Source organism: Paenarthrobacter sp. 10N417 (genome assembly GCF_056394745.1).
Genome location: NZ_JBFTIL010000005.1, coordinates 1 through 112,171, shown reverse-complemented (window position 1 = coordinate 112,171; position 112,171 = coordinate 1). Strand labels below are relative to the sequence as shown.

The window sequence follows — 112,171 nt, the reverse complement described above, 5'->3', positions numbered from 1 at the left end:
GAAATGGTCCAGGGCTTCAGCAACGGCTCCACCTCGTTCCTGCTTCAGGACCCGGAGGTCATCGCCACAGTGCGGGAGTCCAAGTCCATCAAGGAGGACCAGTGGAACGTGGCGCCGCTTTTGGTAGGACCGAGCGGGAAAGCGATTCAACCAGTGGCATCTGCCGGCTGGGGAATTGCCGCCTCATCCACAGCCAAGCCCGAGGCCGTGAAGCTCATTAAATACCTCGCCCAAGGCGACGCTGCCACCACCTTCAGCAAGGACAACAGCCTGGTGCCAACCTTGAAGTCCGCAGCCAAGGACAGTTTCTACAGCACCGGTCCTTGGGCCGCCTACGTCAAGATGACGGAAAATCCCGGGACCTACGTTTCCGCTGTCCAGCCGCGCAGTGTCTCGTGGTGGAGCGAGTGGATCAAGAAGTCCGACGGCGAACTCCAGCGCGTTCTGACGGGGAAGATGTCCACCAGTGAGTTGTTGTCCAGCTGGGACACTTACTGGTCTCAAAAGTGGGCAGGCTAGGTTCCGGTGAGCCTCGACACCAAACTCCCCTCGAAGCAGGCCAACGCCGGGTCCGTGGCCGGCACCGGCAATCGGTCCAAGAAGCGCTTCAATCCCAGGACAGCCTTCACGCTGCTGATCTTCCTGGCCCCGGCGGCGGTATTCGTCGGAATCTTCATCTACTACCCGATGATCGCCGGCAGCCAGATGGCGTTCCGCAACTGGAATCTGAATGATCTCTCCGACACCTCGTGGGTGGGGTTCGGCAACTTCCTAAGCCTGCTCGAAACGCCGGAATTCTGGGGCATTGTCCGGAACACGGTGGTGTGGGTGGTTGGGTCCTTGGTGCCTCAGGTGATCATAGGCTTTGCAGTGGCGCTGTTCCTGAAACGAAAGTTCAGGATGCGCGGGGCTTACCAGGCCATGATCTTCTTTCCGTGGGCAGTCTCCGGATTCCTGATCGGCATGCTCTTCCGGTGGATGTTCAACGCGGAGTTTGGCGTCGTCAATGACTTGCTGATGAAAGCCGGGATCATCAGCTCGCCCATCCCGTGGCTCTCGGATCCCGGATTCGCGATGACCGCCATCATCATTGCCAACATCTGGTACGGCGTCACGTTCTTCGCCATCATGATCCTCGCCGCACTGCAGTCCGTCTCCGACGAAATGTACGAGGCCGCGGCGCTGGACGGAGCCGGGAAGGTACGCACGTTCTTCAACATCACGTTGCCAAGCATCGCCACAACGTTGGCGTTGACCATCCTGCTGAGGGTGATCTGGATCTTCAATTTCCCGGACATTATCTTCGCCATGACAGGCGGCGGCCCGGCTGACCAGACGCACATCATCACTACCTACATGATCAAAATTACCCAGGAGGGTGACTACGGCAAGGCTTCGGCCCTGGGGCTGATTGTCGTCCTCACGCTTGCCCTCTTCGCAGCCTTCTACCTCATGGCGGTCCGTCCTCGAAAGGAAGCACGATGATCAATCAGCAGAGCTTCATAGGGCGCGTGGGAAAGTTCGTTTTCCTTGGAGCATGCCTCGTCGCCACGGTTTTCCCGCTGTACTGGATCATCCTGACGTCGTTGAAGGAACCGGGCGCCATTTACTCGCTGCCGTTGGACTATTGGCCCCGGCAACTGTCCTTCGAAAACTACGTCGGGCTTTTCACCAAGTCGGATTTCGGCCAATACATGCTCAACAGCTTGGTTGTGGCACTGGTAGCTTCCACGGTGGCAACGCTGATCTCCTTGCTCTCGGCGTATGTCCTGGCCCGATTCCAGTTCTCAGGTCGCGGCGCGGTGCTGGGGGCCTTCCTGATCACGCAGATGATTCCAGGCTTCATTGCCTTGGGGCCGCTGTATCTGATGATGACCAATCTGGGGCTTGTGGATTCCAAGACCGGGCTGATCCTCATTTACATTGCGATCTGCATTCCGTTTTGCACCATCATGCTCCGCGGTTTCTTCGAGAACGTTCCTGACGCCTTGGAAGAAGCTGCGATGATCGACGGTTGTTCGCGGTTGGGAGCCTTGTTCAGAGTCCTGGTTCCCGTCATGCTGCCCGGCGTCGCGGCGAGCTTCGTGTTCAACTTCGTTAACTGCTGGAATGAACTCTTCTTGTCAGTGACCTTGATGAACAGCGACAGCAACAAGACCATCCCGACGGCGTTGGCCGGGTTCATCTCGAGCTTCAACATTGACTGGGGATCGATGTCCGCCGCAGCGGTCCTGACGGTCGTTCCAACGCTGGCAATCTTTGCCTTTGCAAGCAAGTTCATTGTCCAAGGACTAACGGCCGGGTCAGTCAAGGGCTAGCTCGTGCAAGTGCAGTCGGGCGCCCATCAGGGCGCCCGACGCCGGGTCACGCCTTTTTCTTGGCCCGCGCCTTTGGCTTGCTGGTAGCTTTGCTGGCGGCAGCGTCGTCGTCGGCCGCTTTTTCCTTGCCGCGCTTCTTGTCAAGGCTTCGCTTCAACGCCTCCATGAGGTCGATGACGTCGCCGCCCTCCCCTTCGCCTTCCGTGACACCGAACGTGGCTTCCGTATCGAGCGCCTCGCCCTTTTCCAGCTTGGCCTCGATCAACGTGCGGAGCTGTACCTGGTAGTCGTCGGTGTATTCTTCGGGGTCGAAATCGTGGGCCATCGAGTCCACCAAGGCAGAGGACATTTCAAGTTCTTTGTCGGAGATCTTGATKTCCGTCTCAAGCGAGGGGAATTTTGCCTCGCGGACTTCGTCGCCCCAGAGAAGGGCCTGCAGAAGGAGTACGTCCCCGCGTACGCGCAGGGCCCCGAGCCGCGTCTTCTGCCGCAGCGCGTACTGGACAATTGCAATCCTGTCCGTGTCCTCAAGTGTCTGCCGCAGCAACATATAGGCCTTGGGGGATTTGGAATCCGGCTCCAGGAAATAGCTGCGCTCGTACATGATCGGGTCCAGCTGCTCGGCAGGGATGAATTCCACTACCTCAATTTCGCGGCTGTTCTCTTCCGGCAAGGACTTCAATTCAGCCGCCGTGAGAACCACTGTGCGGCCTTCCTCTTCGTAGGCCTTGTCGATATCTTCATAAGCAACAACTTCGCCGCAAATTTCACATTTCCGCTGGTACCGGATGCGTCCGCCGTCCTTATTGTGGACTTGGTGAAGGCCAATATCGTGGTCCTCCGTGGCGCTGTAAAGCTTCACTGGTACGTTGACCAGACCGAACGCGATAGATCCCTTCCATATGGCCCTCATGCACCCAGTCAACAGCACAAGACAGCAGAGGAGAAGAGGTGGCAGGCAAGCAACAGGAGCGGGTGAACGTGGAAGGCCACGAGCTGACCCTCACCAACCTGGGCAAGATCATCTACCCCGAGACCGGGACCACCAAGGCCGAAGTCCTGGAATACTACGCCGCCGTCGCGCCGTTCCTCATTCCTGCCGCCGCCAACAGGCCCGTCACCCGCAAGCGCTGGGTCAACGGCGTGGGCACCGCCGAGAACCCGGGACAGGTGTTCTTCCAAAAGAACCTTGAAGACTCCGCACCCAAGTGGATCCCCCGCACCGCCATCCAGCACTCGGACCACACCAACGTCTACCCCATGGTCAACAACCTCGCCACACTCACGTGGATGGCACAGATCGCGTCTCTTGAGATTCACGTACCCCAATGGCAGGTGGACGCTGAAGGGAATCCGCTCCGGCCTGACCGCTTCGTCCTGGACCTCGACCCTGGTCCCGGCGCAGGCCTGCCTGAGTGCGTTGAGGTGGCCAAACTTGCCCGCTCCATCCTGCAGGACATGGGCATGGATCCGGTGCCGGTGACCAGCGGCAGCAAGGGCATCCACCTCTACACCGGGCTGGAGGGAACGCTGAAGTCCGAGCAGGTATCGGCTTTCGCCCATGAGCTGGCACGTGCCCTTGAGTCCGACCACCCCGAGCTGGTGGTCAGCGACATGAAGAAGTCTCTCCGCCACGGCAAAGTGTTGGTGGACTGGAGCCAGAACAGCGGCAACAAGACCACGATCGTGCCCTACTCGCTCCGGGGGAAAGCCCACCCTACCGTCGCGGCGCCGCGCACGTGGCGGGAGCTCTCCTCCAGCACCCTGGACCATCTTGATTACACAGCCGTGATGAAGCGGGTCAAGACCGGCAAGGACCACTTCGCGCCCATCTCCTCACGGCACCTTCCGCCGCATGGAGAGTATTCGGATGACGACGACGGCGCCGGAACCGGCAGCGGTTCAGGTTCCCGCGAGCGCGTGGTGACTGTAGAGAACCGTCTCGCGAAATATGTTGGGATGCGCGATCCGGGCAAAACCCCTGAGCCGTTCCCGGCGTCGTCGGCTGCTGTTGCCTCGGCGGCGCCCGGAGGCTCCTCATCCGACCAGCCCAAGCCGGGCGACCCTGCCCCGCCCGGCGGCATCTTCGTCATCCAGGAACACCATGCCCGGCGCTATCATCTGGATCTGCGTCTGGAACATAACGGCGTCCTTGCGTCCTGGGCTTTGCCGCGTGGTGTCCCGGAAACACCCGACCGGAACAACCTTGCCGTGCATACGGAAGACCATCCGATGGAATATGCGGACTTCGCCGGCGTCATTCCCAAAGGTGAGTACGGCGCTGGGACCATGACCATTTGGGACCGTGGCGAGTACACGTGCGAGAAATGGCGGGACGGCAAGGAAGTGATCGCAACGCTGACGGGCCAGCCAGGAGGTGGACTGCACGGGACCAAGCGTTTAGCACTGATCAATACCGGTGACCGTTGGCTGATCCACTTGATGAAGGAGCAGCCAGGTGGCAGGCGGCCTGCCAGGGCCGGGGCATCTAAGCCGGCACCCGTTCAAACTCCTGCTCCCCAGCCAATGCCGAACTACACTCCCATGCTTGCCACGTCCGGCACCGTGGACGACCTTCGTGGCGACGACTGGCTGTACGAACTGAAGTGGGACGGAATCCGGGCGATCATCACCGGTACTGGAACCGGCACTGATGGCAGAATTCGTCTGATGAGCCGCAACGGCAACGATCTCACCGCCACCTACCCCGAACTGACAGACCGCTCGTGCTGGCCCGACGGCGATTTCGTGGCTGACGGTGAAATCGTGGCGCTTGGCAAGGGCTCACGGCCGGACTTCGGCCGGCTGCAGCTACGGATGAACCTAGTGAAGTCCGCAGACATCCAGCGGGCACGGGCTTCCGTCCCGGTGCAGCTGATGCTGTTCGATCTTCTGTACGACGGCGGCACGGACCTGAGCGGGCTGCCTTTCCGTGAGCGCCACGAGAGGCTTGAGGCGTTTGCCGGGCCCTTGCGCGCTGGCTGCCCGCTTCACCTTTCAGCTGTCTTAGACCACGACGTCGACGACCTCATGACAAGCGCGGGTGAGCTCGGCTTGGAAGGAGTGATGGCGAAGAAAGCAGATAGCCGTTACGTGATCGGCCGGCGGAGCCGCTCGTGGATCAAACTCAAGCTGGAGCAGAGTCAGGAAGTGGTCGTGGGCGGCTGGCGTCCTGGCGCTGGTGCCCGGAGTGGGAGCTTCGGCTCGTTAGTGTTGGGCATTCCCCAAGGCGAGAAGCTGCACTACGTGGGCCGGGTGGGCACCGGGTTCAAGGAGTGGCAGCTGAGGGATGTCATGGAGAAACTGGAGCCCCGGCTCGTGGCTGATTCCCCGTTCGCCGATATCCCCCGCGAGGACGCAGCAGGTGCCCAGTGGGTCAAGCCTGAACTGGTAGCAGAAGTGACGTTCGGAGAATGGACGGGCCCAGGCAGGCTACGGCATCCGGTGTGGCGTGGGTGGCGTCCGGACAAGTCACCGAAAGACGTAACCCAGCCCAACTGACTGGCATTAGTGGTTGTTCTCAGCGCTCATAACAACCACAAGTGCTAGTCAGTTGGGCTGCCTACGTGGGTCGGCTCGGGTGGCAGCGACTAGGACGAGTGCGGCATCTGCGGGCGGCTGGTCCGGTGGATCGCCGTCACGGCTGCGCCCTGGCCCATTCGTCCGTGCGCTTGGTCCTGGTCCTTCGGGTGCCGGCGTTTGCCGCTACCGTCGGGCCAGTGCTGTTCCTGGTCCAAACCCAGAGATACATCAATGGTTGCCGGTTCAGGCATGGGAGCCATGTCCATGGCCTCCACCAAGTGGCTGGCAACCTCAGGATCGATATTTTCGGCTGGATTCTTTGCAGTCATGGTTCTTCCTTTCCCTATGGAACGAAGGAATTTCAATACTAGGCGCGCCGAAGATGGTTGTCTGCAGGACTTACCTGTGCCCAGGAATCACCAGCGGACCTTCTTCTCCGTCTTGGCCTGCTTGCCGCTGGCGGACGTGGGCTTATGGCCCTTGCCCGTGCTTTGCCAGCCAGCGGGAGCGCCGCCGCCGGACTTGCTGGCGAGCATCGCTTTCTGGGCATCGGTCAGTTTGGACTTGATGCCGCCCGAGGCAGGGGCGGATTCCTTACTTCCCGACGCAGCGTCGTCATTTCCCGAGGCAGCGGGCTCCGGGGTGTTGTTTTCGGAAGGATTGGCAGTCATAAAAGTGGACTCCTCAGTGGTGTGAGTCCTGAAGAAGCACCAAAACCATGGCGTTGCGGTTCGAGAAAAATAGCGTCGACAACGGGAACGGCATGGAGGCAGGGCCTCAACAGGCGTGGATTTTTGTCAGGTGAAACTCGGCTGTGCCATTAAGGGCGGAGGGCCGCTAAGGCGGAGGCCGGTCTACTCAAAAATCAGTGTTCCCATGCGTCATACCCTAACCAAGAATCGCCGCTTTTGTGAACCCCTCGGCTAGCATGGCACCCGTGACCTGGAGAATGTCCGTCGCCACTACCCTCCGCGATGCCGGATGCGTTTTCGCGGAGGACGAAGCGCAACTCCTCATTGATGCCGCCAGCAGTCCAGACCATTTGGACTACATGGTGGATCAGCGCGTTAAAGGAGTGCCCTTGGAACACATCCTCGGGTGGGTGGATTTCTGCGGGAGCCGGATGGTTGTTGAACCCGGCGTCTTCGTTCCACGGCGTCGCACGGAGTTCCTGGTGCGCCAGGCGGCGAAAATCGCACGGCCGGGTGCCGTCGTCGTCGATCTTTGCTGTGGCTCGGGGGCGATCGGTGCGGCACTCAGCGATCTTCTGGGGAGCTGCGAGCTGTACGCCGCTGACATTGATCCGGCCGCGGTGAGCTGCGCGCGCAAGAACGTGGAGCCCCGTGGCGGGCGAGTTTTCGAGGGCGATCTATACGACGCCCTCCCCCTTGAACTTCGGGGACGCGTGGATGTGATACTCGCGAATGCTCCGTACGTGCCTACGGGTTCCATCGGCATGATGCCGCCTGAGGCGCGCTTGCATGAACCGATGGTGGCGCTCGACGGCGGTACTGATGGCTTGGATGTCCAGCGCCGGGTTGCAGAGAACGCGGCTGAGTGGTTGTCGCCGGGCGGTTGCCTCTTGATTGAAACTTCGGAAGACCAAGCGCCCGAAACCGCCAGGATCATGAAACAGTCCGGGCTGCGTGCACAGGTGGTGACAGACGACGATCTGGACGCAACCATCGTGCTGGGTATCGTCCAGACAGGACGGCAAGAAGAGGCCCGGGATCAGTCAGCTTTTGACCCCCAAAACGCCCCGTTTCATGGGCTCAGCTAAACAATTTGGTAACAACGTGCTCGGCAGGGCAAAAACCGTGCCCATTCCGCGCCATTGCAGGGCAAGGCCGGGCAAAAAGATGTAAGACGACTAGGCAAATTGCCCCGTGAAACACCCTATAAATCGGATCTCAACTGGGGTTTGAGGGGCAAACCGCGTAAAATTGAACACCTGCCCGGAGCGGGGCAGCCAGAAGTCGCAAGCAAATGACCTCCCTAGGAGAAGCCCAAATGCCCATAGACCAAAGCAACACCGTCTCTCCGCCAGGCGCAAGGAACGCCACTGGAAACCTGGTTTCGGCCGCTACAACGGCCGCTGCCAACACTGTAAAGAACCCCAAGAAAACGAAGCTCCGCACCAAGCGCCGGTTGAAAGAATCCGACGTCAATGTTGTGGATCAGCCGATGCTGAAGAAAGCACTCGGCGGCACGATCGTCGGCAACACCATGGAATGGTACGACGTCGGCGTGTTCGGCTACCTCATCACCACCATGGGCCCCGTCTTCCTCCCGGAAGCGGACAAGTCCGTCCAGACACTCTTCCTTCTCGGCACCTTCGCCGCAACCTTTATCGCGCGCCCTCTTGGCGGCGTCGTCTTCGGTTGGCTCGGCGACAAGGTGGGCCGCCAGAAGGTGCTCGCAGCAACACTGATGCTGATGGCGGCAAGCACGTTCGCCGTCGGGCTTTTGCCCGGCTACGCGCAGATCGGCATCTGGGCCGCCGCGCTGCTGGTGATCCTCAAGCTCGTCCAGGGCTTCTCCACCGGTGGTGAGTACGCCGGTGCAACAACCTTCGTGAGCGAATATGCCCCGGACAAGCGCCGCGGCTTCTTCGCCAGCTTCCTGGATATGGGCAGCTACATCGGTTTCGCCCTCGGCGCCGCACTGGTTTCGGTCCTGCAGCTCACGCTCGGACAGGCAGCCATGGAGGAATGGGGCTGGAGGCTTCCGTTCCTGATCGCCGGTCCTCTTGGCCTCATCGCCGTGTACTTCCGTAGCAAGATCGAGGAATCCCCGCAGTTCCAGGCAACCCTGGACGCCCAGGAAGCTATCGCCAAGGACGCCGCGGCACAGGATGCCAACGTCGCCAAGGGCCCGGTTGGCATCATCAAGGCCTACTGGCGCCAGATCGTGCTGGCCATGATCCTCGCCGCCGCAGCCAACACTGTGGGCTACGCGTTGACATCCTACATGCCGACGTACCTTACGGATTCAAAGGGCTACGACCCCGTTCATGGCACCCTGCTGACCATCCCGGTCCTGGTAATCATGGCCGTGTGCATCCCGCTCACCGGTAAGTTGTCCGACCGTATCGGCCGCCGTCCCGTCTTGTGGATCGGCGCAGGCAGCACCATCGTGTTCTCGGTCCCTGCCTTCATGCTGATCGGCATCGGCGATATCTGGTCCACTCTGGCCGGCCTTGCCCTCATCGCCTTCCCTGTGACGTTCTACATTGCCAATCTGGCCTCGGCCCTCCCGGCACTGTTCCCGACGTCCAGCCGCTACGGCGGAATGGGCATCGCCTACAACTTCTCGGTAGCTATCTTCGGAGGAACCACTCCGTTCATTGTGCAGGGCCTCATTGAAGGCACCGGCGATGACATGATGCCGGCCTACTACCTGATGGCAACGTCGATCGTGGGTGCGATCGCCATCTACTTCCTGCGTGAATCCGCCCAGCGTCCCCTGCCCGGTTCCATGCCCAGTGTGGACACTGCCGCCGAGGCCCGCGAGCTCGTTGCCACGCAGGACAGCAACCCGCTCATCAACCTGGACGAAATGCCGTTTGACGGCCAGCCCATTGATGATGAAGTGTTCGGCCGGCGTGACAAGGACCTGACCCCAGCCTAGGGATCACGTGCCTGCAACTTCTGCACAGCGATTCAGATAGTTCGCGGCAACCCGCCGCCCACCGTAGCCACCAATACCAAGGCGCTCTCCTTGGGATTGGTGGCTACGGCTGTTAAGGCTCGACGGCGGCACCCACCCGAGCGACGTCACTCGCCTAACCCGGCAGCAAACCTTTGACCGCCTCGCCGATAATCCGCGCGCCCTCGGGGAATCCGCCCGGATTGGGGCCCGCATAGTTGAGCCTGATGTAGGGGCCTTCAGGTTCGGCAGGGAACCACTCCGTTCCAGCGGCGATGAGGACTCCGGCCGCTTCGCAATCCTTGGTGAGCTGATCGACGTCGAACCCGTCCGGCATCCGTAGCCACAGGTTCAAGCCGCCCTTGGGCAAGTGGCTGAGGTGCGCCTGCGGAACGTGCTCGCGGAGGCTGGTGACCAACAGGTCGCGGCGCGACTGCAGCTGATGGCCCAGGCCGCGAAGGTGCGTTTGCCAACCAGGCTGAGTGACGACGTCGAGCGCTGCAGCTTGAAGCAGGCCGCTGACGTACATCGACTCGGCAGCCTGCGCACCCATGATCCGTTCCCGCGCGGGACCGCGGGCGGTAATCGCTGCCACGCGGATGGACGGCGAGACGCTCTTGGTCAGCGAGCGGATGTAGACCACGTGGCCGGAATCGTCCTTGGCGGCGAGCGGGACGGACTGCGCGGTGATACCGAAATCGTGGGCCCAGTCGTCCTCCACAAGGAACGCTCCGTGCTGGCGGACAATCCGGAGGACCTCCTCGCACCGTTCGGGAGACCATTGAGCACCCGTGGGATTGGCAAAGTTGGGCTGCGCGTAGAACATCCGGGCGCCGGATTCCTCGAAAGCCCTCGCCAGCTCCTCAGGATCAGGCCCGTCAGGACCGGACGGCACCGGAATAACGTGAACACCGGCCTGGCCAGCGGCCAACAGCGCACCCCAGTAGCTGGGCGACTCCACCAGCAGTGGCCGCCCATGCCCCACCAGGCCGCGAAAAATCGAGCTGAGTCCGCTCTGGCTCCCGGGAAGTACGACGACGTCGCTCGGCTGGGGCGGCGTGACGCCAACCGGCGTCGAGGTGCTCAGCTCGTGCGCGAACCAGGATTGCAGTTCGGGAAGGCCCTGGGCTGGCGGCCGCGACAGGGCGGCGTCGCCGCGGGCAGCCCTGGTAAGTGCGGCCCGGACGAGCCGCTCAGGCAGAAGTTCGCGGTCCGGATAGCCGGAGTGGAAGGCGATGACGTCGTTGGAAGCGCTGCGCATAGCGCCAGAATTCAGGAGGCGCGGCGTTTGGGCTGCTCGGAGCGCAGCAGTCTGCCAGCCGTAATCGGACGGCCTGGCAGTGCGGTAAGCCCGGACGAAAGTGCCAACGCCGGGGCGGCTTTCTATCAAGCCTTGGGCAGTCAGGGTCCTCAACGCCTTCTGCACCGTCACCGGGCTTGCCTGGTACTCCGCCACGAGTTGACGGGTGGATGGCAGTTTCGCCCCCGGAGCGGCCCCTGCGATCCATTCCTTTACTCGCGAGACAATCCGGGAACTGCTATCGTTATTCATGACTCACAATAGTAGCGCTACTACACTTTCGCGGCCAGTGGTATCCAGCCGGACGTCGACGGGCGTCTGGTGGGGCCTACTTGGCGTAGTCGCATTCTCGTTCACGGTTCCCTTCACCCGAGTGGCCGTTGAAGGGTTATCTCCCCTGTTCATCGGCGCAGGCAGGGCCGTGGTTGCGGCCATTCTTGCAGCACTGGCCTTGGGCCTGACCCGCCAACGTTTCCCGCAGGGCATCCAATGGGTTCGACTGACTGTGGTGGCCGGTGGCATCGTTGCGGGCTTCCCCTTACTGACAACGTTCGCGCTGACGTCCACCACCGCAAGCCACGGAGCCATCGTCATCGCGCTACTGCCTGCAGCCACGGCAACGGTAGCGGTGATCCGGGGCCGTGAACGTCCGCGGCTCCTGTTCTGGGTCCTGACTGCCATAGGAGTTATTGCCGCGCTGGTTTTCGCGTTGGTTCAGTCAGGCGGCTTCGGTTCGCTTCACTGGGCTGACCTGCTGCTACTCGGCGCCGTGGTTGCGGCAGCCATAGGCTACGCAGAAGGAGGGCTCCTGGCACGGGAACTCGGCCCCTGGCAGACGATCTCGTGGGCGCTGGTGGTTGCTTCCCCCGTCATGCTGCTGCTGACGCTGCTTTCACTGGGTTCGGGAGCGCCCTCGGCTACACCGGTCCAGTGGTTGTCCTTCGCTTACCTGGGCGTTGTGAGCATGTTCCTCGGATTCTTCGCCTGGTACCACGGCCTGGCGATCGGCCCCATGGCGCAAGTCAGCCAGATCCAACTGGTCCAACCGGTCATGACCATCGCGTGGGCAAGCCTGCTCTTGGGAGAATCGATGACGTGGACTACCGCGGTTGGCGGACTCGCCGTGATCCTGTGCGCAGGTGCCGCTGTCCGCGTCAGGCTCAACCCGCCGTCGAATCCCTGACGCTGCCGCGCCCTGATCTCGTAGACTCGGCCCATGCCTGACACAACTGTGGGTTCGATCCATCACCTTGAGATCTGGGTGCCGCACCTTGAACGAGCCCAGGAGGAGTGGGGCTGGCTACTGGGCGAGCTTGGTTACAAGCCTTTCCAGGACTGGCCCACGGGGTGCAGTTGGAAGCTCAACGGCACGTACGTGGTGGTGGAAGGTACCGATGCCATCACTGGAACCGCCCACCGGCGAACCGATCCCGGGCTCAACCATGTGGCCTTCCATGCTGGCACCCGGGAAAATGTGGACCGGATTCGCGCACTCGGTGCCGACGCCGGTTGGTACGAGATGTTCGAGTCGAAGTACCCGCACGCCGGCGGTCCGGACCACTACGCCGCGTATTTGATCAACACTGACAGCTACGAAGTTGAGTTGGTGGCTGAGTAGCTACCTCGGCGGAACCACGGGACGCCACATGGCGACCCGAGGCCAACGCGTCAGCCCCAACTCAGCTTCGTGCTCCATGAGCTTGGCCAGCTCCGGACCCCAGCTGCCGGCGTCGAGCGTTTGGAACCCCAGGCGCCGGTAGTACGGCGCGTTCCACGGTACGTCGCGAAACGTGCTCAGCGTCTGGCGCTGCATGCCATGCCCCCTGGCCCAGACTCGTGCAGCATGCAGCAGCTCGCGGCCGAGTCCTTGGTGCGCTTGATCCGGGTGCACGCTTACCTGTTCCACGTGCGCGTTGCCATCAACAATGTCCGTCAACAAGTACGCCAAGGGGTAGTCCAACGGATCCACCCACACCCAGGCGCGCCCGGCAGCCACGTAGACATTCATCTCGTCCAGGGAGAAGGGGTCGTCGTCCGCGATCTGATCCATGCCCAGGCCCCGGAAGGCTTCCCCGGCTGCCCGTTCGATGTCCTGCAAACGCGGCAGATCGTCTGTTCGAGCTAGCCGGATCACCGTTTATCCAGCGCGGGAGGTGCCTGTCCAACGAGGAACCCGTTGCGGGTTTCGATCAAGTCCTGCAGGTATCTGGCCAAAACCAGCTTCTCCAGCAGGCGGCCCAGCGGCCCGAACGGGGCAGCGAACTCCACAGTGTCCACCATCAGCGTCCCGCTGCCGTCCTGCCGGAACTCATGCGTGTGGCGGAGGTACTTGAAAGGGCCGCGCACCTGCTCGTCAGTGAACGACGCCGGTGCCTCCATGCGCGTGATGCGGCTGGTCATGCGGAAACGGACTCCGAGGTGCCACGCCTGCCAGGTGACCTGCTCGCCTTCAGAAATCAGACCTGAGGTGACGCCGTCTATGGCTTTTTCCCTGCTCTTGGTCATCGAACCCACGTGGGCGTCGATGTTTCGGGACAGGTCGAACAGCTCCTGCGGTGACACGGCGGAGCGGGTTCGGCAGACGAAAGCTACGGGCATACCTTGATCTTCCCAGACTCTGCCGGGCAGCGCCCCAGTGTTGCTGCTACCTTCCCACGAGGCCCATATGCTGATCGTTGTAGCGGTTGCCCTGCACCCCGATCCGGCTGGCCATGGCATCCAGATCGGCAACTTCATCAGCGGAGAGCGGAACACTGGTTGCGGCAGCATTCTCTTCGAGCCGTTCCCGACGTCGTGTGCCCGGGATCGGGACAATCCATGGTTGCTGCGCGAGAAGCCAAGCCAGCGCGATCTGACCGGGTGAGGCACCTTTCGAGGCCGCAAGTTCGGCCACATGATCCACCAGGGCCTGGTTGGCCGCGCGGTTTTCTGCGGTGAATCGAGGGATAGTGCCGCGGACGTCACCCGGCGAAAATTGGGTGGACGGATCCACGGTGCCCGTGAGGAATCCCTTGCCGAGCGGGCTGAACGGGACAAAACCAATGCCGAGTTCCGCGAGCGTTGGCAGCACCTCAGGTTCCGGATCCCGTGTCCACACCGAATACTCACTCTGGACAGCGGTCACGGGAAAGACTGCGTGCGCTGCACGAATAGTGGCAGCGGAGGCTTCGGACAGGCCGAAGTGGCGTACTTTGCCCTCCTGGACCAGCTCGCCCACAGCTCCCGCGACGTCCTCAATAGGCACGTTTGGATCAACGCGGTGCTGATAAAAAAGGTCCAGGGCCTCCACGCCAAGCCTGCGGAGCGACTCGTCCGCCACCCGTTTGATCCGTTTAGGAGAGCTATCCAAACCAACGGACTTGCCGTCTTCGATGCGCCAGCCGAATTTCGTGGCAATGACCACCTGGTCCTTGATAGGAGCAAGTGCCTCGCCGACGAGTTCCTCGTTGACGAATGGCCCGTAGACCTCGGCAGTGTCAAAGAAGTTGATTCCGATCTCCACTGCTTCACGAAGCACCTTGATCATCGCCGCCCGGTCCCCCGGGTTGGGGCCGTAGCTTTGGGACATACCCATGCAGCCAAGACCGATGGCGGAGACTTTCAAACCTTGCCCAAGTGTCCGTGTGTGCATGACGCCTCCTGTTGATCCAAGTAACTCGTTTGATCCAGTCAACAACCTTCTCGACGCATATGGGAGGTACTGACGTAAGGGGTACTGCCAGTGCCTTACTACGGGTTATGACCGAGCAAATGGCAACCCGCCCGCCGCTCCTGATAATTTTCGATACACATAGCTCGCCCACAAGCCCTGAATGATTGGTGGTGTTTTCCGTGCCCGCATTCATGGCGCATGCCCGCGAGCTCCACAAACTGGGGCCGGCGAACAACGACCGTCTCTCGGCGGTTCGGGTGGCCCTCAGCGTCGCAGTTCCGGGGCTGGTCTTGATTCTCGTAGGCCGTCCGGACCTGATGATGTATGCAGTGTTCGGCGCGCTCACTGGAATGTACGGACGCAATGAAACCCACCAACTCCGGCTCAAACACCAAGCCCAGGCCGCGCTGGTTCTGGTTGGCGGACTCTCCATTGGCACATTTCTTTCCGTCAACCACATCCACTCCTGGTGGCTCGTGTTGGTGGCAACGCTCTTTGCCGGTGCGGGTTCCTTATATGCAGATGCCGTGCGCCTTAAACCGATCGGGCCGTTCTTCGGCATCCTCGCGTTGGGGGCGTGCGCGTCGGTTCCCACCAGCGTTCCGTTCCTGACGGCGGTGCTGATCGGTGCGGCTTCGGCAGCGTTTTCGATTCTGGTCGGATTCACTGGTTGGCTTCGGCACCGAAAGTGGGAGCCGGGCGCTGCCCGCGACGTCCCCGTCCTCCGAGGATCCTTACGGCAATCTGCCCTTGTTCATGCTGCCCGCTACACCCTCGCCGTCAGTGCTGCCGGCGTGTGTGGAGTTCTCAGTGGGAGCGGCCATCCGCATTGGGCCATGGCCGCAGCCGCCGTCCCGCTGGCTGGCGCGGACCTCCCGAGCCGCGTCCACAGAGGCATCCACCGCATCGTGGGAACGTTCCTCGGGTTGGCGGTAGTCGCCGTCGTACTTTTCCCAACGCCGTTGTCGCCGCTGCAGTATTTCCCCGGCCACGCTGCCGTGGTCCTGGCCGTTGTGGTGGTCCTCTGCCAGTTTCCCACTGAGCTGTTCATGGCGCGGCACTACGGCTGGGCCATGGTGTTCTTCACGCCCGTGGTCCTGCTGATCGCCCAACTGGCGTCGCCCATGGATCCGGGCGTACTGGTGATGGAGCGGGCGATTGAGACGTTCGTCGGAGCGGTGATTGGAATCGCGGTCGCGGTGCTGGTCAGGGCCCCTATCGGTGCGGTTCCTAGGGTTGCAGGGGCCGGCGCGGCGGGCCGGAAGTAAGCTTCGCCGGCAGGACACGCGCAAAGAAGCTCACCACTTTGTATCGCCGTGTCGGGATGGAAACAGCCTTGCCCTTGGCGTTGTCCTCCAGCCCTTCCCGCACCACGCGCTCGGCGCTGAGCCACAGGAATCGCGGCGCCACGGACTTATCCATGCCCATGCGGTCGTGGAATTCGGTGTGCGTGAAGCCAGGGCAAACCGCTGTGACCTGCACGCCCGACTTCCCATACGCAATATTTGCCCAACGGCTGAACGTCACCTGCCAGGCTTTGGCCGCCGAGTAGGTTCCCCTGTTGGCGAAGGCTGCGACGCTCGCAACGTTGATGATCCGGCCTTTGCCACGAGCCAGCATGACTTCAAGCGCCGCGTGGCACAGCTCCAGGGGTGTCTGCACGTGGAGGCGGAGATGCCGCCTTTCGTCCTCCAACTCGTTCTGCTCGAACGACTTCAGCAGTCCGATTCCGGCGTTGTTGACCAGGACATCCACAGGTCGAGCAGCGTCCCGCAGTCGCGCGGCCACCAAGGAAACCCCGACGTCGGTCGTCAGGTCGGCGGACAGAACCTCCGCCGAGATACTGAAGTCGCGTTCGAACTCCTCGGCCTTTTCCTTGAGGCGTTCTTCATCGCGGGCTACCAGGACGAGGTGGTGTCCGGCTTCGGCGAGCTGGCGCGCGAATTCCGCACCGAGCCCAGCCGTGGCGCCGGTGACCAGGGCGGTGAGTTCAGTCGTCATGCGCCTAGACTATGCGCTGAACGCTCCCGGCGCCCTGCCTTTTCGTCAGAGGGTCCCGTGCTCTTCGTCAGAGGATCGCCTGCGTGGCTTGGTGGCGATGATGGCCAGCGCTATCGAGCCGGTGATGCCAAGGATCCACCAAGGGAATCCGGGGTCTGTTGTGGTGGACGGCAGGGTGCGGGTTCCATCAGCGCTGGTGGGTGCGGTGGTTCGTTCGCCCCGAACCAGGAGTCGGTGGCTGTTGATGCCTTTGGGTGTGCAGGTAATGAGCGTGAGGTAATCCTTGCCCTCGACTTTGCGCAAGGCCTCGGTTTGGTCGGGCAGTACCGTGAGGATTTGGTCCACCTTGTAATAGAGAGTTTCATCGAGGACGTTGATGCTGAAGATGTCACCTTCATGGACTTTGTCCAGGTCGTCGAAGAGGGTGGCGTTGACGAATCCGGAATGGGCACTCAAGACACTATGAGTGCCTTTGCCGCCCACCGGCAGCGCGGACCCGAAGAGGTGGCCGGCGCCTTTGGAGAGGGTGTCCTCGTCAGTGCCATGGAAGATGGGCAAATCCGCGTGGATGGAGGGAATGCTGATGCGGCCCATCATCCCTCCAGGCCCCACAGCCAGCATCTCTTTATACGCCTCGGAGCCGGCACCGATGGTGGTTTGCTCGCCTGCTTCATTCAAGGAGTAGGGGTCCCGGAGGGGTCCTGAGGGCAGTTCTTCATTGAACTCGCGTGCCTGGTCCAGCAGGGACTTCTTAGCGGAGGGGTTCATCGTCTGGACAGAATCCACGTAGCCGCTGATCTCGGTGGCATGGATCCGGTCCGAGAACCAGGCTGCGGCCGTGGGATAAAGCAGGATTCCGACGCCGATGACCGCCACCAGCACGATCAGGAGCCGTTGGCGGCTCCACGGTCCGGTCAGATGCCGGAGTCCACGACGGGTGCGGGTTGGTGCCTGTGTCATCAAAATCCTGTAGCTGGGGTGAGTCGGTTGGAAGAGGGCAGTTGTGAAGAGTGCAGCAGTTAAGAAGAGTGCAAAAGGGAATGCAAGTGGGGAAGAGCGCGTGGTTGGCGTTCTTCCCCACTTGGGGTCACTGCGGGGGCCGCGGGTAGCGGCCCCTGCAGTGTTGGTGGTGTTGGTGTTAGTTGTTGCTGGTGCGGCGGTTGCGGACGAACATCAGGGCTGCGCCGACGACGAGGAGGGCACCGGCTGCGTAGAGAATGCCGGTTCCGACGCCACCGGTCAGCGGCAGCTGGAAGCCGCTGTTGGAGGGGATGTTCTTCACTTGCAGGTCGATACCGACCGTGGTGCTGGTGCTGTTGATCAGGAAGGAGACCGGCTCGGCGAGCAGTTCATAGCCTGCCGGGGCGGTGGTCTCTACCAGGTAGTACGTGCGGTAGTCCGGGGTTCCGGGTGCCACGGCGGCGCCGTTGGCCCAGTCCGAGTACCGCAGGCCCGAGATCGTCAGCGTGCCGTCCGCGGCGACGGTGAAGACCGTCTGGCCGTTGAGGTCAACCGGGTTCGTCCCGGCCTTGGCGTCAGCCTGGTTGGTATAAACCGAGAAGGAAGCGCCGGCAAGGGCTGCACCGTTCTCGTTGACCTTCTGCAGCGTCATTTCGCCCCACTTGGTCACGACCGGGGGCGTGACGATCGGGCCACCGGGCTGGCCCGGTGCAACGTTGAAGCTGGCAGCGTTCGGGTACACGAGGGCTTCGTTTTCGATCTCACCGATGGTGTTGACCTTGGTGTTCACCATGACCTGCACACGGGTGGTGTTGTGTGCTGCCAGTTTCACACGGCCGGCGGGGGTGAAGATGACCGAGACGGTGTTGGTCGCGGCGTCGAAGTTCACGGTGTAATCCGTGCCGGCCGTGATCGGGGTGCCGTCAACGAGGGTCGCGGACGCGCCGACGTAGGTCAGCTTCGGGTCCAGGACGTCCACGATCTTGTAGCCATCGATGACGGCTTCGTTCGGGATGTCACCGGTGATCGTGAAGTCGATCTGGTCCCCGAGCTTCACGTCAGGGGCATCCGTGACGGTCTTCTCAGCCCCGGCAACGGAGTTCTTCGGGTAGACGTGGACGTCGTAGATCCAGTTGTCCTTGTTATCCGGGTCCGTCAACGGCACGGACACCAGGAACGGAGCCGACGGCGTCACACCGGCCGGGTAGTTCGTTTCCGTCACCAGGTACAGGCCCACCGGCAACGCGGTGAAACCGGCGGTGCCGGCAGCGTCGGTGGTCTTCGCCTGGCCAGCGCCCAGGCTGTACCCGGCACCGGTGATCGAGGCCGCGGCGTTGGCCGGGGCGAACACGCCCGAGAGGTTGTGCGCGGCGTCCCAGCCGGCGTTGGTGGACAGGTCGATGGTGTTGACCTGCTGGATCGTGAACTCGATACCGGCCAACGGTGTCAGGCCGGTGGTGTCCACGGACGTGCCGTTGTTCGGCAGGCCCGTCGGGGTGGAGGGGCGTTCGAACTTGTGGACCGTGATCGACCCGGTCGTATCCCCATCAACCAGGGGCGCAGCCGAAGCCGGGGCCACGGAGAAGGACATCGCCAACACCGCCCCGGCGATCGTAGCGGCGGCGGTCTTCCAAAGCCGCCCGGTGTTGTGATTACTCACTTGTTTCCTCTTTCATCGTGATGATTTCTAGTGGTGGTACTCGGAGATGGACATGTACCGCCCGGCCCCGCAAACACGCACGCAGGGCAGGGAATTCTTCTTCTAGGTAGTGATCGACTCGTGCGGGCTAGTAGTGGGCTCGTGTCAGGTAGTGGTGGGCTCGTTCCGGCGGCGGTTGGCAGCCATGGCCAGGGTCAGGGCGGCCAGCAGCAGGGCTGATCCGGCGGTGGTGAAGGGCCACCAGCCGATGCCGCCGGACTCGGGCAGCTTCAGTGCCGGCACGTCCCGGACCGTGAGCAGGAAAATCCCGTCCCCGTCGGCGTCGGTGCTGGTCACAACCCCGCCGCCTGCGCCTTGGCCGAGGGTGAGGGCACCGGTGGTGGCGATGGTGAACTTCACTGGTTCGGCGAGCAGGTTGAACCCGGCCGGTGCCTTGGTTTCCTTCAGCCAGTACGTTCCGGGCTGGATTCCTTCGAGTTGGAACCGGCCGGTTTGCCCGGCCACGGCGGTGACGACCGGGCTGGCCAGGAGGGCGCCGGGGGCGCCGTTGTTGTCCACGTGCACGGCCCAGGTGGAGCCGGCCATCGGCACCCAGGTGCCGCCGGAGGACTCGCCGATCTTCTCGATCAACACCTTGCCCGGGGTGCGGTGCGTGGTGGTGCAGTCAGGACCCGGCGCTGCCGAGCCTGGTGCGCACGTCTGCGGTGGCGTGGTGGTCGCCGTGCCCGTCACCATGTTGACGAGTTGTTTGTTCCACGCCCCGGCCTTGACCACGACGCTGTACTTCAAGGTGGCCGTCTGCCCGGCCGGCAACGTGAACGGTGCAGTGCTCAGCAGGGTGGAGGGCGGTACGGGATTGGCTACCGCCACGGGTGTTCCCGTGCCGATCACCAGGGTCGCTGACCCGGACACGAACGTCGCGTCATCCAGGACCTCCCCCAGGTTGTCCTTCAGCACAACCCCGGTGATGGTGCCGCTGATACTCGTGGCCGTGACCGTGTACACGATGGTCTGCCCCGGGCTGACAGACCCGTTCACAGGAACCACCCCGTTGACCGTGGCGGTCTTTTTGATCTTCCACGCCGCCGGTGCGGTGACCTGCGCGTCATCGACCGCCGTGACGGGCAAACCCAGGGGCGGGTTCCCGGTGACCTTCGCCGTGTTGGTCAACAACCCCGTGGTGACATCCGGCGCCGTGACCACATATGTCGCGGTCGCGGTCACGGACTGCCCGGGCAAAAGAATCCCGGGAAGGCCAGGCCAGGCATAGGACAGGGCCGACATCGTGCCGGTTCCGGAGAACTGCGTCTCGGCGATGACCACCGAGGTCAGCGTCACGTTGCCCGTGTTTTTCGCCACGAACGTGTACGTGGCCGTTTCACCGGCCACCAGCGTGGTCTTGTTCACCGTCTTCACCAGCGTGATCGCCGGAGCAGCGGCCGGAGCGACCGTGAAGATGTAATCCTCCACTTCGCCGGAATCGGAGGGTCCGATCGGGAGCTGGACCTGGGCGGTGGCGTAGCCGATCCGGAACCGCGCATACGTCGTCCCCGCAGTCACGGGAGCGATCGACGTCCAGGTCAGTGTGGCGGTCGTGGCACCCGCCAAGAAGGAAGCGCAGGCGCGCTCGGCAGTGTTATTGAAAATCCCGTCCTTGTTGAAATCAATCCACCCACAGGTCATGCCTGCTTTACTGGCCCCGCTGATCGCCACCGTTGTCGAGTAGCTGGTAGCACCCTGCACCATCGGAGCCAGCACCACGCCGTCGTCCATCAGGTCCTGGGCCGCCGTCAGACCCGCATTCGGCGAGGCGGTGCCGTTGGCAACCGTCGCGTTGTCCTCAGTGACGTTCGGCCCAAGAGTCACGTCCGACAGAACAGCCCGGGCAGCACTGCCTTGGTCATAACTGGCCGGAGCATCACCGAAATCCTGCAGAGCGCTCATCGCAATGACGAAGTTGTCCTGGTTGTGGTCTCCGATGTGTGTGATGTCGTTGTCGGTGTAACCGGGCATCGTGCTGCTGACTGGAATGAAGACGCTGCTGATGTTGAAAGTCAACGTGGTCACGATGCCGTTGATGCGGACCGATCCACATCCTGCCGTAGCCTGTGCGTCGACAGGGTCGGGTGTGCCGGTCTGCACACTCGTATTACACGCCGTTCCGGCATTGTTGTTGCTAGTAGTGATGGCGTTGTTTGCCACCGAAAGGTTGCCACCCGACAGCTTGGTCATCGTCAGGCCTGGGGTTGCGAGGTTAAGGACGGCGCTCAACTGGGATTGTCGGTCGACACTCCCGTTGTCAGTTTCATCCAAGTCGACCTCTCCGCCGAGGCCAGCGATGTTGAGCACGGGATTCCTCACCGGCTGGCTGAACGCGATCGTGACGGTCCCCAAGCCGCTACAGGGGCCGGTTGCCGCGCAATTATTGACTGCGTGGGTGGCGAATTCAACAGCAGGGGCCCCGGTTCCTACGTTTTGTGAGAAATCAGAGGCCACATATCCACGGCTGCCGATCGTTGATCGGCCCACCATGTAGGTATAACCCGACTGGCCATAGGTGGTGGTCAGACCAGACCCAGGCATGGAAAGTGTGGCGACAGTACCGGGACCATTGAGGGTCGCCGGGGCGGTCGCGATCTCGTAAGCCTGAGCCGGTGTCCCGAAGCCCAGCGTCCCGAATGAAAGCCCTCCCAGGACCATCATCAACGCGGCAACGAACGCCGTAATCTTCCCAACCGGATACTTCAAGGGGTTCCTTCCAAAGAACAGTGACCCGGTCGACCCCTCAACCGACGAGCAAGACAGTTACATCAAGAGAGACCATCCATTTGCGTCCGGCAGGGTTGGTCTCCAGTCAATGAGTGCGGCGTGGGAAAAGTTCATGCCGCAAAAAACGAAAACTTTTTCTGGCCGCGGATGGAACCATGTCCAAGGGAGAACGATGTCCAGTATTTGGACGAAATTGCGTCATGACTTGGCGCTCAATGGCACTCATTGGACATGAAAGATCAACGCGCTCATCTGAAAATCGAAAGCAGGTCCTTACAGCTCCGTGGGCGCTGGCGACAACGTAGTGAGCAAGCCGGATGGCTATTCCCGGGTGATTGGCTCGTTCCTGAAGTCGAGGACATGCTGAAGACCCAAGCGGAGGGTGGTGAGCTGCAAATGTCTGCCAAGAATCTCGGGGCGTCCCGTGCTTATCACGGCGTTGGAGTCCGCGAAACCATGCAGGATTTCAGTGCCTTTTTCGAAGCGGCAGGCGTGCCGGCTGATGACGGCTCCATGCGGGATCTCGTCGAGGGATGGGCAATGGAAAATGAACGTCTTGAACCGTTCTCCTGCACCGACGTCTATACAGGGCTTGCAACCATGGCGCACTTCGAAAGGCTGATCCATGAAATGTCGCTCGGCCGCAGCGCCGGGCGGAGAAGCCACACGATAGCAACCCTGCACCTCGGATGGTCTGAGGGCGGCAAACTGCTTAATTGGGACATGTTGGCGGAAATGGGAAACATATGCCGAGGCGAATTAGCGGCAGTGGACGCCACTGCCGCCTACCATCGCGGCAGCATTCACACGTTGATGACCCGCAAGCGGGAGAGCTACAAGGCGTTGTTTCGCTGTCTGCAACTCATTGACCGGCTACACGAGGGCATTGGGCGGCGCACGCTCGTGGAATTTTTGGATCTTCCCAGCTCCCGAGCTGAGTGCGACCGGGCCATGGCAGGCCTCCGCTATAGACGGTCAGCCTGATAAAAGGAATGACACGGAATTAGGAAATGTCGCGAAGTCGTGCCCATTTTCGCAACACGATTCAGTGGCAACTCGTACTACATAGGCGTGGCAGCTGCCTGGGGTCGGATCAGGCAGCCAGTCATGAGGAGGCGCCGCCGGATGAAGCAATTTTTCCCGGCGGCGCCTCCGCCAATTTTCCGCTTAAGCGAACTTTGCCAGGGGGTTGACCAACCGGCCAGCCATCTGCAGTCCACCGGACGGATCCGAGATATCGAGCATCTGCTGGTTGTTCCGCAACTGCAGCCTGTTAAGGCAGGACAACTCGAAGTCCGCAGCGAACAGATCATGCATAGCGAATTGGTCCGCTAGTTCCGGATGCCGTTCCTGATATTCGCGAACCACGGCGGCGGCAGTCCCCCAGAACTCGTCTTCACGCAGCATCCCGTGCTCCACAAGGATGGCCCCGAGGAAACGGAAGATGCAGTCGAACACGTCAGTGAAGATCGCGAGGACCATTTCCTCGGCAGGGATCTCAGCCTTGATGCGGGAGACTTTCTCGGGCAAGTCCAGCCGGTCCCCCATGACCACGATTTCCTCGGCAATGTCCTTCATGACCGCCCGTACTGGCACAGCGTCCTCGAGGATCAGGATGACATTCTCGCCGTGAGGCATGAACGCGAGCTCATACTCGTAGAGGCAGTGGATCAAGGGAACGAGGTAGGCCTCGAAGTAGCGGCGCAGCCAGTGAGTTGGAGCCAAACCTGAGCGTTGAATCAGGGATGAGACCAGGGATGCGCCGGAGGAATCCACATGCAACAAGGAGGCCATGGTGGCCAACTGCTGGCCTTCTTTAAGCAGCATGAGGGGACTTTCCCTCCACAGAGCCGAGAGCATCTTCCCGTATGGAGAGCCCTTGGCCGATGCAGCCTCGTAATAGTGGTTGTGGTACCCGATGGCCGCCTTTTCACGGATCATGGCCAAGCCCCGGTTCTGGAGCTCCTGGTCATTGCCGATCAGTTCCTGCAACCAATCGTTGATTGCCGGCGTTGCCTTCATGTACTGAGGAGAAAGACCACGCATAAAACCCATGTTCAGCACTGACAAGGCCGTTTTGACGTACGCCTTCGCCGGCGACGTGGTATTGAAAAACGTACGGATGGACTGCTGCGCCTGATAGGAGTCCTCGCCGCTGCCCAGGTTGACGATGTGGCGCTGGGCGATTTCGGACCCGAACGTCACAGTGAGCTTGTTGTCCCACTGCCAGGGGTGCACCGGCATGAGCAGGTAGTCCTCAGGATCAAGGCCGGAAGCGGCAAGTTCCGCGTTGAACCATGACAGCGTTGCAGCTCCAAGTTCGGCCTCAAAGTGGGTCCGGTAATCCAACCCTGCGCTCGACGTAAAAACGGCTTTGCTACGATGCACAGCGATCCACTGAAGCTTCAACACCGCCCCAGTTTCCGGCGCGAACGCATGGTAATCGGCGATGCCGAAACCCAGCCGGCCGTTGTTTGCAACGAAGCATGGATGCCCCTCGGTCATGCTGTGCTCGATCGCCTGGAAATCGGCCGCCTGGTCCGTGCCGCGGGTGACGCCCGCTGCCAACTCAGCAGAGCTGAAAGGCTTGCCCTGCTTGTAGGCGTGGCTGGCAAGCGTGCTGCTGATTTCCTCGAGGTAGACGGGCAGCATCTCCTGGCGAATGGCCAGTGCCTCGTGGAATTCAGTGATGAAGTCCAAGGCATCCAGCGGCAGCTCCGCACCATCGCGGATTCGGGCAATGGATTCCGGGAAGACGGACCAGTGTTCAAGCGCCAAGAGCCGCGCACGGAAGCGGTACTCAGCGGTGGCGTCGTCGCTGACAACCTTGTACAGCCCGACGCCGGCGCCCTCCTCACGGATCAGCTCCGGAACCAGGATGCGCTCGTGTGAGAATTCGGCGATCGCCTTGCGGACCAAGTGCCTGTTGGCCACGGCCCAACGCTCCGGGGTCAGGTGGGAAACGGAATCAACAGCCGGAGTGGTCACGGTATCGAAAGTGGTGGTCACAGGAAATCTCCTCTGGTCGCCGCGACAGTCGCGGCCAGAATCGGGGTCAAGGTTGCGAGGAAATCCCCTCGCGTGCAGAAGCTCAGGAGCCCCTGCTTGTGGTCTTCGGCAGGATCGACGGCGGGAAGGGTCACCACGCCGTGCGGGCGGAAGCCCACCTTCTGGTTCAGCACATGGATTTTGTGGTTGCGGGCGTCAGGCTCGACGGCGACCCGCCGGGTTGCGGGGTCGGCGAACAGTTCGGCCATGACGGACTGCATGACGGCCGTGGTGTAGCCGGGCCGCGGCTCGCCACAGGGCGGAGACACCAAGAGGTGCATTCCCACGTCGCCGCTCTGGACCTCGTAAACGTCTGCCAACGGCGACGACTCGGGACGGTACCGCTCCATCAGGAAGGCGGGCACGCCGTCGTCGAGCCCCAGAAACACCTGATGGTGACCTGATTCGGCGATTCGCGAGTACTCCTCCACAACGTCCTGCTCGGTTGCCGAAACCATGCCCCAGAACCGTGCATACTCCTGACTTACCCAGCTGTGGAGGACCGGTGCATCCCCTACGGGGTCGACCGGTCGGAAGGTGAAGCTCATACAGGGGCCCGCACGGTGTTCGGAGCTGTTGAAGCAACTGGGGCTGGCGCGCCGAACTGCTGGAACGCGATGCTCCGCTCGATCGGATAGACCTCACGGCCGGTGATTTCCCGCAGGATGCAGGAGTTGCGGTAAGCGGCCATGCCAAGGTCCGGCGTGACGAAACCGTGGGTGTGTAGCTCAGCGTTCTGAACGAAGATTTCGCCGGGTTCGACGCCGGTTCCATAGTTTCGTTCGACGTCGAAGCGGCCCTTGGCGTCGCGGCGGATCCGGTCCTGGATGCCGGCCAGGAAGGCGGGCTCCTTGTAGGTGTAACCGGTGGCGAGAACGACGGCTTCCGACTCCAGGTTGTAATCGCGGCCGTGTTCCTCGTGCCGCAACTGCAGGGTGTGGGTGCCCGTGGTCGCGTCCCATTCAGCCGCTGTTAGCGACGAGTGGGTGTGCAGTTGGGTATCCACCATGCCGGAGAGGCTCTTGGTGTACAGGAGGTCGTAGATGTCGTCGATCAGTTCGGAGTTGATCCCCTTGTACAGGTTCTTCTGCTTCTTGATCAGGGAATCGCGCTGCTCCCCCGGCAGCGAGTGGAAGTAGTCCACATACTCGGGCGAGGTCATCTCAAGCGTCAGCTTGGTGTACTCCAACGGGAAGAACCGCCCCGAGCGGGTCACCCAGTTGAGCTGGTAGCCATACACGTCGATTTCCTGAAGGAGTTCGTAATAGAGCTCCGCGGCACTCTGGCCGCTACCGACGATGGTGATGCTTCGCTTGGACTGCAGCTCACTCTTCCTCGACAGGTAGTCGGCGTTGTGGAGGACAAGTCCGCCACCGTCCACAATCCCTGCACAGAACTCTGGAACGTACGGCGATGTGCCGGTTCCCAGAACCAATTTGCGGGCGCGCAGCACCTCAGCGCCATCCGGACCCTGCACCGAAAGGCGGTACACGCCGTCGTCGTACGCCACATCCAGCACATCTGTGCTAAAACGGACCGACTCCAGTTGGCCCGCCACCCACTGGCAATACTGGTTGTATTCCGCGCGCAGCGGGTAGAAGTTCTCGCGGATATAGAAGCGGTACAGGCGTCCGGTCTGCTTGAGGAAGTTTAAAAACGAGTACGGCGACGTCGGATCGGCCAGGGTGACAAGGTCAGCCATGAACGGGACCTGCAGGTGCGCGGGCTCCAGCATCATGCCGGGGTGCCAGTCGAAGGATTCGCGACGTTCAAGAAAGATGCAGTCCAGGCCTTCCACCGGCTCGCTTAGCGCGGCGAGGCCCAGGTTGAAGGGCCCGACGCCGATGCCGGCGACGTCGTAAATCCTGCTGTTGCCTGGGGTGCTCATGCTGCAGCCTCCATGGTGGTCGCAAGCAGGTTGGCGCCCGTCCGGCGGATAAGTTCGATGATTTCCTGGATGTCCCTTAGGGAGGCCTCGGCGTTGAGGAGGGTGAATTTGAGGTAGTGGCGGCCAGCCACCTTGGTGCCGGCAATTACGGCTTCGCCCGAAGCAAAGATCGCTGCGCGGATGTCAGGGTTGAGGACGTCAGCGGCGTCCTCGTCCAAGATCACGCCGTCAACGGCCGGACGGTAGCGGAACACCAAAGTGCTCAACTGGGGTGTGGCGGCGAGTTCGAACTCGGCGTCATCCACCAACAGGGTTCCCACACGGCCGGCGAGGTCGATCGCTTCGTCGAACAGCGCACCAATGGCATCGGCGCCCATAGTGCGCAAGGTGAGCCACAGCTTCAGGGCATCAAAGCGGCGGGTAGTTTGGATGCTCTTGTCCACCTGGTTGGGAATTTCAGCCCTCGCGGCACTCTCTGGGTTCAGGTAGTCCGCGTGGTAGGTGACGTGGCGGATCATGGAGCCGTTGCGGACCAGGACTGCGCTGGAGCTGACAGGCTGGAAGAAGGTCTTATGGAAGTCAATAGTGATGGAGTCCGCCAGAAGGATCCCGTTCAGGAGGTGGCGGTAGCGGCCGGAGACGATGAGGCCTCCGCCGTAAGCTGCGTCGACGTGAAGCCAGGAATCATAGGCCCGCACCAAGGCCGCCAGTTCGGAGAGCGGATCAACCGAACCAAAGTCGGTAGTCCCGGCAGTGGCCACCACCGCCATCGGCACCAAGCCGGCGTCGTACGCTTCCGCCAAAGCAGCCGCAAGTGCGGTGGGATCCATGCGGTGATCGTCGGAGGTGGGAACGGATATCACGGCATCGAAGCCGAGCCCCAGCATGGAAGCGGACTTCTGGATGCTGAAGTGGCTGTCTGCGGACGTGAAAATCCGGAGGCGGTCAAGAAGGTGGGGCAGGCGCGCGTCGCCATTCGTGGCCCGGAGCTTTGCCACGGCGTGGTTGCGGGCGATCAGCAACGCCTGGAAGTTGGACTGGCTCCCACCTGAGGTGAAGACACCATCGGCATCGGCATCAAAACCGATCCGTCCAGCAGTCCAATCGATGAGTCGCCGCTCGATCATGGTGGCGCCGGCACTCTGGTCCCACGTGTCCATGGAAGAATTCATGGCCGAAAGTACGGCTTCACCAACCAAAGCGGGAATGACCACCGGGCAGTTCAGGTGCCCCGCGTAACGGGCATCGTGGAAGTAGATCGCGTCCTTGAGGTAGAGGTCGTCAAGCTCCTCCAGGGCAGCAGCCGTATCCGGCAGCGGACGTTCAAGATCGATCGCACCAACCCTGGCCCTGAGTTCTGCATGCCCGACGCCGGTAAACGGCCGGGCGGTGCGCTGGACTTTGGTGGAGACAGCGTTGACTCCCTGAAGAACCTGCGCCACATAGCTGGGCGAATTTCGTGCGTTGAACAGCTGGTTTGTGGCAGCGAGGGCCAGCTCCACCTTGGAGCCAAAGTCCTGCTCCTGAGCGATCCGCTCTTCGACACTTGGTGACGTCACGTCAGCTTCCTTCCATCATTGGGCGCTAGTTAGCAAGGCAAGCCTTACTTAGGCTTACCTTTTCGTCAAACTTTTGTGATCTATTTCGCCTGATGCCTGTATTTTCGCCGAATGTGGGGAAAAGGACGCGTCATTGACTTTTGTTGGAAGCTGGCCCCGTGGAAAATACCCCGACCTATAGCCAAGAGCTGTAGAGTCAACGGCACAGAAACTCGACGGTTGGGGGACCAGTGGCTGACGACGTACACGAGCGGATCGGATTCCGCGAGATCGATGAACACGGGAATGCGGTGCGGGCAGTGAGTCCACACGACCCGGAAGCCCCTGAACGGGGGCGGAGTCGGGTACTCGTGAACCCCTTCGTCGTGGCCCTTTGGGTGCTGGACGCTGGGTTGGTGTGGTTTTGCTTCTGGGCTTTCGACGCCGTCGCGGCAATGACCGGTCCGACGGCGCCAAGTCCCTCAGCCCAGGTAAATTTTATGGTCCTTCAGTCCGTGCCCTACGTGATTCCAGGGACCATCCTGGTCACAGCCGCCCTCCTGTTCTGGCACGCCTGGCAGTGGCAGAAGAAACGCTCCAGTACCTAGACGTGCGCCTGACTCCGGACAGCTTTGCGGCGTCCCATCACGAACAGGACCAGACCGGAAAGGATCAGGACAGCAACCGGCAGCAAGGTTAGAGCGACTCCCGTGTTAGCCAATGCTCCAGCCGATGAATTGGTAGCGGTCACGGACTCGCCGGGCTGACCTTGCTCCCCGGGCTGTTTCGAGACGGACGCATTCGGGACGGCCTGTGAAGTGGCCTCTCGTCCTGATTGAACTGCCAGCCGTTGGAAAGCCTCCGCGCTCTCCTTCTGCCCTGTCCGCGGGAATGCCACTGCGGTTGTGGCAGGATGCGTTGTTACCCGCCCGCCTGCCGACGACGTCCCCATAGCTGTTGCCGCGTTAGTGATGTTGCCCGCTTTGACGTCCCACCACGTGAGTTTGTAGCTTGCCGAAGCAGTCACAGTTTCACCAGGCAGCAGTTCACCGGCGACTCCGGGCCACGCGTAGGCCAGTGGCCCGCGGCCCCGCACTTGGTCCTCAATGGAGACCGCCTTGAGGGCGGCGTTTCCGGCGTTTTTCGCAATGAAGTTATACGTGATGACCTGGCCCACCTGAGCGGGATCTCCCACCGCAGAGGCATCCGCAGTCGTGGAGAATTCCAGGCGCGCATCCGGTGACAGCGGTGTATCTGTAGTCACCGGCAACGAGGCCGTGAGGCCGCCGGCGCCTGGAACGCCGGCGAGCGCAGCCGAGTTGGCGACCTTACCGGCGTCGAGGTCTGTTTGGGTGATCCTGTAAGCAGCAACAGCGGTCAGTGTTTGCCCCGGTAGCAACTGGCCTGGGATTCCGGGCCACGAGTATGCCAATTCCGGAAGTCCGGTAAGGGTGTTGTTGATGACCACATCCCTCAATGGCACGTTTCCACTGTTCGTTGCCCCAAAGCTGTAGCGAATCACATCCCCCACCTGCGCCGGCGAGTGGATAGCGGTGGCATCAGCGCCGTGAGTAAACCCGAGGCCAGGAAGCGGGGCAGCGGTGCCAGTTAGAGTGCACCTAATGTCTGCGCCTGCGACAGGCGTAAGGGCGAACGGCCTGTCAACCGCGGCTCCATCAGGCAAACCCGGCTGGAGCCCGGCGGCATCCGTACACGTGATGTTCTGGTGGTAATTGGACGGGATGCCGCCCGATTCCGTGAGGTAGTAGGTAGTGCCTGCGTCGGCCGTAGTCTGACCGGTGACACCACTTCCAGCGGCGATGACTCCCACAGATCCTGAGGTGGTGGAGTTTGCTATCGCATTCACCACTGGCCCAGTGGGAGAGCCCGCACGGATCTCCATGGTGAATTGGTCGGAACCCGTGGCGCGCGCCGTGCTCAGCGCTTTGCCCAGCGTTATCCGGGGAGCCCGGACCACGAGGGACGCCTGCGCGGATGCGTTCAAGTTTGTTGCAATGTCCGTGGATGCGCTGGAATATGTGCCCTCGACCGCAACTGTCACATCCACCTCAACAGTGCACGAGGCCTGACCCCGACGGAGATCGCCGCCGGAGATCGAAAGAGTTCCGCTGCCCGCTGCTGCAGAGCGAAGGAATGGATCGGTTCCGGGAACCTGAACGCACGTTCCCCCGATGTTTGGACGCCCGGCGATCGTCAGTCCGGAAGGGAGCACCTGGTTGATGGACCAGTCATGCTTCGCGTTGAGTTCGCTCGTATTGGTGACAGTGAGGGTCAGGGTGGAAATCCCGCCGGGGCCCACCACCGCGGGCGTGAAGGACACCTTCAATTGCGGAGTCACGTCCATCAGGCTCACATCGTCAAAGGCGCCATCGTTCCCGTTGGTGGTGCCATTGTTGTTCCACATTTCAAGCGACAGGGAGTTTCCGGTGGCTTGGATCGCCGTGTTCGACGTCATCGAGTTGATGTTGACGGTCCTGGTGACGGTTCCTGGAGTTCCGCCGACGTCGCTGGTCACTTGTTGCTGGAAGGACTCCACGTTGGGATCGTCCGAGGTTTGGCACCCGTTAAGTGGATTCCCGATGGCTGTGACCGCCCCAGCACTATCAACCGTGGCGAATTGATAGGACGGATCGCCCGCAGCCAGACCGCAATTCATGTACGCCGTATTCAGGCCAAAAGTGTAATAGTGGCCCGCGGTCACCGGGATGGGGCTCGCCGTCCTGAACATCACTCCATCCGTGGGACCGGCCGGGATGGCATCGCACGCCGATCCGCTGGAACTGCTGGACGGGCATTCAGTGTAAGAGCTGTTGACGTGATTGGTACTGGGAGAAGCTGGGGTGAACTGTTGACCCATGGCCAAGGCCAACATGCGCATGTACTGATAGCTGCGGATATCCGCGAGCTCGGCACACCTGTTGTCCTTGCCTTCGGCCGCCGTTCCGGACTGCGCCCATCTGGGCGTGGTCGAATTCCGGTAGCTCAGGATAACGCCATTGCACCTGGAGGCATCGATCCAAGCTGGAGAACCTGTGTACGACTGGCCGCCTTTGCCAACATAATGCTTTGACCCGGGAGCGGAGTAGGACTGCGCACCCAGGGCGGAGTTGGGGCTACCGTGCTCGAAATTCTCCGAGAACACTACAGTGCCAGGCTGCGTAGCATCGGGCGTCGAGGATGTTGACGGGGTAGGTGGCTTTGATGGCGTTACCGCCTGCGCAGGAGAAAGTTGAAGGCCGCCCAGCGCTGAAGCAGCGGTAAGGGTGGAGAGAAGTATCACCAAGGTTCTGGCCAGGAGAGAATTCTTCACGGCTGTTGCTTATCTTTCCATCGTCCCCAAGCGCCCCAGGCTCAAGTCCCAGGCAGCTGCGCTTGGTGCTTCCGCTTCCAAGGAAGCCGATGCGCACAGATATTGTCAGCCTCTTAGTGTTGGCCAAGGACGAATCGTGACGGAGAAAATAGAAAAAGTTTTGGAAGCCGCCAGCGCCTAGTGAAAACCGTTGGCGAAGGACTTGGTAAGGACGTGTTGACCGCCGAATTGATAGTTCAACGTGCTGCCAACTTCCGGATTCCCAAGGGAAACGCCCATCTTGAATGCCAAGCTGGCCGGTTCGATGGACGCCGTGGTGCAGCGGATCAACCGATTGTCCGCAGCAGGATCTGAGCACGACCATCCGATCGGTGCCGAGAATTTCCCCGGGATGAAGGTGGCATTCTCCGGCAAGCTGAAGGTTGTTTCACCGGAACCTGATGCCGGGCCTCCCAGAAGTGAAAAGCCCACACTGATATCGCGCTCGAGTACTCCACCCCCAGCTTCCATGCCAAAAACAGCGTCGACCGTCTGTGACGGGGCAGCCGTTGAGGGCGTGGCCTCGGTGGTTGAAGACACCGTCCCGGAGTTCGTGACGACTGCTGCCCGCTGCTTGGCAATTTCCTCGAACACAGGATGCGGCCGAACCTCTACGGGTACAAAAGGTTGCGGCAACTGCACCGCTGACTGAGCTGGGGACGGCACGATGGGTGCGTTCGTTGTGGGGCTGGACGCCGAGGGGCTGGACGCCGAGGGGCTGGACGCCGTGGGGCTGGATGCCGAGGGTGACGCGGCGGAGGTGCTTGGAGCATCGCCGGCGTTATTGACCTGGGCACCGGACTGCCCGAACCACGCGACCAGACCAAAAATCGCCACCCCTGCAGCAACGGCCGCAGCAGCAGCAACCTTCCCCACGTGGCCGAGGGATCGAACGGTTGCCGGGCCTTCCCCTGTGAGGGCGGAAGAGTTCGATGCTGAGAGCAATCCCGCAACCGCGCCAGGCGTCAATACGATGCCGGTCACCAAGGGGAAGAGAGCCGCCCGCATGGCCCCTTGGATGTGGTTGAGTTCAAACAGCAGTGCAGTGCACTTTGAGCACGTCTCCAGATGCGCAGTGACCTTTTCGTGTGAAGTCCGTTTCAGGGCGTTCCGTGCATATTTGCCCAATTGGCCGGAATACTCCGAACACTCATCGTTCGGAGCCACCACTACGTGGTTTTGCAAATAAGCCTGACGCAGTCCCTCCCTTGCCCGTATGAGCAGAGACGACACTCCATTGGGGCTGATACCGATGAACGGCGCAGCAGCGGCGGGCTTCATGCCCTCAATGTCCACATGCCAGAGCACCGCTTGCCAACGTTCTGGCAGCGACTTGAACGCCGCCGCCACGGCCGAGGATTCGAATTCCTTCAGGATGGGATCAGCATCGACGACGGCGGTATCCAGCATGGCGTCGTCAGGGGCAGACTGGGTGAGCCTTGCTTTCCGGTTCCGTGCATGCGCCGTCCGCTGCACGACTGTCAGCAGGTAGGCGCGAAAGAACTCCCGTGGTCCTTTGCCGCTGCTAAGGGCCTGGAACACTGATGCGAATGCCTCGGCAACGATGTCGTCGGCGTCACTCGGGTTATCAGTATTCGCCCGCGCAACGTATTGCGCAGCAGCCAAATGCCGCCGGTACAACGAGTCGAAGGCATCGGTGTCGCCTCCGCGGACCATCGCAATTATTACCTGGTCAGTGACTGGTCCAGCGGTGATGGTTCCGCCGCTGGAACCAGTATCAAAATCGCTCCCCATAAGCCCAGTGTGACAGCAAATTCCGGGATGACTTGAATCGCAGGGTACTTACGACTAGGGGGTTAAATTACTCGCAATTTCAGCGACACGATCCGGCAGGAAGGTGCACTATTCAGTTGGGAGGCGTCCATTATCAGCGGCCCTGCAGGCGTCCAAAGAGACCCGGAAACCCTACTCGTTTTCCGGTTCGCCTACGGGCTTCTCGGCAGGCCAGTCGACGTCCTGCTCGTAGCCCTCATGCTTCTGCAGGTATGACGCGATGTACGGGCAATGCGGAATGATGCGCTTACCGGATGCCACCACATCGTCCAAGGCAAAATGTGCCAGCACCTTGGCCAGCCCCTGGCCTTTGAACTGCGACTTTGTCTCGGTATGGGTGAAATCGATGTGACCGGGCCTATCGATGAATTGGGAAATCACTGCCAACTCCCCGTCTACGCGGAGTTCATAGCGATGGAATTTGTCGTTTCGAACTGTGGTGACGCCAGCGCGGAACGAGTCTGCCAATGATTCAGTGTGCTCGGTCATGATTCGAGATTGGCACGTAAACCCGGCGCTGGCAATGTGGACCGCTTTACCCCGGGCGTCGGCGTCCCGTCCGACCCGGACGGCGGCAGCACCGGCGTCGGGACCCTGCCAAGCAGCAGGACGGCGAGCGCGAAGCAGGCAGCTCCCCCGCCCAGGAGCGCCAGCGTCAGACCGTTGAACGCGGCATCGGCAACGGGGATAAGGACCACGACGGCGGCTGTCACCACAGCGGTGCGTGAGGGACCCCGGGCGTGGCTGGCCGCCGTCGGACGGTTCTCGAGGCGACCAAGGAGCAGCACCACCGGCAGCAGCAGGGCTATGACGGCGAAGAAGACGGGGATGCGTGCCCACCACCATTCCGCTGTGCCCGCGGCCGGTTTAGGGAAGTCGGCGAGCAAGAGGAGTCCGGACATGCCCACCAAGAGAGGAAGATGCCAGAGGTAAACGGTCATGGACCGGCGGCCCGCCACAGCGATGATCGTCTGGACCCAACGCACAGAGGCGATCCAGCGTATGCCCTTGCCCAGGAGTTGGAGGGTGGCAGCCTGTGAAATGGCCAGCAGAAGCAGGCAAAGGTTGGGTGGATTGATGTTCACCACCATGTTGCCCGGATATACGCCAACGCCCGTCACCAGCCCGAGCAACACGTTGCTGACTACGATCGCCGCTACCAGCCACGTTCTGCTGCGGTGCTCAAAAAAGCCGTCGGCCATGAGGAAGCCGAGCTGCTGGACTGCGCACCAGACAAACACCATGTTGACGAAGGCAAGAACCGGGAGGGCGCCGCGGAGGGAGTCGACGGTAATGATCAGCGCCACGAGGATGCCCAACGTAGGCAGCGGGGCACGTTGATGAAGCCGGGCCATGAGCGGGATGCTGACCTGGGCTGTGAGGTATGCAGCCAGGAACCAAAGGGGCATCGCGGCACCAGTGGTCATCAACTGGATCACTTGTGGATCAACGCCGAGCAGCAAGGCCACCCAGAGCCCCGCCCACATGATCGCGAGCAGGGCCATGGCGGGGCGGACCAGGCGGAGGAGTCGCAGCTGTGCGAAGTCGAAGCCTGTGCCGCCGCGTGCTTTCAAGCGCCGCCACGACTGCAACCCGGTCACGCCTCCCAAAACGAAGAACAACGGGACGATCATGAGCACCCAAACCACCGGCGTGAACCAGCCTTGCTCCATGAGCGTGTTTTCCGTGGTGACTTTCCCGTCCCTGTGCAGAACAGGGCTGACCATCATGCAGTGGGCTGCGACCACCAGGAGCAGGCAGATGAAGCGGACAAGGTCGATTGCTGGATCACGCTGCACAGCCGGTTGCGGTCCCACAGTCGGTTGCGGCTGCACGACTGCGGCTCCCGGCACAGCCGCGCTCCGGCTGGCGGGAGGCTGAACCGGCTTTGCCCGCTGCATGGCCCTCCCCACGAATACACGCTCCTGCGTGTTGACTCCATTGTCCGCCCCGGGTGCCGTGGGGACCAGCGGTGCTGGCGTTGGCAGGTGCTAGTGGCTTGTCCTGCTCAGTAACCGCCTCCGTTCCTCCGGGTCCAAGGCGCCGGCACACGCGGCCGCGGCCAGGCCGAACGATCCATCGAGTACTGCCTTGTCGGCGCCGGCCGAGGCGCCAAAGGCCGCGAACTCGGCGGTGTGATGGGCGGCGCCACGAACGTCGTAGCCAACCATCGGGTGAATGCTTGGCACCAGTTGGGAGACGTTGCCCATGTCCGTTGAGGCCACTGGCTCGGCATTGAAGACAACGTCCCGTCCGATGGCCGTCATGGCCGCCCGGTAGGCATGCGACAGGAACGGGTCTTGTCGGAGTTCGGCGTAGTCATTGCCGGTTGGCGTGACTTCCAGGGTGCAACCGCTGGCGTGGGCGCCTGCTTCGAGGCAGCGCCGGACCTTGTCCTGGATGATTCGCAGCTTCTCGATGCTCGGAGCCCGCATCTCAACGCTCGCCCGTGCACGCTCGGGGATGACGTTGACGGCGCTTCCACCTTCAGTGACGATCAGCGAAATGATCGAACCGATCGGGAGCTGTTGCCTCGCGAGTGCAATGGCCGTCTGCGCGACGACAAGTGCGTCCAGGGCGTTGACTCCTTCCATCGGGGCAGCAGCGGCGTGGGCCGGCCTGCCCTCGAACAACACGTCCCACATGGACATCGCCAACGACGAACCTCCTACTACGTCAGCCGCACCGGCGTGAACCATCACCGCCAGCGAGACGTCCTCGAAGAAGCCTTCCGCGATCAGGTCCACTTTGCCGCCGGTGGTCTCCTCCGCCGGCGTTCCGAGCACTTTGACAGTGATGCCGAGCTCGTCGGCCACCGCCGCCAGGGCCAGCGCCGCCCCGACAGCACTGGCAGCATTGACGTTGTGCCCGCAGGCGTGGCCGATGTCCGGCAGGGCGTCATACTCAACGCAGAGGGCCACCACCAGTTCACCGCTTCCGTAGCTCGCGCTCAACGCGGTGGCTTGCGATGGCTGGCGACCATCCAAGCGGAAGCCAGCCGTATGGAGCAGCCGCCTGACGCGCTTGACGGCACGGAACTCCTGACCGCCGAGCTCCGGATCGGCGTGGATGGCGTGGCTGAGGTCCAGCAGGTCTGGTTTCCACCGCTCAGTGGCGGCCTTCAGCGCGGCCTCGATGTCGCCTTGGGACATGCCTACGACGGCGGCCCCGCGGCTCATGCTGTTAAGACCAGGGCGATCATGCGGACACCACGGCGTTCTCGCGCTTCGGGTAGCGGGCGCTTGCCGCCGCCGCGATCAGTGCGGCCACTGCCAAGGCTCCCCAGATGGACAGAAGCCCGGCCTCGCTGATGCGGCCGGATTCGACGGAGGCTGAGGACAGCAGCTTCACCACTGCGGCGCCCACCGCGATGCCGACGGAGAGGGCCAGCTCGTTGAGCCCGGCCGCCGTCGACGTTTCTTCCAAGGGAACACCTTCCACGGACAGCGAGCGGGTGCCTGCCTGGTACATTCCCAGGCTCAGGTTGAACATTGCGAAACCCACGCAGTAACCGGACAAAGTCCCGTGGGCCAGGATCATCACCAGGAATCCGCCGGCGAGCAGCAGCCCGGCGAATACCAAAGTGGCGCGTTCGCCGAATCGACGCAGCGCCCGTGCAGTCAACAGTGAGGAAACCAGTGAAAGTACGGAAGCCAAGGCCAGGACAATGGCGATCATCAGGGGACTCAGGGCAAATCCGTAACCCGTCTTGTCGGGATTGGAATGCAGGAAGATGCCGTTGGTGCCGAAGTAGCTGATGGAAGCGAAACCGAAGAAGAACGTGGCCATGGAAATGGCGCGGATCCGGGGAATTGCCAGCATCCGCAGGTCAACGAACCGGCTGCCGTGGGCGCCGCTGTAGTCGCGCTTTACCCAGTAGGCCAGCAAGGCGAGCCCCAACAGGCCAGCAATCAAAGTCCGGGCATCCAGCCAACCCCATTCAGGTGCCATCGAGAGCGCCACAACAAAACCAATCAGCCCGAGCGAGCAAGCCAGCAACGGCGCCAGTGCGATGCCCTCACGAGTCGGCACTCCGGCGTCGGGCAGTAAGAAGGAAGAGATGAAGGCGACCACTGCGAAGGGAACAGCCACCCAGAAGCCGAGCGTCGGATTGGTGACCCCAACGATTCCGGCGAGGAGCCCGCCTGCTCCCACCATGATCATGAGCATCCCGATCATGACGCTCACGCCAGTGCGCGTGTGTCCAGGGCTGCTAACGCGCAGGATGCCCATCATGAGGGGGATGAAGCCCACCACACAGGTAAGCATGACCACGCCAATCGTCACCGTCCACAGCGTGGGCCACAACGCCATCTGAAGCACTCCGAGCGTCACCACACCTGTGGACCAGCGCAGCACCAGCCTGTATCCATAGCTGTCGCCCAGCCTTGAAATGATCGGGGTGAGGACCGCAAAGCTCACGTTGGAGATCAGGAAGATGCCGTTGATGGTTGGATCGTCAATGTCGAAGACGGGTCCGAGCGCGGGAAGGATGGGGTTCAGGTAACCCTGGGTGACTCCGCTCAATGATTCAATCAATGCCATTGCGAAGATCATTCCCGCAATGGACCGGCGCGTCGTTCCTGACGTCGCCGCTGGTGCTGTCTTGCTTGCCATGTGCTTCCTTGTGGTCTTGGGCCTGTTGAGGCTAGCCCGCCGATTAGTGATGCGAGTCACGACGATATGGCCGTCGCCTAGACTGATCTCGAAATCGTTTGAAATACACATCAGATGGGCGAAAGTGAACGAATCAGCCATAATTTCCGAACTTGACCTCGAAATTGTGAATGCACTCCAGATCAATCCACGCGCCGAATGGAGCCGGATTGCCGACGCCCTTGGCCTGTCCGCGCCCACTGTGGCGAGGAGATGGAACGCCCTCGCCAGCCAGGGCCAGGCGTGGATCACCCCTGCACCTGGCCAGCGTTATCTCAGCGCCGGGTGGTCTGCGTTCATTCATTTGTCATCCTTGCCCAGCGAGAGCGAGGCCCTGATCGAACGGCTGTGCGCTGAGCCTGCGTTCGGCACTGTTTCTTTGGTGACGGGCTCGCACGACCTCTTCATGGACTGCTTTGCGTCGAGCCACGAGGAGCTGATGGATATCGTCACCGGCGCCTTTCCAAAACTGCCCGGCGTCACACGTCGCGAGGTCGTTTTCGTCACCAAGCTGTACCGGCAGGCCTCGGAATGGCGCAGCGGAACGCTGGAACCGGCGCGCGCCCGGCTCATGTCAGCGGAGCCCCTGCCCGCGCACCCCGCCTACGCCCCGGACAGGCTCGATGCAGCGTTATTGGAAGAGTTGGCCAAGGATGGCAGGGCAAGTTGGGCCGAGTTGGGTGCCGCCTGCCGCGTTTCGCCTCAAACAGCACGACGGCGGGTGGAACGGTTCCTTGCGACCGGCTACATGACGCTGAGATGCGATTCGTCCACCTCCGCCCAGCAGGGGCTCCGGGAAGTGACGCTTGTCCTGAACGTTCCAGCCGAGTACGTTGACGGCGTCGGACGCTTCTTCGCTGCCTTGCCCAATTGCCGGCTTAGTGCCCAAGTCCTCGGCGCACAGAACCTGCTGGTCACCCTGTGGGTCCGTGACTATCTGGAAGTCCAAGCCTACGAACGCGAACTGGCCCAGCGGGCTCCGGGAACTGCAGTCATGTCCAGGCAGGCGGTAGTCCGGACTTACAAGCGGCTCGGCCATGTCCTTGATGCAGCAGGTTGCAGCCGCACCGTGGTCCCCCTGCCTCTCTGGAGGGAACCTTCCTAAGCGTTATCCACAACTGCCTGTCGTGCTCTGGACGGAATGGCGAAACACCGGCAGGATCGAACCCATGACTACGTCCATTTTCGTGAACCTGCCCGTCAGCGACCTCGAGGCGTCCAAGGCCTTCTACACGGCCCTTGGCTACTCCATCAATCCAAACTTCACCGATGAGACAGCCGCTTGCGTCGTGTTCAGCGACACCATCTACACAATGCTCCTGACGCACGACAAGTTCAGTCAGTTCACTGATCAGCCCATCGCGGACACCCGGAACTCGGCCGGGGCGATTGTTGCCATCTCTGCCGACAGCCGCGAAGGTGTTGATGTCCTCGCCACTAAGGCTGTGGAAGCCGGAGGTTCCGAGACGTACGATCCCAGGGACCTCGGGTTCATGTACAGCAGGGCGTTCCGCGACCTCGACGGCCACCACTGGGAGGTTGTCTATATGGACCAGGCCGCAGCGCAGAGTGGCCCGCCGGAGCACTAAGGCGCATCGGCCCCGCTGGCTCTAGCCCAGCGCCAAAGCCAGCACACCAAGCACGACGGCGAGCAGCGGCGTTGTCCCCTGGAGAACCGCAGGGCGGAGGTACTTTTTGCCGCTCGCTGCGAGCACCAGCGCCGCAAGGAGCATGGAACCGCAGCAGCTGAATACGAGGGTCCAGCCAACCTGCGGTGCACCCATGGCCACTGCGATGATGCCTACTAGTGCGCCAATGGCCAGGAACAGATTGTAGAAGCCCTGGTTGTAGGCGAGCGGCTTGGTGGTTTCGGCATCAGCCTGCGACGTGACGCTGAACCGCTTCCACGTGGCTGGCTTGGTCCATGTGATGGACTCCATCGTGAAGATGTACACGTGGAGCAACGCCGCAAGCAGGGCAAAAATCAGGGAGGCCAGGATCATGGTCTGATCCTAGCCTCCCTGCGTTACAGAGCCTGTGAGGGCGGGGTTGTGTCAGTCACTCAGCATCGCCAGCGTTGCTCCGGCGAAGGACCACGCGGAACCATTCCATCGAGCCAGCAGGCCTTGGAGGTTCTCACCGTCTGCCCGGTGCGCGGGGGTTTCGGCTTCAAGGGTGGCCAGGATTCCGGTGCGCAGCTCGGTGTTGAAGTTCACCTTGCCGACCTGCATGGAAGGAGCTTTTGCGAGCTGCTCAGCCGGGATGCCTGAGGCGCCATGCAGCACCAAAGGCACGTCCGTCCGCGCAGCAACTTCCTGGAGTACGTCCCAGCGGATGTTGGGCTCACCCTTGTACTTTCCGTGGACGTTACCCACGGCTACCGCCAGGAGTTGGGCACCAGTGCGTGCAACGAAGTCCGCCACCTGCGAAGGGTCAGTCAGCCCGGCGACTGAAGTATCGGCGTCGGGCGCTGAACCTTCCGTACCGAAAGCCTTGTCTTCGTCACCGGCGAGGCCGCCAAGTTCTGCTTCGATCACGACGTCGAACGCGCCCTGGGCATCCAAGGCGGCACGGACTTCGCGGACCAAGGCTATGTTGTCCTCGTAGGCCAAGGATGAACCGTCGGCCAGGACTGCATCCGCCCCGGCTGCCACAGAATCCTTGATGACCTGCAGGTCCGAGGCGTGATCCAGTTGGACCGATACGGGAACGCTGGCGTCGTCGGCCAGGCCGCGAAGTGCTGCGATGAGCCGGAGTCCGTTGGGAGTGGATGCCGTCTTGGGTGCTACCAGCAGGATCACACCGAGCCTGGCTTCCTCCGCCGCCGAAACAACGGCCAACGCAGTGGTGAAGTCGTAGCAGGTGAAAGCCGGAACAGCAGAGCCATCAGCGAGGGCGGAGATGACCAGCTGATCGAGTTTGGCGCGCATTAGTGGGCCAAACCTCCCACCAGGATCCATGCGACGTACGTCAGTACGAAGCCGGCCAGGCCGAGGATCGTGGTGAGGACTGTCCAGGTTTTGAGACCGTCGGTCACGGTAAGCCCGTAGTACCTGATCACGGTCCAGAAACCTGCGTCCGTCACGTGGGACAACCCCAAGGCGCCGAATCCGATGGCGATCACGATCACGGCGATCTGGGCGGGCGTGTAGCCGCCTTCCATCACAGCGGAGGTAAGCAGGCCCGTCGTCGTGACAATGGCAACGGTGGCCGAACCCTGGGCGGCGCGGAGTGCCAGGGAGATGATGAAGCCGAGCACGATCACCGGCAAGCCCAAGCTGTCCAGGGTGTGGGACAGGGCGGCGCCGATGCCGGAGGTGCGGAGGACTTCACCGAATACGCCGCCCGCTGCGACAACCATGAGGATTGACGCGATCGGAGGAAGGGCGCCTTCGAAGATCTCACCGGTTTCCTTGAGGGACCAGTTGCGGCGGACGGCCAGCAGGAAGAAGGAGAGGGCTACAGCTACAAGGAGCGCGAAGAACGGGTTGCCGATGAACGCAGCCACGCCGTACCAGTAGTTGTCTTTGGCAATGGTCAGCGTTCCCAGGGTGCCCACGAGGATCTGGACGATCGGAGCAGCGATCAGGAACATGATCAGGCCCGGACGGGGAGGAGCGATGGCGCGGGCGCCGGGGCCGTCGTGGCCAACGTGTACGAGCGAGTCCGCGGAACCGAACTCGTCCACCTGCGCCTTGACCCCAGGGAGCAGTTCGTAGTCTTTGCGGTTCATGATGCTGGCAACCCAGTAGGACAGGAAGCCAAGCGGCACGCAGATGATGAGCGAGATCAAGGTGATGAGTCCGATGTCGGCACCAAAGACACCTGCGCCCGCAACGATTCCCGGGTGCGGCGGCACAGCCACGTGTATGGACAACATGATGCCGGCCATGGGCAGGCCGAACTTGATCGGGTGAACGTTCGCGATCTTGGCAAAGGCGTAGACAATCGGGACGAGGACGATGACGCCAACCTCGAAGAACACCGGAATCGCCACGAGGAAGCCCACGGCCGTCAAAGCGATGGCAACGCGCTTGGCTCCGAGCTTCTCAGTGAAGTGTGTAGCCAGCGACTGCACGCCGCCGGATACCTCGATCATGCGGCCAAGAATGGCGCCGAGCGCAATCAACAAAGCAACCTTGCCCATGGTGCTGCCAACACCGTTGGCCACCACAGTAAAGATGTCCTTGAGCGGAATCTGGGCCGCCACACCTACCAGGATGCTGACAGCCAACAGGGCAACGAAGGCCTGGATCTTGAAGCGGATGATCAACACCAGCAGCAGGGCAATGCCCGCGGCGGCGATAGTCAGCAACAGGGGTGTTCCCAGTTCCACTGCCGGTTTGATGGCGGGTGCGTCAGCAGCCCGGACCATCAACGAGTTGATGAGGGGATTCATTGGGGGTGTCTCCTTTGACAAACCAGTCTAAAAGACCGGCGGGAGGTGGCGACGACGGCGAAGGGGGACCGCCGTCGTCGCGGGTTTTTGGTGGGTTAGTTGGTGCGCTTTGTGGGCGCGACAACCTTGATGACGGCGGAGTCGTCGGCGGCGGCGAGGCCTTGGGCCTGGCCGAGAAGGTAAAGCTGTTCTGCAGCGGCAGCAACGGGCGCGGCAAGCCCGGCGGCGCGGGTGGCCTTGCCGACGATGCCCATGTCCTTGACGAAGATGTCGAGGCGGCTGAGGACCTCGGCTCCGTCTTCGGTATAGGCCTCCAGGATGCGGGGGCCGCGGTTGGACAGCATGAAGGAGCCCGCAGCGCCGGCTTCGAGGGCGGCGAGGGTCTTCGCCTGATCCAGGCCCAGGGCATCCGCCAGGGCCATGGCCTCGGCAGCTGCGGCGATATGAACACCACAGAGCAACTGGTTGACGGTCTTGAGCGCCTGGCCATCGCCGGGCTTGTCACCCACAATACTCAGGGTGGAGGCCAGCAACTCCAACGCCGGCCGGGCCTTTTCAAGGGCCTCTGGTTCGGCTCCAACAACAATCAGCAGGTCGCCTTCACCCGCGCGCTTCGGGCCGCCGGACAGCGGAGCATCCACCAGCGCGACTCCATACCCTGCGAGCTTTTCGACTGTGGCCGGGATGGCCTCGGTGCCAACTGTGCTGCCGAGGATGACGACTGCGCCGGGCTTCAGAACCGAGGCAACGCCGTTCTCTCCGAACAGGACATCGTTGAGCTGCTCCCCGTTGCGAACGGCCAGGAGCAACGCGTCAGCATCCTGCGAAGCTTCGCGGGCAGAAGCGAAAGTCTTGATACCGGCCGCTGCGGCTAGCTCCAGGCGGGGTTCGGCGATATCGAAACCGTGGACGGTCAGTTCAGACGCAAGGCGGGTGGCCATGGGCAGGCCCATGGCGCCTAGGCCCAGAACGGTGATGGTGTAGTTGCTGCTGGTCATGGTGTTCTCCATTGAATTTTGTGGGCTTCCGGGAGGTTAGAAAGTGGCGCTGAGTTTGCGGGTGACCTGGGCGAGGGATTGGTCATCGCCCACGTTGCCTGCGAAGACGATGTACGGGATGCCTTTCGCGGGGCCATCCACCGGTTCCCAGAGCGAGACGATGCCCGGCAGCATGGGCCCGCGGACGATCGCGTGGCGGATCTCCAGTCCATGCGCTGCCACGTCCGAGGACGTGATGCCGCCCTTGGCGATGACGAACCGCGGCGCGAAGGTTTTCAACGTCCGGTTCACTACATTGACGACGGCGGCGGAGACGGTGCGGGCGATCTTCAGGCTCGCTGCGGCGTCGTCGGTCTTGATGAGCAGGCGGCTGGTGTGGACGATGACGTCGCCTTGGTGGAGGGCGTCGACGACGTCGGACACCACTGTGGCGATGTAATCGTCAGCTTGAGGAGCGAGCAGCTTCTCAACGTCGATCTCGATAATGTGCGCGGAGCTGTGCGCGGCCGTCAGGGCGCTGAGCTGGCGGGTTGTCACACCAACGTGGGAGCCGACCACGATCAGGCCACCGGCTGTGGAGGGAGTGTTGCCCGCGTACGCCTCCTCGGAGGTCAGGGCGGCGCGGATTTCCTGGCCGATGCGGCCACGGACGAATGGTGGGCCCACGCGATAGAGGAGCTTCTTGCCGCGGCGTTCGGCTTCTTCCAGGCCAAGCGCGAGGGCACGGAGGTCGTTCTCTGTGACGATGTCGGCCACGATCGGAGTCGAGTTGGTGGCGGACTCGAGGGCGTCGGCGATCGCTTTGGCGGAAATGGCGGGGTCCTGGGCGGAGGCCCCGGCGCGGATAATGTTCAGGTCCAGGACGATCACGTCGCTGGCCTGGAACCTGCCCTGCGACTTCTCCTGCACATACTTGGCCATCTCGGAGTTGGCGAACCCAAAGCTGGCGTCCTTGGCGAATTCCGTCTCTGCCACGGGGGTGAGCTTGCCGGCATCTTCTCCGGTGCCGCGCATGTAGTGCACGCCGCCGATGGTGACCCTGCCGGCGTCGGGGAATGCGGGGACGATTACTACGCCGTCAGTGGTTTCACCGGTCTCGGCCGCAACCGTGGCGGCAATGACATCGGGCTCCAGCGGGTAGTGACCACGCAGGGTGGAGTCGCTGCGGCTGACGAAGCCCAGCCTCAAGTTGCCGGTGGCCGCCGCGAGGGCGTTACAGACAATCTCTTCATTCCGCGCTGCCGCTTCGGCCGGATCCAGGCTGCGGGTGTTGGTCAGGACATACACGGCGGGCTTGGTTTGGTTCTCCCGTATGTAGGCAAAGGCCCAGGAAAAATCAGCGACGTCCCAACGGGTGAGGACGGCGAGGTCGGAAACAGACTGTGTTCCGGTGGGGTCGTCATCAAGAACGACCAGGACGCGTGGGGCCTCAGCTGACGACGCAGCAACAGCGTCAGCAACCAGCTGGGCAGGAATCTGGACTTCCGCCGGAAAAGCGGCCAGAACGTCGGCTTCAAGGGTCACTGTGCACTCCATCGTGGGAAATCTTTGTAGCGGTTTCGTGAATGTAAGATGTCAGACATCTAACATTTCATAGCCAGTGTGACACAGCGCTCTTCCCCGCGCAAGATGCGCTGCGTCACTAGTCTGGAGACATGGCCGGCACCGCAGTTCCACTTCCCTTCGTAGAGGTCCGCACCCCGGCGTCTTCCTCGGGCCAGCAAGTTCCCGTTGTGCTGATCCACGGCTGGGCTTCGGGCTCCGTGTACTGGGAACCGCTCGCGAAGATACTGCTCGACGCCGGACGCAAAGTTTGGATCCTGGACCTCCCGGGCTATCACCCGGGTCAGGACCTGCCCTCCGACTTTCCTTGGACGTTGGACACCGCCGCCGCATCAGTTGGCGCTGCGATTCGCGCCCGCACAGAAGGGCCCGTGCACCTGGTGGGGCATTCGATGGGCGGCAGCGTCTCACTGACCCTGGCGGCAAAGCATCCAGAACTAGTGGCGACAGTGACGCTGGTAGGAATGGTTCCGGCACCTCAAAACGAGGCCTTCAAGAAGCTCTTGGTGTCACAGCTGGAGCAGGGATACTTCGACGCGGACACCAAGCTGAAGCTCATGACCGCCTGGTACGGGGATCTCTCCGCGGACAGCATGGAGCTGCTCAGCAAAGGTTTCGATACGCCGTTCGAAGTTCTGTCCGCCAGCGCCCGAGCGGCCATGACCGGCGTCGAACCTTCAGTTCCCAGCCGCGTTCAGGCGCCGCTTCTGGTGATTGCTGGAACGGGCGACCGCGTGCGGTCAATCGACCAGATGACTGCGTTCGTGGCGGCAAGCCCAACACGCACCCTCAAGGCAATTCCCGACGCCGGCCACAGCGTCCACTGGGACCAACCCGAAGAATGCGCCAAGACTTTGTGTGAATTTTGGAAAACGAGCGGGCCAGCGCCAGCGTAAGATGTCTGACAACCATCCGTGCCTGGAGGAAAACATCCATGAGGTGCCGGACGGTCTGAATTACGGGAAATGGGGATACATGGCACGCAAGTCGCTGGTGGGCGTCGTTGCTGATGAGCTGCTAGACCGGATTATCGCGGGCGAGTTTCCGCCCGGGACGATTGTCCCTGGCGAACTGGAGCTCAGCGCCCGGCACGAGGTGAGCCGCATGACCGTGCGCGAAGCCATGAAAACACTCGAAGCGCAGCGGATCCTCAGCGTGGAACGTGGCCGCGGTACGTTCGTTAATCCGCTCAACCAGTGGGCATCCCTGGAGGCAGTCCTGCGTGCCGCTTCCGAAGGAACCAAAGATGCGGCCGCCGCCGTCCAGCTCATCGAGCTACGCCGGATGCTTGAAACCGGAGCCTGCGAACTCGCTGCGGAACGTATCTCCGACGACGAGCTGATCAGCCTCAAAGAGCACGTTGAAAAGATGCAAGCCGCGCACGAGGTTAATGACGTGGCCGCCTTCGTGGAAGCCGATCTCGCCTTCCACGATGTCATCCTCCATGCCTCCGGCAACGTGTTCGTGGCTGTACTGTTCGAGCCACTGCATCGTGTACTCGAGGCACGACGCACGGAGACCTCAGCTTTCGCTGACATCCAGGAGCACGCGATCGGCCATCACCGGAAAATCGCAGCGGCCTTGGATTCGCGGAATCCGCACGAGGCGCGACTGGCCATGGACGCCCATATGCAGCAGACCCTGGATGATCTGAAGACGTACGTCCTGGAGGCGTAACCCAAGCGGCTCGGCCGATGTCTACTATTGTACTTATAAATGCACAATAGTAGATCTGGAAGACACCATGCGGCTGCAGAACCCCTTGACGACCATCAGCCCCACGCTTGACATGGGTGTGCTGTTCGTCTTGGCGCGGGCTGATGCCGAGTTCACAGCCCCCAACCTCTCCAACCTTCTTCCCGAGCGCAGTTCCCTTGCCGGCGTTCGCAAGGCCCTGATTCGCCTCGTCGCTCAGGGCATCGTCTTGGACAAGGTGGCCGGAAGAACGCACGTTTTCCGGCTCAACCGTGATCACCTTTTGGCCGAGGCAGTGATCGCGATGGCCTTCACAAAGGATCGCCTCTTCGCCCGCATCCGGAGCGAAATCGAGATGTGGGAATTCTCGCCCCTGGTCGTCACGATCTTTGGCTCAGCTGCACGTAATGACATGCGCAACGATAGCGATATAGACCTTTTCATAGCCCTCAATGACTCCAGTGACGAGTCGCAGGCTGACAACAGGATTGCGCAGCTGGCCGCCGATGTCAGTGCGTGGACAGGCAACGACACGCGGCCCCTGGTCTATCTGGAGTCCGAAGTTGCACCCTCCCCGATCTTCGATTCGATCATCACCGACGGGTACACACTTTTCGGCGACGCTACCTGGCTGAGGCGCGTACTACGCGCCGACAGCGTCGMGTAAACGAGGACCGCCCAAGGAAGCGAAGCCATCCGCCTGGGTCGTTTGAATAAGGCTGTGCAGTTCCAAAAAGTTGCCTTGGACGCACTCGAACTGGCCGAGGAACACCATGAAGTAGCTGATGCCGTGGCAACACTCTGCGTCCACGCCGGCATTGCCGCCTCTGACGCCATCTGCATTGCCCGCCTCGGGCAGTTCGCACAGAGTCAAGACCACAACGAGGCTGCGGGCCTTCTGAGGACGGTAGATGAAGCCGCAGCCAAGCATCTAACCGCTCTGCTGGGCATGAAAACTCGCGCTGGGTACGGGCACCATGCCGTCACCACGGAGCAGCTCAAGAAGGCCACAAGGGCCATGAGCGCCMTGTTGGAATTCGCCCGAAGATAGCACTCAGCGGCTTGCCGAGGCCTTTCCACGACCATGAATTCTCCCCAACTGAACAGCAGCAGAGGCCGTTTTGAGCTTCCAAAACGGCCTCTGCTGCTACCTAATAAGAAAGGGCTACGCGTCCACATCCGTGTTCACGATGTAGACGTCGCACGGAGCACCGTGTGCCACGCTGTTGGCGATGCTGCCAAGGACACGGCCCAGGCCCTTCATCCGCTTGTTTCCCACCACGATCAGCGAGGCGTTGTTGGTCTCTGCGTAGTTGATGAGCGCGTTGGCCGGTGTACCGCGGGCCGCGAAGTACTTGACTTTGCCGCTGGGAACATCAAGTTCCTCAGAGACCTTGCGGGCTACGAATTCTGCGGAGTCGGCCGAAGAAACCGTGATCCGGTCGCTGCCGCTGCCAAATTCTTCAATGCGGTCATCGGAGAACCCGCTGATGACATGCAACTCGGCGCCAAGGGCTGTGGCAAGCTTCGCTGCTGCCACTGCTGCGCGTTTGGCCGTTTCGCTGCTGTCAACGCCGACGACAATAACTTCAGACATGAGTACTCCTGGTTGTGGGAATTCACTGGTGGTGCTGCTAAAAATCTACACTCCATCGTGATCCCCCGCCGGGATCCGGCATCTTCCAACCGAGTGTTTACGATCCGGTGTGTCCGGGTAGGGATAAGTCATCGGAACCATCACGCGACCGAAAGGCAAGGACATGAGCGAGGCATCATTTTCCCCGCAAACCGCCATCGTCACAGGATCTGATTCTGGGATAGGACGCGCCACGGCGGTTGCTCTGGCCAAGGCAGGCATGGATGTCGGCATCACCTGGCACACGGACCAGCAGGGTGCCGAGGACACTGCAGAGGAGGTCCGCGGCTTGGGCCGCAAAGCGGTAGTGCATCACCTGGACACCACCAAAGTCTCCGAAACCGCTGCAAGCATTGACAAGCTGGCCGAGGAACTCGGCGGCGTGGACGTGTTCGTCAACAACTCCGGAACGGGCGATGGCACCAAGTTCCTCGAACTGGACTACGACACCTGGATGTCCACCTTGGACACCAACCTCAACGGTGCTTTCGTGGCCATGCAGGCAGCCGCCAAACGGATGGTCAAGGCCGGCCGCGGCGGGCGCATCATCGCGGTCACCAGCGTGCACGAGTTCCAGCCACGGGTCGGAGCCTCCGCCTACGACGCCTCAAAGCACGGCCTTGGCGGGCTCATCAAGACCATGGCACTGGAACTCGCAGAATTCGGCATCACCGCCAACAACGTTGCACCCGGTGAGATCGCAACACCCATGACCGGCCAAACGGACGAGGACCCCAGGCAGAAGGAACGGCCGGGCGTGCCCCTTGGCCGTCCAGGTGACGCACGGGAAATTGCCGCCGTCATCGCTTTCCTGGCCTCCCCGGATTCCAGCTACGTCACTGGCGCCTCGTGGCCCGTGGACGGCGGAATGCTCCAAATGGGACCGCATGCAGGATCGCACATCACGGGCAATGACTGGCGCGAAAGCTGAGCCCGCCCGACCTCTGGCCCGCACGGACGTCCGTGGGCTAGTCTGCAGGAACGGCCTGCCGAGCGGGCCAGCATTTTCAAAGATTCAGGGACGATGATGAGGAGCACCATGGCTGACCACACATATAGCGTTTCCGAAATTGTTGGCACTTCTTCCGAGGGCGTCGATGCCGCCGTCAGGAATGGGATTGCCGCCGCCTCCCAGACGCTGCGTAACCTGGACTGGTTCGAGGTGAAAGAGATCCGCGGTCATCTGCAGGACGGCGCAATTGCCGACTGGCAGGTGACCATCAAACTTGGCTTCCGCTTGGAGCGCTGATCCCCTCCGCGACGTAACACTTGACGCCCATGTTCAGCAAAAACATGGGCGTCAAATGTCATCTCGGCGGGCGGGTTCGGGGGCCGGCTGGATCGATTCGGGTACTTCGCCAAAGCTGCTGAGCAGCGTCAAAGCGTCCGACGACGGCGAGCCCGCCTTCGCGGAATGGACCCTCAGGAGCTGGTCGGGATCGTCCGGAAGGCTTAGCGTTTCAAAATTCAGTTCGAGGTCGCCAACCAGCGTGTGGTGCAATCTCACCGTGCCGGCAGAGCGTGAGGCCACCCTGTGCCCAGCCCACCATTGACGGAAATGCTCACTGTGCACTGCAAGTTCGCCTACGAGCTGGTTGGTTTGCGGATCGTTGGGGTGTCTGCCGACATCCATCCGCAAGGCACCCACTGCCTCGGCGGCCACGGTTTTCCAGTCCCTGAACAGGTCCTTGGCTGCAGGATCCAGAATGATCCAGCGGGTCAGGTTCCGCTCAGTGGCGGGCAGCGCCGTGAAATCCGTGAACAGCAGATGAGCCATCCGGTTTCCGGCCAATACATCCGCGCGTCGCCCCAGGACCATCGCGGGAACATCCCCGACGGCGTCCAGCAGCTGCCGCAACGCAGGGCGCACCTTTTGGGCGGGGCCGGGATTGCCGGCCGAACTCGCGCAGTGCTCCAGCAGGTCCAGCATGTGCGCGTGCTCCCCCGCGTCCAGGCGCAGTGCCCTCGCTACAGAGTCGAGGACTGCCTTGGAGGGGTGGATGTTCCGGCCTTGCTCGAGGCGTGTGTAGTAGTCAGTGCTCACCCCCGAGAGCCTCGCCACCTCTTCACGGCGGAGACCGGGCACCCTGCGTGAGCCGGTGGACTCCTGGGCTCCGGCGTCCTCCGGCGAAAGGCGGGCACGCATGACTTTGAGGAATTTTCCGAACTCGGCGCTTTGACCCATCCGTCCATTCTGCCGTCATCGTCGCCGGCAAGGCCAGAGCAGGACCACCAATTTGGGTAGGACTGCCAGACCTAGGAAAAACAGGATCAGGCTGGATTGCTGACTCTCCGACGAAAACTGAATAGGCTCAGTACAGAGCCTCCCGAAAACGCTTTCTGGAAGGTCCGGCCAACCCAGTCGAACCAACAGGAACCAACGGCGCAGGCCYGAAATTTCTACGTAGAAGGAGACCTCATGCCAGAGCTGACCCTAAACAACGGCGTCACCATCCCCCAGCTCGGATTCGGTGTTTTCCAGGTGCCTCCGGAAGAAACACAGAAGGTGGTGGAAGACGCTTTGGAGGCGGGATACCGGCACATCGATACTGCCGCCGCCTATCGGAATGAGGCCGGCGTGGGCGCCGCCATCGCCGCATCAGGCCTTCCCCGGGAAGACCTATTCATCACCACCAAGCTCCGCAACGGAGAGCAGGGCGAGGCGTACGACGCCTTCCAACGCAGCCGCGACGCCCTCGGCTTGGAGGCGGTTGACCTCTACCTGATCCACTGGCCCGTCCCTTCGCAGGGACTGTACCCGCAGGCCTGGAAGGAGATGGAGAAGCTCTACCAGGACAAGCAGATCCGGTCCATCGGCGTCTCCAACTTCCTCTCGGACCACGTGGACACCCTGTTGAGGGAAGCGAACGTAGTGCCGGCCGTGAACCAGATCGAGCTGCACCCTACGTACCAGCAGGCCGATCTTGCAAACAAGTGCCGCGATCTCAGCATCGCCGTTGAGGCGTACAGCCCGTTGGGGCAGGGCAAGGACCTGAACGCCGAGGTAGTGGCCCTGGTGGCTGCCGCACACGAAACAACCCCGGCACAGGTAATTCTGGCCTGGCACCTCGCGCAGGGAACCATCGTGATCCCCAAGTCCGCGGACTCTGCCAGGATGCGGGAAAACCTCGGTGCCGCTGATCTCACTCTTACCCAATCCGAACTGGCTGCGATCACCGCTTTGGAGGCCGGGGCCCGCATAGGTTCCGATCCCGCCGTCGCGGCTTTTACCCAGCTCTAAATAGACAAAGTAGAGGACCAAAAACATGCAGTACACCAACCTTGGGCGCTCCGGCCTGAAAGTTTCGCGTCTCTGCCTGGGCACCATGAACTTCGGCCCCCAGACGGACGAAGCAACGGCGCACTCCATCATGGATTCCGCACTGGATTCCGGCATCAACTTCTTCGATACCGCCAACGTCTACGGCGGTTCGGGCCACCGGGGATGGACCGAGGAAATCATCGGGCGATGGTTCGCAAAGGGCGGCGAGCGCCGGGAACGGACCGTGCTGGCCACCAAGCTGTATGGCACCATGACGGATCGGCCGAATGAATCAAAGCTCTCCGCGCTGAACATTCGCCGTGCCCTGGATGCCAGCCTGAAGCGGCTGCAGACGGATTACATCGATATCTACCAGTTCCATCACATCGACCGTCAGACACCGTGGGATGAGATCTGGCAGGCAATCGAGGTGGCCGTCCAGCAGGGCAAGATCCTGTATTCGGGAAGCAGCAACTTTGCCGGCTGGCACATCGCCCAAGCCCAGGAAGCCGCCCGCAGGCGGAATTACACGGGGCTGGTCAGCGAGCAGTCCATTTACAACCTTTTCCGACGCGAGCTGGAGCTTGAGGTCATCCCTGCCGCGCAACAGTACGGGCTCGGCTTGATCCCGTGGTCACCGCTGCAGGGCGGCCTGCTGGGCGGCGTACTGAAGAAAGAGGAGCAGGGCGTTCGCCGCACGGAAGGCCGTGCGCTGGAGACACTGCGCAAACATGAGGACCAGATCCGTCAGTACGAGGATTTCGCGGACGAACTCGGGCAGAAGCCCGGCGACGTTGCGCTGGCCTGGTTGCTCCATCAGCCTGCCGTGACGGCGCCGATTGTTGGACCGCGCACGCAGGATCAACTGGATGCCGCAATTAGAGCACTGGACGTGACCCTCAACGACGATGCCCTCAAGCGGCTGGACGGCATCTTCCCGGGACACCGCACCGCCCCGGAGGACTACGCCTGGTGAGCAGCCTCCTCCCACAAGCGGACACCGTCTCGCCGCGGAACATCCTGTTCATCGGCGGGACCGGGGTCATCAGTGAGGCGGCGGCTGAACGCGCCGTCGCGCTGGGCCACCGGCTGACCATCCTCAACAGGGGACGGTCAGCCGGGCGGCCGGTTCCCGAGGGCGCCGAGGTGCTCCATGCTGACATCCGGGACACCGGGGCTGTCCGGGAGGTACTTCGCGGAAGGGAGTACGACGCCGTTGCGGACTTCATCTCCTTCATTCCGGCTCATGCGCGGGCTGGCTTGGAGCTCTTCCGGGGGAGGACTGGTCAGTACGTTTTCATCAGTTCCGCCTCGGCCTACCAAAAGCCGCCCACCACCTTGCCCATCCGGGAATCAACTCCTCTGAAGAACCCGTTTTGGAAGTACTCGCAGGACAAGATTGCCTGTGAGGAGTTGTTGTTTGAGGCCTACCGCGAGCAGGACTTCCCTGTGACCGTGGTCCGGCCATCGCACACCTATGACCGGACCAAGATCGCGCTGGTGGGTGGTTGGACTGACATTCACCGGATGCGCGCGGGAACGCCCGTGCTGGTTCATGGGGACGGGACCTCGCTGTGGACGCTGACCCACAGCCGTGATTTCGCCAAGGCCTTCGTCGGCCTCTTGGGAAGGCCGCAGGCTGTCGGTGAGAGCTACACCATTACTTCCGACGAGTTCTTGCCGTGGAACCAGATCTATCGTCTCTTCGCCCGGGCAGCCGGCGTTCCTGAACCCGAGCTGTTTCATGTTTCCTCCGAGACCATCGCCGCCCATAGCAAAGAGCTCGGCCCCAACCTCTTGGGGGACCGCTCGCACTCGGTCGTGTTCGATAACTCCAAGATCAAGGCACTCGTGCCGGATTACCAGGCAACCATCCCTTTCGCAGACGGCGCGAGGGAGATCATCGACTGGCACGATCAGCATCCGGAACTGCAGGTGGTGGCGGAAGACTTCATGGAGCTGAGCGATCGGCTCTATGAGTGGTCTGCTCGAAGAGTGGCGGGGCGGTAGCTGTTGCCAAGCAGTCCGTGGCCAGCGTAGAACAGCAAAGAGACCCGCCCGTCGAGATTGAAGCATTAGAGGAGATCATGCACATGACACTTGCCCCGCTCATTGAACTCAACGACGGCTACAAGATTCCGCAACTGGGGTTGGGTACGTGGCCCCTGGATGATGCCCAGGTTGCTGACGCCGTCGTCGAAGCTGTTTCACACGGTTATCGGCACATTGATACGGCAGTCAAGTACGGCAATGAGAAGGGTGTGGGCAACGGAATCCGCGCCTGCGGAGTGGACCGGGGTGAACTCTTCATTACCACCAAGCTGGACGGCGGATTCCAGGGCTCGGGCAAGGCAGTGGCAGGGCTCGATGGTTCGCTGGACCGTCTGGGGCTGGAGTACGTTGACCTGCTGCTGATCCACTGGCCGCTCCCCCGCCGGGACGAGTTCGTCTCCACCTGGAAGACCTTCGAGGAACTGCAGGCCTCAGGCAAGGTTCGTTCCATCGGCGTTTCCAATTTCAAGCCTTCGCACCTTGACCGGCTGTTCAGGGAAACGGATGTTGTCCCGGCGGTCAACCAGATCCAGGTCAGTCCCGCCATCCCGCGTCCTGTTGCCATCGCGTTCAATGAGCAACACGGGATTGTCACGGAGTCCTACAGTCCACTTGGTGCCAGCAGCGATCTCCTCAATGCCCCGGTTCTGGGGAGCATCGGCAGCAAGCACGGAAAGACGCCCGGCCAGGTTGTTCTCCGTTGGCACGTCCAGCAGGGCCTGGTTGCCATCCCCAAGACTTCCAACCCGAAACGGATGCAGGAGAACCTTGACGTCTTCGACTTCGAGCTGGACCAGGATGACCTGAGAAGGTTACAAACCCTCGACGCCGGACCTGATGCCGGCGTCGACTCGGACGTACAGGGACACTAGGGGATGGGGAGACTGAACATGGGGGAAGTGAATATGGAAACAGCAGGCACAGAAACACTGATCTGGACCGGGTCCTACACCGCGGACCGGAATGGAAATGGCGAAGGGATCGGCGCCATCACCCTGGATACAGACGGGAAACTCACTTCGCTTGGCTTGGCCGTCGCAGCGAACTCGCCATCTTTCCTGGCCGTCCACCCAACCCTCCCTGTGCTCTATGCCGTGGCCGAGGAAGGCAAGATGGTGCGGGCTTACCGCACTACCGGCACCGCTGAACTCGAGCAAATGGGCGAGCCGTGGACGGCGGGCGAGGCCGCTTGCCATGTCGCAGCGGATCCGCAGGGGCGATTCATTGTAGTTACCTGCTGGGGTGACGGCCAAGTGATTCTGTACGAACTGGACCACGACGGCGCCATCACGTCGCGTACCACTGCGGAAGCCGCCGTCGACCCCCATCAGACCGCACCCACCGACGAGCCGCGGCCCAGCCGCGCACACTCAAGCCTCATGCTTCCCGATGGTCGCGTGATGACCACGGACCTCGGACACGACCTTGTGCGGATTTGGCGGTATGAGCCGGGCAAGGGCCTGTTGCCGGACCACCACGTGATCCTGCCCAAGGGCTCGGGCCCGCGGCACATGGTGCGGCATCCCAGCGGAACGGTATTCATCGACACGGAATACTCGATTGAGGTTGCAGCTGTCAGGGCCGAACCCCAAGGAGTCTACGAACTCACCGCCGTGGTTCCGGCCAGTGTCAACAAAGCGTTCGACGGCGACTCCGCCGCCGAGATTGCAATGTCCACTGACGGCCGGTTCGTCTATGTGGGAGTCCGGGGCTCCAACCGGATCTGCGTCCTGAAGGTGGGCGGCCAGGGCACGGACGTGACGCCCCTGGCCGATGTGCCAAGCGGGGGCGATTGGCCACGGCACCACCTGGTCTACGACAGCTGGCTCCTGGTGGCGCATGAAGGTTCCAACGACGTCCTGAGTTTCAAGCTCGACCCCGAAACCGGCCTGCCCGACGGACCCGTAGGCAGGGTGGAGACGGGGTCCCCGAGCGTGCTGGTTCCGGCGGGTTAGGCCGCCCAGACCTGGACGTCGTCCGTTCCGCAAATCAGCTTGCGGCCAGTGGGTTCAAGGACCACCCACAGCAGTTCCTGGTGCTGCGAAACGTCGTCAACACGGCCGGTACCGGCACCCCAGGCGACATCGTAGATCCAGACGCGATCCCCGGCGCCCAGTTCAGTCCACTGGGTTGCCGGCACGTGCCGGTAGTCGGCGGGCCTGTTCAGAATGGAGCTGGTCATGCTGAGACTTCGCCAGCGGTCCGGCGCCGCCAGACAGTGGGCACTCCGTTGTGCGCCGGGAGGACGTGACCTTCGGCGAACACCTGGACGGCATCGGGGTCCGAGTCCGGGCTCCAYAAACCCGAGGCCGGGCAGTGGGAACCGGTGGGCATGACACGGGTGGCTCGTTCGCGCAGGAGGGCGATGCTCTTCATCGTTGAAACTCATCCTTGGGTAGTTCAGGGCGCCGAATACTGGGAAGCAGCGCCTGGTGTGAAGCAGATCTCCTCAACCCTATGCAAGTCATGGACGGTTCGTTATAGGCAATTGCATAGCATTTCCGCATGGTGTCATGCACACGAACAGTAGGATTCCGGCCCGTTCTCCAGTAGGAAAGCGCGCCACCCGCCCAAGTAAGTCGCAGTAGAGCGCGTTTTGAGGGCTCAGAACGCGCTCTACTGCTACTCAGATGGGGTTATTTGTAGCTGACGCTCAGGAGCAGGGACTTGAGCTGGGCGTACTGCGTACTGCCCATCCAAGCCTTCGCTGCCTCGGGGGTGGCGAAGGTGGGTTGCTTGTCAGGATCGAACACAACGTATGCGTTCATGAATCCGTTGGGCATCCGGATCAGGTTGGTGCCAGAGCTAGTAATTCCTGGCTCCAGCTCGGACGACAACCGAATATCCATGGCGTAAATGGGAGGATCATCGCTGGGGCCGGAACGAGCTGAAGGCATGCCCTCGTAGGCCGGTCCGTCGTACGGGATGAATTGGATTTTGTTTGAAAAGAAGCCAAACTCCACTTGCTGGTCTGACATGTCCCTGATACCAGGAACCACTGCCCGGTCCAGGACTGTCCGATCCACCCGCCCCGCCGTGCCGTCTCCGTAGAACCCGCTGGACACAAAGGCGACCTTGTCCCCGGCGCTGTCCAGGATGGTGGCCCCTTGGGATGCGGCCTTCGTTTCCTCCGAAAGATATGGACCCTGCTCCGTCCGGACAGTCCAGCCGCTCGGGTAGTTGAAGGAGATGTGTCCATCCGGGAACGTGAATTTTTGCAAGGCTGCAACTGGTGGTGCTGTAGGTGTCGGCGTTGGTGCCACCGACGGAACGATCGCAGGAGCCGGCTGAGTGGGCGTGACCGGCGTCGGAGCGCTGGAGGGCGTCACTGATGCGCTGGCCGAAGGTGTGGCGGACATGCTTGGCGTTGGCGTTGGTTCAGGGGTTGTGACGGTGACTGCCGGCGCCGGCGTCGAGCTCACTGGCCCAAAGTTGGCCGCCACGAGGACGCCAGCCGTGACAGCTGCCGCTCCCAGCAACAACGCTCCGGCAATCCGGACCTTTCGTTTCCTGCGATCTTGGAGGGAGATCACGCCAGCCGGCACAGTGTCGCTGAAGACCCTGGGCCCGGTCAGCATACGAGCCAAAGCTTCTTCGCCGTTGATTTCGGCCTCTGGTTCCTGGGCAAGAGGGTCGATCGCGGAAATCTGGCTCTTGATCTGGTCCATCTCAGACTCCCATCTTGTGTGTAGTCGTTTCGACACCTGCAGGCATCTGTTTCCGGAAAGCACCACGTGCGCGGTGCAAGCGGACCTTGGCTGCTGATTCACTGCAGTTGAGTACCCGTGCGATTTCGGCACAGCCCAAACCATCCCAATAGGCCAGCTGGAGGATGTCCCGGTCCTGGTCGCGGAGGCGGGCCATGGCATCCTGTACAACGACGTTCTCGGAGTCGCCCCCGAAACGCTCCACCGCCGTCGTGCGTAGTTTTTCCTGCAGTGCCTGTTGCCGGTCACGGCTCCGATAAGCATTCCCGACGAGATTGCGCGCAACAGCGAGCAGGTATGGAATATCGGGTTGGGAGTCGTCGTCCCATTTCTGCCAAAGGACCCGGAAAACGTCCGCCGCGATTTCTTCGGCAATTTCCGCCGATTCCACCCTGCGGCGGACAAATCTGAAAACGGACGGATAGCTGTTTTTGTGAATGGCGATAAACGCCAGTTCGCGCTCGGAAAGCACGATTTTCCCCCTGAAAGTAGTGTCCTGAACTGCAGGATACTTCTATAGTTTCCGGCCCACGTCCCCGGGTTACACGCGGCTCGGAGAATTTTCGATAGATTCGTCTCACGGAACCCGAGCGAAAGCGTGGAAGTCACATGGTGGAATCAGGTCCCACGGCAGACTGGGCCCGCAAACAGGTGGACCAAGGCCGCGTGCCGGTGGCAGTGCTCGGAATTGCATCCAGCCACGGCATCTCCGACGTCGTTGCCTTTGGGCATGACGGCGACCGGCAGGCAACCACCGATGACCACTTTGCGCTGTTCTCAGTCACCAAACCCATCAGCGCGATGACGGTGATGCGCCAGGTTGAGCTGGGGAAATTATCGCTCGGCAATTCATTGACGGACGCGCTCCCCGGCTTCGGCGCCCACCGCACGGACACGGTTACCCTCGAACACTTGTTGAGTCACCGGTCGGGAATCATGGATACACAGCTCGACGGCGGCACTCCCCTCCGCGAGGACCTCACCAGGGCGGAGCAAGCCTTCTATGCTGGCTCGTTGGTCCAGTACTGCAATGTGGCTTTCGAGGGCGCTGCCGCCATGGCCGAATGGGCCGACGGCCGCCCGTTCGAAGAGCAGGTTCGTTCATTGGCTGAGGACACCGGCGCGAAAGGCCTCACGTTCCACACGGACTGCAACCCGCACACAGTCCGTGGCGCAGAAGAGCAAGGCCTGGACGTTGAGGGGATGTACAGGAAGAAGCACCCTGGCGCTGGGTTGTTCGGCACCGCCACGGATCTGCTCAATCTCGGCACTGAGTTGCTGCGCGATTCCGGCAAGGCAGTGCGGCCCGCCACGCTTGCGGCCATGCGCCTGCCAAGGACCACCGGGGTTTCGCACATCAGTGTCCGGCCCAAGCCTTTGCGGCACACGGGCCTCGGTTTCCAGATGCCAGCCAACGAATCCGAGCTGATCGCCCAAGGGATCTACGGTCACCCCGGGTGGGCGGGCACGGAATGGTGGATGTTCCCGGAGCAGGACCGGTGCGTCGTGTTCCTGACCAACGTGCTGGACACCCCGGACCTTGGCGTGGACACCAATGAGCTCTTCAACGCGGTGGCTGCCTCCTGAGCCCAACTATGTAGCAGCTGAGCGCGTTTTGAGCTCTCAAAACGCGCTCAGCTGCGACTTACTTGGGCTGGGGCGAGCGCATCACCCGGCCACGCCACGCGGAAACAGCCCACGCGATCACGAACAGGGCCACCAGGAGCAGGCCTGCATCGCCAAGGTCGATCTGCCCCAACCACGAAGTCAGCGGGTCCTCGAGTTCAAACGCCGCGTTGACGAATCCCCCGAGCGTGATCACGGAGATGAACAGCGCCGAGATAGCCGAGATGCCGGTAATCACCACGTTGAAGCCGAGCTTTCGCTGAGGGTCGTTGATGGCGGTCTTGTACATTTTCATCATGGCCACGCCGTTGATGGAATCGCACAGTGTCATGGCAGCGGTGAACGCGAAGGGAAGCGCCATCAAGGCGAGCGGCGAGACTCCGGCGAGTGACGCCGTCGTGGTGATAACCAGCAGTCCGATGGTGGTGGCCGTATCGAAGCCGAGGCCGAAGAGGAAGCCGATCACGTAGATATTTCGCGGCCGCTCCACTTTTGACAGGGGCTTGGCCAGCAACCGGGCAACAAATCCCTTCGCCTCGAGGTCTTCTTCTCGGATCGTTCCGCCGGCCTGGACGCTCCGGTACACCTGCGTGGCGCGCAGGAATGCCGAGCCGTTGAAGAGCCCCATCCCCAGCAGGAACAACCCCGACACTCCACTACCGATCAAGCCCAGCATCTTGTTGCCCGCCGTGCCGTCCTCCATGAATTGACCTATCAGCGTTGCGCCCGCTGTCACCAGGAGCCCTGCCAGGATCACGACGGAACTATGGCCAAGGCTGAAGGCGAACCCGACACTCACTGGGTCCTTGTGCTGGGCCACGAACTTTCGCGTGGAGTTGTCGATCGCAGCGATGTGGTCCCAGTCGTAGCTGTGCTTGACTCCAGCCACATACGCGGTGACCACCAAGCCCAGCGCAAGCGGCTGCGCCGCCCCTGCCGAACCCAGCAGCAAAAGCACGACGGCGGCAACGTGCAACGCGGCCACCGCACCGAACGTGAAAAGTAGCCGCGTCCGCAGTGGCAACTTCTCCCGGTCCCGGTACATGGCGGCGAACCCGGTCAGCGCAGTCATTAGTACTTCCTCAGGTTCACGGGTCCCTGACCATACCAACGTTCACGGAGAACTGAGGTACAGGCGCCCAGCAGATTATTGAGTTCGTCGGTGCTGTTGGACAACGATCTCAGCACAAGTCCAGTAGTACCGCCAACACTGTTGGTCAACGAAACGCCCGTGTAAGCATCATGGTCCCGCGTCAAGTGGTGCAGCTCGTCGACAAGCCCCTGATTCACCCGCGGATCAACAACCACCAACGACCCCACATGACTAAAGCCCTCCGTGAACCCCATCCCAGTCACATCGTTGACGGGTGGGAGAATCAGGAGGTTATCGAGGATCAACAATTTTGGTCCGCTGTCACCCTCGACCCAGATCTCATTCCGCATCCGCAACTCCTCATACCGGAACACCCCGCCGTCCGGCGACCATCCCGGCGTGATGACCTCGGCCATGACAAGGCTCGACGTCGGGTGGAGACTAATACGCGAATTCTGCCGATAACTCGCCTCCCGGTAGGCGATCAACTGGTCAGGCAGCAACTCCAACCGCGCCCCCTCCCCCAGCCGCACATTCATCCGCTGCTCAGCAAAGGACCCCGGAGTCCGATACACCTTCGTAGCCGACTGCGTCGTCAACAAGAGATCGGCCCCCGACTGGACCTCCACATCAATAAGGAACAAGTCAGCCCCCAAATACGCCCCGCCAGGATTAACCATGACAAAGCAAACCTGCCCCGACTGATCCAAATAATGCGGCCGCAACACTCTTAAAGCGCCCTCATGAAATTGTCGAGAAGCAACAGACCTCCCGCCCCGCACACTAACCCCAAGCTCCAACCGCCCCCGCACCCCAGCAGCCAACCCGGCGTCGGGCACCACGTTCCCCCAAGGACCGACATCGCCGGTCGGGACCACAATGTGCGTGCTCATAATCCACCAACGCCAGGTGACTGGATCGCCGAAGCGCTGGAGCTGGACATGACGGTTCGCCGAACGAGCGGTGACCCGACAGTGGAGGCTGCGAAGCCGGGGATAAGGGGCCGCGGCGTGGTGGGCACCGCGAAGCGGGCACGGCCCCTTATCCCCGGCGTAGCCGCCGGACCCAGCACAGGCAGGGACTCAAGCGGCGTCATGAGGCCAAGTCAAGCATCAGGACGTCGCGCCGGATCCAGTTCAGGACGGCGTCCAACCCTTCGTCGGTTTTGAGGTTCGTGAAGCAGAACGGTTTGTTGCCGCGGAACTCCTTGGAGTCCCGCTCCATCACTGAGAGATCTGCTCCAACATGGGGCGCGAGGTCCGTTTTGTTGATGATGAAGAGGTCGGATTTGATCATGCCTTGGCCGGCTTTGCGAGGGATTTTTTCGCCTTGGGCAACGTCGATGATGTAGATGGAGAAGTCGACGAGTTCGGGGCTGAAGGTGGCTGAGAGGTTGTCGCCGCCGGATTCGACGAAGATGACTTGAAGGTCGGGGTGCCGGGTTTTGAGTTCTTCGATGGCCGCTGTGTTCATGGAGGTGTCTTCGCGGATTGCGGTGTGGGGGCAGCCGCCGGTTTCGACGCCGATGATGCGGTCTTCGGGGAGGATGCCGTTGGCTGCAAGGATTTTGGCGTCTTCGATGGTGTAGATGTCGTTGGTGATGGCAGCCATGGAAATGTCGCCGCTCATGTGCCGGGTGATGCGCTCGACGAGTTGTGTCTTGCCGGCTCCAACCGGTCCACCGACGCCGATTTTGATGGGTTCAGACATGTGTCCTCCTGGTTAGCTCATGAACATGCGGACGCGCTGCCGCTCGTGCCGCATTTGTGAAATTTCAAGTCCGGGGCTCACTGCCCCAAAGTCGTCCCAGCACAGCTGTGCTACAATCTCGACGGCGGCAGCAACGGCGTCGTGCGCGTGCCGAAGTACCCGTTGCCCGGCGTTCTGCCCGAGCGGGATTGCGCGCACGGCGTTCTGCGTCAGGGAAGTAACGGTGGCAAACAAATACGCAGCAAGAGCCTCCTTAAAAGGAACCCCGAGGGACCGCGCGATCACCCCAAAAGCCGAGGGCTGGTGCCCCGCAGCACTACCCCCACGAACCAACGCCCTATAGGCCTCCAACTCCGCCGAAGGAAACACCTCCCCGCCAATCTCCAGAAGCCGCCCACCCATTTTCAAAGAAGCCTCCCGAACCTCCCGAGCCAACAACTGCCCCGACAACACAGAATCCAACAAACCAACATCCACCCCCTCATACAAAAACCGCACAGCCAACCCATCCGAATAAGTCAACTGCTGCCCCACAAAAACCCTCAGCCAATTGCCGAAAGTGACCTCATCACAAACCAGCTCACGATGTATGTAGCTCTCAAACCCCAAAGAATGAGCAAACGCCCCCGTAGGCAACGCAGAGTCAGTCAATTGCTGAAGAGCCAGCTGATATCCCGCGCTCAAAGCGCACCGCCGAAGGTGAGCCGACAAACCGCAGCCGGCCCGGGATTTTGGGCCGCGGTGTGGAGGGCATCGCGAAGCGGGCACGGCCCAAATCCCGGGGCGGCGCCCCAGCCACGGACACCCAACCCGACGCAGCGCACAGCTTTAGTGCGAATGCTCAGCATGGCGAAAAGGCACCGGCATGACCCGCTCCTGCCGCACATAAGGCACACCCACATGCTTCAGATAGTCCTCGACAGTGTGGTCATACTGACAAACCATGACCTCGCTGCCGTACTCAGATACCGAGTCGAAGAATTGCGCCTGCAGGTGCCGGTTGCCGAGCGAGTGCGCGACCACCCCCATTTCGTGGATGCTGCGCGGAGCAATCACGAGGACGTCTGTTGGCAGCACGGAGATGACGATGAGGTTGGTGTCGTCGGCGGCGAGGATGTCGCCGTCGCGCAGGCCGCCAGAGCCGGTGGGGAGCCGGATGCCGAGTTCTTTGCCGTGGTCGGTGGTGACGCGTTGGATGCGTTTGACGAGCAGGGCGCTGGGGAGGACGACTTTTTCTTTGTGGTGGGCGGCATAGGCTTCGGGCTGTTCGTGGAGGTTGCCGAGGATTTTTTCGATAATCATTTGGTCTCCGGGATGGTGTTTAGAAGAGGTGGTAGCGCTGCGCCATGGGCAGCACGTCGGAGGGTTCGCAGGTGGCTTCGATGCCGTCCACTGTCACTTTGTAGGTTTCGGGGTCGACGACGATGTCCGGGGTTTCGCCGTTGAATTTCAGGTCGGCTTTGCGCAGGTTCCTGATGCCGGTGACGGGCCGGATGATGCGTTCGAGTCCCAGTTCGGCCGGCACTCCGGCGTCGATCGCTGCTTTGGAGAGGAACGTGATGGACGTCTGTTGGAGTGCCTTGCCGTAAGTGGCGAACATGGGCCGCATGGTGCGGGGCTGCGGGGTGGGAATGGAGGCGTTGGAGTCGCCCATGAGTGCGTAGGCGATCTGTCCGCCTTTGATGACGAGCTCGGGTTTTACTCCGAAGAACGCGGGGTCCCACAACACCAGATCCGCGAATTTCCCTACTTCCACGGAGCCGATGACGTCGGCCATGCCCTGTGCGATGGCGGGGTTAATGGTGTATTTGGCTACATAGCGCTTGAGCCGGAAGTTGTCGGACTCCCCGCCCAAGCCTGCACCATGCACAGCCCCAGACGGATCGTGTAGAACCCCGCGTTGCCGTTTCATGGCGTCGGCCACCTGCCAGGTCCTGATGATCACTTCTCCTACGCGGCCCATTGCCTGCGAGTCCGAGGACGTGATGGCGAAGACGCCCAGATCGTGAAGGACGTCCTCGGCTGCGATGGTTTCGGCACGGATGCGGGAGTCTGCGAAGGCCACGTCTTCGGGGATGTCCGGGTTGAGGTGGTGACAGACCATGAGCATGTCCAGGTGCTCTTCAATGGTGTTCTTGGTGTACGGCAATGTGGGGTTGGTGGACGCGGGCAGTACATTGGGCAGCCCGGCAATCTTGATGATGTCCGGGGCGTGACCGCCACCTGCGCCTTCCGTGTGGAAGGTGTGAATCACCCGGCCGTCGATCGCGTTGATGGTGTCTTCCACGAAACCGCACTCGTTGAGGGTGTCCGTGTGAATCGCCACTTGGACGTCGTATTCGTCGGCCACGCGCAGGGACATGTCGATGGAGGACGTGGTGGAGCCCCAGTCCTCATGGACTTTGAGCCCGACGGCACCCGCGCGGATCTGCTCTGCGAGGGGCTCGACGGCCGACGCGTGGCCCTTGCCGAACAGGCCGATATTGATGGGGAGGCCTTCCGCGGCCTGGAGCATCCGCGAGATGTGCCAGGACCCGGGCGTGATGGTGGTGGCTTTGGTTCCTTCCGCCGGTCCTGTGCCGCCGCCCACCATCGTGGTGACGCCGCTGCAGAGTGCAGTGGGAACTTGTTCGGGGGAAATGAAGTGGATATGGGTGTCGATGCCACCGGCTGTGAGGATCTTCCGTTCGCCGGCGATGATCTCCGTGCTGGCACCGATCACGATGTCCACCCCGTCCATGATCTGCGGGTTGCCGGCTTTGCCGATCTTGAAAATGTGGCCGTCCTTGAGGGCCACATCGGCCTTGTAGATTCCCGAGTAGTCCAAGACGATGACGTTGGTGATGACCGTGTCAGGGATATCCTCCGAGCGCGTCGCCTGGCCGTTTTGGCCCATCCCATCGCGGATGACCTTGCCGCCCCCGAACACCACTTCTTCGCCGTAGACGGTGTAGTCGTTTTCAATTTCGAGGAAGAGCTCGGTGTCTGCCAAGCGGATGGCGTCACCTGTCGTCGGGCCGTACAGCTCGGCGTATTGCCGGCGGGGAAGCTCGAAGCTCATTTGGCATCTCCTTCCAGAGCCACGCCTGTCATAGCCACCGCTGCGCGAGCGGTCCCGCCAAGGCGCGCACCGCCGTCGAGCTTTCCATTGACAGCGTTACTCAAGCCGAATACCTCGCGGGAACCTGCCAACTCCACCAGGTGGACGGTCTTCTTGTCCCCGGGTTCAAAGCGGGCTGCGGTACCGGCGGGGATGTCCAGACGCCGGCCATAAGCCGCTTCACGGTCAAACTCCAGGGCACGGTTGGCTTCCGCAAAGTGGTAGTGCGAGCCAATCTGGACTGGCCGGTCACCTCGATTGACAACCTCGACGGCGATCGCCTCACGGCCGCTGTTGCAGGCGATGGGCTCGGGGCGGAGCCTGTATTCACCGGGGATCATGGGGGCTCCTATCGAATGGGGTCGTGGACAGTGACGAGCTTGGTGCCATCGGGGAACGTGGCCTCAATTTGGACGTCGTGGATCATCTCCGGCACGCCTTCCATCACGTCTTCGCGGCGCAGCAATGTGGTTCCGTAGCTCATGAGCTCCGCAACGGATTTGCCGTCCCGGGCGCCCTCGATGAGCTCGTAGCTGATGATTGCGATGGCTTCCGGATAGTTCAGCTTTAATCCGCGCGCCTGCCTTCGCCTGGCTAGATCGGCAGCCACCACGATCATGAGTTTTTCCTGCTCACGGGGCAAAAGATGCATCGATTCTCCTCAAAGCAGCTACTTGGGTGCACACGTACGGACAGTTTGTGATCAGCGTAAGGACTGGAAGTTTCAGCCACGTTTCCAGAGGGTCTCAGTCGGCTGTGGGTTTGGCCGCCGCTCGATGCTTTCGGATCTGCCATACGACCAGGATGACAACCACGACGGCGGCCACCACCAAAGCGGCACCGCGCCCCACTGTGCGGGCCAGTTCTTCGTACGAGTTCCCGGCGATGAATCCCAAGGTCACGAACAGGCCGCCCCAAAAGATGCCGCCTGTGAAGTTCCAGATGGCGAAGCGGCGGTATGGCATTCGGCTGAGCCCTGCGAGCGCGGGCATGACTGCGCGGAAAAAGGCTGTGAAGCGGCCGAGGAACACGGCGAGGCCGCCACGGCGGGCAAGGAAATCTTCGGCTTTCTGCAACTGAGCCCTTCTCTTGTCCAGGATTTTCAGGGCCATGACCCGTGGACCCAAGTGCTTGCCGATCTCGTAGCCGACTGTGTCACCGAGGATGGCTGCGGAGATGACAACCAGGATCATGCCCCACAAGGGAAGATCACCACGGCTGGCGAAGACTCCCCCTACCACGGCAGCTGTTTCGCCGGGGATTACGAAGCCGATAAACAATGCATCCTCGGCGAAGACCAACGCGAAGACGATGCAGATCACCACCAGTGGGCTGGCGTGAAGGAGTCCGTCGAACAACGACTGCATGGGGTTGAGTGTGGCAGATCAACGCGTCTGTGGGGAGTCGCTGCGGGCGCTGTTTTAATGACCGTCTATCCATAGACAGTCTAATACATCACTAATATACTAGTTGAGTACTTCACGTGAAACCCGTGATCAGCTCGATGAGGAGTTAAACAGCACATGCAGAAACTCGCACACCGGCTCGAACGTCTGGGCACCGAAACTGCGTTCAGCGTGGCGCAGGCCGCTGCCGCCTGGAAGGCCAAAGGGAACCTGGTGTACCCCTTCCACCTTGGCGACATCAATATCCCAACGGCCCCTCACATCGTTGAGGCGATGAACAAGGCAATCACCGATGGCTACACGGGCTACTGCCCGGGTCCCGGTATCCCCCAGCTTCGGGAAGCCCTCGCCGAAGACCTCGGCGCACGGCGCGGGATGGAATTCTCCCCCGACAACGTGGTGGTAATGACCGGCGGTAAGCCCGTTATCACCAAGTTCCTGCAGGCCGTCATGAACCCAGGCCAGGAGGTGCTCTACCCCAATCCAGGGTTCCCGATCTACGAATCCCAGATCGAATATCTGGGCGGCACCGCTGTGCCTTACCGCTATGTGCCTACAAGTGACGGGTTCGCGATCGATCTGGACCAGGTCCGTGCGTCCATCACCCCGAACACAGCCGCGATCATTTACAACGATCTGCAGAACCCCATCTCCGCCGAGTCGACGGCGTCCGAACGCGAGGCCATCGCCCAGATCGCGCAGGAGCACGACCTCTGGGTGCTCTCCGATGAGGCCTATTTCGAGACGCGCTACGAAGGAGTCTCAAGCTCGATTGCCTCTCTTCCAGGCATGGCCGAGCGCACCGTCATCCTGTACACGTTCAGCAAGAAGTTCGCCATGACCGGCTCACGGCTCGGCTGTGCCGTTGCCCCGCTCGAGATCGCGAAAGTGCTCAGCACTCTGAACACCAACGATGAATCGTGCACCACCCACTACGTGCAGTGGGCCGGCATCGAGGCCCTCCGTGGCCCCCAGGAACCGGTACAGCAGATGCTGGACATCCTGAAGGAACGCCGGGATACCGCGTGCGGGATCGTCAATGCCATCCCGGGAATGAGCGTGGCAGTTCCGCAGTCCACGTTCTACCTGTTCCCTGACGTCACAGAGGCCATGCAGCGGCTGGGTTACACAGCAGTGGGCGACTTCGCATCCGACGCCCTCTACAAGACTGGGGTCTCGTTCTGCACACGTGAGCACTTTGGCCGGCGCCTGCCCGGCGAGGAGCGGCAGTACATCCGGCTCGCGTACTCGGGCATCGAAGTGCCGGACATCCGCGATGGCCTGGCCCGCCTGCGTGAATGGATCGAGACGGCATGAGCCGCGTAGTCGTCACCGGACGGGTACCCGAACCCGCGCTCCAGAAGCTCCGCGCCGAACACGAAGTGGATGCTTGGGAGGGCTCGGACTCCATCAGCCGCCAGGAACTTCTGCGGCGGGTGGCAGGAGCCGATGCCATAGTGAGCCTGCTGACCGAACGCATTGACGCCGAACTGCTCGACGCCGCGGGCCCGCAGCTCAAAGTGGTCGCGAACGTCGCCGTTGGCTATGACAACATTGACGTCCCCGCCTGCACAGAACGCGGGATCGTCGCCACCAACACCCCTGGGGTGCTCACGGAGGCCACAGCGGACATCGCGTTCGGTCTGATCCTTATGGCCACGCGCCGGCTCGGCGAAGGCGAACGGCTCATCCGTTCCGGCCAGGCCTGGAAATGGGGAATGTTCTTCCTGCTCGGCAGCAGCCTCCAGGGCAAGACCCTGGGCATCGTCGGCATGGGTGGAATCGGCCAAGCCACCGCACGCCGGGCCAAGGCCTTCGGTATGGAAATCGTCTACCAGTCCCGCAGTGAAATCGACCCCGCCATCGCCGCGGAACTCGGCGCACGGCGGGTGGACCTCGACGAGTTGCTGACCATTTCCGACGTCGTCTCGCTGCACTGCCCGTACGGGCCGGCAACGCATCACCTGGTCGGCGCTGAGCAACTCACCACGATGAAGAAGTCCGCCTACCTCGTCAACACCGCACGCGGACCCATCATCGACGAAGCCGCACTCGCCTTGGCCCTTCGCGAAGGACAGATCGCCGGCGCAGGCCTGGATGTTTTCGAACAAGAGCCCAAGGTGCATCCATGGTTGCTGGAACTGGAGAACGTGACGCTTGTGCCGCACCTCGGCTCCGCCACGGTGGAAACACGCACGGCCATGGCAGTACTCGCGGCGGACAACACGCTCGCCGTGCTCAAGGGTGAACAGCCGCCTACTCCCATCAGCTAAGGGAAGCGGCAGTTGCTGTGGCGGCGGGTAAATTTCCCCCCGCCGCCACAGTCTTTAACCCCGATGAAGCATGAGGCAGGTCTACTAGTTGTTCCGGCCGCGGGCGGCGACCTTCCATGTGTCCACCACTGCGCCCTCGCGAACCACAGTGACCTCGTCCACGAGGTTCATGGCAAGGCAAACGTGGTTCGGGATCAGCCTGAGCCGCGTGCCTAGTGCCGGCAGTTCCTCGGAGTCCGGCCAAACCACGGTGGCGTGGTGTTCGGAGAGCGCTGAAATCCGGGCCTCCCGGTATTCGGGCAGGCGCCCATATCCGGTGGCCCAATCGGGGCGGTCACTGCCCAGGATCTTGCTGCCCGCGTCCACAACCACCCGCCGGACATTCCCGCCGTCGGACTCGTGGCGGCTGACCACAGTGGCAGCGACCGTCAGCGCGATGTCGTCCCACGTGCACCGTTCGAGTTCAAGCTGTTGGGCGTCACCGAAAACATAGACGCCGGGGCGCAACTCGGTGGCCAGCGTTTCGGCGTCGAGCAGTGCGGTCGGGGTGGAACCGCCGCTGATGGTGCGGACCTCAAAGCCGGCATGCTCCAGTGCAGCGGAAGCACGGCCAAGGGCCTCATTCTCGTTACCCGCCGCATCCCTTGGCATTCCGGGCTTGTAGCTGTGTCCGGGGAATGTGAAAACGCCCGCAACGTTCAGCCCGCTTGCTGCGGCCGCGCGCGCAACGTCCACCACTTCTCCGGGCAGGACTCCGCTGCGGTGATGCCCGCTGTCCACTTCGATCAGGACATGAATACTTCTGGCATCGGCGCCCAGCTGGCGGCCCATCGCCGTCGCGCTTTCCACTGAATCGGTGCCCACCGCGATGCTGCACGTTCTGGCAAGTTTCCGCAGCCGCTCCGCATGGTGCGCTTCAACCCATAGCGGGTAGGCGATGAAAATATCCGTGGCACCCCCGGCCGCGAAGACCTCGGCTTCCCCGATCGTCGCCACCGTGAGCCCAATTGCTCCGGCAGCGAGTTGCTTGGCCGCGATCTCCAGCGTCTTGTGTGTCTTCACATGAGGGCGGAGCCTCAGTCCCCTGCTCAGCATGCTTGATGCCATGCGTTGGATATTGCGGTCGAGGACATCGACGTCGATCATGATGGCGGGCGTGAGAATTCCGTCGGGGACTGCGTGGTTCATTCTTAGAACAGTAACGTCCTACGGCGACAGTAACGTCCTACGGCGCGGACTGCCGGACGCGCAGCGAGAACGCCGCTTCCGGCTGCTCCACCTTGTCCGCGGAACCTTTGCCTTCGATCCTGTTGATGAGGAGTTCGACGGCGCGCTCCGCAATTTCCGCACGGCCAGGCTCCACCGTGGTCAACGACGGCGACGCGAACCTGGCTTCGTCAATGTCGTCGAAGCCGGCCACCGCTATGTCGTCCGGGACCCGCTTGCCTCGGACCAGAAGCTCGTGCAGCGCCCCCAAGGCAACCGCGTCGTTCAAACCGAAGACGGCGTCGAACCCAACCTCGCTGTCCAGCAGCCGGGCGATCGCGTCCGCACCGGCGTCGCGCCGCCACTCGCAGTCGATCACGAGGGCTGGGTCGTACTCCACACCGGCGGCAGCGAGCGCAGCTTTGTAGCCGTTAAGGCGCAGGCCGTTGCTGCCGGTTGTGTCGCCGTCGTGCGCGCCCAAAACGGCTATGCGACGGCGGCCTCCCGCCAGCAGGTGCGCGGTGACGGCTGCCGCTGCCTCGTGGTTTTGGATGAGGACCATGTCCAGCCGCGGGTCCTGCACGAATTCGCCCAGGAGGACCAGCGGTTTCTTGCCGGCGGCTTGGATGATCTGCTCGGCATCCAGCGACAGCGGGATGAAGAGGAGCCCGTCCGTGAGGCTGCGGAACTGGCCTTGAAGCGCAGATTTTTCGTGGTCGGCAGCGTTGCCGGACTGCTCGACGAGGACCCGGTAGCCGCGCGCCCATGCCGCCTTCATGATGTCCGAGGCGAGCTCGGCATAGTACGGAACCGAGAGGTCGCTCAGCACCAGCCCGAGCATGCTGGTCTTGCCGGAACGGAGGCTGCGGGCCGTCAGGTTGGTTTCGTATCCGAGTTCTTCGATCGCATCCAGGACGCGCTGCTTGGTTGCGGGGCGGATGAACTCGTAGTTGTTGATGACGTTGGAAACCGTCTTCAAGGAGACCCCCGCGGCCCGCGCGACGTCGTTCATGGTGACGGCCATCAATGTGCTCCTTCAATCCCTGCGCCCCGGATCCGATCGCCGGGGTTGCTGGGATACATCGTTGCAGATCGGCTGGCTCTGTTGCGCTGCATGGCGCAGGCGTAGTGTCGGTAGTAGGAGATTTCGGGTGGTGTGGGTCCGGGGTTGAATATCCGGGCCGCGCGCGAACTCGAGCGCACTGCCGCCAGCCGGAGTCCGTCGCTCTGGCGTTGCCGGGAATGAGGCCGCATGGCCCAGAACGATGCAGTACCCACAGCGGAACAGTTGCAGGACCTGCTGTTGGAGAGCCCCGGCTTTACGGAATTCCTTCTGGGTTTGACCACCATTTCGGCTTCCTTGTTGGGCGGGGATGTCCCCATGCTGTGCGCCATCACCGTTGAGCGGGACGGAGGTCCGTCCACGGTGGCCAGCAGCACGGAGGCGGCTCAGCGTCTGGATGAAAAGCAGTATGAGTTCGACGACGGTCCGTGCCTTACGGCGCTCCGGGAGCAGCACACCGTCTTGGTTGAGGACCTTCAGGCAGACATCGACTGGCAACATTACGCCGACGCTGTTTCGCAGGAAGGTATCACCACCATGCTGGCGGTACCGATCGCAACAGACGACGACTCACGGGCGGCCTTGAACTGCTATTCCACCCAAGCAGGCACCTTCGATACAGAGACCGTGGCATCCATAGTGAAGCACGCAGAATCCTTATCGAGGATTCTGCGGCTGGCCCTGCGCCTGCACACCCCGGACCCATATCCCGTGCATCTGCGCTCCGCGTTGGAGTCGCGTGCGATAGTCGACGCGGCTATTTCCCTCATCATGATCCAGAACCGTTGCAGCAGGGACGCAGCCATCAGGCTCATCCAGTTGGCGTCGCGCAACAGCGACAGGCGGCTCCACGAAATAGCCGAAGACATTCTGAAGCGGGCCGGGCTCGAAGAAAAGGAGGGTAGGTAGCTCTATGAATGCCGAACCTTGGGAGGCACCGGAACACGATGGAAGATTTGACCAGCGCATGCACGCCGCGGACAGATTTCGAAACGGAAATGTAAGCCTTAACAGTCTGTGGACCTACTACTTCGGCATTGGAGGGGACGCCGATGAGCTGGTGCTGGACGCCTACCTCAACGGACTTCTGGTCCTTGCCCCAGGCCAGATGGAACTCGTAGATACTGCCTTCAGGGAACTCACCGCAGACGGCCGGACAGAACCGGCCGGCCAGCAGGGCGGAGGAATAGTAAGGAAAGACAATGACTGAAACCCAGCCATCACGGTACGTTAACAGCCCTCTCCCTTTCCCCGGTCCCGTTGAAGATCACGTGGATCTGACGGACTTCGTGGAACATCTGCAGGATCTCTTGGTGGAGAATGCCGATATCCGTGAATTCCTCCAGGACCTCGCCGCATTGATCGCAAAGAAGCTCACCCGGAACGGCAACACGATTGCCTGCGGAGTCACCGTCATCCGGCAGAAGAAACCGGTGGCCGTGGCCGATAGCGATACCCTTGCCAGGAAGTTGGACGAGATCCAGAACAGCTTCCGCGATGGCCCTTGCCTTTCTGCCCTTCGCACACGCACTATCACCCACGTCCCGGACGTCCACGACGAAGATCGCTGGCCCGAGTACATGCGGGCTGCTGCGGCCACCAATGTGGGTTCTATCCTGGCCTTTCCCATGGAATTGAACAGCACCGCGGAGGCCGTGGTGAATCTCTATTCCACTCGCACTCACGGTTTTTCCCACGAGGATATTTTGTCGGCAGAGCGTGTCACGGCCACCGGCGCCAAAGCCCTCCATCTGGCCTTGAAGATCGCCCAGCTTCGGGACGCCCGCGAGAACCTCACCGCCGCTCTGGAATCCCGCACGATCATCGACACCGCCGTCGGAATCATCATGGCGCAGAACCGCTGCAGCCGGGACGCGGCTTTCCAAATCCTCGTCAGCGCGTCCAGCCACCGCAACATCAAACTTCGCGTAGTGGCCCAAGGGATCATCGCCCGCAGCTTTCGAGGAATAGCAAGCAACCTGTCTACATGCGGTTTTTCTGGTCCGAAACCCATTAGGCTGGGATTTAGAACACGGGAGTCCAGCGATTTCAAAGATTGTTTCAGTCGGCCAGCCGACCTGAACGGCCGGGAAGAAGATCATGACCAAGAAGCAGCTTCCTCTGGATGAGCTTTCGGGCGCCATCGGCCGGATTCTGGGCCTCTTGTTGACCGAGGAAAAGGTTGACCAAGCCGTTCAGAGCCTCTCCCAGGCCATCAAGGAATCCGTACCCGGCACGCTCGGTGCAGGGGTCTCCATCCTCGATTCGCAGGCACGGAGGACCAGCACCGGATTCACGGACAGCATCGTGGAGCAGGCAGACTTCCTGCAATATGAGTTGGGCCAAGGTCCTTGCCTGACGGCGTGGGCTTCGGAAGAACCTGTGCTGATCGAGGATTTGGGCACGGACCCGCGGTGGCCGGAATGGCGCACTGCTGTCAGCTCTCTTCCCATCAAATCGGTGGTCAGCGCGCCTCTTATCGCAAACGGGCACAGCATTGGCGCTATGAAGGTCTACGCTTCCCAGGCCTTTGTCTATGACAACAACACGGCCTCCCTTATGGGCCTGTTTTCCTCTCCTGCTGCGACCCTTCTCTCCCACATTCAAAGCACCGAGACACCCAAGCGCATCAGTGAGGGCCTGCAGGCCGCCCTGCACAGCCGCGATGTGGTCAACCGGGCCTGCGGGATTTTGATGGAACGGCACAAAATCACTCATGAACGGGCCCTGCAGCAATTGATAGGGGACGCCCGAGACCACAGCAGAACCCTGCAGGACGTCAGCGCCGAGCTTGTAGCCGGGATCCCGGCAGACCACAGCTAAGGCCGCAGGATATGGGCTTCGAACGTAAAGAACCCGAGCAACGCCGAAGGCTCCTGGAAGCCCTCTCCGCGGCGCGGATCAACACGGGCACGCTGTGGCTGCAGTACTTCAGCATCGGCGGGTCCGTGGGTGAGTATGAAGTGGAGGCGTACTTGCAGGGAATGCTGTCCGTTCCGGAACTGGAAAGGGATCTCCTTGCCATGGCAGCGAACGAGCTCCTGAACAGCCAAGCCGGTCCCCACGCACCATATGCTGACGAGCTTCCCTCCTCGGATTCGAACGGTTCCGAACCTGGTTCTGGTGACGCCGAGCGGGGTTCCGCCGACTCCGAGTCCGGTTCCGGGCCTAACATTCCCGGTGACGAAGCCGATCCCTCCTAGCCGTCACACAGCGCTCATCCATCTGCAACGCCCCGGCAACATGAATGCGGAAGGCTGTAGTTACGAGGCCGATCGGCCCAAAACGACAGCAAACTGGCTGAGGGGGAGCAAACATGAGCACTGCAAACAGGGATCTTTTCCAGGCGTTGAAGACGCAGGCAAGCTTGGCTCAGGCCTTTGGCACCTTGCCGAGCAGTAAGGAGGAGCCACACGCTCTCAGCCCGGGCGAATACATAGAGGCGTGGCACAACGGCCGCCTTTACCACCGGGGCACGGTGCTCAAGACAGTCGCAGGTACCGATCTGTTCTGGCTCCAGGATGCAGAAACCGGGAGCCGACGACTTCTGGACATGGAATCCATGGAAATCGTCGCTGCCGAGCAACCGGCTCCGACGCCCGTAACGCAGGCGCCGGAGCCGGCCCAGGGCGCTCCGTCAGAAGCGACGGTCACACCGATTTCGTTGTATCCGATCTTCCAGGACGGCTCGCAGGCAATCGCCTAGGATTCCAGCGACAACCGGATCATGCTCCAGCTCACGGCCGGAAGCGCGGCGGTGAGCCGGCCGCCGTCGAGCGTTACACTGACGTTCTCTGAAGGCAGGACGGACGTCGAATCATCCGCTGTCGCCTTCCAGTACGGATCCTTGTTCGTGTAAGTGACGGCCTCGATGACGCTGGCGGCCCCCAAACCCCCGACGGCGGCGTCGAGCGTGAGTGCGTCCGTCGCCGAACGGTTCACGGCGAAAACCACAACCTCCTTGGCTTCGGCGTCGTAGGTAGCCACGGCTGACAGCGAGCTGAAGCCGGCCGTCTTTTCGCTGTCCAGCTTCGGCGACTCGACGGCAAGGTTCAGCACAGTACCCGAGGCATGCTGGGACGTGAGCGCGAACGGGTGGAACGTGGTCTGCTTCCAGGAGCGGCCACCCGGCTCCGTCATGATCGGTGCAATGACGTTGACCAGCTGCGCGAGGCTGGCCGAGTGGACACGGTCCGTGTTGCGAAGCAGCGTGATGAGCAGGTCACCCACCACCACGGCGTCCGCCACCGTGTAGCGATCCTCGAGCAGAACCGGCGCAACAGGCCAGTCGTCGCCCGTGGGAGCCTTGGACTCGACGCGGGAACCGTGCCACACATTCCATTCATCGAAGGAAATGTTGATCTGCTTTTCCGATTTGGTCGCAGACTTCACATGATCGATGTGTGAAACGAGGTCCCGTATGAAGGCCTCCATCCGGTGCCCGGCAGACAGGTGCTGCTGAAGGTCCCCGAAGTCCTCGAAGTACTGGTGCGCGGAGATCAGGTCCACCAGCTCGTAGGTCTCGTTGAGGACAACGCGCTCCCACTCCCCGAATGTGGACATATTGGGGCTCGAGCTTCCGCAGGCCACCAACTCCAGGTCCGGGTTGACCATGCGCATTGCCCTGGCAGTTTCGGCCGCGAGGCGCGCATACTCGCCAGCCGTCTTGTGGCCGATCTGCCAGGGGCCGTCCATCTCATTCCCCAGGCACCACATAGTGATGTTGTGGGGCTCGACGGCACCATTCGCCTTGCGCTGTTCGGATAGCGCGGTGCCGCCTTTGATGTTGCAGTATTCCAGGATGTCCAGTGCTTCCTGCGTCCCACGGGTGCCCAGGTTGACCGCCATCATGGGCTCAACGCCTGCCTTCTCGGACCACTTCGCAAACTCGTCCACGCCCACCAGGTTTGGGTCGCTCGAGTGCCAGGCAAGGTCAAGCCTCGTTGGACGCTGATCCAGTGGGCCAACTCCGTCCTCCCAGCGGTAGCCGGAGACGAAGTTACCGCCGGGATAGCGGACCGTGGAGACGCCCAACTCCTTGGTGAGTTCCAGGACGTCGGTGCGGAACCCGTCCTCGTCGGCGTTGGGGTGTTCGGGTTCGAAGATGCCCGTGTAGACGCATCGGCCCAGGTGCTCGACGAAGGCGCCGAACGTCTTCCGCCTGACTGGACCGACGACAAATGCGGGATCGATGGTGATTTTGGCGGTGGGGGTCTCTTGAGTTCCCAAGGGGCGTCCTTGTCTGTTTGCTTTGTGGATGCGTCAATTTACAACGTTATAGAAACTATGTTGGTGGGAGCGGGGTGTGCGAGTCAAGAAGTTTTTCCGGGGAACACCGCTCAAAGGATAATTCACCCCTGCGCGCGGCGGTGATTTGTCCGTTGGCAGGGGTCCGGGCGCCTGTTCGCTTCGTTACTGCCCTTGTTCGCTGTCCTCTTGCCCGGCGTCGAAGACGACCCCCACCCGATCAGTGGCGCTGGTCAGTACTCAGCAGGACGCACGGAAGTTGCCGACGCCCTGAACAGGATCGCGAACCGAAAGGTCAGAACAACCTGCCATCGCTTGGTTCGGTGCTTGGCATTTGGGGTCCGACATGTAAAGAAAACGGCGTATTTTTTACATGTTCTGGCTACATGCAAAGAACTTTGCATGGCTTATCCACAGGCGTGAGTGTGGTATGGGGCGGCCCAGAATGGGAAGCAGAAGACGCTCTCCCCCGGGAACAAAACAGGCCGGAGACTCAACGTCTCCGGCCTGCAGAAAGGGTGGGCCCTGTGGGGATCGAACCCACGACCCACGGATTAAAAGTCCGATGCTCTACCAACTGAGCTAAAGGCCCCTCCAGCTGTTCAAACAGCCATGAATACTGTACCTCAACGTCAAGCCAGTCGAGGAACGCGCCCGGCCACGCGGCGTCGTCACCTCTTTTGAGCGAACAGCCGACGACGGCGCGCAGCGGCAGCGGCGTGTCGGCCCACTTACGGCGGCAAAGTAGGTGGGGAAGGCACGCGCCCAGCGCGCGAACACCCCAAGAAACCGTTACTCGACCCCATCAGGGCACAGGAGTACGGTGAACTCATGAGCGAACAGCCAGGACCACGTGCGTACGGCGGAGCGAACAGGCACCACAAGCCCAAGCCCTTCGCGCCCATCGATTTCGAACCGTTCGCTGGTGGGGCAGATCCCGCCCGCGTGTCTGAGGCTGCCCACCTGGCCGCCCAGGCGCTCGTAAAACGTGGCCGTGACAGCGACGACCCCAAGGTCACGCGCCGCTTGGTAAAGCTTGCGGATGAGCAAGGTCTCGAAGCCATCGCCGAGATGTGGGCCGAGAGCCCCGCCCGATCCCTTCCCGGCGCACTATGGCGGCTCTACGCCCTCCGCGCCGCCACCATCCAGAATCCCGAGCGCATCTCGGTGTACTTCAGGGCGGGCCGCGACACTGCGCAGGTATCCAACGTGGTTGCCGGGGCTGCGGAACCACCCGGAGCAGATGAAATGAAGACTATGGCGGACGCCATTTTGTCCGGCGCGTTCGACGGCGATTTCGACGTCGCACTGGAACGTTCTGCTGCATTCTGCCGGGTTGTCGCGCTCGGTCAGGCGACCTTGGCGGACGGCGCGGAGCACAGCAATGAAAGCCATGCCAGCAAGCTCACGCGCAATTCACACCAGCTGGTAAAGACGGCCGAGGACCTCGAACACGCCGCCAACGCATGGCGCCTGGGAGAGCTGGATTAGCTCCTAAAAACCCGGAATCTACCCACGTCCTGTCCGGCCTGTCAATGTTGACTTAGCCCCACCGACGTAGAACACTAAAACTGGTGCCGAACCGCGAAACCCCCGGGCTTCAACTTATAGCCGCTTCGAGCGGCCTACCGCCGAGAGGCGTATCCGGTTCGGCACCATTTTTATGCCCAAGCACGGGTCCGGGCTAGCCACCCCTGAGTGTGAGCCACGGCCACACCCGAAAACTTAGCGATGGCCGTCGTCGTACCGGTAAAGTTGGGGCCGAAGCGGGAAGCGTCAAGTCAAGCTACCCGCAGCCCATCCGTCCCCAGCCCGGAAGCGAAATGAAGCTGCGCCTTTTCCCCCAGGAACCTGCCGGGCTCGTACTGCTCGCGCAGATGGCCGGCGTCATTGTGGCCGCCACCGGAACGCTGTCCGAGATCCTTGGTGCGCAGGCCAGTCAGCACGAACGCCTGACTGAGGAACTTCACGAACACGAGTCGAAATCCCTGGACCTGCACTTTGCGCTCCTGACGCACATGCGCACCAGCTTCGTGAACCCGCTCCCCCGCGAGGACATGTACGCCCTGTCCCGCCACCTCAACGAGGCCATGGAGAAGCTCGACGCCGCAGGCGAGTTGGTTGCCCTCTACAAACTGGAGCGGCTGCCCAAGCGCGCGGCCGACCAACTGGAGATCATCAGCCGCCAAGCCGAGCTGACAGTTGACGCCATGCGGAAACTCGAGGACCTTGACGAACTTGAGGACTACTGGATTGAAATCCTCAGGCTGGCGAAACGTGCCGAGCGAACCCACCGCACATGGGTGGCCGAGATGCTGAAAGACATGAAATCCACGCAGTATGCGCGGCACCGGGACATCGCCAACCAGTTGGTGGAAGTCACCAAGGATATGCGGAAGATCGCCACGCAGGTAGGCAGCATCATCGTCAAGGAATCATGACGTGATCGTTGCATTCCTGATCCTCGTGGTGGGTTTGGCTTCAGGGTTCGCGTTCCTCAACGGCTTCCGTGACGTCTCGAATGCCGTAGCGCTATCCACGAGGACACGCGCCCTCACGCCATCCGTGGCAGTACTTCTGGCAGCTGTTTTCAACTTCATCGGCGCTATGCTCAGTGGCAGCTTCGTGCTCGCATTTACCCAGTCCTGGATCAGCTTGCCCAATGGCATTGGCGGGCTCTCGATGCTGACGTCTGCCCTCGCCGCGTCCATCATCTGGGGCGTGTACGCGTGGTGGCGGGGCATCCCTTTGTCATCCACCCACTCACTTGTGGGCGGGCTGATAGGCGCGGGGGCTGCGAGCGGGCTGGTGGGCGGGAACTCCATCAACGGCGTGGACAACGTCCTCCTGACCCAAGTGGCGTTGCCTTTGGTCCTGTCCCCTTTGATCGCTTTCGTGGCGGCATATCTGCTCGTGTGGCCAGTGACTTGGGCAGCACGCTATGCGCAGCCGAATGTCATCAACAGGCGTTTCCGCCGGGCGCAAGCTGTCTCTGCTGCTGCTGTGGCGTTTGGCCATGGACTCCAGGATGGGCAGCGCACCGCGGCCGTTCTCCTGCTGGCGCTGGTGGCGGCGGGATTGTCCAGTGGGGGCGAGTTGCCGCTCTGGATCCTCCTTCTGACGGCGATCATGCTGACAGCGGGCACCATGTTTGGTGGCTGGAGGATCTCACACACTTTGGGCCACAAGTTGATCCGCGTGGACCCTCTTCGAGGGTTCGTGGCGCAAACGGTGACGTCCGTGATGCTCTTCATTGGCGCCATCGGCCTGCAGCTGCCGCTGTCCACAACGCACACGCTGACCGCGTCCGTGCTGGGTGCGGGCACCCATCAACGCTTCGCCACCACGAACAGGCGGCTTGTGCGCAGGATTCTCCTGTTCTGGGTTGCTACGCCGCTCGTCACAGCCGCCATGGCTTTCGTCCTTGAGTTGGCGTTCTCGCCCCTGGCCAAAACTTAACGCCCGACGCCGGGGCTCACCTTCCCGGGGCGGGCTCAATCCCAGCGTCCTCCCCAAGTAGGTCGCAGCAGAGCGCGTTATGAAGGCTCAAAACGCGCTCTGCTGCGACCTACTTGGCTACAAAAAAGCGACGGCGGCCGTACCCCCAAGGCGACGGCCGCCGTCGTTCATTGCCGGCTCCCCCAAGAAAGCCGGAACCTGCAGACCCCTTATCCGAAGCGGCCGGAGACGTAGTCTTCTGTCGCCTTCTGGGCGGGGTTGTTGAAGATGCTGGTGGTGTCTGCGAACTCGATGAGCTTGCCGGGCTTGCCGGTGCCTGCGATGTTGAAGAACGCGGTCTTGTCCGACACACGGGCGGCCTGCTGCATGTTGTGGGTCACGATCACCACGGTGTACTGGTCCTTGAGCTCATTGATGAGGTCCTCGACGGCGAGCGTGGAGATGGGGTCCAGTGCTGAGCAAGGCTCGTCCATCAGGATCACCTGGGGTTCAACGGCGATTGCGCGTGCGATGCAGAGGCGCTGCTGCTGGCCGCCGGAAAGACCGGAACCGGGCTTGTCCAGACGGTCCTTGACCTCGTTCCAGAGGTTGGCACCAACCAGGGACTTCTCCACGAGGGCATCGGCTTCACCCCTGGAGATCTTCTTGTTGTTCAGCTTCACGCCGGCCAGAACATTGTCCCGGATGGACATGGTGGGGAACGGGTTGGGGCGCTGGAAGACCATGCCAACCTGGGTGCGAACGGTAACGGGGTCAACGCCGGGGTCGTAGAGGTTGTCGCCGTCCAGCAGGACCTCCCCCTCGACGCGTGCACCGGGAAGGACCTCGTGCATGCGGTTCAAAGTGCGGAGGAAGGTGGACTTGCCACAGCCGGACGGGCCGATGAAGGCCGTGACGGACTTGGCTTCAATGTTGATGTTGACGTCCTCAACAGCCAGGAAGCTGCCGTAGTAGACATTCAAGTCTTTGACGTCGATGCGCTTGGACATGGTGTTCCTTATTCCTTGGGGGTTTCTGGAAGTTTGAAGCGGCGCGCCTAAGAAGAGGCTACCGACCCGTCTTCGGTGCGAACAGACGGGCGATGAGGCGGGCTCCGAGGTTCAGGAGCATCACCAGGATGATCAGCACCAAAGCGGCGCCCCATGCCCGCTGGTCCGAGGGACCAGGGTTGGACGGCGACGTCGGGTTCAGGATCTGGGTGTAGATGAACGTGGGCAGCGAGGCCATCCAACCGCCAAACACGTTGTTGTTGATGGTGGTCGCGAAGCCTGCGGTGACCAGGATGGGAGCGGTCTCGCCGATAACCCGGGCGATCGCCAAGGTGACGCCGGACGCGATGCCGGAGATCGCCGTCGGGATGACCACTTTGGTGATGGTGCGCCATTTACGCACCCCGAGCGCGTAGGACGCTTCACGGAGTTCGTTCGGGACGATCTTGAGCATTTCCTCGCTGGAGCGGACCACCACAGGAATCATCAGGACGGAAAGCGCGACGGCGGCTACCGCACCAGTCTTGGTGCCCGGGCCAACAACCGCGAAGAAGAACGCTGCCGCGAAGAGGCCGGCCACGATGGAGGGGATGCCGGTCATGACATCCACGAAGAACGTGATGGCACGGGCCAAGGGACGGTCGTTGCCGTATTCCACCAAGTAGATTGCGGTGAGCAGACCCACTGGCACAGAGATGACTGTGGCCAGGAGCGTGATCTGGAGAGTGCCCAACAGCGCGTGGTAAATGCCGCCGAGAACCTTGCCGCCTTCCTCCGCTGCCTTGTTGTCGAAGGCACCGGTGACGCCGTTCATGGACGTACCAAGGAATCCGGGGGTTACCAGGCCGGGAATGCCGTTGACCAGCACGGTCCAGATGACGGAGATCAGCGGCAGGAGGGCAATCAGGAAGGCCCCGACGATCAAGCACGTGGCCAGCTTGTCCTTGGCCTTTCGGGCACCTTCAACGGCGGCGCTCCAGGTGACCAAGCCAATGGTGAACAGGATCGCGGAGACCAGGCCCCAACCGAAGGCGTTGAAACCGATAAGGGCCAGAATGGCTGCGCCCACGATCAGGGCGACGGCCAGGACGATGTAAGGAGCGAACTTGGGCAGTTGGCCCTTGGTGAGCGCCGAGCGCTTACGGACTACGGTGGCGGTCATTTAGTTGGCTCCCGAGAATTCTTTGTGCTTGGTGATGATCCAGCGGGCAATCATGTTCACGCCAAGGGTGATAACGAACAAGACCAGGCCTGCGGCGATCAACGTATTGACCTTGAGCCCGCTGGCTTCCGGGAAGTTCAGCGCGATTTCGGCGGCGATGGTCTGGTTGCCGGACTGGATGAGGCTTGCAGTCAAGACTCCGGAGGACAGCACCAGGGCAACTGCCATGGTCTCGCCAAGCGCACGGCCCAGGCCAAGCATGATGGCGCTTACGATGCCCGGACGGCCAAACGGAAGAACGGCCATACGGATCATTTCCCAGCGGGTGGCTCCCAATGCGAGCGCTGCTTCCTCGTGCAGCTTGGGGGTCTGCAGGAAGATTTCACGGGACAGCGAGGTAATGATGGGCAGGACCATGACGGACAGGACGATGCCGGCGGTCAGGATGGTCTTGCCGGTGGCGGATGCCGGGCCCTGGAAGATCGGGATCCAGCCCAGGTTGTTGGCGAGCCAGTCGTAGGCCGGGGAGATTTCCTTGGCCAGGAACGCCGCGCCCCAGGCACCGTAGACAACGGAGGGGATGGCGGCCAGCAGGTCCACAACGTAGCCAAGCCCCGAAGCCAACCGGCGCGGGGCGTAGTGCGAGATGAACAGGGCTACCCCGATTGCCACGGGGGTTGCGATGACGAGCGCGATCACGGCGGCGATGAGCGTACCCACCACGATCGGGCCGATGTAGGCGAAGAAGCCGTTGCCGCCCTGGATGTCAGCGGGCGGTGCGACGAGCGCAGGAATTGCCTGCACCACAAGGAACAGGGCGACTCCGAAGAGAACCGCGAGAATCAGGCACCCTGCGGCCATGGCGGCCCCGGAGAAAACCTTGTCCCCGGCGCGTCCTGCGCCTTGGGAGGTTGTCAGGGAGTTGGTGGTCACTTCACGATCCTTCAGTCTGGAGTGAACTGGTCTTACATGGCTAAGTTCCCAATCCCGCGCGAACGGCTTCAGCCACTCCGCGCGGGACAGGGAACTTCAGTGTTTAGCCGGGTTCAGTCAAACCCGCCGGAAACCTTAGGCCTTGGCCTTGATGGTTTCGATGGCGGCCTTGGCCTTGTCCTGCAGCGACTTGGAAAGCGGTGCGGACTTGGCAGCGTCAGCGGCGGTCTTCTGGCCTTCGTCGGAAACTACGTAGCTTTCGAAGGCCTTGACCAGGTCAGCGACTGCCTTGGTCTCGTAGGTGGTGCAAACGACGTGGTAAGAAACGAGCACCACAGGGTAGGCGCCGGAGACAGTGGTCTTGCGGTCCAGCTTGATGGCGACGTCGTTGGTAGCGCGGCCTTCAACGGGCTTGCCGGCTTCGACGGCCTTGGAAGCGGCGTCAGCGGAGATCTTGACGAATTCCTCGCCCACCTTGATGGAGGCGGTGCCCAGCTTGCCGGAAACAGCGGAGTCATCGGCGTAGGTCACGGCACCCGGGGTGTCGGTGACGGTCTTGACGACGCCGGAGGTGCCCTTGGCGTTCTCGCCCTTCAGGGTTGCCGGCCAGATGCCTGCAGCCTTGTCCGTCCAGACCTCGGGAGCAGCAGCTGCGAGGTAGTCGGTGAAGTTGGTGGTGGTTCCGGAATCGTCAGAGCGGTTCACGGGGGTGACCTTGAGGTCCGGCAGGGTAACGCCGGCGTTCAGGGCCGCGATTGCGGGGTCGTTCCAGTTAGCGATTTCACCGCGGAAGATTTTGGCGACCGTAGCGGCGTCGAGCTTCAGGTCCATGACGCCGGGGACGTTGAAGGCGACGGCGATCGGGGAGGTGTACACCGGGATGTTGATTGCGCCTTCAGGGCCGCACTTGGCCTTGGAACTCGCGAGCTCCTCGTCCTTCAGGTATGCGTCCGAGCCGGCGAACTGTGCCGAGCCATCGATGATGGCCTTGCGGCCTGCTCCGGAACCATCCGGGGAGTACTGCACGGTTGCGCCCTGGTTTGCGGCGGCGAAGCCAGACTTCCAGGCGTCCATTGCTGCGCCCTGCGCAGATGAGCCAACGCCGGTGAGTGTGCCGGTCACCTTCATGCCGGCTGCCGACTGAGTGCTGGCCGGGGTGTTCGTTGCGTTGTCTGAACCGCAAGCAGTGAGCGCGAGTGCGCCGGCTGCGATGACCGCGATTGCCGCGTTGCGGCCGAAGTGAGTTGCCTTCACTTGGATGTGCCCCTTCCAGGGATTCTTCGATGCGGGCCGACGGAGATTTCGGCGTGCGCGAGCTGAGGACCTTTTGTTCCTTTACTGAAGGTATGGAGCGCAGGTAACGGGATCTGACGTGGAAGGTGAACGCAAAGTGAACGACGGCGGACCATTGGGTTATGTGGCGCGCGCCACCTTGAGTGGGGCCCTGCTTAGCGTCCGGCACGTCATGGTTGCCGTGGTTCGGCAAATAGACTGGAGGACATGGCTGCCGCGAAGGGATTTTCTGCAAGCAAGAGGTTCCTGCGTGGCAGAGTCCGGACGGGCTTGGTCCGTAGCCGAAACTCCCTGACTCCGGCCGTTCAAATGACCGTGTGTGCCGTGGGTGCCTACGCTTTCGCGGAATATGTCCTGGGCCACCAAGGGCCATTGTTTGCGGCCACGTCTTCGTTGATAGCGCTCGGCTTCTCCCGTGATCCCCGCCTGCGTCGTGTTATTGAGGTTGGTCTTGGCTGCACGCTCGGCATCGTGGTGGGTGACCTCCTGCTCCACTGGCTGGGCGCTGGAATCCTGCAGGCCGCCGTCGTGCTTCTTTTCTCTATCCTGCTGGCAAGGTTCCTGGACAGCGGGACCATTTTCACCACCCAACTGGGGCTCCAGTCGCTGCTGGTGGTGCTGCTGCCGGCGCCGGCCGGCGGGCCGTTCACGCGAAGCCTGGATGCAGTGGTTGGCGGCGTGTTCGCTTTGCTTGTGACCATTTTGGTGCCGAAGGATCCACGACGTGAGCCGCGGAAGGATGTCCAGAAGATCCTTCACGAACTCGCCGAGGTGCTGCGCGAGTGTGCCAAGGCCATGGTCGAAAGCGACTCCACCATCGCTTGGCACGCGCTGATTCGCGGCCGTAACTGCCAACCACTGGTGGACCGGATGCGGCAGACGCTGCGGGCCTCGGGCGAGGTCGCGACTCTGGCTCCCGCCCATCGCAGGCACCGCGACGAGCTAGCCAGCCTGGAGCATTCGTTGGAATACATCGATCTTGCACTCCGCAACAGCCGCGTTTTTGCCCGCAGGCTCACCAGCGCGATCAACCATGCCGCGTTATCCGACGAAGCCATTGAAAGCATCTCCGAGGTCCTGCAGGAAACTGCGGCCGCGATCGATGAACTGACCATTGGCCTGGCGGAGCAGAGCGAGGGAACCCGTCGTGTCCATCTGCGTCACGCCCGCAATGAGCTGACCGACGTAGCCTCGCGTCTGCACCCCAAAATGCTCGACGTCCAGAAGCTTGAGGGCGAAACGGTGGTGATGCTGTTCCGGCCGCTCATGGTGGACCTTTTGGAGGCGAGCGGACTGGAATCGGATGAGGCCCGGGACGTGCTGCCGGCTCTGTAGGGTCCGCGAGGCTAATACTGTCAGTCCCCCCGACTAACCTTGAACCCATGGCTTCCAAGACCTCCCGTGCATCCAAGACACCCGCTTACAAATGCGCCGAATGCGGGTGGACGGCCATCAAGTGGGTGGGCCGCTGCGGTGAGTGCCAGGCATGGGGAACCGTTGAAGAGTATGGCGCCACGGTTGCGCGTACGACGGCGGCCGCTACCGTTTTGGAGCCCGCCCGCCGTATCGCTGAGGTAGATGGGACAACAGCGGCATTCCTGCCCACTGGTGTGGACGAGCTGGACCGCGTCCTTGGAGGGGGGCTCGTCCCCGGTGCCGTCATACTGCTGGCTGGGGAACCCGGCGTCGGGAAGTCCACGCTGCTGCTGGACGTTGCCGCGAAGTTTGCCCGCACCGGGCAGGACGTCCTGTACATCACGGGCGAGGAATCCGCAGCCCAGGTGAAGCTGCGCGCGGAGCGGATCGATGCTGTCGCGCATACGTTGTATCTGTCCGCCGAGACCGATCTTGGACAGGCGCTGGGCCAGGTGGAGAAGCTTGAGCCGAAGCTGCTGATCGTGGACTCTGTGCAGACGCTCAGCAGTGCCGACGTCGAGGGCAGCGCGGGTGGAGTCTCCCAGGTGCGGGAAGTATCTGCATCAATCATCTCCGCGGCCAAACGGCGGAACATGACCACGTTACTGGTGGGCCACGTAACCAAAGAAGGAACGATTGCAGGGCCGCGCTTGCTGGAACACCTGGTGGACGTCGTATGCCAGTTCGAAGGCGAGCGACATTCCCGTCTGCGGCTGCTCCGGGCTGTGAAAAACCGCTACGGGGCTACCGACGACGTCGGATGCTTTGATCTCAATGAGGCCGGCATCGAAGGGTTGGCCGATCCCAGCGGGCTGTTCGTTTCGCGGACCCGTGAACCTGTCTCAGGCACCTGCATCACGGTGACCATGGAGGGCCGTCGCCCGTTGCTCGCAGAGGTCCAGTCGCTGCTCGCCGAGAGTGCCAATGCCCAACCCCGGCGGGCTACCAGCGGGCTGGAGAGCTCCAGAGTTGCCATGTTGCTCGCAGTGCTTCAGCAGCGCGCCGGATGCATGCTGCACAAGGACGATTCCTACGTGGCCACTGTTGGCGGTGTAAAGCTGACGGAACCGGCCACCGACCTCGCCGTGGCGTTGGCCGTCGCGTCAGCCAAATCCCGCAAGGCACTCCCCCAACGGCTCATTGCCTTCGGTGAAGTTGGGCTGGCAGGCGAGGTCCGGCCTGTGCCCGGAATCAACCAGCGCATCCAGGAAGCCCACCGCCTCGGTTTCACGCACGCCATTGTTCCTGCCAGCCCGGCGGGTGCCGGCGTTATCCCGGAGGGTTTCTCTGTGCGGGAAGTGGGGCATCTGGCCGAGGCGTTGGAGCTGCTGATCACGTAGCGCACAAAGGCCGTCCTCGCGGGGTGTCGGGGCATCGCCGGGCTGCGTTTCGGCAAGGATTGGGCCATGACCAAAAGAACTGTGCTTATTGGGGGACGCTTTTTCTTTGGCCTTTTGACCTTGGTGGCGGTGGGAACGCAGCTGACGGTTCATTTGGGCATGGGCTATGACGTCTGGAACTTCTTCAGCTACTTCACCAACCTCTCCAACATCTTCGCGGCACTGGTGCTGCTCATCAGCGGCTACAGGGTCCTCATCCGCAAACAACCCAGCGAGATCGACGACGCCACCCGCGGCACGGCGACCATCGCCATGGCCGTGGTTGGACTGGTATTCGGAGCTTTGCTTGCCGGCGAGGACCTGGGCTCACTTCTTCCGTGGGTCAACTTCGTGGTCCACTACCTGATCCCTGTGGTCATGGTGGTGGATTGGCTCTTCCAGCCGCCACGGGCAACGCTGACCACCCGCCACATCTGGTACTGGCTGCTTTATCCCATCGGTTACCTCGTCTACAGCCTGATCCGGGGTGCCTTGGTGAACTGGTACCCGTACTGGTTCATCGACCCCAACAGGGCAGGAGGGTGGGGTGGCGTAGTTGTCTTTGCCCTTGCGATTTCCGCTGGCTTCCTTTTGGTGAGCCTGGCGATGCTGTGGCTCGGTAATAAGTTGAAGCGGCAGGTGGATTACTAGAATATCTACACCAATTTGTTATATCGGCCCATGTCAACCACGCAAAAGCCCCAAACAGGCGTTGCCAAGAACGCCCGAAAAGGCACCTTCCGGCCGTCTCCGCACATAACGAAATGACCCACTTTGGGGCTTGCTGGTGCGGTTAACGGTGCCCGGAAGCCATATCATGGTGCTAGTCGTCATCAGGGCATTTTTCGAAGCGCCCGCGGATGTCGGATTCAGCTTGTCTGTGAGCCATGGCTTGCACCTTCGAAGGGAAACCCTATGGCCCGGAGCCCGGAAGAGTCGCTCAAGGCGACTCTGGCCAGAGTCGCACCCGGAACTCCCTTGCGGGACGGCTTGGAGCGCATCCTCCGTGGACGCACCGGCGCCTTGATTGTGCTGGGCTATGACCGCACCATCGACTCCATCTGTTCGGGCGGATTCGATATCGGAATCGACTTCTCGCCCACGCGCCTGCGTGAACTGGCCAAGATGGACGGCGCCATCATCTGCGACAAGGACGCCAGCAACATAGTCCGTGCCGCAGTGCAGCTCGTTCCGGATTCCAGCATTGAAACGCAGGAGTCGGGAACCCGGCACCGCACCGCGGAGCGGGTCGCCATCCAGACGGGCGTTCCCGTCATCTCTGTCAGCCAGTCGATGCAGATCATCGCGCTGTACGTGAACGGCCTGCGCCACGTCCTGGAGGGTTCTGAGAAAGTCCTGGCCCGCGCCAACCAGGCCCTCGCAACGCTGGAGCGGTACAGCGCCAGGCTGGACCAGGTCACCAGCTCCCTTTCAGCCCTTGAGATTGAAGCGCTGGTCACCGTCAGGGATGTGGCTGTCACCTTGCAACGCCAGGAGATGGTCCGCCGCATCTCCGAGGAGATCGCACAATACGTCCTGGAGCTCGGCGAGGATGGCCGCTTGCTATCACTGCAAGTGGAGGAACTGACCATGGGCCGCGGCCCGGGCAGCGACGTCATCATCCGCGACTACTCGGACCCGGACGCCACACCGGAGGACATCGAAGAAGCCGTCCAGGCCCTCCTCAACCTCGGCCCCACGGAACTGATCGACCTCAGCCGCATCGCCCACATCATCGGCTTCGCCGGCGGTGTGGAACAGTTGGACGCAGTGGTCCAGCCGCGCGGCTACCGCCTCCTGTCCGGTCTCAAGTCCGTCCCGAAAGCCGTCGCCGATCGCTTGGTGGACTACTTCGGCGGTTTGCAGAACCTCATGGCAGCCACCATCGATGACCTCATGACTGTGGACGGCATCGGCGACCAGCGCGCACGCACCGTCCGTGAAGGTTTGAGCCGCATGGCCGAAGCAAGCTTGCTGGACAGGTTCCTCTAAAGCCGTGCGCCGCCGTCGGACACTTATCAAATCACTGTCCGCCGAAGGTTAGTTCAACTGGAAGACGGCCTTGGTACTGGACTTGTTCCCCAAGCGGGCCTCGAACGTGTAGTAGGCGCCCCCGGCGCCGGGTTTTGCGTTGATCGCGGCGCAGCCTTCAAGAGTCCGGTTGCGTTGCCAGGGGAAATTGGCGGTCTCGCTCTTGCCGGGCTGGATGGTCTTGACCAGGTCTTCACTTCCGGCCTGACAATCCTTGGAGGAAAAGATCCGGTCCGAGCCGCTCATCACCACGTACTCCATTTGCGATGTGCCCACGTTGACGTCACACGGCGTCGTCCCGCCGTTGGTAATGGTCATGGTGAGCAGTGGCATTTCCTCAGTCCCGTAGGCTGGCTTGTCCGTAGCAGCAGCCACTGTTACCAAGCTCAGGTCGCATACAGGTGTGGGCGTTGCGGACGGGGAGGCAGTGCCTGCTGTGGGCGCGTTCCCTTGAGTAGGCACCTGCGAAGGTTGCGCCGGGGTGACCGCCTCGGGCTCGGACTTACTTGCAAGCGCACCACTGATTGCCACGACGCCAGCCACCACAAGGGCGATGACCAGCAGCAGCGCACCGAAGACAAACTGCCGACGACGGCGGTAAACGGCGGCGCTTGGACGTCGTTTCTGCGCTGGGGAGCCAGGGCGGCCGGGACCGCCTGAATTACGGGCAGAACCCTTCGCCGGCGCTGATGTGCGCGCGGAAGACTGGTTCCTACCCTGATTGGCCATGTTTCTAGGCTAGGCGGGCCCACTCCGCAGCACGCCACCACCACGCCGCCGGACGCCAAACCCGCCCTGTGTGACGTGCACCGCAGAAGCGTCGTGGTCCTGGTTTCCACTACAGTAGAGGGCAGAATTCCGGCGCTCCGACGCCAGCCTAAACTTCAACAGTCCGGGAGATCTGACGCATGACACTTCCCGGTTCCGACCAACTCGCCGGACTCCATCAGTCCTTGGACCAGTGGTTCGCCGAGACCGCCAGGGACCTTCCGTGGCGCGAGCCTGATTGCAGCCCTTGGGGCATTCTGGTCAGCGAAGTCATGCTCCAACAAACCCCTGTGGTCCGCGTTCTCCCCGTTTGGCGTGACTGGATGGAACGCTGGCCAACCCCCGGACACCTTGCCGATGAGCCTGCCGGGGCGGCTGTTCGTCACTGGGGCCGGCTCGGTTATCCCCGCAGGGCCCTGCGACTACATGCAGCCGCCGTCGCCATCCGCGACGAGCACAATGGAGACATTCCGGACAACTATCCCGAGCTCCTGACCCTGCCGGGCGTCGGCAATTATACGGCTGCCGCCGTCGCCGCCTTTGCTTTTGGTCGCCGCGAAACAGTGGTGGACACCAACATCCGTCGCGTCCATGCGCGCCTCATCTCCGGGCACGCCCTGCCCGCTCCGGCGCTCACCGCGGCCGAGATGCGCTTGGCCGACACTCTGCTGCCCGAAGAACGGCCGCTGTCCGTGCGCTGGAACGCCTCCGTCATGGAACTGGGTGCCGTGGTGTGCACGGCCCGGAGCCCCAAGTGCACCGACTGTCCCGTGCGCTCAAGCTGCGCCTGGCTCGCGGCAGGTGAGCCGCCGCCGTCGTACACGCCAAAGGGCCAATCCTGGCATGGCACGGACCGGCAAGTCCGGGGAGCCGTGATGGCCGTCCTCCGCGAAGCTGCAATCCCGATTCCGCGCGAGATGTTCGAACAGGCGCCGGCGGACCTCGGGTTCGCGCCGTCGGGCGTCGGGATTCCGCTGGCAGCACTTCACAGGCTCAACTCAGCGCCCGAGCAACTGGAACGGGCCCTCGACGGCCTGGTCAGTGATGGGTTGGCGGAAATCCACGACGGCGGTTTGCGGCTTCCGGCCTAAGCCGCGATGACGCGCGGTGTCGGTTCGGCAACAGGCCAGGGTGGGCCGTAACGATGGGGTGCCGATTCCCTTTGTTGCGGCGCCTCCGGCTGGGTCCAGTCCTACCCTGAAGCATGGGCAAGATTGGTTTGGCATTTACGCTAATGGGTACCTCGGCACTTCTTCCCAGCTGCTTCGCTGAGGCGGTACCTTGCCCGGCGATCGCGCAGGCGTCTGGCGTATCGATCACGGTCGCTGCCGACTACGTGGACACAGTTGCTTCATTGAGGATGAAGGCGTGCCAGGACGGGACATGCACCGAAGCGGATGTGGTTTTGAACCCAGGCTCCATCGCCGTGGACCAGGGGTGCTCCCCTGAAGGCGTGTGCTCCGCAACGTCCTCGCCCGATGGCACCATGACCGGCTTCCTGGGACTGCCAGCGCTCTCAGAAAGTCCGCTTGAAGCGACAGTATCCGGCACCTCTCCATCCGGAACCGCATTGCCTGTGCGGACGCTGACGTTCACGCCCAAGGCAGACTACCCGTTTGGTGAGCAGTGGGGCCGTTTCATCACCGCCAATGTGGTGCTTGACGGGAAGGGGCTGAGGCAGGGGTAACCTCACGATTCCTCTAGCGATTTGATTTTTTCACGGGTATTCTCATCTGACCTGCCTGATGGTCGAATCCTGGGGGTGTTGTGCACCGCTCTGAGCAGCCCATCCGTGACACGTTTTCGGTTACGGCATCCATCCGTCCTGCCGTCGACGCCCCTGCGCCCAGCGCAACTGCGCCCAACGCAACTGTGGGAACCGTGGACCTCACCGCTGGGATCCGTAATAAACATGGCAGCGAATTGAACGAACTTCGCGAGGCACTAATCGGGTCTTCACAGCGCGGGTCACGCCACAGCGGCCGACGCCATTATCGAATGAGCCCCACCTCATCATTCGAAGACGAGAACATCAACGTGACGATCGTCGTGGAGACCGTGGAATGGGGATGGTTCGCCGCTGGGCCGGCTCCACAAGGAACATGTGTCACCGTGTCCATTGCTGCTCATCGCAAGGACAGTGGAATACAGGCCCCGCTTTCGTTGGCCGAGTGCGACGCGTGGCTTCGAGCGCTCCTGCCCAGCCCGTGGATGCCACACGTTTACCGATGCTGCTGCTCCCCCGGGTCCGCGAGTTCCGGCGTCGTTTCCTACAGGTTGTTTCTTGATGCGCGCTATAAACCGACGCCAAAACCAGCGGAGGTGCTCGCGGAAGGCTGCCAACCACTTCAACTTCACTAGAGTTTTCGCATCATGGAAACTCAGTTCCGATATTAAACACAATCGGGCATTGGAATTAGCACTTCCGAAACACTCGCCTCATAGCGTCATCTGTGACCCCGGCCGTGAGCCTTCACGGCCTCTCACAGATAGGCGCCATCTTGAAGACTCCCGCACTTGCTGTTGCTGTGAGCCCAGCGGCAAAGAAGCCCCTCTACAAATCCCTGTTTTTCCAGATCCTGGTGGCCGTGGTGCTGGGGGTCGCCATCGGCTACTTCTGGCCCGGCATCGGGTCTGCGCTTCGCCCCCTTGGCGACGGCTTTATTCAACTCATCAAGATGATCATCGCGCCGCTGATATTCCTGGTCATCGTCACTGGCATCTCGGCCGTGGGTGACGTGAAGTCCGTTGGCCGCGTGGGAGTCAAAGCCCTCGTCTACTTCACCGCCGCCACACTTTTCGCGCTGGCGTTCGGGCTGCTTGTGGCCAACATCGTCCAGCCGGGAGCAGGGTTGAACATTGATCCGGCTTCCCTGTCAGCGGAAGCGGTCAACGCCAAGACCACCACGGCCCCGCCCAAGGACGCAGGGCAGTTCCTGCTGGGCATCATTCCCACCAGCGTGGTTGGAGCCTTCGCATCCAACACGCTGTTGCAGGTCCTCTGTTTCGCGGTCTTCTTCGGGGCGGCCATCGTGGTTGTGGGACGGGAGAAGTGCAAGCCCGTCATCGACCTCATGGAGACCACCCTGGAACTCTTCTTCAAGATCATGTCCTGGGTGATGAGGGTTGCCCCGGTAGGCGCCTTCGGGGCAATGGCATTCATCATCGGCCAGTACGGGCTGAGTTCGTTGAGTACCTACGCCCTGCTGGTGGCGGCATGCTACGGCTCGGCACTGGTCTTTGTCGGCTTGCTCTTCATTGTGGCCTGGGTTTACCCACGCGTCCCGCTGTGGCAGTTCATCAAGTACTCCCGCGAAGAGTTCCTCCTGGCACTGGGCACGGCATCCACGGAATCAGTACTGCCGCGAATCATGACCAAGCTGAGCAACGCTGGATGTTCCCGCGCAACCACTGGGCTGGTGGTTCCTACGGGCTACTCTTTCAACCTCGACGGCGCCGCGCTCTACCTTTCAATCTCATTGCTCTTCCTCGCCCAGGCATTCGGACACAACCTCGACTTGGGCCAACAGCTGGCTGCCCTCGGAGTTCTGATGTTGACCTCCAAGGGCATGGCGGGTGTTCCCGGCTCTGCCTTCCTGGCCCTTTCCGCTACTGCCGGGGCTTTGGGAATCTTCCCCGTGGCGGGCGTGGCACTGCTCCTCGGAGCCGACAGGTTGATGGATTCCATGCGCGTCGTGGTCAACCTGCTCGGCAACTGCGTTGCCACGTTTGTGGTGTCCAAGTGGGAGGGACAATTCGATCGCGAGGCGATGCTGGCCGCCTTCCGAGGGGAAATCACGACGCTGGAAACCACCACTCCGGAACCCACGACGCCGGAAGCCAGCAAAGCGGCGACGGAACCTTCGGTGCCCGTTTCGGCGTAGTCAGCAGCTTTGTCCCTGTCGGTGCCGGATGCGAAAATAATAAGTAGCCTGACAGTTATAGACTTTCTCCGGAACGGGATGACCGATGAGCTCCAATGAGAGGCAACTGGCCCTTGTCACAGGTGCATCCACTGGCATCGGCTACGAGCTTGCGCGGCAGTTCCTCAGCAATGGATTCGACACGATCATCGTCGCGGAAAATGATGGGATCCATGAAGCAGCCCAACGCCTGGGAAACCTCGGCGGTGCCGTAATAGTGGAACAAATCGATCTCGCCGACAGGCAAGGTGTGGAGCAATTGCGCACGGCAGTTTCAGCCCTCGGAAGGCCACTTGACGCGGTGGCCCTCAATGCGGGGATCGGCGTAGGAGGGCCCTTTGCGGAGACGGTCCTTGACCAGGAAATCAGAATCATCGATTTGAACGTGACCTCAACAGTCGCCCTCGCCAAGTGGATCGCCGTGGACATGGTGCAGCGCGGTCAAGGAAGAATACTGTTCACCTCCTCAGTCATTGCCCGGGGGCCAGCGCCGTTTCAGGCCGTCTACGGCGCATCAAAGGCGTTCGTGCAGTCCTTTGGACAAGCGCTGAGGAATGAACTGCGGGACGCAGGGGTCACTGTCACCACCCTGCTCCCGGGCCCCACGGAGACGGCGTTCTTTGAACGAGCAGAGCTGATGGACACGAAGGTAGGGACCGAGGAGAAGGACGATCCGGCCCAGGTTGCCGAGCAGGGCTTCAAAGCAATGATGAAAGGCGAGGGAAATGTGCTGGGCGGCTCCCTGAAATCCCGCATAATGGGGCTCGGCAGCAACGTCGCGCCGGATGCCGCGGGAGCGCAGTTCAACCGGCATTTGAGCGAGCCAGGATCGGGTGACAGCTAACTGCCAACAGCACGCCGGTACGTGCTCGGCGTGAAACCCAGGTACTTCCGGAAGTCGTTCGTGAGGTGTGCGTGGTCGGCGTAGCCAAGCTCGGCAGCGATGTCCGCAAGATCACTGGAGGGATCCAAACGAGCCCTCTCTGCGGCGTCCTGCAGGCGACGGCGACGGATCAGCACTGACGGGCTGAGTCCGATGTATTTCGTCGCAATTCGCTGGAGCGTCCGCCCCGAGACAGCAAGGCGCGCCGCTACGTCCTCAATCCGGACCACCTCCGGATCGGAGGCAATAGTGTCCATCATCCGGTTTGCCAGCAGGGCATCTTCGGAAGGTACGTAGTCCAAAGAATCCAGCCACGACGCAAAGGCGTCCACTGCCCGCTCACGGCGGGAGCCGCCGTCGGGGGCGTTCATGGCCTGAGCAGCAGCATTCATGGCCCGTGCGACGGAACGGTGGAGGTCCTCCAACGGCAAGACCACCTCGGCATCACGCAAGCTGCCGGGATTCTCCGTGAACACCGGAACTGCAGCCGGGCGCAACAGCGCTCCCACTGCCCAGCCGCGGCCATTCAAGTCGCGATACGCGGCACGGGTTGTGGGACCCGAGAAGGCCACGTCATCCAACTGCACAACGAGGTTGGAGGCAGGGTAGGCGATCAGATGCTGGCGGGAAGTGCGGCCCGGCTCAATGTCCCATTCGGGAATCCAGAACCATTGGACAAGATGCGCGACCGACTCCGGTGCCGCTAAACGGTTGAACGTGGGAAGCCTCGCCGGGTACAGAATGCCCTTGAACGAACTATCCACGTGCCACCTCCCACAAAGTCTGTCGCRAATTTCCAAGCGCCGCAGCCAGCCCTGCCCGTAGCGTCGTGGACATGACAGATAGTACAAGCACAGAGTCAACCACGGCCGCCCACGGCAAGTACACCACCCACGGCGTCCCCAACGGCCTGACCAGCCTGACACCCTTCCTCGCCATACCCGATGCCAAAAATGCGATCGCGTTCTACCGGGACGTTTTCGGGGCACGGGTTGTTGGCACCACCGAGATGGGCGGAGTTGTGGTCCATGCCGAACTCGACCTCGGGAACGGCCACCTGCAGCTCGGCGAGCCCAACCCGGAATACCATTTGGTCCCGGCGCCCGGCGGCGATGACGACTGCTACTCCCTGGGCTTCTATTGCCCGGACGCTGACGCGCTTGTCCAACGAGCGGAACAAGCGGGCGCCATCATCCGTGAACCACTCACCACGTTCGTTTCAGGGGATCGATACGCCAGCATCCGCGATCCCTTCGGCGTCCGCTGGTCCATCATGACGCGCGTGGAAGATCTCTCCGAAGAGGAAAGCAACCGTCGAGTTGAGGAGTGGGCGGCCCAGCAGGGTTAGGAAAGGCACAGGCAGAACGGGTGGCCAGCCGGATCAAGGAACACCCTGAAGGTGGTCCCCGGCTGGTGCTCGGCCTTGCTCGCACCGAGCGAAAGCGCCACTTCCTCACCCTTGTCCAGGTCCTCCACCATGAGGTCAAGGTGCATTTGCTGAGGAACTGTTTGCCCCGGCCATTCAGGCGCGTGATACGACTCGACCTGTTGGAAAGCAATGCAGTTGTTCCCATCGCTGGGGCGGATCTCGAACCAATCGGTTTCGCCCTTCACGTCCCAGCCCAGCAGTTCGCCATAAAAGGCGGCAAGGGCGGGCGCATCCGGACAATCAATAACAACACTCGGGTATCGGGCTATTGCCATTTTTGCTAAACCTCGTCTGCCGTTTTCTTCATTCGGGCCAGTGCACTCTTGGTGCCCCTTTGGGTAAGAACGTGGACCACTGCGCCAACACCCGCAGAAACCACAGCGAACACGAGCACTCCCGGCAAGGAATCGTTCAGATCAGTTCCGTCTTTGGGGGCAGGTTTTCCTGTCTTTTTCTCCCAGAGCCCTTCAAGCGTCTTGTTTGCCAGCACTCCAGCTCCAAGGCTGACTGCCAGGCCGAACAATTTCACCAGCAAATTCACGAAAGAATCCTCCATCTGATCGTGCGGGGTAAACCCTGTCAAACACAAAAGGAAGGCGGGGCCGCTGCAACCGCAACGGCCCCGCCCGAATTCCTAGTCGTTCTTGAAAGCGTCCTTTACCTTTTCGCCAGCACCCTTGAGGTCGGCTTTTGTTTGCTCGCCTTTGCCTTCGGCTTCAAGGCGCTCGTTGTCGGTAAGCTTTCCGGCAGCTTCCTTAGCCTTGCCTGCGATCTTCTCGCCAGCGTTCTCCATCTTGTCGTCAGCACCCATGTCGCACCTCTTCCTTGTAGTGAACCTGTACCTCTACAACATCACTAATCAGTGTACTTAGCAATATTTGGGGTGGCGCTGCTTGTCGAAGCCGCCTGTTTAAAGCTCCCCGAACCCCTCGCCCACCAACCGCCCGACATATTGAACGGCCCTTGCGGCGTCCTTGCCACGGGCCTCCACGCGCAGGGTTGCGCCCCGCCCGGCGGCGAGCGTCATGAGCGCCATCATGGACGTCCCGTCGACGTCGTTGATTGTCACCTCAGCATCAAGGCCAGACAATCCTCCGGCTATCTTGGCTGCAGGCCGCGCGTGGATGCCCATGGGATTAATGAGCTCGAAATCGCCGGCAGCATCCGGTTCCCGGGATTCATCAGGACTGCCCGGCGCGTCAGTACCGGCCGAAGCCCCGAATCCAACCGCTTCTGCAGCCTTACGCACCTCCTCGACGCCAGCCCCGCCCTGGGCGGCAACGGCCGCGGCCACGAGCCCTTCAACCAAAGGCGCATCGGCAAGCAGTATGGCGTCAGGATCACTGGCGAATTCGATCGCAGACTCAGCTGTCATGACTGCAGAGCCCAGATCCGTCAGCACCACAACGCCATCGCCTCCCGCATCAATCAACGACTGCTCGACGGCGGCCAGCACCTTCTCGAGGCTGGTGCCAATCCGTGCGTCGTCAGTGCCCCCGGCGGCGACGAGTTCGACGTCGGGCGCCATCTGTGCGGCGAGTTCCACTGCACCTTCAGCGATCTTGCTGCTGTGCGAGACAACCACGATCCCAACCGTCATACGGCGTCGGTTCCCGTGTTTCCTGCGGAGCCGGCCGCTGCTGCTGCCGCGGCGCGCAAGAGCAGTGCCGTGGAGGCCGCTCCTGGATCGCGATGCCCTGCGCTTCGCTCCCCGAGATAACTCGCGCGGCCCTTCCGAGCCACCAGCGGATCGGTGGCCACAGCCCCCACTTCGGCCGCCTCGGCAGCAGCTTGCAGGACGGCGAGCACATCGCCGCCGTCGGACGCCGCGTTCTGCGCTGCCTCAACCGCAGGCGTCCACGCGTCAATCATGGTCTTGTCGCCGGTTTCGGCTTTGCCGCGCGCCACCACTCCGTCGCGAGCAGCGGCGAGCGCGGAAGCAAGCGCCTCTGCATCAATATCGGCGGTGTCCCCTAGCGACGTGGCCGCCCGCAGATATGCCGTTCCATACAGCGGCCCGGCAGCTCCGCCCACCTTGGACATCAGCGCCATCGCAGCCGCCTTAAGGGCAGCTCCCGCAGTTTCCGGCGGCGTCTCGTCCAGCTTCTGCAGAACCGCCTGGAATCCTCTGTCCATGTTCTCGCCGTGGTCCGAATCGCCGATTGGCCGGTCCAGCTCGATCAGTTCCCTTCGATGTTCTGCCATGGCCTTCGCGGAGAGCTTCAGCCAGTCCAGTGCCCATTCAACGCCCAGCCCCATGCTCACGCTCCCCAACGCAGGGCAGCCGTATGAACCGGGGCATCCCACAAACTTGTCAATTCGTCGTCGAGGCGTAGCACGGACACCGAGCAACCTTGCATTTCGAGGGACGTCACGTAGTTCCCCACCAGCGAGCGCTCCACTGTTGCGCCGCGCTCTGCGAGTACCTGGGCGGCCCGGCGATAGACGATGTAGAGCTCACTCTGCGGCGTGCCGCCCATGCCGTTCACGAACAGCAGCACCCTGTCGCCGGAGGAGAGGGAGAGATCCTCAAGCACGGGCTCCAATAGACGGTCGGTGATCGCGTCGGCGCTTTCCATGGCGATCCTGTGCCGTCCAGGTTCACCATGGATGCCGATGCCGATCTCGATTTCGTCCTCCGCCAGCTCGAAGCTCGGCGTACCTGCGTGCGGAACTGTGCAGCCGGAGAGGGCGACTCCCATGGTCCGGACGTTGGCGGCGACCCGCTCCGCGATGGCGGCAACGGCTTCAAGATCGTCTCCACGCTCAGCGGCAGCACCCGCTATCTTCTCTACGAGGACCGTCCCGCCCACTCCACGCCGGCCCGCCGTGTACAGCGAGTCCTCCACGGCGACGTCGTCGTTGACCAACACCGAACGTACGTGGACGCCTTCGGCCTGTGCCATCTCCGCCGCAGTCTCAAAGTTCAGGACGTCGCCTGTGTAGTTCTTGACGATATGCACGACGCCGGCACCTGAGTCGACAGCGACGGTCGCCGGTATGATCTGGTCGGGCGTGGGCGAGGTGAAGACGGCGCCGGGGACAGCGGCGTCGAGCATTCCGAGGCCTACGAAACCAGCATGCAGCGGCTCGTGGCCGCTACCCCCGCCGGATACCAGGGCAACCTTGCCCGCAACAGGTGCGCCTTTCCGGACGACGTATTTGGGGTCGGGATGGACGTCCACAATGTCGGCATGGGCCATGCCGAAGCCTTCGACGGACTCGTCCACCACTGCGCGGGGATCATTGATGAGCTTTTTCATTGGATGCTCCTGGGCGTGCTGTGGCTGGTGCTCTGACCCTACTACCGGGCCCCGGGCACATGGTAGGCCTCCTCGCATGCAGAAGCCGCGAGCGCCCGTTAAAGGCCGTAGGGACAGCCCCGGAGAGCTGTCCCTACCGCAGTGAAGCTTAATCCTGATGGTGCCCAGGCTCCGCGGCGGTGCGCGCAGGAGTGGAGGCCGCTTCAGTCCGCGAATGGAAGTCGAGCCAAAATGCGGAGTACAGGTCCGGGTTGGCGTGGGCCGTCCCCGGCCAGAAGGATTCGTTCGGCCAGGAACCGTGGGGGATGTCTATCTGGAAAGCTGAAAAGTCCGGAAACGTGACGCGATCTTGCATGGTCCGACCCTTAACCGTTCAGCACGGCGTCGCCGCCGGCAGTGACCACGTCTTCGAGCAGCACGGTCTGATTCATAACAACCGGCTGTTCCGTGGTGGGAAGTCCCACTACGTGCCCGAAGCTGAACATGTTCTTCGGATCCAACTCCGCCTTGGCCTTCTTAAGACGTTCACGCGCACTGGGGCCCCAGGGCCGCTCCCTGTCCTCGGCATCCACAAAGTGCCCATGGAGGTTCACAAATGTGCCGGGATTGGCAGCGGGACGAAGGTCTGTATGGACGGCATCGAAAACTGCGGGCAGCATCTCAACAACAGGAGGCGCGGCAATGGCAACCATGTAGAAGCTGAACGCCGCGTCACGGCCGCCCACACTGTCCTCGCCCTCCGCGCTCTTGGCGAGGGCGCCGCCCAGCAGCCGGAGTTCGGCCAGCAACACCGGGCTCTCAACGCCCGGACCGAAGTGCCGGAGGATTGCCTCCGCTGCGTCCTCGTCCAAACGGTCAAGCAGGAAGCCACGCTCGCGAACGGGGACTGGCTGGTCCGGATCCTGGTGGATCGTGTCGAATTGGCTTGCTTCCAAGGGGCCGGTGGCGTCCATCATGAACGGGGCGCTTCGGCGCATGGGCTCCAGCAGGTCCGATGCTGCAGCCAGGTCCCCTTGGTAGGCGTAGCGGAGGTGGATCACAAACTTTCCCCGCAACGGCTCCGGAATCATCTCCATCTGCGGAAGGCGCAAAAACGCCAACGACGCCGACGCCTCCGCGGGTAGCGATGGCACCCATTCCCTAAACGCCGCCAGGACTTCCGGGGCGTGTCCGCCGTCGAAGTACACGCCACCTGCGTAGAGATCGGCGGCTGGGAAAAGGTGGAATTCCATGGCGGTCACAATGCCGAGATTGCCCTTGCCGCCTCGCAGGAGGAAGAACAGCTCAGGGTTCTCGTCCCTGGTGACCCTTTGCTGGGTGCCGTCTGCTGTGACCAGCTCGAAAGCGATGACATGATCCGAGGCGAAGCCGTACTTACGTCCCAGGATGGGCAGGCCCCCGCCCAGCGTGTAACCCACCACGCCGACGTCACTGGTGGAACCACACAGCCCCATCAAACCGAAGGTTGCAGCAAGCTCAACCACAGCCTTCCATCGAACACCGGCCCCCACCCTGGCAGTCTTCTCAAGGGGGTCCATGCTGAGTTCCAGCATGCGGCGGGTACTGATAAGCATCCCGCCTTCTATCGCGTTTGTTGCACCATGCCCCGTGGACTGGACGGCTACGGGCATTCCCCGTTCCGCCGCCCATCTGATAGCCGCCGAAACGTCCTCTGCGTCGAGGGCGCCGAAGGCAAGATCCGGCTGGTGTTGAGTAGAGAGGTTGAAGGCCGATATCTCGGCTGCGAAACCGGGGTCGGCAGGCGTGAACACGGGACCGCGCACGCTGAGTTGGAGTTCTGAAACGCTTGAATTACCAGAAAACGACGCGTGGGACTGCATGATCTTCTCTCGATTGACCGAATGGCGGAAGCTCCCCAGCAAGCCTCGATCAGTTTATCCATCAACTTTAGATAAGAGAAGGGTTTTAAATCACGCATAATGCGGGCAGGGTTGGAGTCCGCCTCAGTTAGCCCTTGTTGCCGGTCTTCTTAGAGGTGCTTGATCATGCGCGTATTGCCCAAGGTATTCGGCTTTACCCGGGCCAGATCCAGGAATTCCGCCACGCCTTCGTCATGCGAGCGCAGCAGTTCCGAGTACACCTGCGGGTCCACGGCCGACTGGTCCTCCATGACCTCGAAGCCGTGACGCTTGAAAAATTCCACTTCAAACGTCAGGCAGAAAACCCGGCTCACGCCAAGCTCCTTGGCTTTTTCCAGGAGATCCTCCACCAGCACGTGCCCCACGCCCCGCCCCCGCCACGTGTCCGCAGCGGCAAGGGTGCGGATCTCGGCCAGGTCCTCCCACATAACGTGCAGGGCCCCGCAGCCGATCACGTCGCCGTCATGGGATTCGGCAATCCGGAATTCCTGGAGGCTCTCGTAGTACGCCACAGTTTCCTTGGCCATCAAAATCCGCTGTTCCGCGAGGGGGGCAACCAGCCTCTTAATCGCCGCCACATCACTAGTACGGGCAGGACGAAGGCTAAAGGTCGAATTCACTCCCCCATCCTAACGAGACAAAGAGGAGCCCGACCGCGCATGACCTACGCCGGGGCTGAGCCGGGCGGCGCTGACGGACGCCATGGTCACCATTTAGTACCGGAGGGCCGCCGCGAGGCGCTGGTCCTGGGCTATTTGCGTAGCGTGCGTCTAAGCGAGGCACGAGCGAGCACGCGGCAAATGGCGCAGGTCCAGCGCCGGACTCACGCCAGACCCAGCAACGGACTAGATCCCCAACTCCTCCGGCAGCGCCACGTCCTCGCCCAGCACCTGCTTTGCCAGGAAGTGCTCCACGACTCCGTACCAAACCTTCGCGTGCTGCGGCTGGAGGATCCAGTGGTTTTCGTCGGGGAAGTAGAGGAAGCGGTGCGGGCTCTGGCCGTTGTCGTCTGCGGGCAGCTGCGATGAGGACAACAGTTCGTACCAAAGCCGCAGGCCCTCGCCGATCGGTACGCGATAATCCTTGTCTCCGTGGATCACCAGCATGGGCGTCTTGATGTTGCGTACGTTGAGGTGGGGCGAGTTCTCCATCGCCATCTCGACCGTCATTTCCTTCAGCCAGTACTGCGCTGCGTCGGTGGTGGGGCCGAACTGGTCCAGGGCCCACAAACTGGCGTGGGTCACGATCGCCTTGAAGCGGTCAGTCTGGCCTGCCACCCAGTTTGCCATGTAGCCGCCGAAGGATCCTCCCATCGCCRCAGTCCGTGACTCGTCGATGTCCGCCCGCTCGACTACGGCGTCGGTGATAGCCATGAGGTCCGAGAAGGGCTTTTTGCCCCATTCACCCCAGCCGCGCTGGATGAACTCCTGGCCGTAACCTGTGGAGAGGGCGGGGTCGGGCAGCAGTACGGCATAGCCCTTTGCGACCAGCAGCCAGGGGTTCCAACGCCAGGTCCAGGCGTTCCATGAGCCCAGCGGTCCACCGTGGATCCACAGCAGGAGGGGCGCCGGGCGGTCCGCGGATGCACCTTCCGGGAGCGCCAGGTAAGCCGGCACGCGCGAGCCGTCCTCCGCCGTCGTTTCCACGCGTTCGAGGTGGCCCTTGTACGTTGGCCGTTCCGCGGGTGCCTGCAACCTCACCACATCTCCGGAAGCGAGGTCGATCCGCACAGCTTCAGCGGGGAACTCGTAGGAGCTCCGCAGTGCGTACGCTGTGGTCCCGTCCGGCGAAACCACGACGTCGGAATACGCCGCAGCGTCTTTCGTCACCCGTGTTACTGCTCCATCGGCAACGTCGATCCGGAAAAGCGGCGACGCGCCGTCGTCGTCCGCTTTCACCAGAATGGCATTGCCTTGCGGGAGCCACTCCAAGGCAGTAGCCCAGCGGTCCCATTGGTGTGCGAGCGGCTCCAGGTCAGTCGTTTCGCTGCCCGATACGTCCAGCAGGTGCAGCTTGATCTGCGGAGCCTGGGTGGGCGTGGTGTCACTTTCGCTCTCCACAACCAACGTGCGGTTGTCCGGGCTGACGGGCCCAGGGAAGTAGCTCATTCCCTCGCGGTCCAGAAGTACCTTCACAGCCCCAGTGGCGACGTCGACGGCGGCAAGCACCTCACGGCTGTCGGCCTTGGCGAGGGCTTTTGTAAGGCTGGTGTAGATGGTCTTGCCGTCCGGACTAACCACAGTTTTGGCTTCCCGAAGCGAGCCTCCGACGCCGGGCGTCAGGTTCCTCAGCTTAAGCGGCGTTGGCGCGTCAACGGTGGTTGGTTTGCCGGCCTCCTTCTCCTCACCTGGCTCCACTGCAAACAAGCGCGGTTCGGCAGGACCCAGGTCCGCGTCCCAATAACGGATCGGGTAGCCACTGTGCAGGATGGCGGACACTTTGTTATCTTTGCGGGTCTTGCGGCGTTCTTCGTCGTTCTCCTCAGTGCTGGAACCTGCCAGAACCTCGGCGTTGACGAAGACGGCATCCGCACTCTTTGCCGCCAGGACGGAACTGATCCCGCCGGCGCGCGAGTGCACAACCCGGGCCTCTCCCCCATCGGCAGGGAGCAGCCACAGCGCGTTCACCGGATCGGCGTCGGGATCTGCGCTCTCGGGGTCGGGCCTGGAGGACGTGAAGTAGAGATCACCGTTGGCGGCAAAGGCGGCACCGGCCTCGCCTTTGGAACTCCGGGTGATCCGCCGGGCATGGCTTTGGCCGGTGGGGTCGATCTCCCAGAGTGCGGTGACATACTCGGTGCCCTTGCCATTCAGGGTTGAAACGGTAGTGACCAGGCGCTTGCCGTCCGGGCTGAGCGTGAGACCACTGACTCGAGGAATGGAGAGGTAGTGGTCGATGTCGTGGAAGGGAGTTTCAGGTGGCGTGCCCGGGGTTGGGGTGTCAGTGGAATCCATGCTTCGATTCAACACGTATTGTGTCGCCGATCACAGGGTGGTTCACTCAGAGTGAAACAGTACTTTCAGATATTCCGGCGTTGGTGTGGATACTGGCGGTGTCGGCGCCATTTACCGCTTGCTGCTCCTTCGTCGCTTTGACGCAAGCTACGCAAATGCCTCCGGCACCGCCAGTGGGAGGTCTCTTAACGCCGAAGCCCCGCCCACTCCTTGGGGAATGGGCGGGGCTTGTTGCCTCGTTAGCTGAGTCGTGCGCTTTACGCGGTAGGAGCGATCTCCGGGATCCGCGGCTTGGCGTTGCCTGCAAACGTGAACTTGGCGTCGTCGCCTTCGCCGTCCACATCCACCACCACGATGTCACCGGAGTGCAATTCGCCGAAGAGGATCTTCTCGGAGAGCTGGTCCTCGATCTCGCGCTGGATGGTGCGGCGCAGAGGCCGGGCACCCATTGCGGGATCGTAGCCACGAGTGGCCAGAAGAACCTTTGCTGCCGTGGTGAGCTCGATGCCCATGTCCTTGTCCTTGAGGCGACGCTCCAGGCGGGTAACGAACATGTCCACGATCTCGATGATCTCGTCCTGGGTGAGCTGCGGGAACACCACAACATCGTCAACACGGTTGAGGAACTCGGGGCGGAAGTGCTGCTTGAGCTCCTCCGTGACCCGGGCACGCATCCGGTTGTAACCAGTCTGGGTATCCGTGCCGGACTGGAAGCCGGTAGCGACGCTCTTGGAGATGTCGCGGGTACCCAGGTTGGTGGTCATGATGATCACGGTGTTCTTGAAGTCCACCACGCGGCCCTGGGAGTCGGTCAAGCGGCCATCTTCCAGGATCTGCAGGAGCGAGTTGAAGAGGTCCGCGTGGGCCTTCTCAACTTCGTCGAACAGGACCACGGAGAACGGACGGCGACGAACCTTCTCGGTGAGCTGGCCGCCTTCTTCGTAGCCAACATAGCCCGGAGGTGCACCGAAGAGCCGCGAAACCGTGTGCTTCTCGGAGTACTCGGACATGTCCAGCGTGATGAGGGCATCCTCTTCACCGAACAGGAACTCGGCAAGGGCCTTCGCGAGCTCGGTCTTGCCGACACCCGTAGGCCCGGCGAAGATGAAAGAGCCACCGGGACGCTTGGGGTCCTTCAGGCCTGCACGTGTACGGCGGATAGCCTGGGACAGGGCCCTGATGGCCTCGTCCTGGCCGACGACGCGCTTGTGCAGTTCGTCTTCCATCTTGAGGAGCCGCGAGGACTCTTCCTCGGTGAGCTTGAAGACGGGGATGCCGGTGGAGTTCGCAAGAACCTCGGCGATCAGGTCTTCATCAACCTCGGAGATGTCATCCATGCCGCCGGACTTCCAGTTGCGTTCCTTCTCAGCGCGTTCGGCAATGAGCTTCTGCTCTTTGTCGCGCAGCGAAGCGGCACCCTCAAAGTCCTGGGCGTCGATGGCGGATTCCTTCTCCATCTTGACGTCGGCAATGCGCTCGTCCATGGCCTTGAGCTCCGGCGGAGCGGTCATGCGGCGGATACGCAGGCGTGCACCGGCTTCATCGATGAGGTCGATCGCCTTGTCCGGCAGGAAGCGGTCCGAAATGTAGCGTTCGGCCAGCTGCGCGGCTGAGGCGAGGGCGCCGTCGGTAATCGTTACGCGGTGGTGTGCCTCGTAGCGGTCCCGCAGGCCCTTCAGGATCTCGATCGCGTGAGCGACGGAAGGCTCCTTGACCTGGATCGGCTGGAAGCGGCGCTCAAGGGCAGCGTCCTTCTCAATGTGCTTGCGGTACTCATCCAACGTGGTGGCACCAATGGTCTGGAGTTCACCACGGGCAAGCATCGGCTTCAGGATGGATGCAGCATCGATCGCGCCCTCAGCAGCACCTGCACCAACGAGGGTGTGGATCTCGTCAATGAAGAGGATGATGTCGCCGCGTGTGCGGATCTCCTTGAGGACCTTCTTCAGGCGCTCTTCGAAGTCGCCACGGTAGCGTGAGCCGGCAACCAGTGAACCAAGGTCAAGCGTGTACAGCTGCTTGTCCTTGATGGTTTCCGGGACGTCGCCGCGGACAATCGCCTGGGCGAGGCCTTCGACGACGGCAGTCTTACCGACGCCGGGCTCACCGATGAGCACTGGGTTGTTCTTGGTACGGCGGGAGAGGACCTGCATGACGCGTTCCATCTCCTGCTCGCGGCCGATCACGGGATCGAGCTTGTTCTCGCGGGCAGCCTGGGTGAGGTTGCGTCCGAACTGGTCCAGTACCACCGAACCTGCGGGAGTTCCCTCCGGCTGGCCCTGGCTGGAACCCGAACCCGCGGTTTCCTTGCCCTGGTAGCCGGAAAGCAGCTGGATGACCTGCTGACGGACCCTGTTGAGGTCCGCACCAAGCTTGACCAGTACCTGGGCAGCAACGCCTTCGCCCTCGCGGATGAGACCGAGCAGGATGTGCTCGGTACCAATGTAATTGTGGCCGAGCTGCAGTGCTTCGCGGAGCGAAAGCTCAAGCACCTTCTTGGCGCGCGGGGTGAAGGGGATGTGCCCGGATGGAGCCTGCTGACCCTGGCCGATGATCTCCTGCACCTGTTCGCGGACGCCATCGAGCGAAATGCTCAGGGATTCAAGCGCCTTGGCGGCAACGCCTTCACCCTCGTGGATCAGACCCAAGAGGATGTGCTCGGTACCAATGTAATTGTGATTGAGCATCCGTGCCTCTTCTTGGGCAAGGACAACCACGCGACGGGCACGGTCCGTAAATCTCTCAAACATTTCGCCACACTCCTAGCTACGACGTACTTTGATGCTACGTGCCGGAGCCCGACTTTTGGAGCGTGTTCGCCACAGGGGAAACATGACGCCCGGCGGAATAAACCTGGCACCCCCCTCGCAGCCGGGATGCCCGCCCGCGGAACGCCTGTCGCATACCCGTGCCGGCCTCGTGAAGGACGTGGTCACGCCTCCTGAAGGACGTGGTCAGCCGTCCAGGGCAGCGGCAGGACTCGAGCCCCTCGGCTTGGCCAGTCGTTTTGACCACACGCTTTGACCAGTCCCAAAAGGGCCGGATAATCCCCACTCCAGGCGCCGGAAGGATTCACGGAATATTCCAAGACCTGGTTCAGGCACCCTTGGGAAGGCTTGGCAACAAACTACGGGCTTAAAAACCTAATGCCCCGGCAGAAGCTGCCGGGGCATTGAAGGCGGGTGAATCAGGAATTGGCCTTCTGGTACGCTTCCTGAATTTCAGCCTGAATACGTCCGCGACTGTTTACGGTGTAACCGTTGTCACGGGCCCATTGACGGATCTGTGCCGAATCCTGGTTTCGAGTGGCAGTCGCACGGCCACGTGTTGCACGGCCCGAAGAGGTCTTCCTGGCCTTGGCTACGTAGGGCTCCAGTGCTTTGCGCAAAGATTCTGCGTTAGCGGTGGACAAGTCCATCTCGTAGCTAACGCCGTCCAGCCCGAAACGGACAGTTTCGTCCGCTGACCCTTCATCCAGGTCATCGACGAGGATGATTTTAACTTTCTGTGCCATGAGTAGCCTCTCTTTTGGAGGGTTGGATAATCAGAAATTTGAGGGTTCCTATTCCTGATTATCGTTCACGCCAAGCACACACGTCAAAGGCACATTTGGGTTTCCAGCTAAGGACACCCAATTTGCAGCCTATTTAGCTGCCGGGCCTTCACTCTCAGGGCCGGAATTGCGCAAATTGGCCTCTGCTTGGGCGCGGGCTTCTGCTTGCCGCTCGGATTTGTCCGCATTGAAGATGGACTTCATGGCAAACCAGAAGATCAAACCAACAACGACCGATGGCGCCAGGACTGCGATGTATTCCATGATCAGTGTCCTTCGGGCTTCAGTAAGGGGAACAGAATGGTTTCGCGGATACCTGCACCAGTGAACAACATGACAAGGCGATCGATGCCGAGCCCGATGCCACCCATGGGCGGGGCACCGTATTCAAGGGCGCGAAGGAAGTCTTCGTCGAGTTGCATGGCCTCTACGTCGCCAGCCGCAGAACGGCGTGACTGCTCCGTGAGCCGTTCGCGCTGAATAACGGGGTCAATGAGTTCAGAGAAGGCCGTGCCGCGCTCCATGCCCCCGATAATCAGGTCCCATGCCTCGATGAGCCGGCCGTCTTCGCGATGCGGACGGGCAAGCGGTTGAGCAGACGGCGGGTAGTTGTAGACGAAAGTCGGGTTCAGCAGTGTGGGTTCCACAATCTCGCCAAAGAGCTCAACCACGATCTTCTCGGCGTCCCACTTCGGGTCCACCTTGACCTCGTGCTTGGCAGCAATGGCCAGCAGTTCCTCCACTGTGGTGTCGGGAGTGACTTCAACGCCAACCGCTTCAGAAAGCCCCGGGTACACCGCAACCCAAGCCCATTCGCCGTCGAGGTTAATCTCGCCGGCGTCGGTCTGGATGGTACGGGTGCCAACCACGTCCGCCACGTTGAGGATGATTTCTTTCATGCGCTCGGCCATGACGAACTGGTCAGCCCAGGCTTCATAGCACTCAAGGGTGGTGAATTCGGGGCTGTGCGTGGAGTCGACGCCTTCGTTCCGGAACACGCGGCCCATGTCGTAGACGCGGTCGATGCCACCCACTACCGCACGCTTCAGGAAAAGTTCCGTGGCGATGCGCAGGGTCATCTTCTGATCGAACGCGTTCATGTGCGTCTCGAACGGACGGGCCGTGGCACCACCATGGACCAGCTGCAGGATGGGGGTCTCCACCTCGACGTAGCCGTGGCGGTCAAGGGTGTCGCGGACAGACCTAGTGATGGCAGCACGCTTATAGACCATCTCGCGGGCTTCATCGCGGACCATGAGGTCCACATAGCGCTGGCGAACACGGGTTTCTTCGTTGAGTTCCGCGTGCAGGACCGGGAGCGGGCGCAGGGCCTTGGAGGCCATGGACCAGGAATCGGCCATGACGGAGAGCTCGCCGCGGCGGGAGGAAATCACCTCGCCCTTGATGAAAACGTGGTCCCCCAGGTCAACCAGGGCTTTCCAATCGGCCAGTGCTTCCTCGCCCACGTTGGCCAGGCTCAGCATTGCCTGGAGACGAACGCCCTTGCCGTCAACGCCACCTTCCTGGAGGGTAGCGAAGCAGAGTTTGCCGGTGTTGCGCACGAACACGACGCGGCCGGTGACGCCTACGATGTCACCGGTGGTCTCGTCGGCTTCCAGGTGCGCATACTTTTCGCGGATCTCGCTCAAGGAATGCGTCCGCTCAACGCCCACGGGATAGGCCTCGGTGCCACGTTCGATCAGCTTGGCGCGCTTGTCCATGCGGATACGCATCTGCTCGCTGGCGTCGATGGGCTCTGCGGAGGTGTTCAGGGCTGGGGTGTTTGCGGAAGTCACAGTCCTTAAGTTTACCGGTGATTACGGGCCTCTACGTCCGGACATAGACTCGGGCTGTGGAGACGTGGACAGTTGAAACGGACGACGGCGGCGGGCAGCTTGAGGTGCACACGTTCCGACCGGCGTCGAAAGCCTCGATTCCTGGTTCGCACGCGCCTACGGAACCGTCCGGCGTCGTCGTTGTCCATGGCACTTTGGTGACCGACTCCCTTTACTGGCCCTTCGCGCGGACCTTGAGTCTCATGCTCGGGCGACCGGTTCATTGCTACAACCGCCGCGGCCGGGGCCACTCAGCGCCGCAACCGCCCGGATACTCCGCCGACACCGAGATCGCCGACCTTCAGGCGGTGATGCGGAGAACAGATTCAAGGGATGTCGTGGCGCACAGTTACGGCGGCTTCGTGGCGCTTCAGGCGGCGCGCAGCACGAAGATCAACCGCTTGGTCACCTACGATGCCGCTGTCTCGTTATCAGGTAATCTCCATGGTCGGTGGCGTCCGGAATTGGAAGCCGCAATTACCGCAGGCCAACTGGACCACGCATGGGCCCATCTGGTGCAGGGTCTGAGAACTGCCGGTCCCATCTCCTACCTGCCGATGGGCGCCTTGCGGATGCTGAGCATCCTCTCTGCACAGACGCGGCTGGGTTCGGAGATGCGCTCCCTGTTGCCCACCGCCGTCGCCGAAATGCGCGCGGTCCTCGACGCCGACGCGCATCTTCACGATTTCACCTCGCTCGTGACTCCGACACTCATGCTTAGCGGCGGCTGGAGTCCGTCCTACTTCGCCGAAACCGGACGCACCCTTGCTGGAGCGGTTCCAGTCATCGACTTCGCTATTGTGCCGTTGCAGTTCCACGAAGGTCCCCTGCGGCCAGGCAGGCGGCTTGCAGCCCGAATCGCCCGCTTCCTTTCAGGAGGCACAGCCCCAATGCCAGCGCGCCCTAGGATAAACCGGTGAGGGAACGCACCATCAAAACGCACGACGGCGGCAAACTCGCCTTGTACAGCTACGGCGCGGAAGACGCACCCGGGGAGCGCCGCGTGGTTCTGGTCGGCGGCGCATTCCTCACGGCCCTGATCTATCGTCCCTTTTCCATCGCCCTCGCGAAGGGCCTCGGAGATGGGTGGGCCGTGGACGTCTACGATCGCAGGGGCCGCGGCGGCTCCAGCGATCAACCACACAACTACTCCATGGTCACGGAAATTGCGGATGTGCGCACCATCATGGACGCCACCGATGCCAGGAACATCCTCGGCCACAGTCTGGGCGGGTCGGTGGCCCTCAACGCTGCGCAGGCATTTGCCGGCACAAGACACCAACCGGACAGGCTCGCCGTTTACGACGCCGCAGTTAATATCGACGGGAGCATGGACACGGATTGGGTGGCCGGCTTCGAGGACTCCGTGAACAAGGGCAACATCAACCTTGCGCTTGCCCGTATGAAACGTGGAATGCATCCCGGAACTGCCCTGGCCCGCGTCCCTGAACCCATACTGGTGGGTCTCATGGCTGTAGTCTCGCGAACCAAGGTCAACACAATGTTCCGTGAACTCATGCCATCCGGCGTCGGAGAACTCAAGGCTGCGTTCGAAGCCACGGAAACTCCGCGCGACTTCTCCGTCCTACCTCCCGGCACCCATTTCATGGTGGGCAAGAAGAGTCCCCAATACTACAAAGTGACGGCCGCGCGTTTGCACGCGGCCGTTCCCGGAAGCACCCTTGAAGTATCGCCAAAGGGCTTCCACGGTTCCGTTCCAGCCGCCGTGAAGGAACTCGTGATGGACATTTCGGACTACTTCAAAAGCTGATTGTTATCCACATATCGTCCTGCATGCTGCCCGCGTTCAGGTGGCTCGGTTAGGCTCAAGACATGACGCGCGAGATCATCACCACAACGGACGGCGGACACCTCGAAGTACTCACCACAGGCGGTGACCTGGCGGCGGCAGGCTCGGGTATTGTGGTCGTGCCCGCCTCAATGGTGACGGCCTCTGACTACACACGTTTCGCGCAGAAACTGAGCGAGTCCCTCGGGCGGCCCGTACATACGTTTAACCGCCGCGGTCGCGGTGAATCATCCGCCCAGCCCGAGGACTACACCCTCGAAGCCGACATCCGGGATCTCGACGCGGTCATGAAACACACATCCAGCACAGACGTTTTCGGGCACAGCTTCGGCGGTGCTGTTGCGCTGCACGCGGCGCGAACCTTACCMGTGGAGCGACTCGCCGTTTACGATCCCGCCGTGTCCGTCAACCACAGCGTCAAAGCCGACTGGACGCCGGAATATGAACGCGCGACGGCGGCCGGAGACTACGATCGCGGACTCGCCGTTCTCATCAAGGGAGTAGAGACAGGAGGCGCCTTCGCACGCATGCCCCTGTCCATGTTGACTCTCGCCACGAAGCTGACGGCCGGAACACCCATGGGTAAGCAGATGCGGGAACTCATGACGTGCGGAGTCCGGGAAATCAAGGCAGTCATCGCTGCCGACATGCCCGCCGAGCCGTTCCTTGAACTGCCCCTGGAAACACTGATCGTGGTGGGCGAGAAAAGCCCCGCATATTTCGGTGTAGCGTGCGGCCAGATCCACGACGTCCTGTCCGGCTCCAGCTACACCATCCTCCCCGGGTTCGGGCACGACGGCCCAAACAAGGCGCCGGACAAGCTCATCGCAGAGTTGTCTGAGTTCTTCTCGGGCTAGGGGAGTTCGCCTCAGGGGTGGGATTTCCCACCTTGCCGTGTCTGGTTTGTTGGTTAAATGGGGGAAGCCCCGACCGTCGTGGTCGGGGCTTTCCCTGTTAATGATTGTCCGGCGGTGTCCTACTCTCCCACACCCTCCCGGGTGCAGTACCATCGGCGCTGTGGGTCTTAGCTTCCGGGTTCGGAATGGGACCG

112 protein-coding genes, 1 tRNA gene and 1 rRNA gene (1 of these 114 cut by a window edge) are annotated in these 112,171 nt (G+C 61.9%); 48 read left to right on the top strand and 66 right to left on the bottom strand.

Annotated features, from left to right (window positions below; genetic code table 11):
* The 3 genes in view from AC1DCM_RS08005 to AC1DCM_RS07995 are tightly spaced (at most 6 nt apart) and all read left to right on the top strand, a layout consistent with a single transcriptional unit that may run on beyond the window.
* Positions 1-519, top strand: partial view of an ABC transporter substrate-binding protein gene (locus AC1DCM_RS08005; RefSeq protein ID WP_477517910.1) — the final stretch only. It extends 777 nt beyond the left edge of the window; 519 of the gene's 1,296 nt are visible here — the last part of the coding sequence; its start codon lies off the left edge, out of view; its stop codon occupies positions 517-519.
* 6 nt (positions 520-525) lie between these two features.
* Positions 526-1,485, top strand: coding sequence for a carbohydrate ABC transporter permease (locus tag AC1DCM_RS08000; RefSeq protein ID WP_442016319.1), 960 nt, complete (start codon positions 526-528; stop codon positions 1,483-1,485).
* Positions 1,482-2,318 (top strand): carbohydrate ABC transporter permease, encoded by an 837-nt coding sequence (locus AC1DCM_RS07995; protein WP_442016318.1) that lies wholly within the window; start codon positions 1,482-1,484, stop codon positions 2,316-2,318. The genes AC1DCM_RS08000 and AC1DCM_RS07995 overlap by 4 nt, the downstream gene beginning before the upstream one ends.
* A 46-nt stretch (positions 2,319-2,364) precedes the next feature.
* Here AC1DCM_RS07995 and ku read toward each other — a convergent pair whose 3' ends face one another.
* Positions 2,365-3,231, bottom strand: a complete 867-nt coding sequence (gene ku, locus AC1DCM_RS07990) for a non-homologous end joining protein Ku (protein ID WP_477517909.1) — start codon at positions 3,229-3,231, stop codon at positions 2,365-2,367.
* A gap of 38 nt (positions 3,232-3,269) precedes the next feature.
* Here ku and AC1DCM_RS07985 point away from each other — a divergent pair, with 38 nt between their 5' ends.
* A complete protein-coding gene (locus tag AC1DCM_RS07985; protein WP_477517908.1) occupies positions 3,270-5,819 on the top strand; it encodes an ATP-dependent DNA ligase in 2,550 nt (849 codons plus the stop codon).
* 89 nt (positions 5,820-5,908) lie between these two features.
* Here AC1DCM_RS07985 and AC1DCM_RS07980 read toward each other — a convergent pair whose 3' ends face one another.
* Together AC1DCM_RS07980 and AC1DCM_RS07975 are read right to left on the bottom strand one after the other, a co-directional pair.
* Positions 5,909-6,169: a hypothetical protein gene (locus tag AC1DCM_RS07980; RefSeq protein ID WP_431117555.1), complete on the bottom strand. Its 261-nt coding sequence runs from the start codon at positions 6,167-6,169 to the stop codon at positions 5,909-5,911.
* Positions 6,170-6,256: 87 nt separating this feature from the next.
* Positions 6,257-6,511: a hypothetical protein gene (locus tag AC1DCM_RS07975; RefSeq protein WP_477517907.1), complete on the bottom strand. Its 255-nt coding sequence runs from the start codon at positions 6,509-6,511 to the stop codon at positions 6,257-6,259.
* Between the two features lie 257 nt (positions 6,512-6,768).
* Here AC1DCM_RS07975 and AC1DCM_RS07970 point away from each other — a divergent pair, with 257 nt between their 5' ends.
* A complete protein-coding gene (locus tag AC1DCM_RS07970; protein WP_477518013.1) occupies positions 6,769-7,620 on the top strand; it encodes a putative protein N(5)-glutamine methyltransferase in 852 nt (283 codons plus the stop codon).
* Positions 7,621-7,850: 230 nt separating this feature from the next.
* Positions 7,851-9,470 carry an MFS transporter gene (locus AC1DCM_RS07965; RefSeq protein ID WP_477517906.1) on the top strand — a complete coding sequence of 540 codons (1,620 nt, stop codon included), beginning with the start codon at positions 7,851-7,853 and terminating at the stop codon, positions 9,468-9,470.
* A 154-nt stretch (positions 9,471-9,624) separates the two neighbouring features.
* On the opposite strand, the gene AC1DCM_RS07960 is transcribed toward AC1DCM_RS07965, so the two are convergent.
* Positions 9,625-11,040, bottom strand: coding sequence for an aminotransferase-like domain-containing protein (locus tag AC1DCM_RS07960; RefSeq protein ID WP_477517905.1), 1,416 nt, complete (start codon positions 11,038-11,040; stop codon positions 9,625-9,627).
* Here AC1DCM_RS07960 and AC1DCM_RS07955 point away from each other — a divergent pair.
* Both AC1DCM_RS07955 and AC1DCM_RS07950 read left to right on the top strand, forming a co-directional pair.
* On the top strand, positions 11,039-11,971 hold the full coding sequence (locus tag AC1DCM_RS07955; protein ID WP_477517904.1) for a DMT family transporter: 933 nt from the start codon (positions 11,039-11,041) through the stop codon (positions 11,969-11,971). The two genes, AC1DCM_RS07960 and AC1DCM_RS07955, sit on opposite strands and share 2 nt — an antisense overlap.
* Before the next feature lie 33 nt (positions 11,972-12,004).
* Positions 12,005-12,406, top strand: a complete 402-nt coding sequence (locus AC1DCM_RS07950) for a VOC family protein (protein ID WP_477517903.1) — start codon at positions 12,005-12,007, stop codon at positions 12,404-12,406.
* Here AC1DCM_RS07950 and AC1DCM_RS07945 read toward each other — a convergent pair whose 3' ends face one another.
* The 3 genes from AC1DCM_RS07945 to AC1DCM_RS07935 are packed head-to-tail and all read right to left on the bottom strand — an operon-like array spanning position 12,407 to position 14,419.
* The gene (locus tag AC1DCM_RS07945) at positions 12,407-12,922 is read right to left on the bottom strand and encodes a GNAT family N-acetyltransferase (protein ID WP_477517902.1); all 516 of its coding nucleotides are present in this window, start codon (positions 12,920-12,922) and stop codon (positions 12,407-12,409) included. It abuts the gene before it with no gap.
* Positions 12,919-13,386: an SRPBCC family protein gene (locus AC1DCM_RS07940; protein ID WP_477517901.1), complete on the bottom strand. Its 468-nt coding sequence runs from the start codon at positions 13,384-13,386 to the stop codon at positions 12,919-12,921. Before AC1DCM_RS07940 ends, AC1DCM_RS07945 begins: the two co-directional genes overlap by 4 nt.
* A 46-nt stretch (positions 13,387-13,432) precedes the next feature.
* On the bottom strand, positions 13,433-14,419 hold the full coding sequence (locus tag AC1DCM_RS07935; protein WP_477517900.1) for an aldo/keto reductase: 987 nt from the start codon (positions 14,417-14,419) through the stop codon (positions 13,433-13,435).
* Positions 14,420-14,610: 191 nt separating this feature from the next.
* Here AC1DCM_RS07935 and AC1DCM_RS07930 point away from each other — a divergent pair, with 191 nt between their 5' ends.
* The gene (locus AC1DCM_RS07930; RefSeq protein WP_477517899.1) at positions 14,611-15,708 is read left to right on the top strand and encodes an FUSC family protein; all 1,098 of its coding nucleotides are present in this window, start codon (positions 14,611-14,613) and stop codon (positions 15,706-15,708) included.
* On the opposite strand, the gene AC1DCM_RS07925 is transcribed toward AC1DCM_RS07930, so the two are convergent.
* The 4 genes from AC1DCM_RS07925 to AC1DCM_RS07910 all read right to left on the bottom strand — a co-directional run bounded on the left by AC1DCM_RS07925 (position 15,671) and on the right by AC1DCM_RS07910 (position 21,809).
* On the bottom strand, positions 15,671-16,441 hold the full coding sequence (locus AC1DCM_RS07925; RefSeq protein WP_477517898.1) for an SDR family NAD(P)-dependent oxidoreductase: 771 nt from the start codon (positions 16,439-16,441) through the stop codon (positions 15,671-15,673). The two genes, AC1DCM_RS07930 and AC1DCM_RS07925, sit on opposite strands and share 38 nt — an antisense overlap.
* A 45-nt stretch (positions 16,442-16,486) precedes the next feature.
* Positions 16,487-17,401 carry a class C sortase gene (locus tag AC1DCM_RS07920; RefSeq protein ID WP_477517897.1) on the bottom strand — a complete coding sequence of 305 codons (915 nt, stop codon included), beginning with the start codon at positions 17,399-17,401 and terminating at the stop codon, positions 16,487-16,489.
* Positions 17,402-17,579: 178 nt separating this feature from the next.
* Positions 17,580-19,061, bottom strand: coding sequence for a SpaH/EbpB family LPXTG-anchored major pilin (locus AC1DCM_RS07915; protein WP_477517896.1), 1,482 nt, complete (start codon positions 19,059-19,061; stop codon positions 17,580-17,582).
* Positions 19,062-19,205: 144 nt separating this feature from the next.
* Complete coding sequence (locus AC1DCM_RS07910) at positions 19,206-21,809, bottom strand: DUF7507 domain-containing protein (RefSeq protein ID WP_477517895.1); 2,604 nt, start codon at positions 21,807-21,809, stop codon at positions 19,206-19,208.
* 246 nt (positions 21,810-22,055) lie between these two features.
* Here AC1DCM_RS07910 and AC1DCM_RS07905 point away from each other — a divergent pair, with 246 nt between their 5' ends.
* Entirely contained in the window at positions 22,056-22,814 is a 759-nt protein-coding gene (locus AC1DCM_RS07905) for a hypothetical protein (RefSeq protein WP_477517894.1), read from the top strand.
* Positions 22,815-22,997: 183 nt separating this feature from the next.
* On the opposite strand, the gene AC1DCM_RS07900 is transcribed toward AC1DCM_RS07905, so the two are convergent.
* From AC1DCM_RS07900 to AC1DCM_RS07885, 4 genes are read right to left on the bottom strand one after another with little or no spacing between them, the layout of a single operon-like run.
* On the bottom strand, positions 22,998-24,839 hold the full coding sequence (locus AC1DCM_RS07900) for an IucA/IucC family protein (RefSeq protein ID WP_477517893.1): 1,842 nt from the start codon (positions 24,837-24,839) through the stop codon (positions 22,998-23,000).
* Entirely contained in the window at positions 24,836-25,426 is a 591-nt protein-coding gene (locus AC1DCM_RS07895) for a GNAT family N-acetyltransferase (RefSeq protein ID WP_477517892.1), read from the bottom strand. The genes AC1DCM_RS07900 and AC1DCM_RS07895 overlap by 4 nt, the downstream gene beginning before the upstream one ends.
* Complete coding sequence (locus AC1DCM_RS07890; RefSeq protein ID WP_477517891.1) at positions 25,423-26,766, bottom strand: lysine N(6)-hydroxylase/L-ornithine N(5)-oxygenase family protein; 1,344 nt, start codon at positions 26,764-26,766, stop codon at positions 25,423-25,425. Before AC1DCM_RS07890 ends, AC1DCM_RS07895 begins: the two co-directional genes overlap by 4 nt.
* A complete protein-coding gene (locus AC1DCM_RS07885; RefSeq protein ID WP_477517890.1) occupies positions 26,763-28,325 on the bottom strand; it encodes a pyridoxal phosphate-dependent decarboxylase family protein in 1,563 nt (520 codons plus the stop codon). The genes AC1DCM_RS07890 and AC1DCM_RS07885 overlap by 4 nt, the downstream gene beginning before the upstream one ends.
* Positions 28,326-28,555: 230 nt before the next feature.
* Here AC1DCM_RS07885 and AC1DCM_RS07880 point away from each other — a divergent pair, with 230 nt between their 5' ends.
* Positions 28,556-28,912: a hypothetical protein gene (locus AC1DCM_RS07880; RefSeq protein ID WP_477517889.1), complete on the top strand. Its 357-nt coding sequence runs from the start codon at positions 28,556-28,558 to the stop codon at positions 28,910-28,912.
* Here the strand turns inward: AC1DCM_RS07880 and AC1DCM_RS07875 are convergent.
* The 6 genes from AC1DCM_RS07875 to AC1DCM_RS07850 form a co-directional block, all read right to left on the bottom strand.
* Entirely contained in the window at positions 28,909-31,635 is a 2,727-nt protein-coding gene (locus tag AC1DCM_RS07875) for a DUF7507 domain-containing protein (protein ID WP_477517888.1), read from the bottom strand. The genes AC1DCM_RS07880 and AC1DCM_RS07875 overlap by 4 nt on opposite strands.
* Before the next feature lie 177 nt (positions 31,636-31,812).
* Entirely contained in the window at positions 31,813-33,429 is a 1,617-nt protein-coding gene (locus tag AC1DCM_RS07870) for a sigma-70 family RNA polymerase sigma factor (protein WP_477517887.1), read from the bottom strand.
* Positions 33,430-33,600: 171 nt separating this feature from the next.
* The gene (locus tag AC1DCM_RS07865) at positions 33,601-33,957 is read right to left on the bottom strand and encodes a GNAT family N-acetyltransferase (protein ID WP_477517886.1); all 357 of its coding nucleotides are present in this window, start codon (positions 33,955-33,957) and stop codon (positions 33,601-33,603) included.
* Positions 33,954-35,369, bottom strand: coding sequence for an acyltransferase family protein (locus AC1DCM_RS07860; RefSeq protein WP_477517885.1), 1,416 nt, complete (start codon positions 35,367-35,369; stop codon positions 33,954-33,956). The genes AC1DCM_RS07865 and AC1DCM_RS07860 overlap by 4 nt, the downstream gene beginning before the upstream one ends.
* 90 nt (positions 35,370-35,459) lie before the next feature.
* A complete protein-coding gene (locus AC1DCM_RS07855) occupies positions 35,460-36,647 on the bottom strand; it encodes a M20 family metallopeptidase (RefSeq protein ID WP_477517884.1) in 1,188 nt (395 codons plus the stop codon).
* Between the two features lie 19 nt (positions 36,648-36,666).
* Positions 36,667-38,085, bottom strand: a complete 1,419-nt coding sequence (locus AC1DCM_RS07850) for an MFS transporter (protein WP_477517883.1) — start codon at positions 38,083-38,085, stop codon at positions 36,667-36,669.
* 124 nt (positions 38,086-38,209) lie between these two features.
* Here AC1DCM_RS07850 and AC1DCM_RS07845 point away from each other — a divergent pair, with 124 nt between their 5' ends.
* Both AC1DCM_RS07845 and AC1DCM_RS07840 read left to right on the top strand, forming a co-directional pair.
* Entirely contained in the window at positions 38,210-39,229 is a 1,020-nt protein-coding gene (locus AC1DCM_RS07845) for an Lrp/AsnC family transcriptional regulator (RefSeq protein WP_477517882.1), read from the top strand.
* Between the two features lie 64 nt (positions 39,230-39,293).
* Positions 39,294-39,713, top strand: coding sequence for a VOC family protein (locus tag AC1DCM_RS07840; RefSeq protein WP_477517881.1), 420 nt, complete (start codon positions 39,294-39,296; stop codon positions 39,711-39,713).
* A gap of 21 nt (positions 39,714-39,734) precedes the next feature.
* Here AC1DCM_RS07840 and AC1DCM_RS07835 read toward each other — a convergent pair whose 3' ends face one another.
* The 5 genes from AC1DCM_RS07835 to AC1DCM_RS07815 form a co-directional block, all read right to left on the bottom strand.
* Positions 39,735-40,127 carry a DUF1304 domain-containing protein gene (locus AC1DCM_RS07835; RefSeq protein ID WP_477516608.1) on the bottom strand — a complete coding sequence of 131 codons (393 nt, stop codon included), beginning with the start codon at positions 40,125-40,127 and terminating at the stop codon, positions 39,735-39,737.
* Positions 40,128-40,178: 51 nt separating this feature from the next.
* Entirely contained in the window at positions 40,179-41,054 is an 876-nt protein-coding gene (locus AC1DCM_RS07830) for a class II fructose-bisphosphate aldolase (protein ID WP_477517880.1), read from the bottom strand.
* Positions 41,054-42,523: a GntP family transporter gene (locus tag AC1DCM_RS07825; protein ID WP_442002944.1), complete on the bottom strand. Its 1,470-nt coding sequence runs from the start codon at positions 42,521-42,523 to the stop codon at positions 41,054-41,056. The genes AC1DCM_RS07830 and AC1DCM_RS07825 overlap by 1 nt, the downstream gene beginning before the upstream one ends.
* A gap of 95 nt (positions 42,524-42,618) precedes the next feature.
* A complete protein-coding gene (locus AC1DCM_RS07820) occupies positions 42,619-43,521 on the bottom strand; it encodes an NAD(P)-dependent oxidoreductase (RefSeq protein WP_442002945.1) in 903 nt (300 codons plus the stop codon).
* 36 nt (positions 43,522-43,557) lie between these two features.
* Positions 43,558-45,045, bottom strand: coding sequence for a four-carbon acid sugar kinase family protein (locus tag AC1DCM_RS07815; RefSeq protein ID WP_477517879.1), 1,488 nt, complete (start codon positions 45,043-45,045; stop codon positions 43,558-43,560).
* Between the two features lie 131 nt (positions 45,046-45,176).
* Here AC1DCM_RS07815 and AC1DCM_RS07810 point away from each other — a divergent pair, with 131 nt between their 5' ends.
* The 4 genes from AC1DCM_RS07810 to AC1DCM_RS07795 all read left to right on the top strand — a co-directional run bounded on the left by AC1DCM_RS07810 (position 45,177) and on the right by AC1DCM_RS07795 (position 47,830).
* The gene (locus AC1DCM_RS07810) at positions 45,177-45,980 is read left to right on the top strand and encodes an alpha/beta fold hydrolase (RefSeq protein WP_477517878.1); all 804 of its coding nucleotides are present in this window, start codon (positions 45,177-45,179) and stop codon (positions 45,978-45,980) included.
* 79 nt (positions 45,981-46,059) lie between these two features.
* On the top strand, positions 46,060-46,761 hold the full coding sequence (locus AC1DCM_RS07805; RefSeq protein WP_477517877.1) for a FadR/GntR family transcriptional regulator: 702 nt from the start codon (positions 46,060-46,062) through the stop codon (positions 46,759-46,761).
* A 67-nt stretch (positions 46,762-46,828) separates the two neighbouring features.
* Positions 46,829-47,446 (top strand): nucleotidyltransferase domain-containing protein, encoded by a 618-nt coding sequence (locus AC1DCM_RS07800; RefSeq protein ID WP_477517876.1) that lies wholly within the window; start codon positions 46,829-46,831, stop codon positions 47,444-47,446.
* A gap of 54 nt (positions 47,447-47,500) precedes the next feature.
* Entirely contained in the window at positions 47,501-47,830 is a 330-nt protein-coding gene (locus tag AC1DCM_RS07795; RefSeq protein ID WP_477517875.1) for a hypothetical protein, read from the top strand.
* 114 nt (positions 47,831-47,944) lie between these two features.
* Here the strand turns inward: AC1DCM_RS07795 and AC1DCM_RS07790 are convergent, their stop codons facing one another.
* On the bottom strand, positions 47,945-48,376 hold the full coding sequence (locus tag AC1DCM_RS07790; RefSeq protein ID WP_477517874.1) for a universal stress protein: 432 nt from the start codon (positions 48,374-48,376) through the stop codon (positions 47,945-47,947).
* A gap of 163 nt (positions 48,377-48,539) precedes the next feature.
* Between AC1DCM_RS07790 and AC1DCM_RS07785 the strand changes: the two genes are divergently transcribed.
* Together AC1DCM_RS07785 and AC1DCM_RS07780 are read left to right on the top strand one after the other, a co-directional pair.
* Positions 48,540-49,346: an SDR family oxidoreductase gene (locus AC1DCM_RS07785; RefSeq protein ID WP_477517873.1), complete on the top strand. Its 807-nt coding sequence runs from the start codon at positions 48,540-48,542 to the stop codon at positions 49,344-49,346.
* Between the two features lie 108 nt (positions 49,347-49,454).
* Positions 49,455-49,664: a dodecin gene (locus tag AC1DCM_RS07780; protein WP_442002951.1), complete on the top strand. Its 210-nt coding sequence runs from the start codon at positions 49,455-49,457 to the stop codon at positions 49,662-49,664.
* Between the two features lie 51 nt (positions 49,665-49,715).
* Here AC1DCM_RS07780 and AC1DCM_RS07775 read toward each other — a convergent pair whose 3' ends face one another.
* On the bottom strand, positions 49,716-50,600 hold the full coding sequence (locus AC1DCM_RS07775; protein ID WP_477517872.1) for a helix-turn-helix transcriptional regulator: 885 nt from the start codon (positions 50,598-50,600) through the stop codon (positions 49,716-49,718).
* 234 nt (positions 50,601-50,834) lie between these two features.
* Here AC1DCM_RS07775 and AC1DCM_RS07770 point away from each other — a divergent pair, with 234 nt between their 5' ends.
* The 5 genes from AC1DCM_RS07770 to AC1DCM_RS07750 all read left to right on the top strand — a co-directional run bounded on the left by AC1DCM_RS07770 (position 50,835) and on the right by AC1DCM_RS07750 (position 55,684).
* The gene (locus AC1DCM_RS07770; RefSeq protein ID WP_477517871.1) at positions 50,835-51,656 is read left to right on the top strand and encodes an aldo/keto reductase; all 822 of its coding nucleotides are present in this window, start codon (positions 50,835-50,837) and stop codon (positions 51,654-51,656) included.
* A gap of 25 nt (positions 51,657-51,681) precedes the next feature.
* Positions 51,682-52,653: an aldo/keto reductase gene (locus AC1DCM_RS07765; RefSeq protein ID WP_477517870.1), complete on the top strand. Its 972-nt coding sequence runs from the start codon at positions 51,682-51,684 to the stop codon at positions 52,651-52,653.
* Complete coding sequence (locus tag AC1DCM_RS07760; protein ID WP_477517869.1) at positions 52,650-53,687, top strand: SDR family oxidoreductase; 1,038 nt, start codon at positions 52,650-52,652, stop codon at positions 53,685-53,687. Before AC1DCM_RS07765 ends, AC1DCM_RS07760 begins: the two co-directional genes overlap by 4 nt.
* 83 nt (positions 53,688-53,770) lie before the next feature.
* Positions 53,771-54,601 carry an aldo/keto reductase gene (locus tag AC1DCM_RS07755; protein WP_477517868.1) on the top strand — a complete coding sequence of 277 codons (831 nt, stop codon included), beginning with the start codon at positions 53,771-53,773 and terminating at the stop codon, positions 54,599-54,601.
* An 18-nt stretch (positions 54,602-54,619) separates the two neighbouring features.
* Entirely contained in the window at positions 54,620-55,684 is a 1,065-nt protein-coding gene (locus AC1DCM_RS07750) for a lactonase family protein (RefSeq protein WP_477517867.1), read from the top strand.
* On the opposite strand, the gene AC1DCM_RS07745 is transcribed toward AC1DCM_RS07750, so the two are convergent.
* The 4 genes from AC1DCM_RS07745 to AC1DCM_RS07730 form a co-directional block, all read right to left on the bottom strand.
* A complete protein-coding gene (locus tag AC1DCM_RS07745) occupies positions 55,681-55,911 on the bottom strand; it encodes a hypothetical protein (RefSeq protein WP_477517866.1) in 231 nt (76 codons plus the stop codon). The genes AC1DCM_RS07750 and AC1DCM_RS07745 overlap by 4 nt on opposite strands.
* A complete protein-coding gene (locus AC1DCM_RS07740) occupies positions 55,908-56,105 on the bottom strand; it encodes a hypothetical protein (RefSeq protein ID WP_442016274.1) in 198 nt (65 codons plus the stop codon). The genes AC1DCM_RS07745 and AC1DCM_RS07740 overlap by 4 nt, the downstream gene beginning before the upstream one ends.
* Before the next feature lie 260 nt (positions 56,106-56,365).
* Entirely contained in the window at positions 56,366-57,397 is a 1,032-nt protein-coding gene (locus AC1DCM_RS07735; RefSeq protein WP_477517865.1) for a hypothetical protein, read from the bottom strand.
* A gap of 1 nt (position 57,398) precedes the next feature.
* Positions 57,399-57,908 carry an RNA polymerase sigma factor gene (locus AC1DCM_RS07730; RefSeq protein ID WP_477517864.1) on the bottom strand — a complete coding sequence of 170 codons (510 nt, stop codon included), beginning with the start codon at positions 57,906-57,908 and terminating at the stop codon, positions 57,399-57,401.
* 137 nt (positions 57,909-58,045) lie between these two features.
* On the opposite strand from AC1DCM_RS07730, the gene AC1DCM_RS07725 reads away from it, so the two are divergent.
* Positions 58,046-59,023 carry a serine hydrolase domain-containing protein gene (locus AC1DCM_RS07725; RefSeq protein WP_477517863.1) on the top strand — a complete coding sequence of 326 codons (978 nt, stop codon included), beginning with the start codon at positions 58,046-58,048 and terminating at the stop codon, positions 59,021-59,023.
* 58 nt (positions 59,024-59,081) lie between these two features.
* Here the strand turns inward: AC1DCM_RS07725 and AC1DCM_RS07720 are convergent, their stop codons facing one another.
* The 9 genes from AC1DCM_RS07720 to AC1DCM_RS07680 form a co-directional block, all read right to left on the bottom strand.
* Positions 59,082-60,134 carry a HoxN/HupN/NixA family nickel/cobalt transporter gene (locus tag AC1DCM_RS07720; RefSeq protein WP_477517862.1) on the bottom strand — a complete coding sequence of 351 codons (1,053 nt, stop codon included), beginning with the start codon at positions 60,132-60,134 and terminating at the stop codon, positions 59,082-59,084.
* A complete protein-coding gene (locus tag AC1DCM_RS07715; RefSeq protein ID WP_477518012.1) occupies positions 60,134-60,997 on the bottom strand; it encodes an urease accessory protein UreD in 864 nt (287 codons plus the stop codon). The genes AC1DCM_RS07720 and AC1DCM_RS07715 overlap by 1 nt, the downstream gene beginning before the upstream one ends.
* 250 nt (positions 60,998-61,247) lie before the next feature.
* Positions 61,248-61,865 carry an urease accessory protein UreG gene (gene ureG, locus AC1DCM_RS07710; protein ID WP_377653954.1) on the bottom strand — a complete coding sequence of 206 codons (618 nt, stop codon included), beginning with the start codon at positions 61,863-61,865 and terminating at the stop codon, positions 61,248-61,250.
* Between the two features lie 12 nt (positions 61,866-61,877).
* Complete coding sequence (locus AC1DCM_RS07705) at positions 61,878-62,549, bottom strand: urease accessory protein UreF (RefSeq protein ID WP_477517861.1); 672 nt, start codon at positions 62,547-62,549, stop codon at positions 61,878-61,880.
* A 144-nt stretch (positions 62,550-62,693) separates the two neighbouring features.
* Entirely contained in the window at positions 62,694-63,167 is a 474-nt protein-coding gene (gene ureE / locus AC1DCM_RS07700; RefSeq protein ID WP_477517860.1) for an urease accessory protein UreE, read from the bottom strand.
* Positions 63,168-63,186: 19 nt separating this feature from the next.
* Positions 63,187-64,926 (bottom strand): urease subunit alpha, encoded by a 1,740-nt coding sequence (gene ureC / locus AC1DCM_RS07695; protein ID WP_477517859.1) that lies wholly within the window; start codon positions 64,924-64,926, stop codon positions 63,187-63,189.
* Positions 64,923-65,306: an urease subunit beta gene (locus AC1DCM_RS07690; RefSeq protein ID WP_442016263.1), complete on the bottom strand. Its 384-nt coding sequence runs from the start codon at positions 65,304-65,306 to the stop codon at positions 64,923-64,925. The genes ureC and AC1DCM_RS07690 overlap by 4 nt, the downstream gene beginning before the upstream one ends.
* Before the next feature lie 8 nt (positions 65,307-65,314).
* Positions 65,315-65,617 carry an urease subunit gamma gene (locus AC1DCM_RS07685; protein WP_431117499.1) on the bottom strand — a complete coding sequence of 101 codons (303 nt, stop codon included), beginning with the start codon at positions 65,615-65,617 and terminating at the stop codon, positions 65,315-65,317.
* A gap of 94 nt (positions 65,618-65,711) precedes the next feature.
* Positions 65,712-66,332, bottom strand: a complete 621-nt coding sequence (locus AC1DCM_RS07680; RefSeq protein WP_477517858.1) for a DedA family protein — start codon at positions 66,330-66,332, stop codon at positions 65,712-65,714.
* Positions 66,333-66,488: 156 nt separating this feature from the next.
* Here AC1DCM_RS07680 and AC1DCM_RS07675 point away from each other — a divergent pair, with 156 nt between their 5' ends.
* Complete coding sequence (locus tag AC1DCM_RS07675; protein ID WP_477517857.1) at positions 66,489-67,688, top strand: pyridoxal phosphate-dependent aminotransferase; 1,200 nt, start codon at positions 66,489-66,491, stop codon at positions 67,686-67,688.
* On the top strand, positions 67,685-68,644 hold the full coding sequence (locus AC1DCM_RS07670; RefSeq protein WP_477517856.1) for a 2-hydroxyacid dehydrogenase: 960 nt from the start codon (positions 67,685-67,687) through the stop codon (positions 68,642-68,644). Before AC1DCM_RS07675 ends, AC1DCM_RS07670 begins: the two co-directional genes overlap by 4 nt.
* An 84-nt stretch (positions 68,645-68,728) precedes the next feature.
* Here AC1DCM_RS07670 and AC1DCM_RS07665 read toward each other — a convergent pair whose 3' ends face one another.
* Positions 68,729-69,832: a D-TA family PLP-dependent enzyme gene (locus AC1DCM_RS07665; protein WP_477517855.1), complete on the bottom strand. Its 1,104-nt coding sequence runs from the start codon at positions 69,830-69,832 to the stop codon at positions 68,729-68,731.
* A 37-nt stretch (positions 69,833-69,869) separates the two neighbouring features.
* A complete protein-coding gene (locus AC1DCM_RS07660) occupies positions 69,870-70,874 on the bottom strand; it encodes a LacI family DNA-binding transcriptional regulator (protein ID WP_477517854.1) in 1,005 nt (334 codons plus the stop codon).
* Between the two features lie 228 nt (positions 70,875-71,102).
* Between AC1DCM_RS07660 and AC1DCM_RS07655 the strand changes: the two genes are divergently transcribed.
* From AC1DCM_RS07655 to AC1DCM_RS07630, 6 genes are all read left to right on the top strand, one after another.
* A complete protein-coding gene (locus AC1DCM_RS07655) occupies positions 71,103-71,822 on the top strand; it encodes a GAF and ANTAR domain-containing protein (protein WP_477517853.1) in 720 nt (239 codons plus the stop codon).
* Between the two features lie 4 nt (positions 71,823-71,826).
* Positions 71,827-72,123 carry a hypothetical protein gene (locus tag AC1DCM_RS07650; protein ID WP_477517852.1) on the top strand — a complete coding sequence of 99 codons (297 nt, stop codon included), beginning with the start codon at positions 71,827-71,829 and terminating at the stop codon, positions 72,121-72,123.
* Positions 72,116-73,042 carry an ANTAR domain-containing protein gene (locus tag AC1DCM_RS07645; protein WP_477517851.1) on the top strand — a complete coding sequence of 309 codons (927 nt, stop codon included), beginning with the start codon at positions 72,116-72,118 and terminating at the stop codon, positions 73,040-73,042. The genes AC1DCM_RS07650 and AC1DCM_RS07645 overlap by 8 nt, the downstream gene beginning before the upstream one ends.
* Positions 73,014-73,736, top strand: a complete 723-nt coding sequence (locus AC1DCM_RS07640) for a GAF and ANTAR domain-containing protein (protein WP_477517850.1) — start codon at positions 73,014-73,016, stop codon at positions 73,734-73,736. Before AC1DCM_RS07645 ends, AC1DCM_RS07640 begins: the two co-directional genes overlap by 29 nt.
* An 11-nt stretch (positions 73,737-73,747) precedes the next feature.
* On the top strand, positions 73,748-74,116 hold the full coding sequence (locus tag AC1DCM_RS07635) for a hypothetical protein (RefSeq protein ID WP_477517849.1): 369 nt from the start codon (positions 73,748-73,750) through the stop codon (positions 74,114-74,116).
* Positions 74,117-74,229: 113 nt separating this feature from the next.
* Positions 74,230-74,619 carry a hypothetical protein gene (locus AC1DCM_RS07630; protein WP_442016251.1) on the top strand — a complete coding sequence of 130 codons (390 nt, stop codon included), beginning with the start codon at positions 74,230-74,232 and terminating at the stop codon, positions 74,617-74,619.
* Here AC1DCM_RS07630 and arfA read toward each other — a convergent pair.
* A complete protein-coding gene (gene arfA, locus AC1DCM_RS07625) occupies positions 74,616-76,142 on the bottom strand; it encodes an arabinosylfuranosidase ArfA (protein ID WP_442016250.1) in 1,527 nt (508 codons plus the stop codon). The genes AC1DCM_RS07630 and arfA overlap by 4 nt on opposite strands.
* A gap of 537 nt (positions 76,143-76,679) precedes the next feature.
* Positions 76,680-76,752: transfer RNA gene (locus AC1DCM_RS07620), tRNA-Lys, on the bottom strand.
* Between the two features lie 239 nt (positions 76,753-76,991).
* Between AC1DCM_RS07620 and AC1DCM_RS07615 the strand changes: the two genes are divergently transcribed.
* The 3 genes from AC1DCM_RS07615 (at position 76,992) to AC1DCM_RS07605 (ending at position 79,619) form a co-directional block, all read left to right on the top strand.
* Positions 76,992-77,651: a hypothetical protein gene (locus tag AC1DCM_RS07615; RefSeq protein WP_431117486.1), complete on the top strand. Its 660-nt coding sequence runs from the start codon at positions 76,992-76,994 to the stop codon at positions 77,649-77,651.
* A 332-nt stretch (positions 77,652-77,983) separates the two neighbouring features.
* Complete coding sequence (locus tag AC1DCM_RS07610) at positions 77,984-78,601, top strand: DUF47 domain-containing protein (RefSeq protein ID WP_442006601.1); 618 nt, start codon at positions 77,984-77,986, stop codon at positions 78,599-78,601.
* Position 78,602: 1 nt separating this feature from the next.
* Positions 78,603-79,619: an inorganic phosphate transporter gene (locus tag AC1DCM_RS07605; protein ID WP_442006602.1), complete on the top strand. Its 1,017-nt coding sequence runs from the start codon at positions 78,603-78,605 to the stop codon at positions 79,617-79,619.
* 209 nt (positions 79,620-79,828) lie between these two features.
* Here AC1DCM_RS07605 and pstB read toward each other — a convergent pair whose 3' ends face one another.
* The 4 genes from pstB to pstS form a co-directional block, all read right to left on the bottom strand.
* Positions 79,829-80,608 (bottom strand): phosphate ABC transporter ATP-binding protein PstB, encoded by a 780-nt coding sequence (gene pstB / locus AC1DCM_RS07600; protein ID WP_477517848.1) that lies wholly within the window; start codon positions 80,606-80,608, stop codon positions 79,829-79,831.
* Between the two features lie 58 nt (positions 80,609-80,666).
* On the bottom strand, positions 80,667-81,770 hold the full coding sequence (pstA, locus tag AC1DCM_RS07595) for a phosphate ABC transporter permease PstA (protein WP_442006603.1): 1,104 nt from the start codon (positions 81,768-81,770) through the stop codon (positions 80,667-80,669).
* Positions 81,771-82,703, bottom strand: a complete 933-nt coding sequence (gene pstC / locus AC1DCM_RS07590; RefSeq protein ID WP_477517847.1) for a phosphate ABC transporter permease subunit PstC — start codon at positions 82,701-82,703, stop codon at positions 81,771-81,773.
* A gap of 135 nt (positions 82,704-82,838) precedes the next feature.
* A complete protein-coding gene (gene pstS / locus AC1DCM_RS07585; protein WP_442006605.1) occupies positions 82,839-83,957 on the bottom strand; it encodes a phosphate ABC transporter substrate-binding protein PstS in 1,119 nt (372 codons plus the stop codon).
* 246 nt (positions 83,958-84,203) lie between these two features.
* Between pstS and AC1DCM_RS07580 the strand changes: the two genes are divergently transcribed.
* The 4 genes from AC1DCM_RS07580 to disA all read left to right on the top strand — a co-directional run bounded on the left by AC1DCM_RS07580 (position 84,204) and on the right by disA (position 88,783).
* The gene (locus AC1DCM_RS07580; RefSeq protein ID WP_477517846.1) at positions 84,204-85,331 is read left to right on the top strand and encodes an FUSC family protein; all 1,128 of its coding nucleotides are present in this window, start codon (positions 84,204-84,206) and stop codon (positions 85,329-85,331) included.
* Between the two features lie 47 nt (positions 85,332-85,378).
* The gene (gene radA / locus AC1DCM_RS07575; RefSeq protein ID WP_477517845.1) at positions 85,379-86,752 is read left to right on the top strand and encodes a DNA repair protein RadA; all 1,374 of its coding nucleotides are present in this window, start codon (positions 85,379-85,381) and stop codon (positions 86,750-86,752) included.
* Positions 86,753-86,818: 66 nt separating this feature from the next.
* Positions 86,819-87,442, top strand: coding sequence for a Pr6Pr family membrane protein (locus tag AC1DCM_RS07570; protein ID WP_477517844.1), 624 nt, complete (start codon positions 86,819-86,821; stop codon positions 87,440-87,442).
* Between the two features lie 264 nt (positions 87,443-87,706).
* Positions 87,707-88,783 (top strand): DNA integrity scanning diadenylate cyclase DisA, encoded by a 1,077-nt coding sequence (disA, locus tag AC1DCM_RS07565; RefSeq protein ID WP_477517843.1) that lies wholly within the window; start codon positions 87,707-87,709, stop codon positions 88,781-88,783.
* Between the two features lie 48 nt (positions 88,784-88,831).
* On the opposite strand, the gene AC1DCM_RS07560 is transcribed toward disA, so the two are convergent.
* Complete coding sequence (locus AC1DCM_RS07560) at positions 88,832-89,551, bottom strand: hypothetical protein (protein ID WP_477517842.1); 720 nt, start codon at positions 89,549-89,551, stop codon at positions 88,832-88,834.
* A gap of 179 nt (positions 89,552-89,730) precedes the next feature.
* Between AC1DCM_RS07560 and AC1DCM_RS07555 the strand changes: the two genes are divergently transcribed.
* From AC1DCM_RS07555 to AC1DCM_RS07540, 4 genes are all read left to right on the top strand, one after another.
* Positions 89,731-90,681 carry an HhH-GPD family protein gene (locus AC1DCM_RS07555; RefSeq protein WP_477517841.1) on the top strand — a complete coding sequence of 317 codons (951 nt, stop codon included), beginning with the start codon at positions 89,731-89,733 and terminating at the stop codon, positions 90,679-90,681.
* Between the two features lie 143 nt (positions 90,682-90,824).
* Positions 90,825-91,277, top strand: coding sequence for a hypothetical protein (locus AC1DCM_RS07550; protein ID WP_477517840.1), 453 nt, complete (start codon positions 90,825-90,827; stop codon positions 91,275-91,277).
* 814 nt (positions 91,278-92,091) lie between these two features.
* Complete coding sequence (locus AC1DCM_RS07545) at positions 92,092-93,474, top strand: cation:dicarboxylate symporter family transporter (RefSeq protein WP_477517839.1); 1,383 nt, start codon at positions 92,092-92,094, stop codon at positions 93,472-93,474.
* A gap of 85 nt (positions 93,475-93,559) precedes the next feature.
* Positions 93,560-94,357, top strand: a complete 798-nt coding sequence (locus tag AC1DCM_RS07540; RefSeq protein WP_477517838.1) for an SDR family NAD(P)-dependent oxidoreductase — start codon at positions 93,560-93,562, stop codon at positions 94,355-94,357.
* Here the strand turns inward: AC1DCM_RS07540 and AC1DCM_RS07535 are convergent.
* Positions 94,354-95,160 carry an AraC family transcriptional regulator gene (locus tag AC1DCM_RS07535; protein ID WP_477517837.1) on the bottom strand — a complete coding sequence of 269 codons (807 nt, stop codon included), beginning with the start codon at positions 95,158-95,160 and terminating at the stop codon, positions 94,354-94,356. The two genes, AC1DCM_RS07540 and AC1DCM_RS07535, sit on opposite strands and share 4 nt — an antisense overlap.
* Before the next feature lie 71 nt (positions 95,161-95,231).
* On the opposite strand from AC1DCM_RS07535, the gene AC1DCM_RS07530 reads away from it, so the two are divergent.
* Positions 95,232-95,744 (top strand): VOC family protein, encoded by a 513-nt coding sequence (locus tag AC1DCM_RS07530; protein WP_477517836.1) that lies wholly within the window; start codon positions 95,232-95,234, stop codon positions 95,742-95,744.
* On the opposite strand, the gene AC1DCM_RS07525 is transcribed toward AC1DCM_RS07530, so the two are convergent.
* The 14 genes from AC1DCM_RS07525 to lysS all read right to left on the bottom strand — a co-directional run bounded on the left by AC1DCM_RS07525 (position 95,741) and on the right by lysS (position 109,271).
* The gene (locus tag AC1DCM_RS07525; protein ID WP_477517835.1) at positions 95,741-96,100 is read right to left on the bottom strand and encodes a VOC family protein; all 360 of its coding nucleotides are present in this window, start codon (positions 96,098-96,100) and stop codon (positions 95,741-95,743) included. The genes AC1DCM_RS07530 and AC1DCM_RS07525 overlap by 4 nt on opposite strands.
* A gap of 5 nt (positions 96,101-96,105) precedes the next feature.
* Entirely contained in the window at positions 96,106-96,366 is a 261-nt protein-coding gene (locus AC1DCM_RS07520) for a DUF4235 domain-containing protein (RefSeq protein ID WP_223947533.1), read from the bottom strand.
* A gap of 93 nt (positions 96,367-96,459) precedes the next feature.
* The gene (locus tag AC1DCM_RS07515; protein WP_442006618.1) at positions 96,460-96,636 is read right to left on the bottom strand and encodes a CsbD family protein; all 177 of its coding nucleotides are present in this window, start codon (positions 96,634-96,636) and stop codon (positions 96,460-96,462) included.
* 99 nt (positions 96,637-96,735) lie between these two features.
* Complete coding sequence (gene dhaM, locus AC1DCM_RS07510) at positions 96,736-97,425, bottom strand: dihydroxyacetone kinase phosphoryl donor subunit DhaM (protein ID WP_477517834.1); 690 nt, start codon at positions 97,423-97,425, stop codon at positions 96,736-96,738.
* Positions 97,422-98,084 (bottom strand): dihydroxyacetone kinase subunit DhaL, encoded by a 663-nt coding sequence (dhaL, locus tag AC1DCM_RS07505; RefSeq protein WP_477517833.1) that lies wholly within the window; start codon positions 98,082-98,084, stop codon positions 97,422-97,424. Before dhaL ends, dhaM begins: the two co-directional genes overlap by 4 nt.
* A gap of 2 nt (positions 98,085-98,086) precedes the next feature.
* Entirely contained in the window at positions 98,087-99,088 is a 1,002-nt protein-coding gene (gene dhaK / locus AC1DCM_RS07500; protein ID WP_442006621.1) for a dihydroxyacetone kinase subunit DhaK, read from the bottom strand.
* Between the two features lie 148 nt (positions 99,089-99,236).
* The gene (locus AC1DCM_RS07495) at positions 99,237-99,443 is read right to left on the bottom strand and encodes a hypothetical protein (RefSeq protein WP_442006622.1); all 207 of its coding nucleotides are present in this window, start codon (positions 99,441-99,443) and stop codon (positions 99,237-99,239) included.
* A 10-nt stretch (positions 99,444-99,453) separates the two neighbouring features.
* Positions 99,454-100,929 carry an FAD-binding oxidoreductase gene (locus AC1DCM_RS07490; RefSeq protein WP_477517832.1) on the bottom strand — a complete coding sequence of 492 codons (1,476 nt, stop codon included), beginning with the start codon at positions 100,927-100,929 and terminating at the stop codon, positions 99,454-99,456.
* A gap of 149 nt (positions 100,930-101,078) precedes the next feature.
* Entirely contained in the window at positions 101,079-101,588 is a 510-nt protein-coding gene (locus AC1DCM_RS07485; protein ID WP_477517831.1) for an amino-acid N-acetyltransferase, read from the bottom strand.
* Between the two features lie 225 nt (positions 101,589-101,813).
* The gene (locus tag AC1DCM_RS07480) at positions 101,814-103,922 is read right to left on the bottom strand and encodes a S9 family peptidase (RefSeq protein WP_477517830.1); all 2,109 of its coding nucleotides are present in this window, start codon (positions 103,920-103,922) and stop codon (positions 101,814-101,816) included.
* Positions 103,923-104,179: 257 nt separating this feature from the next.
* Entirely contained in the window at positions 104,180-106,672 is a 2,493-nt protein-coding gene (locus AC1DCM_RS07475; protein WP_442006626.1) for an ATP-dependent Clp protease ATP-binding subunit, read from the bottom strand.
* 437 nt (positions 106,673-107,109) lie between these two features.
* Positions 107,110-107,436 (bottom strand): histone-like nucleoid-structuring protein Lsr2, encoded by a 327-nt coding sequence (locus AC1DCM_RS07470; protein WP_223947524.1) that lies wholly within the window; start codon positions 107,434-107,436, stop codon positions 107,110-107,112.
* Positions 107,437-107,565: 129 nt separating this feature from the next.
* Positions 107,566-107,739 (bottom strand): hypothetical protein, encoded by a 174-nt coding sequence (locus AC1DCM_RS07465; RefSeq protein ID WP_442006627.1) that lies wholly within the window; start codon positions 107,737-107,739, stop codon positions 107,566-107,568.
* 2 nt (positions 107,740-107,741) lie between these two features.
* The gene (gene lysS / locus AC1DCM_RS07460) at positions 107,742-109,271 is read right to left on the bottom strand and encodes a lysine--tRNA ligase (RefSeq protein ID WP_477517829.1); all 1,530 of its coding nucleotides are present in this window, start codon (positions 109,269-109,271) and stop codon (positions 107,742-107,744) included.
* Between the two features lie 56 nt (positions 109,272-109,327).
* On the opposite strand from lysS, the gene AC1DCM_RS07455 reads away from it, so the two are divergent.
* The 3 genes from AC1DCM_RS07455 to AC1DCM_RS07445 all read left to right on the top strand — a co-directional run bounded on the left by AC1DCM_RS07455 (position 109,328) and on the right by AC1DCM_RS07445 (position 111,977).
* Positions 109,328-110,230 carry an alpha/beta fold hydrolase gene (locus AC1DCM_RS07455; RefSeq protein WP_477517828.1) on the top strand — a complete coding sequence of 301 codons (903 nt, stop codon included), beginning with the start codon at positions 109,328-109,330 and terminating at the stop codon, positions 110,228-110,230.
* The gene (locus AC1DCM_RS07450) at positions 110,227-111,081 is read left to right on the top strand and encodes an alpha/beta fold hydrolase (RefSeq protein WP_477517827.1); all 855 of its coding nucleotides are present in this window, start codon (positions 110,227-110,229) and stop codon (positions 111,079-111,081) included. The genes AC1DCM_RS07455 and AC1DCM_RS07450 overlap by 4 nt, the downstream gene beginning before the upstream one ends.
* 62 nt (positions 111,082-111,143) lie before the next feature.
* The gene (locus AC1DCM_RS07445; protein ID WP_477517826.1) at positions 111,144-111,977 is read left to right on the top strand and encodes an alpha/beta fold hydrolase; all 834 of its coding nucleotides are present in this window, start codon (positions 111,144-111,146) and stop codon (positions 111,975-111,977) included.
* 106 nt (positions 111,978-112,083) lie between these two features.
* Here AC1DCM_RS07445 and rrf read toward each other — a convergent pair.
* Positions 112,084-112,171: ribosomal RNA gene (gene rrf, locus AC1DCM_RS07440) — 5S ribosomal RNA — on the bottom strand; the annotation flags it as partial.

What these genes read in the sequence shown, in the direction of transcription:
- AC1DCM_RS07995 (WP_442016318.1), top strand. Translation starts at nt 1,482, where the DNA reads ATGATCAATCAGCAGAGCTTCATAGGGCGCGTGGGAAAGTTCGTTTTC.
- AC1DCM_RS07980 (WP_431117555.1), bottom strand. Translation starts at nt 6,169, where the DNA reads ATGACTGCAAAGAATCCAGCCGAAAATATCGATCCTGAGGTTGCCAGC.
- AC1DCM_RS07975 (WP_477517907.1), bottom strand. Translation starts at nt 6,511, where the DNA reads ATGACTGCCAATCCTTCCGAAAACAACACCCCGGAGCCCGCTGCCTCG.
- AC1DCM_RS07970 (WP_477518013.1), top strand. Translation starts at nt 6,769, where the DNA reads ATGGCACCCGTGACCTGGAGAATGTCCGTCGCCACTACCCTCCGCGAT.
- AC1DCM_RS07965 (WP_477517906.1), top strand. Translation starts at nt 7,851, where the DNA reads ATGCCCATAGACCAAAGCAACACCGTCTCTCCGCCAGGCGCAAGGAAC.
- AC1DCM_RS07955 (WP_477517904.1), top strand. Translation starts at nt 11,039, where the DNA reads ATGACTCACAATAGTAGCGCTACTACACTTTCGCGGCCAGTGGTATCC.
- AC1DCM_RS07960 (WP_477517905.1), bottom strand. Translation starts at nt 11,040, where the DNA reads ATGAATAACGATAGCAGTTCCCGGATTGTCTCGCGAGTAAAGGAATGG.
- AC1DCM_RS07950 (WP_477517903.1), top strand. Translation starts at nt 12,005, where the DNA reads ATGCCTGACACAACTGTGGGTTCGATCCATCACCTTGAGATCTGGGTG.
- AC1DCM_RS07940 (WP_477517901.1), bottom strand. Translation starts at nt 13,386, where the DNA reads ATGCCCGTAGCTTTCGTCTGCCGAACCCGCTCCGCCGTGTCACCGCAG.
- AC1DCM_RS07935 (WP_477517900.1), bottom strand. Translation starts at nt 14,419, where the DNA reads ATGCACACACGGACACTTGGGCAAGGTTTGAAAGTCTCCGCCATCGGT.
- AC1DCM_RS07925 (WP_477517898.1), bottom strand. Translation starts at nt 16,441, where the DNA reads ATGACGACTGAACTCACCGCCCTGGTCACCGGCGCCACGGCTGGGCTC.
- AC1DCM_RS07920 (WP_477517897.1), bottom strand. Translation starts at nt 17,401, where the DNA reads ATGACACAGGCACCAACCCGCACCCGTCGTGGACTCCGGCATCTGACC.
- AC1DCM_RS07895 (WP_477517892.1), bottom strand. Translation starts at nt 25,426, where the DNA reads ATGAGCTTCACCTTCCGACCGGTCGACCCCGTAGGGGATGCACCGGTC.
- AC1DCM_RS07890 (WP_477517891.1), bottom strand. Translation starts at nt 26,766, where the DNA reads ATGAGCACCCCAGGCAACAGCAGGATTTACGACGTCGCCGGCATCGGC.
- AC1DCM_RS07870 (WP_477517887.1), bottom strand. Translation starts at nt 33,429, where the DNA reads ATGGGGAGCGATTTTGATACTGGTTCCAGCGGCGGAACCATCACCGCT.
- AC1DCM_RS07865 (WP_477517886.1), bottom strand. Translation starts at nt 33,957, where the DNA reads ATGACCGAGCACACTGAATCATTGGCAGACTCGTTCCGCGCTGGCGTC.
- AC1DCM_RS07860 (WP_477517885.1), bottom strand. Translation starts at nt 35,369, where the DNA reads ATGCAGCGGGCAAAGCCGGTTCAGCCTCCCGCCAGCCGGAGCGCGGCT.
- AC1DCM_RS07855 (WP_477517884.1), bottom strand. Translation starts at nt 36,647, where the DNA reads ATGAGCCGCGGGGCCGCCGTCGTAGGCATGTCCCAAGGCGACATCGAG.
- AC1DCM_RS07850 (WP_477517883.1), bottom strand. Translation starts at nt 38,085, where the DNA reads ATGGCAAGCAAGACAGCACCAGCGGCGACGTCAGGAACGACGCGCCGG.
- AC1DCM_RS07840 (WP_477517881.1), top strand. Translation starts at nt 39,294, where the DNA reads ATGACTACGTCCATTTTCGTGAACCTGCCCGTCAGCGACCTCGAGGCG.
- AC1DCM_RS07835 (WP_477516608.1), bottom strand. Translation starts at nt 40,127, where the DNA reads ATGATCCTGGCCTCCCTGATTTTTGCCCTGCTTGCGGCGTTGCTCCAC.
- AC1DCM_RS07830 (WP_477517880.1), bottom strand. Translation starts at nt 41,054, where the DNA reads ATGCGCGCCAAACTCGATCAGCTGGTCATCTCCGCCCTCGCTGATGGC.
- AC1DCM_RS07825 (WP_442002944.1), bottom strand. Translation starts at nt 42,523, where the DNA reads ATGAATCCCCTCATCAACTCGTTGATGGTCCGGGCTGCTGACGCACCC.
- AC1DCM_RS07820 (WP_442002945.1), bottom strand. Translation starts at nt 43,521, where the DNA reads ATGACCAGCAGCAACTACACCATCACCGTTCTGGGCCTAGGCGCCATG.
- AC1DCM_RS07810 (WP_477517878.1), top strand. Translation starts at nt 45,177, where the DNA reads ATGGCCGGCACCGCAGTTCCACTTCCCTTCGTAGAGGTCCGCACCCCG.
- AC1DCM_RS07805 (WP_477517877.1), top strand. Translation starts at nt 46,060, where the DNA reads ATGGCACGCAAGTCGCTGGTGGGCGTCGTTGCTGATGAGCTGCTAGAC.
- AC1DCM_RS07790 (WP_477517874.1), bottom strand. Translation starts at nt 48,376, where the DNA reads ATGTCTGAAGTTATTGTCGTCGGCGTTGACAGCAGCGAAACGGCCAAA.
- AC1DCM_RS07785 (WP_477517873.1), top strand. Translation starts at nt 48,540, where the DNA reads ATGAGCGAGGCATCATTTTCCCCGCAAACCGCCATCGTCACAGGATCT.
- AC1DCM_RS07780 (WP_442002951.1), top strand. Translation starts at nt 49,455, where the DNA reads ATGGCTGACCACACATATAGCGTTTCCGAAATTGTTGGCACTTCTTCC.
- AC1DCM_RS07775 (WP_477517872.1), bottom strand. Translation starts at nt 50,600, where the DNA reads ATGGGTCAAAGCGCCGAGTTCGGAAAATTCCTCAAAGTCATGCGTGCC.
- AC1DCM_RS07770 (WP_477517871.1), top strand. Translation starts at nt 50,835, where the DNA reads ATGCCAGAGCTGACCCTAAACAACGGCGTCACCATCCCCCAGCTCGGA.
- AC1DCM_RS07765 (WP_477517870.1), top strand. Translation starts at nt 51,682, where the DNA reads ATGCAGTACACCAACCTTGGGCGCTCCGGCCTGAAAGTTTCGCGTCTC.
- AC1DCM_RS07755 (WP_477517868.1), top strand. Translation starts at nt 53,771, where the DNA reads ATGACACTTGCCCCGCTCATTGAACTCAACGACGGCTACAAGATTCCG.
- AC1DCM_RS07750 (WP_477517867.1), top strand. Translation starts at nt 54,620, where the DNA reads ATGGGGGAAGTGAATATGGAAACAGCAGGCACAGAAACACTGATCTGG.
- AC1DCM_RS07745 (WP_477517866.1), bottom strand. Translation starts at nt 55,911, where the DNA reads ATGACCAGCTCCATTCTGAACAGGCCCGCCGACTACCGGCACGTGCCG.
- AC1DCM_RS07735 (WP_477517865.1), bottom strand. Translation starts at nt 57,397, where the DNA reads ATGGACCAGATCAAGAGCCAGATTTCCGCGATCGACCCTCTTGCCCAG.
- AC1DCM_RS07725 (WP_477517863.1), top strand. Translation starts at nt 58,046, where the DNA reads ATGGTGGAATCAGGTCCCACGGCAGACTGGGCCCGCAAACAGGTGGAC.
- AC1DCM_RS07720 (WP_477517862.1), bottom strand. Translation starts at nt 60,134, where the DNA reads ATGACTGCGCTGACCGGGTTCGCCGCCATGTACCGGGACCGGGAGAAG.
- ureG (WP_377653954.1), bottom strand. Translation starts at nt 61,865, where the DNA reads ATGTCTGAACCCATCAAAATCGGCGTCGGTGGACCGGTTGGAGCCGGC.
- ureE (WP_477517860.1), bottom strand. Translation starts at nt 63,167, where the DNA reads ATGATTATCGAAAAAATCCTCGGCAACCTCCACGAACAGCCCGAAGCC.
- ureC (WP_477517859.1), bottom strand. Translation starts at nt 64,926, where the DNA reads ATGAGCTTCGAGCTTCCCCGCCGGCAATACGCCGAGCTGTACGGCCCG.
- AC1DCM_RS07690 (WP_442016263.1), bottom strand. Translation starts at nt 65,306, where the DNA reads ATGATCCCCGGTGAATACAGGCTCCGCCCCGAGCCCATCGCCTGCAAC.
- AC1DCM_RS07685 (WP_431117499.1), bottom strand. Translation starts at nt 65,617, where the DNA reads ATGCATCTTTTGCCCCGTGAGCAGGAAAAACTCATGATCGTGGTGGCT.
- AC1DCM_RS07680 (WP_477517858.1), bottom strand. Translation starts at nt 66,332, where the DNA reads ATGCAGTCGTTGTTCGACGGACTCCTTCACGCCAGCCCACTGGTGGTG.
- AC1DCM_RS07675 (WP_477517857.1), top strand. Translation starts at nt 66,489, where the DNA reads ATGCAGAAACTCGCACACCGGCTCGAACGTCTGGGCACCGAAACTGCG.
- AC1DCM_RS07670 (WP_477517856.1), top strand. Translation starts at nt 67,685, where the DNA reads ATGAGCCGCGTAGTCGTCACCGGACGGGTACCCGAACCCGCGCTCCAG.
- AC1DCM_RS07665 (WP_477517855.1), bottom strand. Translation starts at nt 69,832, where the DNA reads ATGAACCACGCAGTCCCCGACGGAATTCTCACGCCCGCCATCATGATC.
- AC1DCM_RS07660 (WP_477517854.1), bottom strand. Translation starts at nt 70,874, where the DNA reads ATGGCCGTCACCATGAACGACGTCGCGCGGGCCGCGGGGGTCTCCTTG.
- AC1DCM_RS07655 (WP_477517853.1), top strand. Translation starts at nt 71,103, where the DNA reads ATGGCCCAGAACGATGCAGTACCCACAGCGGAACAGTTGCAGGACCTG.
- AC1DCM_RS07650 (WP_477517852.1), top strand. Translation starts at nt 71,827, where the DNA reads ATGAATGCCGAACCTTGGGAGGCACCGGAACACGATGGAAGATTTGAC.
- AC1DCM_RS07645 (WP_477517851.1), top strand. Translation starts at nt 72,116, where the DNA reads ATGACTGAAACCCAGCCATCACGGTACGTTAACAGCCCTCTCCCTTTC.
- AC1DCM_RS07640 (WP_477517850.1), top strand. Translation starts at nt 73,014, where the DNA reads ATGACCAAGAAGCAGCTTCCTCTGGATGAGCTTTCGGGCGCCATCGGC.
- AC1DCM_RS07635 (WP_477517849.1), top strand. Translation starts at nt 73,748, where the DNA reads ATGGGCTTCGAACGTAAAGAACCCGAGCAACGCCGAAGGCTCCTGGAA.
- AC1DCM_RS07630 (WP_442016251.1), top strand. Translation starts at nt 74,230, where the DNA reads ATGAGCACTGCAAACAGGGATCTTTTCCAGGCGTTGAAGACGCAGGCA.
- AC1DCM_RS07615 (WP_431117486.1), top strand. Translation starts at nt 76,992, where the DNA reads ATGAGCGAACAGCCAGGACCACGTGCGTACGGCGGAGCGAACAGGCAC.
- AC1DCM_RS07610 (WP_442006601.1), top strand. Translation starts at nt 77,984, where the DNA reads ATGAAGCTGCGCCTTTTCCCCCAGGAACCTGCCGGGCTCGTACTGCTC.
- pstB (WP_477517848.1), bottom strand. Translation starts at nt 80,608, where the DNA reads ATGTCCAAGCGCATCGACGTCAAAGACTTGAATGTCTACTACGGCAGC.
- pstA (WP_442006603.1), bottom strand. Translation starts at nt 81,770, where the DNA reads ATGACCGCCACCGTAGTCCGTAAGCGCTCGGCGCTCACCAAGGGCCAA.
- AC1DCM_RS07580 (WP_477517846.1), top strand. Translation starts at nt 84,204, where the DNA reads ATGGCTGCCGCGAAGGGATTTTCTGCAAGCAAGAGGTTCCTGCGTGGC.
- radA (WP_477517845.1), top strand. Translation starts at nt 85,379, where the DNA reads ATGGCTTCCAAGACCTCCCGTGCATCCAAGACACCCGCTTACAAATGC.
- AC1DCM_RS07570 (WP_477517844.1), top strand. Translation starts at nt 86,819, where the DNA reads ATGACCAAAAGAACTGTGCTTATTGGGGGACGCTTTTTCTTTGGCCTT.
- disA (WP_477517843.1), top strand. Translation starts at nt 87,707, where the DNA reads ATGGCCCGGAGCCCGGAAGAGTCGCTCAAGGCGACTCTGGCCAGAGTC.
- AC1DCM_RS07560 (WP_477517842.1), bottom strand. Translation starts at nt 89,551, where the DNA reads ATGGCCAATCAGGGTAGGAACCAGTCTTCCGCGCGCACATCAGCGCCG.
- AC1DCM_RS07555 (WP_477517841.1), top strand. Translation starts at nt 89,731, where the DNA reads ATGACACTTCCCGGTTCCGACCAACTCGCCGGACTCCATCAGTCCTTG.
- AC1DCM_RS07550 (WP_477517840.1), top strand. Translation starts at nt 90,825, where the DNA reads ATGGGTACCTCGGCACTTCTTCCCAGCTGCTTCGCTGAGGCGGTACCT.
- AC1DCM_RS07540 (WP_477517838.1), top strand. Translation starts at nt 93,560, where the DNA reads ATGAGCTCCAATGAGAGGCAACTGGCCCTTGTCACAGGTGCATCCACT.
- AC1DCM_RS07530 (WP_477517836.1), top strand. Translation starts at nt 95,232, where the DNA reads ATGACAGATAGTACAAGCACAGAGTCAACCACGGCCGCCCACGGCAAG.
- AC1DCM_RS07525 (WP_477517835.1), bottom strand. Translation starts at nt 96,100, where the DNA reads ATGGCAATAGCCCGATACCCGAGTGTTGTTATTGATTGTCCGGATGCG.
- AC1DCM_RS07515 (WP_442006618.1), bottom strand. Translation starts at nt 96,636, where the DNA reads ATGGGTGCTGACGACAAGATGGAGAACGCTGGCGAGAAGATCGCAGGC.
- dhaM (WP_477517834.1), bottom strand. Translation starts at nt 97,425, where the DNA reads ATGACGGTTGGGATCGTGGTTGTCTCGCACAGCAGCAAGATCGCTGAA.
- dhaL (WP_477517833.1), bottom strand. Translation starts at nt 98,084, where the DNA reads ATGGGGCTGGGCGTTGAATGGGCACTGGACTGGCTGAAGCTCTCCGCG.
- dhaK (WP_442006621.1), bottom strand. Translation starts at nt 99,088, where the DNA reads ATGAAAAAGCTCATCAATGATCCCCGCGCAGTGGTGGACGAGTCCGTC.
- AC1DCM_RS07495 (WP_442006622.1), bottom strand. Translation starts at nt 99,443, where the DNA reads ATGCAAGATCGCGTCACGTTTCCGGACTTTTCAGCTTTCCAGATAGAC.
- AC1DCM_RS07490 (WP_477517832.1), bottom strand. Translation starts at nt 100,929, where the DNA reads ATGCAGTCCCACGCGTCGTTTTCTGGTAATTCAAGCGTTTCAGAACTC.
- AC1DCM_RS07475 (WP_442006626.1), bottom strand. Translation starts at nt 106,672, where the DNA reads ATGTTTGAGAGATTTACGGACCGTGCCCGTCGCGTGGTTGTCCTTGCC.
- AC1DCM_RS07470 (WP_223947524.1), bottom strand. Translation starts at nt 107,436, where the DNA reads ATGGCACAGAAAGTTAAAATCATCCTCGTCGATGACCTGGATGAAGGG.
- AC1DCM_RS07465 (WP_442006627.1), bottom strand. Translation starts at nt 107,739, where the DNA reads ATGGAATACATCGCAGTCCTGGCGCCATCGGTCGTTGTTGGTTTGATC.